This is a genomic window from Clostridium sp. D33t1_170424_F3 (assembly GCF_015667585.1).
Classification (GTDB): domain Bacteria; phylum Bacillota; class Clostridia; order Oscillospirales; family Acutalibacteraceae; genus Anaeromassilibacillus.
Genome location: NZ_JADPEG010000011.1, coordinates 1 through 110,387, shown reverse-complemented (window position 1 = coordinate 110,387; position 110,387 = coordinate 1). Strand labels below are relative to the sequence as shown.

At 54.9% G+C, this 110,387-nt stretch carries 128 protein-coding genes, 1 other RNA gene and 1 CRISPR repeat array (1 of these 130 running past the window's edge); of the genes, 28 read left to right on the top strand and 101 right to left on the bottom strand.

The annotated features are described in order from the left end of the window. The 10 genes from I4V53_RS09225 to I4V53_RS09180 form a co-directional block, all read left to right on the top strand. Window positions 1-642 carry the 3' portion of a hypothetical protein gene (locus I4V53_RS09225; protein WP_195985406.1) on the top strand. It extends 261 nt beyond the left edge of the window, so 642 of the gene's 903 nt are visible here — the last part of the coding sequence; its start codon lies beyond the left edge, outside the window; its stop codon occupies window positions 640-642. Further along, window positions 636-827: a DUF3873 family protein gene (locus tag I4V53_RS09220; RefSeq protein ID WP_195985405.1), complete on the top strand. Its 192-nt coding sequence runs from the start codon at window positions 636-638 to the stop codon at window positions 825-827. Before I4V53_RS09225 ends, I4V53_RS09220 begins: the two co-directional genes overlap by 7 nt. A 12-nt stretch (window positions 828-839) precedes the next feature. Then, window positions 840-1,169 (top strand): hypothetical protein, encoded by a 330-nt coding sequence (locus I4V53_RS09215; RefSeq protein ID WP_195985404.1) that lies wholly within the window; start codon window positions 840-842, stop codon window positions 1,167-1,169. A 1-nt stretch (window position 1,170) separates the two neighbouring features. Further along, window positions 1,171-1,380, top strand: coding sequence for a hypothetical protein (locus tag I4V53_RS09210; RefSeq protein WP_195985403.1), 210 nt, complete (start codon window positions 1,171-1,173; stop codon window positions 1,378-1,380). Beyond that, on the top strand, window positions 1,377-1,832 hold the full coding sequence (locus I4V53_RS09205; protein WP_286167093.1) for a hypothetical protein: 456 nt from the start codon (window positions 1,377-1,379) through the stop codon (window positions 1,830-1,832). Before I4V53_RS09210 ends, I4V53_RS09205 begins: the two co-directional genes overlap by 4 nt. Continuing rightward, complete coding sequence (locus I4V53_RS09200) at window positions 1,822-2,349, top strand: hypothetical protein (RefSeq protein ID WP_195985402.1); 528 nt, start codon at window positions 1,822-1,824, stop codon at window positions 2,347-2,349. Before I4V53_RS09205 ends, I4V53_RS09200 begins: the two co-directional genes overlap by 11 nt. Further along, window positions 2,336-2,659 carry a hypothetical protein gene (locus tag I4V53_RS09195; protein ID WP_195985401.1) on the top strand — a complete coding sequence of 108 codons (324 nt, stop codon included), beginning with the start codon at window positions 2,336-2,338 and terminating at the stop codon, window positions 2,657-2,659. Before I4V53_RS09200 ends, I4V53_RS09195 begins: the two co-directional genes overlap by 14 nt. Before the next feature lies 1 nt (window position 2,660). Next, window positions 2,661-2,813, top strand: coding sequence for a hypothetical protein (locus I4V53_RS09190; protein WP_195985400.1), 153 nt, complete (start codon window positions 2,661-2,663; stop codon window positions 2,811-2,813). Between the two features lie 11 nt (window positions 2,814-2,824). Then, entirely contained in the window at window positions 2,825-3,217 is a 393-nt protein-coding gene (locus I4V53_RS09185) for a hypothetical protein (protein ID WP_195985399.1), read from the top strand. A gap of 101 nt (window positions 3,218-3,318) precedes the next feature. Further along, window positions 3,319-3,477 (top strand): hypothetical protein, encoded by a 159-nt coding sequence (locus I4V53_RS09180; RefSeq protein WP_195985398.1) that lies wholly within the window; start codon window positions 3,319-3,321, stop codon window positions 3,475-3,477. Window positions 3,478-3,550: 73 nt separating this feature from the next. On the opposite strand, the gene I4V53_RS09175 is transcribed toward I4V53_RS09180, so the two are convergent. The 74 genes from I4V53_RS09175 to I4V53_RS08810 form a co-directional block, all read right to left on the bottom strand. After that, complete coding sequence (locus I4V53_RS09175) at window positions 3,551-3,985, bottom strand: hypothetical protein (RefSeq protein ID WP_195985397.1); 435 nt, start codon at window positions 3,983-3,985, stop codon at window positions 3,551-3,553. Between the two features lie 18 nt (window positions 3,986-4,003). After that, window positions 4,004-5,551: a glucosaminidase domain-containing protein gene (locus I4V53_RS09170; protein ID WP_195985396.1), complete on the bottom strand. Its 1,548-nt coding sequence runs from the start codon at window positions 5,549-5,551 to the stop codon at window positions 4,004-4,006. 14 nt (window positions 5,552-5,565) lie between these two features. After that, the gene (locus tag I4V53_RS09165; protein WP_207747879.1) at window positions 5,566-5,913 is read right to left on the bottom strand and encodes a TroA family protein; all 348 of its coding nucleotides are present in this window, start codon (window positions 5,911-5,913) and stop codon (window positions 5,566-5,568) included. Window positions 5,914-5,923: 10 nt separating this feature from the next. Further along, window positions 5,924-6,211: a hypothetical protein gene (locus tag I4V53_RS09160; RefSeq protein WP_195985395.1), complete on the bottom strand. Its 288-nt coding sequence runs from the start codon at window positions 6,209-6,211 to the stop codon at window positions 5,924-5,926. Beyond that, entirely contained in the window at window positions 6,211-6,639 is a 429-nt protein-coding gene (locus tag I4V53_RS09155; protein WP_195985394.1) for a hypothetical protein, read from the bottom strand. The genes I4V53_RS09160 and I4V53_RS09155 overlap by 1 nt, the downstream gene beginning before the upstream one ends. Continuing rightward, window positions 6,632-7,141: a tail fiber assembly protein gene (locus I4V53_RS09150; RefSeq protein ID WP_195985393.1), complete on the bottom strand. Its 510-nt coding sequence runs from the start codon at window positions 7,139-7,141 to the stop codon at window positions 6,632-6,634. The genes I4V53_RS09155 and I4V53_RS09150 overlap by 8 nt, the downstream gene beginning before the upstream one ends. Continuing rightward, window positions 7,110-8,177: an RNA-directed DNA polymerase gene (locus tag I4V53_RS09145; RefSeq protein ID WP_195985392.1), complete on the bottom strand. Its 1,068-nt coding sequence runs from the start codon at window positions 8,175-8,177 to the stop codon at window positions 7,110-7,112. Before I4V53_RS09145 ends, I4V53_RS09150 begins: the two co-directional genes overlap by 32 nt. Window positions 8,178-8,747: 570 nt before the next feature. Further along, window positions 8,748-9,905: a hypothetical protein gene (locus I4V53_RS09140; protein ID WP_195985391.1), complete on the bottom strand. Its 1,158-nt coding sequence runs from the start codon at window positions 9,903-9,905 to the stop codon at window positions 8,748-8,750. A 3-nt stretch (window positions 9,906-9,908) separates the two neighbouring features. After that, the gene (locus I4V53_RS09135) at window positions 9,909-10,736 is read right to left on the bottom strand and encodes a hypothetical protein (RefSeq protein WP_195985390.1); all 828 of its coding nucleotides are present in this window, start codon (window positions 10,734-10,736) and stop codon (window positions 9,909-9,911) included. 14 nt (window positions 10,737-10,750) lie between these two features. After that, window positions 10,751-11,137 (bottom strand): phage tail-collar fiber domain-containing protein, encoded by a 387-nt coding sequence (locus I4V53_RS09130; protein WP_195985389.1) that lies wholly within the window; start codon window positions 11,135-11,137, stop codon window positions 10,751-10,753. 2 nt (window positions 11,138-11,139) lie between these two features. Next, window positions 11,140-12,087 carry a putative phage tail protein gene (locus I4V53_RS09125; RefSeq protein WP_195985388.1) on the bottom strand — a complete coding sequence of 316 codons (948 nt, stop codon included), beginning with the start codon at window positions 12,085-12,087 and terminating at the stop codon, window positions 11,140-11,142. Continuing rightward, window positions 12,071-13,186 carry a baseplate J/gp47 family protein gene (locus tag I4V53_RS09120; protein WP_195985387.1) on the bottom strand — a complete coding sequence of 372 codons (1,116 nt, stop codon included), beginning with the start codon at window positions 13,184-13,186 and terminating at the stop codon, window positions 12,071-12,073. Before I4V53_RS09120 ends, I4V53_RS09125 begins: the two co-directional genes overlap by 17 nt. A gap of 1 nt (window position 13,187) precedes the next feature. Next, window positions 13,188-13,592, bottom strand: a complete 405-nt coding sequence (locus I4V53_RS09115; protein ID WP_195985386.1) for a DUF2634 domain-containing protein — start codon at window positions 13,590-13,592, stop codon at window positions 13,188-13,190. A gap of 3 nt (window positions 13,593-13,595) precedes the next feature. After that, window positions 13,596-14,072: a DUF2577 family protein gene (locus I4V53_RS09110; RefSeq protein WP_195985385.1), complete on the bottom strand. Its 477-nt coding sequence runs from the start codon at window positions 14,070-14,072 to the stop codon at window positions 13,596-13,598. A gap of 13 nt (window positions 14,073-14,085) precedes the next feature. Further along, window positions 14,086-15,318, bottom strand: coding sequence for an XkdQ/YqbQ family protein (locus I4V53_RS09105; protein ID WP_195985384.1), 1,233 nt, complete (start codon window positions 15,316-15,318; stop codon window positions 14,086-14,088). Next, window positions 15,315-15,977 carry a LysM peptidoglycan-binding domain-containing protein gene (locus I4V53_RS09100; protein ID WP_195985383.1) on the bottom strand — a complete coding sequence of 221 codons (663 nt, stop codon included), beginning with the start codon at window positions 15,975-15,977 and terminating at the stop codon, window positions 15,315-15,317. Before I4V53_RS09100 ends, I4V53_RS09105 begins: the two co-directional genes overlap by 4 nt. After that, on the bottom strand, window positions 15,967-19,170 hold the full coding sequence (locus tag I4V53_RS09095) for a phage tail tape measure protein (protein ID WP_195985382.1): 3,204 nt from the start codon (window positions 19,168-19,170) through the stop codon (window positions 15,967-15,969). The genes I4V53_RS09100 and I4V53_RS09095 overlap by 11 nt, the downstream gene beginning before the upstream one ends. After that, on the bottom strand, window positions 19,170-19,316 hold the full coding sequence (locus tag I4V53_RS09090; protein ID WP_195985381.1) for a hypothetical protein: 147 nt from the start codon (window positions 19,314-19,316) through the stop codon (window positions 19,170-19,172). The genes I4V53_RS09095 and I4V53_RS09090 overlap by 1 nt, the downstream gene beginning before the upstream one ends. Window positions 19,317-19,414: 98 nt before the next feature. Next, a complete protein-coding gene (locus tag I4V53_RS09085) occupies window positions 19,415-19,882 on the bottom strand; it encodes a phage tail assembly chaperone (RefSeq protein WP_195985380.1) in 468 nt (155 codons plus the stop codon). Window positions 19,883-19,933: 51 nt separating this feature from the next. After that, entirely contained in the window at window positions 19,934-20,362 is a 429-nt protein-coding gene (locus I4V53_RS09080; RefSeq protein WP_195985379.1) for a phage tail tube protein, read from the bottom strand. Window positions 20,363-20,376: 14 nt separating this feature from the next. After that, window positions 20,377-21,738, bottom strand: a complete 1,362-nt coding sequence (locus tag I4V53_RS09075; RefSeq protein ID WP_195985378.1) for a phage tail sheath subtilisin-like domain-containing protein — start codon at window positions 21,736-21,738, stop codon at window positions 20,377-20,379. Next, window positions 21,738-21,998, bottom strand: a complete 261-nt coding sequence (locus I4V53_RS09070; protein ID WP_195985377.1) for a YqzN/YkzM domain-containing protein — start codon at window positions 21,996-21,998, stop codon at window positions 21,738-21,740. The genes I4V53_RS09075 and I4V53_RS09070 overlap by 1 nt, the downstream gene beginning before the upstream one ends. Then, the gene (locus I4V53_RS09065) at window positions 21,995-22,492 is read right to left on the bottom strand and encodes a hypothetical protein (RefSeq protein WP_195985376.1); all 498 of its coding nucleotides are present in this window, start codon (window positions 22,490-22,492) and stop codon (window positions 21,995-21,997) included. Before I4V53_RS09065 ends, I4V53_RS09070 begins: the two co-directional genes overlap by 4 nt. A gap of 40 nt (window positions 22,493-22,532) precedes the next feature. Continuing rightward, window positions 22,533-23,060: an HK97 gp10 family phage protein gene (locus I4V53_RS09060; protein ID WP_195985375.1), complete on the bottom strand. Its 528-nt coding sequence runs from the start codon at window positions 23,058-23,060 to the stop codon at window positions 22,533-22,535. Beyond that, window positions 23,060-23,425, bottom strand: coding sequence for a DUF3599 family protein (locus I4V53_RS09055; protein ID WP_195985374.1), 366 nt, complete (start codon window positions 23,423-23,425; stop codon window positions 23,060-23,062). Before I4V53_RS09055 ends, I4V53_RS09060 begins: the two co-directional genes overlap by 1 nt. A 14-nt stretch (window positions 23,426-23,439) precedes the next feature. Further along, window positions 23,440-23,835, bottom strand: a complete 396-nt coding sequence (gene yqbG / locus I4V53_RS09050) for a protein YqbG (protein WP_195985373.1) — start codon at window positions 23,833-23,835, stop codon at window positions 23,440-23,442. 14 nt (window positions 23,836-23,849) lie between these two features. Then, window positions 23,850-24,227: an SAP domain-containing protein gene (locus I4V53_RS09045; protein WP_195985372.1), complete on the bottom strand. Its 378-nt coding sequence runs from the start codon at window positions 24,225-24,227 to the stop codon at window positions 23,850-23,852. A 15-nt stretch (window positions 24,228-24,242) separates the two neighbouring features. Then, window positions 24,243-25,181 (bottom strand): hypothetical protein, encoded by a 939-nt coding sequence (locus I4V53_RS09040; RefSeq protein ID WP_195985371.1) that lies wholly within the window; start codon window positions 25,179-25,181, stop codon window positions 24,243-24,245. Window positions 25,182-25,205: 24 nt separating this feature from the next. Then, window positions 25,206-26,576: an XkdF-like putative serine protease domain-containing protein gene (locus I4V53_RS09035; RefSeq protein ID WP_195985370.1), complete on the bottom strand. Its 1,371-nt coding sequence runs from the start codon at window positions 26,574-26,576 to the stop codon at window positions 25,206-25,208. Window positions 26,577-26,757: 181 nt separating this feature from the next. After that, window positions 26,758-27,048, bottom strand: a complete 291-nt coding sequence (locus tag I4V53_RS09030) for a hypothetical protein (protein ID WP_195985369.1) — start codon at window positions 27,046-27,048, stop codon at window positions 26,758-26,760. Window positions 27,049-27,142: 94 nt separating this feature from the next. Then, on the bottom strand, window positions 27,143-28,102 hold the full coding sequence (locus I4V53_RS09025; RefSeq protein ID WP_195985368.1) for a phage minor head protein: 960 nt from the start codon (window positions 28,100-28,102) through the stop codon (window positions 27,143-27,145). After that, complete coding sequence (locus tag I4V53_RS09020) at window positions 28,102-29,670, bottom strand: phage portal protein (protein ID WP_195985367.1); 1,569 nt, start codon at window positions 29,668-29,670, stop codon at window positions 28,102-28,104. Before I4V53_RS09020 ends, I4V53_RS09025 begins: the two co-directional genes overlap by 1 nt. Continuing rightward, window positions 29,667-30,941: a terminase B gene (locus I4V53_RS09015; protein WP_286167092.1), complete on the bottom strand. Its 1,275-nt coding sequence runs from the start codon at window positions 30,939-30,941 to the stop codon at window positions 29,667-29,669. Before I4V53_RS09015 ends, I4V53_RS09020 begins: the two co-directional genes overlap by 4 nt. A gap of 116 nt (window positions 30,942-31,057) precedes the next feature. After that, the gene (locus I4V53_RS09010) at window positions 31,058-31,576 is read right to left on the bottom strand and encodes a hypothetical protein (protein WP_195985365.1); all 519 of its coding nucleotides are present in this window, start codon (window positions 31,574-31,576) and stop codon (window positions 31,058-31,060) included. A 15-nt stretch (window positions 31,577-31,591) separates the two neighbouring features. Then, the gene (locus I4V53_RS09005; protein WP_195985364.1) at window positions 31,592-32,422 is read right to left on the bottom strand and encodes a pyridoxal-phosphate dependent enzyme; all 831 of its coding nucleotides are present in this window, start codon (window positions 32,420-32,422) and stop codon (window positions 31,592-31,594) included. Continuing rightward, window positions 32,412-33,437: a radical SAM family protein gene (locus I4V53_RS09000; protein WP_195985363.1), complete on the bottom strand. Its 1,026-nt coding sequence runs from the start codon at window positions 33,435-33,437 to the stop codon at window positions 32,412-32,414. Before I4V53_RS09000 ends, I4V53_RS09005 begins: the two co-directional genes overlap by 11 nt. A gap of 1 nt (window position 33,438) precedes the next feature. Then, complete coding sequence (locus I4V53_RS08995; RefSeq protein WP_195985362.1) at window positions 33,439-34,008, bottom strand: ParB N-terminal domain-containing protein; 570 nt, start codon at window positions 34,006-34,008, stop codon at window positions 33,439-33,441. After that, window positions 34,009-34,596, bottom strand: a complete 588-nt coding sequence (locus tag I4V53_RS08990; protein ID WP_195985361.1) for a ParB N-terminal domain-containing protein — start codon at window positions 34,594-34,596, stop codon at window positions 34,009-34,011. It abuts the gene before it with no gap. A 170-nt stretch (window positions 34,597-34,766) separates the two neighbouring features. Continuing rightward, window positions 34,767-35,396, bottom strand: a complete 630-nt coding sequence (locus I4V53_RS08985; protein WP_195985360.1) for a hypothetical protein — start codon at window positions 35,394-35,396, stop codon at window positions 34,767-34,769. Window positions 35,397-35,480: 84 nt separating this feature from the next. Next, complete coding sequence (locus I4V53_RS08980) at window positions 35,481-36,032, bottom strand: type II toxin-antitoxin system PemK/MazF family toxin (RefSeq protein WP_195985359.1); 552 nt, start codon at window positions 36,030-36,032, stop codon at window positions 35,481-35,483. Further along, window positions 36,029-36,406, bottom strand: coding sequence for a DUF551 domain-containing protein (locus tag I4V53_RS08975; protein WP_195985358.1), 378 nt, complete (start codon window positions 36,404-36,406; stop codon window positions 36,029-36,031). Before I4V53_RS08975 ends, I4V53_RS08980 begins: the two co-directional genes overlap by 4 nt. Then, window positions 36,399-36,686 carry a hypothetical protein gene (locus I4V53_RS08970; RefSeq protein ID WP_195985357.1) on the bottom strand — a complete coding sequence of 96 codons (288 nt, stop codon included), beginning with the start codon at window positions 36,684-36,686 and terminating at the stop codon, window positions 36,399-36,401. Before I4V53_RS08970 ends, I4V53_RS08975 begins: the two co-directional genes overlap by 8 nt. Beyond that, window positions 36,676-37,059 carry a hypothetical protein gene (locus I4V53_RS08965; RefSeq protein ID WP_195985356.1) on the bottom strand — a complete coding sequence of 128 codons (384 nt, stop codon included), beginning with the start codon at window positions 37,057-37,059 and terminating at the stop codon, window positions 36,676-36,678. Before I4V53_RS08965 ends, I4V53_RS08970 begins: the two co-directional genes overlap by 11 nt. After that, window positions 37,049-37,459, bottom strand: coding sequence for a hypothetical protein (locus tag I4V53_RS08960; RefSeq protein ID WP_195985355.1), 411 nt, complete (start codon window positions 37,457-37,459; stop codon window positions 37,049-37,051). The genes I4V53_RS08965 and I4V53_RS08960 overlap by 11 nt, the downstream gene beginning before the upstream one ends. Continuing rightward, a complete protein-coding gene (locus I4V53_RS08955) occupies window positions 37,452-37,859 on the bottom strand; it encodes a hypothetical protein (protein WP_195985354.1) in 408 nt (135 codons plus the stop codon). Before I4V53_RS08955 ends, I4V53_RS08960 begins: the two co-directional genes overlap by 8 nt. After that, window positions 37,856-38,383 carry a Holliday junction resolvase RecU gene (locus tag I4V53_RS08950; protein ID WP_195985353.1) on the bottom strand — a complete coding sequence of 176 codons (528 nt, stop codon included), beginning with the start codon at window positions 38,381-38,383 and terminating at the stop codon, window positions 37,856-37,858. The genes I4V53_RS08955 and I4V53_RS08950 overlap by 4 nt, the downstream gene beginning before the upstream one ends. Beyond that, on the bottom strand, window positions 38,380-38,625 hold the full coding sequence (locus I4V53_RS08945) for a hypothetical protein (RefSeq protein ID WP_195985352.1): 246 nt from the start codon (window positions 38,623-38,625) through the stop codon (window positions 38,380-38,382). The genes I4V53_RS08950 and I4V53_RS08945 overlap by 4 nt, the downstream gene beginning before the upstream one ends. A 15-nt stretch (window positions 38,626-38,640) precedes the next feature. Beyond that, the gene (locus I4V53_RS08940) at window positions 38,641-38,829 is read right to left on the bottom strand and encodes a hypothetical protein (protein WP_195985351.1); all 189 of its coding nucleotides are present in this window, start codon (window positions 38,827-38,829) and stop codon (window positions 38,641-38,643) included. After that, window positions 38,822-39,181 (bottom strand): single-stranded DNA-binding protein, encoded by a 360-nt coding sequence (locus I4V53_RS08935; RefSeq protein WP_195985350.1) that lies wholly within the window; start codon window positions 39,179-39,181, stop codon window positions 38,822-38,824. Before I4V53_RS08935 ends, I4V53_RS08940 begins: the two co-directional genes overlap by 8 nt. A gap of 92 nt (window positions 39,182-39,273) precedes the next feature. Beyond that, window positions 39,274-39,696, bottom strand: a complete 423-nt coding sequence (locus I4V53_RS08930; protein ID WP_195985349.1) for a DUF3850 domain-containing protein — start codon at window positions 39,694-39,696, stop codon at window positions 39,274-39,276. Further along, complete coding sequence (locus tag I4V53_RS08925) at window positions 39,686-40,111, bottom strand: hypothetical protein (RefSeq protein ID WP_195985348.1); 426 nt, start codon at window positions 40,109-40,111, stop codon at window positions 39,686-39,688. Before I4V53_RS08925 ends, I4V53_RS08930 begins: the two co-directional genes overlap by 11 nt. Beyond that, window positions 40,108-40,683: a hypothetical protein gene (locus I4V53_RS08920; RefSeq protein WP_195985347.1), complete on the bottom strand. Its 576-nt coding sequence runs from the start codon at window positions 40,681-40,683 to the stop codon at window positions 40,108-40,110. The genes I4V53_RS08925 and I4V53_RS08920 overlap by 4 nt, the downstream gene beginning before the upstream one ends. Beyond that, window positions 40,680-40,889 (bottom strand): hypothetical protein, encoded by a 210-nt coding sequence (locus I4V53_RS08915; protein ID WP_195985346.1) that lies wholly within the window; start codon window positions 40,887-40,889, stop codon window positions 40,680-40,682. The genes I4V53_RS08920 and I4V53_RS08915 overlap by 4 nt, the downstream gene beginning before the upstream one ends. Window positions 40,890-40,898: 9 nt before the next feature. Continuing rightward, window positions 40,899-41,231, bottom strand: a complete 333-nt coding sequence (locus tag I4V53_RS08910) for a hypothetical protein (protein WP_195985345.1) — start codon at window positions 41,229-41,231, stop codon at window positions 40,899-40,901. 167 nt (window positions 41,232-41,398) lie between these two features. Further along, entirely contained in the window at window positions 41,399-42,091 is a 693-nt protein-coding gene (locus I4V53_RS08905) for a DUF2786 domain-containing protein (protein ID WP_195985344.1), read from the bottom strand. Next, a complete protein-coding gene (locus tag I4V53_RS08900) occupies window positions 42,092-42,349 on the bottom strand; it encodes a hypothetical protein (protein ID WP_195985343.1) in 258 nt (85 codons plus the stop codon). It abuts the gene before it with no gap. Further along, the gene (locus I4V53_RS08895) at window positions 42,342-43,139 is read right to left on the bottom strand and encodes a DUF5131 family protein (RefSeq protein WP_195985342.1); all 798 of its coding nucleotides are present in this window, start codon (window positions 43,137-43,139) and stop codon (window positions 42,342-42,344) included. The genes I4V53_RS08900 and I4V53_RS08895 overlap by 8 nt, the downstream gene beginning before the upstream one ends. Before the next feature lie 2 nt (window positions 43,140-43,141). Continuing rightward, window positions 43,142-43,921 carry a methyltransferase gene (locus I4V53_RS08890; protein WP_195985341.1) on the bottom strand — a complete coding sequence of 260 codons (780 nt, stop codon included), beginning with the start codon at window positions 43,919-43,921 and terminating at the stop codon, window positions 43,142-43,144. Further along, the gene (locus I4V53_RS08885; protein ID WP_195985340.1) at window positions 43,914-44,381 is read right to left on the bottom strand and encodes a hypothetical protein; all 468 of its coding nucleotides are present in this window, start codon (window positions 44,379-44,381) and stop codon (window positions 43,914-43,916) included. Before I4V53_RS08885 ends, I4V53_RS08890 begins: the two co-directional genes overlap by 8 nt. Beyond that, window positions 44,374-44,721, bottom strand: coding sequence for a hypothetical protein (locus I4V53_RS08880; RefSeq protein WP_195985339.1), 348 nt, complete (start codon window positions 44,719-44,721; stop codon window positions 44,374-44,376). The genes I4V53_RS08885 and I4V53_RS08880 overlap by 8 nt, the downstream gene beginning before the upstream one ends. Window positions 44,722-44,864: 143 nt before the next feature. Further along, complete coding sequence (locus I4V53_RS08875; RefSeq protein ID WP_195985338.1) at window positions 44,865-45,647, bottom strand: hypothetical protein; 783 nt, start codon at window positions 45,645-45,647, stop codon at window positions 44,865-44,867. 16 nt (window positions 45,648-45,663) lie between these two features. Further along, complete coding sequence (locus I4V53_RS08870) at window positions 45,664-46,143, bottom strand: hypothetical protein (protein WP_195985337.1); 480 nt, start codon at window positions 46,141-46,143, stop codon at window positions 45,664-45,666. Beyond that, window positions 46,136-46,405, bottom strand: a complete 270-nt coding sequence (locus I4V53_RS08865; protein ID WP_195985336.1) for a hypothetical protein — start codon at window positions 46,403-46,405, stop codon at window positions 46,136-46,138. The genes I4V53_RS08870 and I4V53_RS08865 overlap by 8 nt, the downstream gene beginning before the upstream one ends. A 10-nt stretch (window positions 46,406-46,415) precedes the next feature. Beyond that, complete coding sequence (locus I4V53_RS08860) at window positions 46,416-47,126, bottom strand: ATP-binding protein (RefSeq protein ID WP_195985335.1); 711 nt, start codon at window positions 47,124-47,126, stop codon at window positions 46,416-46,418. 151 nt (window positions 47,127-47,277) lie between these two features. Further along, window positions 47,278-48,147, bottom strand: a complete 870-nt coding sequence (locus I4V53_RS08855; RefSeq protein ID WP_195985334.1) for an LvrA C-terminal domain-related protein — start codon at window positions 48,145-48,147, stop codon at window positions 47,278-47,280. Between the two features lie 52 nt (window positions 48,148-48,199). After that, the gene (gene sbcD / locus I4V53_RS08850) at window positions 48,200-52,060 is read right to left on the bottom strand and encodes an exonuclease subunit SbcD (protein WP_195985333.1); all 3,861 of its coding nucleotides are present in this window, start codon (window positions 52,058-52,060) and stop codon (window positions 48,200-48,202) included. Then, the gene (locus I4V53_RS08845) at window positions 52,057-53,070 is read right to left on the bottom strand and encodes a hypothetical protein (RefSeq protein ID WP_195985332.1); all 1,014 of its coding nucleotides are present in this window, start codon (window positions 53,068-53,070) and stop codon (window positions 52,057-52,059) included. The genes sbcD and I4V53_RS08845 overlap by 4 nt, the downstream gene beginning before the upstream one ends. Continuing rightward, on the bottom strand, window positions 53,067-53,438 hold the full coding sequence (locus tag I4V53_RS08840) for a hypothetical protein (protein ID WP_195985331.1): 372 nt from the start codon (window positions 53,436-53,438) through the stop codon (window positions 53,067-53,069). Before I4V53_RS08840 ends, I4V53_RS08845 begins: the two co-directional genes overlap by 4 nt. Continuing rightward, entirely contained in the window at window positions 53,431-53,922 is a 492-nt protein-coding gene (locus I4V53_RS08835; RefSeq protein ID WP_195985330.1) for a DUF6011 domain-containing protein, read from the bottom strand. The genes I4V53_RS08840 and I4V53_RS08835 overlap by 8 nt, the downstream gene beginning before the upstream one ends. After that, entirely contained in the window at window positions 53,919-54,218 is a 300-nt protein-coding gene (locus I4V53_RS08830; RefSeq protein WP_195985329.1) for a hypothetical protein, read from the bottom strand. The genes I4V53_RS08835 and I4V53_RS08830 overlap by 4 nt, the downstream gene beginning before the upstream one ends. Further along, window positions 54,211-54,870 carry a transglycosylase SLT domain-containing protein gene (locus I4V53_RS08825; protein WP_195985328.1) on the bottom strand — a complete coding sequence of 220 codons (660 nt, stop codon included), beginning with the start codon at window positions 54,868-54,870 and terminating at the stop codon, window positions 54,211-54,213. The genes I4V53_RS08830 and I4V53_RS08825 overlap by 8 nt, the downstream gene beginning before the upstream one ends. Beyond that, window positions 54,858-55,046 (bottom strand): hypothetical protein, encoded by a 189-nt coding sequence (locus I4V53_RS08820; RefSeq protein WP_195985327.1) that lies wholly within the window; start codon window positions 55,044-55,046, stop codon window positions 54,858-54,860. Before I4V53_RS08820 ends, I4V53_RS08825 begins: the two co-directional genes overlap by 13 nt. Before the next feature lie 32 nt (window positions 55,047-55,078). Next, window positions 55,079-55,570, bottom strand: coding sequence for a helix-turn-helix transcriptional regulator (locus I4V53_RS08815; RefSeq protein ID WP_195985326.1), 492 nt, complete (start codon window positions 55,568-55,570; stop codon window positions 55,079-55,081). A 74-nt stretch (window positions 55,571-55,644) separates the two neighbouring features. Continuing rightward, complete coding sequence (locus I4V53_RS08810; protein WP_195985325.1) at window positions 55,645-55,863, bottom strand: helix-turn-helix transcriptional regulator; 219 nt, start codon at window positions 55,861-55,863, stop codon at window positions 55,645-55,647. Window positions 55,864-56,039: 176 nt separating this feature from the next. Between I4V53_RS08810 and I4V53_RS08805 the strand changes: the two genes are divergently transcribed. The 3 genes from I4V53_RS08805 (at window position 56,040) to I4V53_RS08795 (ending at window position 58,765) form a co-directional block, all read left to right on the top strand. Next, window positions 56,040-56,642, top strand: a complete 603-nt coding sequence (locus I4V53_RS08805) for a helix-turn-helix domain-containing protein (protein WP_195985324.1) — start codon at window positions 56,040-56,042, stop codon at window positions 56,640-56,642. A gap of 112 nt (window positions 56,643-56,754) precedes the next feature. Further along, the gene (locus I4V53_RS08800; protein ID WP_195985323.1) at window positions 56,755-58,338 is read left to right on the top strand and encodes a recombinase family protein; all 1,584 of its coding nucleotides are present in this window, start codon (window positions 56,755-56,757) and stop codon (window positions 58,336-58,338) included. A gap of 25 nt (window positions 58,339-58,363) precedes the next feature. After that, window positions 58,364-58,765: a manganese catalase family protein gene (locus I4V53_RS08795; protein ID WP_353616503.1), complete on the top strand. Its 402-nt coding sequence runs from the start codon at window positions 58,364-58,366 to the stop codon at window positions 58,763-58,765. A gap of 327 nt (window positions 58,766-59,092) precedes the next feature. Further along, window positions 59,093-59,457: a CRISPR direct-repeat array (repeat unit 32 nt; unit sequence ATTTCAACCCACAGGCTCGCACGGAGCCTGAC). Window positions 59,458-59,647: 190 nt separating this feature from the next. On the opposite strand, the gene cas2 is transcribed toward I4V53_RS08795, so the two are convergent. The 8 genes from cas2 to trxB all read right to left on the bottom strand — a co-directional run bounded on the left by cas2 (window position 59,648) and on the right by trxB (window position 68,304). Then, the gene (gene cas2 / locus I4V53_RS08790) at window positions 59,648-59,938 is read right to left on the bottom strand and encodes a CRISPR-associated endonuclease Cas2 (RefSeq protein WP_195985321.1); all 291 of its coding nucleotides are present in this window, start codon (window positions 59,936-59,938) and stop codon (window positions 59,648-59,650) included. Between the two features lie 10 nt (window positions 59,939-59,948). Continuing rightward, window positions 59,949-60,980: a type I-C CRISPR-associated endonuclease Cas1c gene (gene cas1c / locus I4V53_RS08785; RefSeq protein ID WP_195985320.1), complete on the bottom strand. Its 1,032-nt coding sequence runs from the start codon at window positions 60,978-60,980 to the stop codon at window positions 59,949-59,951. Continuing rightward, entirely contained in the window at window positions 60,977-61,642 is a 666-nt protein-coding gene (cas4, locus tag I4V53_RS08780; RefSeq protein WP_195985319.1) for a CRISPR-associated protein Cas4, read from the bottom strand. Before cas4 ends, cas1c begins: the two co-directional genes overlap by 4 nt. Before the next feature lies 1 nt (window position 61,643). Next, window positions 61,644-62,534: a type I-C CRISPR-associated protein Cas7/Csd2 gene (gene cas7c, locus I4V53_RS08775; RefSeq protein ID WP_195985318.1), complete on the bottom strand. Its 891-nt coding sequence runs from the start codon at window positions 62,532-62,534 to the stop codon at window positions 61,644-61,646. Next, window positions 62,527-64,305: a type I-C CRISPR-associated protein Cas8c/Csd1 gene (gene cas8c / locus I4V53_RS08770; RefSeq protein WP_195985317.1), complete on the bottom strand. Its 1,779-nt coding sequence runs from the start codon at window positions 64,303-64,305 to the stop codon at window positions 62,527-62,529. The genes cas7c and cas8c overlap by 8 nt, the downstream gene beginning before the upstream one ends. Continuing rightward, a complete protein-coding gene (gene cas5c / locus I4V53_RS08765) occupies window positions 64,302-64,961 on the bottom strand; it encodes a type I-C CRISPR-associated protein Cas5c (protein ID WP_195985316.1) in 660 nt (219 codons plus the stop codon). Before cas5c ends, cas8c begins: the two co-directional genes overlap by 4 nt. 13 nt (window positions 64,962-64,974) lie before the next feature. After that, complete coding sequence (cas3, locus tag I4V53_RS08760; RefSeq protein WP_195985315.1) at window positions 64,975-67,128, bottom strand: CRISPR-associated helicase Cas3'; 2,154 nt, start codon at window positions 67,126-67,128, stop codon at window positions 64,975-64,977. A 255-nt stretch (window positions 67,129-67,383) separates the two neighbouring features. Beyond that, window positions 67,384-68,304, bottom strand: coding sequence for a thioredoxin-disulfide reductase (gene trxB / locus I4V53_RS08755; RefSeq protein ID WP_195985314.1), 921 nt, complete (start codon window positions 68,302-68,304; stop codon window positions 67,384-67,386). A 1,683-nt stretch (window positions 68,305-69,987) separates the two neighbouring features. On the opposite strand from trxB, the gene I4V53_RS08750 reads away from it, so the two are divergent. The 4 genes from I4V53_RS08750 to I4V53_RS08735 all read left to right on the top strand — a co-directional run bounded on the left by I4V53_RS08750 (window position 69,988) and on the right by I4V53_RS08735 (window position 72,436). Continuing rightward, complete coding sequence (locus I4V53_RS08750; protein ID WP_195985313.1) at window positions 69,988-70,287, top strand: DUF1292 domain-containing protein; 300 nt, start codon at window positions 69,988-69,990, stop codon at window positions 70,285-70,287. Window positions 70,288-70,290: 3 nt separating this feature from the next. Continuing rightward, window positions 70,291-70,480: non-coding RNA, 6S RNA (gene ssrS / locus I4V53_RS08745), on the top strand. A 163-nt stretch (window positions 70,481-70,643) separates the two neighbouring features. Next, entirely contained in the window at window positions 70,644-71,519 is an 876-nt protein-coding gene (locus I4V53_RS08740) for a DegV family protein (protein WP_195985312.1), read from the top strand. 41 nt (window positions 71,520-71,560) lie between these two features. Further along, window positions 71,561-72,436 (top strand): DegV family protein, encoded by an 876-nt coding sequence (locus tag I4V53_RS08735; protein ID WP_195985311.1) that lies wholly within the window; start codon window positions 71,561-71,563, stop codon window positions 72,434-72,436. Window positions 72,437-72,546: 110 nt separating this feature from the next. Here the strand turns inward: I4V53_RS08735 and I4V53_RS08730 are convergent, their stop codons facing one another. Then, a complete protein-coding gene (locus I4V53_RS08730; protein ID WP_195985310.1) occupies window positions 72,547-77,739 on the bottom strand; it encodes a putative Ig domain-containing protein in 5,193 nt (1,730 codons plus the stop codon). Between the two features lie 72 nt (window positions 77,740-77,811). Further along, window positions 77,812-79,278 (bottom strand): ABC transporter substrate-binding protein, encoded by a 1,467-nt coding sequence (locus tag I4V53_RS08725; protein WP_195985309.1) that lies wholly within the window; start codon window positions 79,276-79,278, stop codon window positions 77,812-77,814. A 264-nt stretch (window positions 79,279-79,542) separates the two neighbouring features. On the opposite strand from I4V53_RS08725, the gene I4V53_RS08720 reads away from it, so the two are divergent. The 3 genes from I4V53_RS08720 (at window position 79,543) to I4V53_RS08710 (ending at window position 83,104) form a co-directional block, all read left to right on the top strand. Then, window positions 79,543-81,264 carry a sensor histidine kinase gene (locus I4V53_RS08720; protein ID WP_195985308.1) on the top strand — a complete coding sequence of 574 codons (1,722 nt, stop codon included), beginning with the start codon at window positions 79,543-79,545 and terminating at the stop codon, window positions 81,262-81,264. Further along, window positions 81,242-82,462, top strand: coding sequence for a helix-turn-helix domain-containing protein (locus I4V53_RS08715; RefSeq protein ID WP_195985307.1), 1,221 nt, complete (start codon window positions 81,242-81,244; stop codon window positions 82,460-82,462). The genes I4V53_RS08720 and I4V53_RS08715 overlap by 23 nt, the downstream gene beginning before the upstream one ends. Window positions 82,463-82,639: 177 nt before the next feature. Then, window positions 82,640-83,104 carry a TspO/MBR family protein gene (locus tag I4V53_RS08710; RefSeq protein ID WP_195985306.1) on the top strand — a complete coding sequence of 155 codons (465 nt, stop codon included), beginning with the start codon at window positions 82,640-82,642 and terminating at the stop codon, window positions 83,102-83,104. Window positions 83,105-83,223: 119 nt separating this feature from the next. Here I4V53_RS08710 and purD read toward each other — a convergent pair whose 3' ends face one another. The 8 genes from purD to I4V53_RS08670 form a co-directional block, all read right to left on the bottom strand. Then, window positions 83,224-84,486 (bottom strand): phosphoribosylamine--glycine ligase, encoded by a 1,263-nt coding sequence (gene purD, locus I4V53_RS08705; protein ID WP_195985305.1) that lies wholly within the window; start codon window positions 84,484-84,486, stop codon window positions 83,224-83,226. A 19-nt stretch (window positions 84,487-84,505) separates the two neighbouring features. After that, the gene (locus I4V53_RS08700; protein WP_195985304.1) at window positions 84,506-85,684 is read right to left on the bottom strand and encodes a phosphoribosylaminoimidazolecarboxamide formyltransferase; all 1,179 of its coding nucleotides are present in this window, start codon (window positions 85,682-85,684) and stop codon (window positions 84,506-84,508) included. A 14-nt stretch (window positions 85,685-85,698) separates the two neighbouring features. Then, window positions 85,699-86,412: an IMP cyclohydrolase gene (locus I4V53_RS08695; protein WP_353616502.1), complete on the bottom strand. Its 714-nt coding sequence runs from the start codon at window positions 86,410-86,412 to the stop codon at window positions 85,699-85,701. Window positions 86,413-86,434: 22 nt separating this feature from the next. Beyond that, a complete protein-coding gene (gene purN / locus I4V53_RS08690; RefSeq protein ID WP_195985303.1) occupies window positions 86,435-87,061 on the bottom strand; it encodes a phosphoribosylglycinamide formyltransferase in 627 nt (208 codons plus the stop codon). After that, the gene (purM, locus tag I4V53_RS08685) at window positions 87,055-88,089 is read right to left on the bottom strand and encodes a phosphoribosylformylglycinamidine cyclo-ligase (protein ID WP_195985302.1); all 1,035 of its coding nucleotides are present in this window, start codon (window positions 88,087-88,089) and stop codon (window positions 87,055-87,057) included. Before purM ends, purN begins: the two co-directional genes overlap by 7 nt. 42 nt (window positions 88,090-88,131) lie before the next feature. Continuing rightward, entirely contained in the window at window positions 88,132-88,635 is a 504-nt protein-coding gene (gene purE / locus I4V53_RS08680; RefSeq protein WP_195985301.1) for a 5-(carboxyamino)imidazole ribonucleotide mutase, read from the bottom strand. Window positions 88,636-89,018: 383 nt separating this feature from the next. Further along, window positions 89,019-89,918, bottom strand: a complete 900-nt coding sequence (locus tag I4V53_RS08675; RefSeq protein WP_195985300.1) for an SPFH domain-containing protein — start codon at window positions 89,916-89,918, stop codon at window positions 89,019-89,021. 14 nt (window positions 89,919-89,932) lie between these two features. Then, entirely contained in the window at window positions 89,933-90,391 is a 459-nt protein-coding gene (locus tag I4V53_RS08670) for an NfeD family protein (RefSeq protein WP_195985299.1), read from the bottom strand. A gap of 609 nt (window positions 90,392-91,000) precedes the next feature. Here I4V53_RS08670 and I4V53_RS08665 point away from each other — a divergent pair. Then, window positions 91,001-91,180 (top strand): Maf family protein, encoded by a 180-nt coding sequence (locus I4V53_RS08665; RefSeq protein ID WP_195985298.1) that lies wholly within the window; start codon window positions 91,001-91,003, stop codon window positions 91,178-91,180. A gap of 144 nt (window positions 91,181-91,324) precedes the next feature. Further along, window positions 91,325-91,618, top strand: coding sequence for a hypothetical protein (locus I4V53_RS08660; protein WP_195985297.1), 294 nt, complete (start codon window positions 91,325-91,327; stop codon window positions 91,616-91,618). A 502-nt stretch (window positions 91,619-92,120) separates the two neighbouring features. Here I4V53_RS08660 and groL read toward each other — a convergent pair. From groL to I4V53_RS08645, 3 genes are all read right to left on the bottom strand, one after another. Next, on the bottom strand, window positions 92,121-93,749 hold the full coding sequence (gene groL / locus I4V53_RS08655; RefSeq protein ID WP_195985296.1) for a chaperonin GroEL: 1,629 nt from the start codon (window positions 93,747-93,749) through the stop codon (window positions 92,121-92,123). 49 nt (window positions 93,750-93,798) lie between these two features. Continuing rightward, entirely contained in the window at window positions 93,799-94,083 is a 285-nt protein-coding gene (locus I4V53_RS08650) for a co-chaperone GroES (protein ID WP_195985295.1), read from the bottom strand. Window positions 94,084-94,340: 257 nt separating this feature from the next. Further along, window positions 94,341-95,465: a THUMP domain-containing class I SAM-dependent RNA methyltransferase gene (locus I4V53_RS08645; protein ID WP_195985294.1), complete on the bottom strand. Its 1,125-nt coding sequence runs from the start codon at window positions 95,463-95,465 to the stop codon at window positions 94,341-94,343. A 200-nt stretch (window positions 95,466-95,665) separates the two neighbouring features. Between I4V53_RS08645 and I4V53_RS08640 the strand changes: the two genes are divergently transcribed. Continuing rightward, on the top strand, window positions 95,666-96,181 hold the full coding sequence (locus I4V53_RS08640; RefSeq protein WP_195985293.1) for a peptidylprolyl isomerase: 516 nt from the start codon (window positions 95,666-95,668) through the stop codon (window positions 96,179-96,181). A gap of 45 nt (window positions 96,182-96,226) precedes the next feature. Then, complete coding sequence (locus tag I4V53_RS08635; protein ID WP_195985292.1) at window positions 96,227-97,966, top strand: ABC transporter ATP-binding protein; 1,740 nt, start codon at window positions 96,227-96,229, stop codon at window positions 97,964-97,966. Between the two features lie 47 nt (window positions 97,967-98,013). On the opposite strand, the gene I4V53_RS08630 is transcribed toward I4V53_RS08635, so the two are convergent. The 3 genes from I4V53_RS08630 to I4V53_RS08620 all read right to left on the bottom strand — a co-directional run bounded on the left by I4V53_RS08630 (window position 98,014) and on the right by I4V53_RS08620 (window position 101,025). After that, window positions 98,014-99,369 (bottom strand): sodium-dependent transporter, encoded by a 1,356-nt coding sequence (locus tag I4V53_RS08630; RefSeq protein ID WP_195985291.1) that lies wholly within the window; start codon window positions 99,367-99,369, stop codon window positions 98,014-98,016. A 308-nt stretch (window positions 99,370-99,677) separates the two neighbouring features. Continuing rightward, the gene (locus tag I4V53_RS08625; RefSeq protein ID WP_195985290.1) at window positions 99,678-100,520 is read right to left on the bottom strand and encodes a DegV family protein; all 843 of its coding nucleotides are present in this window, start codon (window positions 100,518-100,520) and stop codon (window positions 99,678-99,680) included. Window positions 100,521-100,602: 82 nt separating this feature from the next. Then, a complete protein-coding gene (locus I4V53_RS08620) occupies window positions 100,603-101,025 on the bottom strand; it encodes a MarR family transcriptional regulator (RefSeq protein WP_050698762.1) in 423 nt (140 codons plus the stop codon). 623 nt (window positions 101,026-101,648) lie between these two features. Between I4V53_RS08620 and I4V53_RS08615 the strand changes: the two genes are divergently transcribed. Next, on the top strand, window positions 101,649-102,119 hold the full coding sequence (locus I4V53_RS08615) for an NADH-quinone oxidoreductase subunit NuoE family protein (RefSeq protein WP_195985289.1): 471 nt from the start codon (window positions 101,649-101,651) through the stop codon (window positions 102,117-102,119). A gap of 101 nt (window positions 102,120-102,220) precedes the next feature. Further along, the gene (locus I4V53_RS08610) at window positions 102,221-103,753 is read left to right on the top strand and encodes a YifB family Mg chelatase-like AAA ATPase (protein WP_195985288.1); all 1,533 of its coding nucleotides are present in this window, start codon (window positions 102,221-102,223) and stop codon (window positions 103,751-103,753) included. Window positions 103,754-103,897: 144 nt separating this feature from the next. Here I4V53_RS08610 and I4V53_RS08605 read toward each other — a convergent pair whose 3' ends face one another. Beyond that, complete coding sequence (locus tag I4V53_RS08605; protein ID WP_195985287.1) at window positions 103,898-106,774, bottom strand: SH3 domain-containing protein; 2,877 nt, start codon at window positions 106,772-106,774, stop codon at window positions 103,898-103,900. 571 nt (window positions 106,775-107,345) lie between these two features. On the opposite strand from I4V53_RS08605, the gene proC reads away from it, so the two are divergent. Next, on the top strand, window positions 107,346-108,152 hold the full coding sequence (gene proC, locus I4V53_RS08600; protein ID WP_195985286.1) for a pyrroline-5-carboxylate reductase: 807 nt from the start codon (window positions 107,346-107,348) through the stop codon (window positions 108,150-108,152). 118 nt (window positions 108,153-108,270) lie between these two features. On the opposite strand, the gene I4V53_RS08595 is transcribed toward proC, so the two are convergent. Further along, window positions 108,271-108,897 carry a GNAT family N-acetyltransferase gene (locus I4V53_RS08595; RefSeq protein ID WP_195985285.1) on the bottom strand — a complete coding sequence of 209 codons (627 nt, stop codon included), beginning with the start codon at window positions 108,895-108,897 and terminating at the stop codon, window positions 108,271-108,273. A gap of 389 nt (window positions 108,898-109,286) precedes the next feature. Between I4V53_RS08595 and I4V53_RS08590 the strand changes: the two genes are divergently transcribed. After that, a complete protein-coding gene (locus tag I4V53_RS08590; protein WP_195985284.1) occupies window positions 109,287-109,481 on the top strand; it encodes a hypothetical protein in 195 nt (64 codons plus the stop codon). A 69-nt stretch (window positions 109,482-109,550) separates the two neighbouring features. Here the strand turns inward: I4V53_RS08590 and I4V53_RS08585 are convergent. Then, window positions 109,551-110,387, bottom strand: an 837-nt coding sequence (locus I4V53_RS08585; protein ID WP_195985283.1) for a hypothetical protein, incomplete at its 5' end; no start/stop codon positions are given.

Here is a 110,387-nt window from a genome sequence, read left to right as displayed (position 1 = left end):
GAGTTTGTTATCTCCTCCCTTGAAGAAATAAACCTAAAGGAGGCCCCGAAACAGGCCGCGACGGACGCAATCGTGATAAGCACCTGCGCCGGGTTCGATTTTTGGGAGAATGAGCGCGGGGCCGTGAAAATCTTTGTGACGTATGATGAAAACGGCCTGATTGACAACTACCGCCTCGATGGCTGGAACGGAAAGCCAGAGGACGGGGAAACCGAGATAGCGTTCGAGGATTTGCAGAGCGATGAAGAATATTGGTCGATTGCCCGCGCCGATATACCCGGAACATTAGAGTTTGCGCGCAAGGCCGAGGCCGCCGCCGAGCCCGCCGTGGAGCCGGAGGAGAAAAAGGAGGGAGAAATGAAAGAATACAAAGGAATGTACCAGAGAAATCTTGAGCTAAATATTGCGGCTGGCGCGCCGTCGCTATTCATCAACTGGCTTAACATGAGCGAACGCGAGGCAATGAGCGGCGGGGCTGATAGGTGTACCGAGCTCCTCCTCGCGGCCGGGTATCGGCCGGACGGCTCCGTGGTCCGTGAGGACCTCCGCGAGAAGTATGAGAACGGCGTCCGTGGTGAGGACGGACGATTTATCCGGGCTCCACAAGAGGCTTGGAAGAAAGGAGGTGCCGAGGTATGCTGAACCCTAAAAGCCTGCTGCCCGGAGAGGAGCAGCACGAATACTACAAGGACCGCGTGACGCGAAAGCGTCGTTGCCAGTACGATTACCGGGCCTCTGATGGAGAGCTTTTCTCCTGCGTGCGGCTGTCCCTCGATGATTGCCGCCGGGCTCGTGATGAATGGTTGACCGCCTCCGGGCGGGCGTGAGGAGGTTCCGTTATGTTGCCAAAGTATGTTTCTGAAATGATAGAATGCCGCCGGATTGCTCCGGCCTCAATCGACGAGCAGGCTGAAAATATGGAGGATTACGGCTACACATTCCGGCTCTATCGCCTGAACAATCACCAATGGCCGAAAACTCTCGAGGAGGAGGCCGCCCGGCTCTGCGCGTGGGCGAGGCGTGGATACGCAGAGGCCCGCGTTATTCGCCCGGTTTGGTTTTCCGAAAAGGAGCACAGAAAGCCGCATTACCGCAGGGATTATGTTCTCGTCGTGATTACGGACCCGGTGGCGCTGTGGTTGGAAAAAGCTATGAAAGGGGCTGCGTAAAATGAAAGCACTGTATATCGAGGGGAAAAGGAACGGGTACAGCCCGGACCAGTGTGGCCGGACGCTGACTGTCGGGGAGCTGATTGCTTTCCTGCAAGACTTCGACGAGGAGCTCCCGGTGTTTCTCCGTAACGACCGTGGCTATACCTACGGCTCGATTACCGAGCGTGATTTCGAGGAGGACGGCTGCGAGGAGGGCGACGAGGAATGACCGAACGGGAACGAGATGTTTACCTGACCTTGTGCATGGCTGGCCGGGAGCGCGAGGCCACGGATTTCCGTGACCGGTGCGAGGGCTCCGTCCCTCCTCGCGTGGCCGATGTGATTTTGGGGCAGCTCGGCGGGAACCGGTTCTCTGCAATGACCGGCTCAAAAAACTTTTTGGCCGACGGGAACACGCTCCGAATGACGCTGGTAAAAAACAAAAGCAAGGCGAACCGGCTGTTTATAACGCTCGATGAAGTAACCGACACCTACATAATGCGGTTCTTATACTACTTCCCCGGCCGCCTGAATAAAAAGACGTTGGCGTGGTCCGGGGAAAAGACCGAGGAGGTCGCCGAGTACAAGGGTGTTTACGCCGAGGACCTCCGCCGGATATTCACAATGGTAACAGGGCTCGAAACGAGCCTCGGGGAAAGGAGTTGGAGTGATGGCTGTTGAAAAGGAGTACGTCGCGTATGTGGACGAATATGGCTCTGTAATTATCGACTATGACAACGACAATTTCGAGCATTCATATCCGTATACGACGAAAAACCTGACGGAGCTCGAGCGTGGCCGCTCAATCGGTGGGCCGGAGTTGGTAAAAATACACGCCCGGCTTCAAAAGGCGATTTCAGCCCGTGCGGCGAAAAAGTTTGAGCTCTTTATGGGCTGTCTCGGGAACGGTATCACGGTCTGCAACAAGGCCGTGATGGAGGGCGGCGACTACAAGATGGTCGCGCATATCTCCCCGGAGGGCGAGGTGGAGTGGTATGTCGCTCCGGGGTATGCGCCCTTTGAGGCCGTCGAGCGGATAAGGCGCGAGGCCGACTTGCAGCGGAACAAATACGAGGTGTGGTGGCAGAGCTTGAGCCCCGAAAAGCGGTACGAGATTGAGCTCGATAAAATGAGCCCGGCCGAACTGGTCGAGCATATAAAAAAGAAACAGGAGGGTAAAACTGATGGCGTACATTGATGATATTATGCGGGCTCACCCTGAATGGCCGAGACAAATTAAGCACGGGGAATACGCAGGCGTTCTGTCCGGCGTTCAGCCCCTTTTGGCAGGAGAGGAGGCCCCGATTTACCGTTTTCCCGGTGGCGAGTGCGTGGGCGTGGATTATGAGGTAGCGGCCGTGCGGTTCCCGGTGAAAAAAGGAGTAACCGGAATTGCATACTGTGGGTTTTGCGACACGGAGCTTTCCGGCAATCAGGGTGTAGATATGCCGGAAGTCTGCCCGGCCTGTCACGAGGGCGTCGATTGGTCTGCGTGGAGGGAGGTCTGAGATGCTGTTGTCCCTGCAAATCCTGTTGGCGGTATTCGGGTTCGGGTTCATCATGCAAGGGTTCCGCGAGAGAGAAAGCGAGCGGCGGCGTGATGGCGCGTTCTGTTTCGGAATGATGATGGTGCTGTTGCTGTTCTGCACCCTGTTTTCATAGGAGGTATGGTTATGTTCTACATCGACGAAATGCACAAAGAGCGTTTTGAGGACGCGCTGCGGGCCTCTGGCGCGCTCAAGGAGGACGGAAAGATTGAAGCCTATTACGGGGCCTCTCTTTACCTTTTGACGGCGCTTACGGGCGCGTGGGCGCGTCTGGCGCGGTATGTTGAGCCGGGCTGCATTGACTTCCCTGAAATGCTCGATAATGTGGTCCTCTCCTCCGGTGAGGAAATCATCGTCCGGCTCGCGGGAAACTTCTACAACGGCGGCTTTTGGAGCGAGGCCGGGCTGACGCCGTGGGATATTGTGTCCTCCCTTGACGGCGATTGCCTGAACATTGTAGCCTGTGCTTTCCGGCTGCGGGCTGCCCGGCTGACAGCGGATACGCTTTTTGCCGCCTGACAGTGCCTCGAATTGTGTCGCCGCTGGATTTATGGCTTGCTTTTGCTCCCAATAGGGGTATAATAGAAACGAATAGGATAAAGTGAAAGGTGGAATTGAGAATGCTGGAAAAAAGATTATCCGAATGGGTGGAAAGGGTAATATCCGCAAAGCAGTCCGAGGCTTTGGGTGGCGTTGATACTTTTCAAATGGTCGTAGATGTTGATAAAATCATAGCCGAGGAGTTCGGCCATGAGTACGTATTTGAACAAAACCGGTGATGAAAAAGCATTGCTGAAAACGAAAAAGAGCCCCTCGAGGTGATGTTCCTCGAGGGGCTCTTTCTGTGCCTGTCTACTTGATGATGTTGCCGTTTTCGTCGTGGGTCTTGGGGAGCAGCTCGACAGCGCCAACAATCGCGCCGTCAATGACCTTTTTAATCTCCGGCGTCACTTCAACACCGGCTGCCGTGAGGGCATTCAAAACAAAGTCGGTAGCCTCCGCCTGCCGCTGTTCCGCGTCGATGGTCGCCGTTTTGTAGAGGCGCTCTGCGGAGTTGACGCCGGTTTCAGCGAGCCCTAAAATCGCCTCAATGATGGAGACGGCGGGGTGCGCTGGGAGAAACGGCTTGATGGTATCGAACGCGGAGTTTACCGCGCCGGTGATGGCGTCCGCTGCCTTGACCGCGCCGCCGAGGTTGAACCCTTTGTTTTTCGCGTAGACAACGAGATAGCCAGCGCCGATGATGAGGGCGGCGCAAACGCCGATGATAATAAGGGCTTTTTCCATGATGATTTCCTCCTCTTGTTATTTCAAAATAAGGTCCGAAACGTGTACGGCGGCCACGGTGACGCCGCCGTATGTGATTACCGCTCTGTCGCCTTTGAGCTCGCTGATGATGTGGTCGCGCTCGTAAACAAAACCGGCGAGGCTGCCTCCGGTGTAGGTTTTCGCTCCGCTCTTTAGGCGGACCGTACTGCCGACCTGCGCTATCTTTGCGGGCGGTGCCGGGGACGCCGCTATGCTGCCGCCGTTGACGGTCGCAAAGGCGTCAAACCCGGCGGCTTTCAGCTTTGATACCTGCGCCTCTGCGTTGGCCTTAACAGAGTACGCCCCGGTCTGTACCTTGTAGAGGCCGTCTGCGGTCTTGAGGATAGCGTCGAACCCCGCCGCTTTGAGCTTTGCGGCGTGCGCCAGTGCGTTCGTTCTCTCCCGGAACGCGCCAGCCTGAACATAGTAAAGGCCGCCGGACGGCTTTTCTTCTGACTGTTCGGGAGCTGCGCCGCCCGGCGAGGATTTCTTTTTTATCCCGAAAGTTTCCACAATGGCCTTTACCATTGCTGCGGCAATAGCGTCCTTGTTATTCACAATCCACTTTGCCACTGTGGAATTGTCGTGAAAGTTGACCTCGATGAGCGCAGACGGAACGCCGAGCTGCATCGGGGAGCGGATTTCCCCGTAGCCCTGACCGTTAAAGGCATTCATGCCATTTACGACCGAGGAGCTGCGGTTGCTCTTGACCGGGCAGATGAAATCGAGCTCTTTAACGAGCGCCGTAGCGAGGGCCTTGGCGTTTTTCCCGTTCGGGTGATAGAACCCTACCGCGCCAGCGGCAGCTCCCGCCCCGCCCGCGTTGGAATGAATAGCGAGGTAGAAGTCACAACCCTTGTTTTTGCACTCGGTCGGCCGCTCGCCGTAGCTGATACCGAGGTTGAGGTTCGCCATCACGGTTTCCACCTCGTACTGCCCGTCAAGAATGGTCTTTACTTTCTTTGCAACTGCCTCCATCTCCGCCTTTTCGGTAGTGCTAACGCCGGTATAGACGTTGTGTGGCTGGTTAGATGGGCTCAAATATAGCCTCATTGCATGGTCCTCCTTTGATAATGTCCCGTCGTAGGCCGTAAGCTCGTAACGCTCAATAAGAGAGACGAGTTTTTCGGCATAGTCCGGGGCCGTGGCGTAGCCTGCGGCCTTAATGGCCTCGGCTGCCTCGCGGTAATCTCTCTCGCCGATAACCGCCGCGTAACGGGCGCTGCCGACAAGAAAATCAGAATGGTCGTTGACGCTCTCCTCCCACGAGCCGTAGGCCCTGAAAAGGGCCGTGACGGTGGTGTAGCTCACGCCGTCGTAGCACTCCTTTGTTTCCTTGCTGTAAACCCGGCCCGGCCAGCGGCCGTCTGCCTTGATGCCGAATAGCGCATTTGCCTTTGTGGAGAGCTCGGAGGTTCCCCACCCGCTCTCCAAAATGGCTTGCGCTATGGTGAGCGAGGCGAGGACGCCGCTGGCTCGCATGTCTGCGGCCGCCAGCGCCCCGACGCGCTCGATGAATTGTCGCTGCGCCTCTTTCGTTGCCATAATCTCGCCTCCGTTCAGTTGAAAAGGCTCTCGGAGGCCTGCTCCGTGAGAAAGTCCTTTTGCTCATGCTTCACGCTCTGCGCGTAGTTGAGCGCGGCCTCCATGTCGCCGTTGCAATGCGCGTCGGGAATGCGCTGTACTGCTCTGGCCGTCGCCTCGCCGAGGGCAATAGCCGCCCCGACGCCCTTGACAACGAGCACCATGCTTTTCTTCCGGGCCTCCTCGACGGCCTCCTCCTCTTTGCGCTTCGCAACTTCGCGGGTGTCGAGCCGTTTCTCGAAACGCCTGATTAAAAAACCGGTGGCCGCCGTAGGAATGCCGAGGGCTGCCGCGACGGCCAAAATACCTGCAATCCAGTCCAAAACTATCACCTCAATTCTGCGTCAGGTCGTCAATAATCCGGCGGAGCTCCGGGCTCGTAACGTCGCAGCCTGTGAGGCTGTGGCGCTTGAGTAAAATGCTGACGCCAGACAGGACGACGCGGTCCATGTCCGGGTCTTTACCGGGTTCGTAACTCCGCCAGATAAGGTGGTTTTGCAGATTTATGAGCCACGGCTCGCTGTCCTCCGGCGGGCCCTCCAAATAGAGAGAGGCCGCCTCAAAGGCGGCCTCAAGCGTGTCGTAGTCATATAATTCCGCGTAGAGCTCTGCGGCGTCCATTATGGCTGCACCGCCTCAAAGTAAACCCCGACGAGCTCGCTCGGGAGCTGCGAGACGGGCTGCTGCGTATCGCGGGTGCAGCGGTATACGGTTCCCGCCTCAACATAGTATTTGTCCTTGAAATACTCCATGTTGGCGGCCGCCGGAATGGGGTCGTCGAGCGTTCCAGCGTGCTCCACGTCAATAACCTCCCACATGGTCGGGGTGACGTCCGGGGTCCAGTCCGCTTGTGTCGTGTGGCCCTGCCCGTCGCGCACCTTGTAGAGTTTGTCGGTGGGCGGGTAATAGCGCCGGTCGCCGGGTTTAACAACTTCACCGGCGCGCCAGTCGGGGTATAAGGTTGGGACCTGTGCCGCCTGCGCGTCCGGGAGCTCCGCCGCTTTAATCATCTGCAATTTGCGGTTCTGTCTGGCCCTCTCTTTACGCATTATTCTCACCTCCCGTCAAAACGTCGAACGCCTCGTCAACCGGGTCCGGCGCGTCTTTGGTAATAACCGGGCGTTCCGGCCATGTCGTGATATAGGGGAAGTCCGGGCGCTCGGTGATGTCGCGGAGCTCCTGCCGGTAAAGGCGTAGGGCCTCTCTGCTGGCGGCGCTCACGGGCGCGTCGAGGGCCTGCGTCCAGTCGATTTCCTCGAGCAACGCATTTCTATATGCGCGAACCTCGGCCGCGAGCCTCTCGTGCTCCTGCTGTTTCACAAAGTCCAGCCATAGCGCGGCGTTAGTCTCAATATCCGCCCGGAGCTCGTCGGAATACGGTCGGGTGATGGTGTACCGGTCGAACGTGTAGCCGCTCGTCGCCGGTGTTGTCTCTGTCTCCGGCTCCTCATAGGGCTCCACATTCTCGTAGAACCTGATGAGTGCGGTCCTGCCGTCGTCAATGACCTCAAACTCGAGGTTAGGCGGCGCGTAACTGCCTTTTACTTTCAATGCGGATTACCTCCTTTAGGCGTTTTTCTTTTATGCCGTCGTAGTATCTGTGCTTGATGTGCTGCGAATTGCAATGCTTGAGCTGCCCGGCCCGGCTTATCAGCCCGGCAGCCATGCGGTAGGGGATTTCGTCTCCCCGGTGGAGCTTCTTTTTCACGCGGCGGCATTGTCTCGTAAGGGCGAGAAAATTGCGGTCGCGCATTTTGATGTAGTCGTGCCTGAAAACATAGCCTAAAAAGTCCACGCCGCGCGCGTCAACCGGGAACACCTGCCAATTTCCCTTTACCTCGAGCCCAAGCTCCTCCTCAATGAACGCAAACAGCTTCTTGCGTAGCGCGTGGAGCTGCTTCTTATTCCGCCCGAAAATAACAATATCGTCGATATATCGGACGTAGTATTTGGCCCCGAGCCGCTCCTTGATGTAGTGGTCGAGGGTTTCGAGATAAAAATTGGCGAGCCATTGCGAGGTGTAATTCCCGATGGGGACGCCGACCGGCGTGCTGTCGATGATTTCTCCAATGAGCCAAAGGGCTCGCTCGTCCTTGATTTTCCGCCGTAGCGCCTTTTTTAGGAGGTCGTGCGGAATGGTGTCGTAGAAATGCCTGATGTCCAGCTTGAGGCAATATTTTGTATTTTTACGGTCGTTTTTCAGCCAGCGCCGAACGGCTTTCTGCCCGTGACCGCTCCCTCTCCCCGGTATACTCCCGCAGCTCCAATGGTACATTCCGCGCATGAGCGTCGGCTGAATGGAGAGAACAACAATCCAGTGGATTACTTGGTCCGGGAAAAACTTCGGGCGTTGTATAATGCGGGTTTTCTTGTTGTGCGGGTCGTATCTCTCGCTAACAAAATACGGGGCAGGCTCAAACTCCTGCTTTTCAAGCAATTCCTGTATGATTGCGACGTGTTTATCAACGTCTGCAAGGACGCGCTTTACATCATGCCGCTTTCGCTTTCCTCTTGCGGCTTTGAAAATGGCCTCTCGGATTAGCTCCGGGGAGCACATCTTTTCGTAGATATAACCTATACGCTTCATAAAACCGTCCTTGTTTGCTTCGGGGTATTTCGAGCTCTCGCAAGCCTACTAAACCCCGCCCTAATAGCAATATTTTTACCGAGCGGTATGGTGCGGCGGTGTAACCGCCGCAAGCCTTGTTCAGGCCGAAAGACCGTGCAATATTTCTCTCAATTTGCAAACAAAAAGGCGGCAGCCGATGTTCGTGTTCGTGTTCGACGACGTGTTGTTCGAGTTCAAGTAGAACAGCCCGGCGTTCCGAGTGTTGTTCCAATTCCCGCCGAGTTGCAAGACGCGCCAACGCCACGAGCAACACCGACCCCACCGCACGGCCAGTCCCGAGAGAAACAGAAAAAGGAGGCGGCAGCCGACGCCGGAGCCTGCGAAAACCGACGCGCAGCCCGAGCGCAAGAACAACAGCCCGGCGCTCCGAACGTCGCCCCAACCCCCGCCGAGGCGCAGGACGCGCCAACGGAAAGAGAGCGCCGGCCGCCTTTCACGGCCTTTCCCGTTCCTATTTTCATTTATCCTTGTGGAAAAGTCCTTTCGATAGAGTGTGCGCCGAGGGCTGCTCGCCCCCGGTCCCCCGTGTTAGGGTAATACAAGGAGGCGGCAGCCGACGTACGTGCTCGTGCTCGACGACGTGCGGCCCGAGTCCAAGTAGAACAGCCCGGCGCTCCGAGTGTAGTGCCAAGACCCGCCGAGTGGCAAGACGCGCCAACCGGTGCTCCGATAGTAGTAGTCGCTGATGTACGTTCCGTCGGCCCCTGTGGCGTCCGTGCAAATCTGCGCCCAAGGAACATTCGGGTCGAACCCAAGGGCCTTTTGGTAGCCATCTGCCGTTGCCTTGCTATAAGAGAGCTTTGTGTAGTTGGTCGCGGTGTCGTCCGCATACTGCGCCGGGTTCGTGCAGACATAGCAGAGGGCGTCGTTGAAGTTTGCGCCGTCGCACCAACTCCAAATATTTCCCCAAAGGTTCTCCATGTGACGATATTTGACCGCGTTCTTTGCATTGGTCGCGTTTCCGCTCGCCCGTCCGGTATGCCCGGAAACGCCGTCCGCGCCTCCGGTGTTGATTTGCGCGCTGTTGCTGCTGTCGGTATAGCCCTCTCCAATGACGTTTTGACTGTTCCAATCCGCAACCTCAATGAGGTAGAGCAGCGCAATGGTCCAGTAGGTCGCAAAGTCATAGAGATAGTAGCCGTTGCCCCTGCCTTTACAACCGGTACGGGCCGTAGCTCTCGTAATGCTAACAACAGAAGAATTGCCCGAAACGGAGCGGTAGCTGCTGTTCAAGGTATAGGCACTGACATAGATTTTCTCGTAGCCATTCGCGTTCCCGCTGTGCGGCGCGTGGCGCGGGGAGAAGAGGAACCCGTCGAGCGGCTGGTCGCTGATGATAAAATCGCGGTAGGTGGAAGTCTCCTCGATTTTGTAGTAATAACGAGGGATTTCTACCATGACGTCTCCGCTCGAGGGCGTGCGGCTAAATCCGGGCTCTCCGTAATAGGCCGTGACCTTGCCGTTCACGACGTTGCAGAGCTTGATGTCCTTGTAGATAGGTTCGTTATCGAACCCGGAGCTCCCCGCCGTGGTGCTGCCGACGCTCGCCTTGAACGTCTTTCCAACGGCGTCGTGGAGCCGCGTGAGCGTGGTCGTACTTTGGTTTTTATACCACCTGACGCCAAACTTTCTCGCAGTAACGAGTGGAGCGAGGTCTGCCCGCGCTCCCAAAACATATCCCGGCATGTGTTATCCCTCCTGTTTGCTGATGGTGTAGTAGATGGTGAGGCTGCTCGTCGGCTGGGTATTGGCAAGCAGCTTGAACCCGCCCGCGTAGGTTTCGGGCAGGCTGCGGATATTGGTTCCGAACAGCGCCTCGGCCGCTGTGTCTCCGGGGAATACGAGCACGACGTCGCCCGCCGCGATTTCCGCGTTTGCAACCGCGAGCTCATACCAATATTGGTTCTGCGCGTTCACCGCGCCTTTTTGCCAAGACGCTGCGGCCGCAACGAGCTTGTAGGCGGAGCCGTTCGTAGAAAGCTCCTCGAGCGCCGCGTTGAGCTGCTCTGCGGTGGCGTAGCCCTGCGCCTTGACGAACGCCGTCGTGGCAATGCGGGTATCATTCGAGCCCGTCGCCGGTGTCGGCGCTTTCGGGCTGCCGGTGAATGTGGGGCTGTCGGTCGTAGAATACCCCTGACTTTTCACAAAAGCCGTGGTAGCTACTTGCGTGCTGTTTGCGTTCTTGGCCGCTGTCGGGGCCGTAGGCGTGCCTGTGAGCGCCGGGCTATCGAGCCCGGCCTTGCTTTCCTCAAGGCCGCCGATGGCCTCCGAGACGGTCTGCCCGCCGGGGAGCGTTATGTTATCCGCGCTGCCCGCTTGCCCGGCCTGCTCCGCAACCTCCTCAATGCGCGAGGCGTTGGCGTCTCCGGCGAGCTTTACCGCGTGCGTGTTCTCAATTATCTTCCCGAGTACGGGGTTGAACACAGTGCTTGCGCGCGCCGGGTCGCCGTCCTGCAACGCTCGGATATTCGGGTCATAGGACGGGTTTTCAGGGATTACATAAATCGGGTCTGCCATATCATATCCCTCCCTTAAAACTCGTCGTCAAACGTGAACTCAAAGCTGACGCCATCATCTTTTTGCTTGTTATACATGTTCTTGATGGCGCAAAGCTCCCCGGCCTCGTCCACGAGCGCGGCCTCGTTGATAATCCTGCCGGGGAGGTCCGCCTTTGGAATGGTGACGGTGTAGCGCGCCGTAGTAGCGACGGGGTATGTTACTCCGTCGATGGGATAGCGCGCGATTTCGTTGTTGAGCGCGGTCTGCGTCTCAAGGGGAGAAGTGGGGTTCCCGGAGCCGTCCACGCCGCCGTCGCCGAACGAAATGTGCGTAATTTTGGGTATGGTGCTGATGGCTCCGCTGGTGATTTTGGCGAGGTTCTCTCGCCGTTTGTTGGTGATTACGCTGGTTTCAGCCATTGTCAAATATCCTCCTTTTCAATCTTTGCATTCAGCTTTCGGGAGCCGTCCAAAAGGACCGCTCCATCGAGCCGGTACATGCTGTCCATCGTTATTGTGCCGGTGATGCCCTGCGGCTGCCTAAAGCTCGCCTCAAAGGCGGCGGAACGGTAAAATAGGCCGTTGCCGTTGTGGGCCTCTGTGTGGGCCGAGAACGCCTCGAGCCTGTTTGAGGGGTTATTCCTTATAGGCATAGGAGAAAGTACGAGAGAGGGCACTCTGGCGGCCCTGTGCGCCACGAAAGACGTTTCAAAAGAAACAGAGCGCAAGATAATCCCTCGGAACATCTGCGCGAGTGTCCAAGAGCCGTCGAGCGTCCGCTGCCCATCAAGGAATATCGGGACCGCCTTGCCGCCGTTGAATGCGCTGACGCCAACGCCGAACTTCCTGAATGTGAGCCGGGTTTTGTTTCTGAACCGGATAGGGAGCAATATGTCGTTGAACGCCACATTGAGGTGCGCCGGTATTCGCTTGAGAATTACGAACGTACTGTCCGCAAGGTTAAAGCGGTCGGAGATTTCTCTCGTGACCGATATTTCCACGGTCCCACCAACGAGGTCCACTGTTACGTCGCCAGAGGTAAAGGCGAGCATGAGCTCTTTGATTTCCTGCTCTCCAATGTGCCCGTTCCCGATAAAAAACGAGGCGACAAGCGCGCGGCGCTCCTCAAGGGTTCGTTTGCCCTCGTAGGTGATGTAGAGGAAATCCTCAAGCCGCGCTATGGTGGCCTCATCGGCCGTATTGACAAAGCAGTTGTTTACGGCGGTAACAATGTCGCCCTGCACGCCGTCAAGCTCTCGACCGAGCGCGTGCCAAATCGCGTCCATTTCCAAAACTTCTCGATACCATACCGGGTAAAACGTCTTGAGCTCCTCGTAATTGCCGCTGGGTGCGTTATCGTACAATCTCATTGAGCGTCACCTCCCGCAGCACGGCAACCTGCGTCTCCCGAACCTCGATGTTTTCGGCCGCCCCGTTGAACGTGAGGTTTGAGTAGTCCAAAAGGGACGGCAACGCCGCCAGCCGTGCGCCGATAGCGGAAATGCGTACCACTATCGGAACATCGTCCGGGGTGTCAAGCGCAAGCCCCTTGAGGTATTCGGTGATGGCCTCGGTTGCCTGCGCTGTGGCCTCCGCTTTCGTGGAGGTGCTTGCAATCAAGGCGGAAAAGGAAACGGAGATGTGAAGCGCCTCCGCTGCGGCGGCCGCAAAATGCGCGCCGATATTCGCCGTCCCATTCCCGAGGCCGTCCCCAATGGGGATTGTTTTGCCTCCGTATTCTACGGTTCCGCCGCGCGTGATAGGGTCAATATAAACCTGTACGCGCTCCACGACCGGTTCCGCCGCAGGGGTGCCGTCTCCGCCGAGCAGCACGCCCATGACGGTGTTTTCGCCCGCAAAGAGCGGAATAATCCGGGCCCGGCCGACGCCGCTGACCTCCTCGCACCACGTCTTGTAATGCTGCCGGTTGCCGTTCTCGGCCGGTCCGGCAATTTTCTCGCGTATGCGCTGCCGGTAGTCCTCATCGCCCTCAACGTCTACCCCCGGCTCGATGAGCGGGCCGAAAGCAGCGGCGGCGAGGCCGCCGATATTGTTGACCGGGACGGCCGGGGTGCCAGCCTCAATGATGTTTGTTCCGGTCCCGACGTCCTCCGCTTCGAGCCGGAACTGTCCGTCAACATTCCGCAAGGTAAAATAAAGGCCCTCGGCAAAAAAACGCTCGCCGACGGCCGGTTCCGCTCCCTCGTAGGTAAGCCCATACCACGCAGAGGTAGCCGGGTTCCTGTAAATGCCATATTCTGCGCCCTTTTGGTCGAGGTACTCGCCAACAGCCGTCTCGATGAACACGAGGTCAAACGCTGTCCGTAGGTCGGCATAATAGCTCGCTATCTTGAAGCAGGCCCCGGCAACGGCGTCATAAAATATGCTGCCTTGCCTGATGTCAACGCCGGGCGGCGCGGCCGCGAGTGTTTCTGCCAAAATATTTTCATAGGTTTTGTCCTCAAACAATTCATATCACCTCCTCAACGACGGTTTCCCCGAAAATAGTCTTTGCCTTGAATTGGATAAAGGCCCGTTCATCAGCGAAAGAGAACGCAAAGTCGTAAACGTCCAAAATGCGGGTGTCCGGCGAGAGCGCGTCTTTCACTATCCGGGGCATATCTGCCTCTATGAACTCCGGCGTCGCGTCTCCTGCTATGACCGTTTCCTTTATCTCGCTGCCGTACTGATTGTCGTAGATGAGGCAGCGAAAGCGCGGGGTAGCGAGGGCTTTCCGTATAGCCTGATTGACGGCCTCAAGGCCGTCTACCACGCCAACAATTCGCCCCCTATCGAGGTCGAGGCGATATGTGAGCGAGGGCTGCTCCTGTTCCTGTTCTACTTCCCCGATGGGGAAAGGCAATGTTACGCCCATTCGCTACGCCTCCCTGTCTAAAATGTAATATTTTTTGCCGTGATTAAAGCTCAAGATAAAGACCTTTTCGCCTGCCTTGAGCCCGTTGTATACCGTCATGGCCGCCCCGTAGATATTGAACGTGGCGACATTGTGGACGTGCGCGCCCTCGGTATCGGGGTGGTCGTGAGCGCCGTCTCCGGCCGTGTGGCCTCCGTGCTCTCCGCTATTCCCGTGTGGGTGCGTACCCTGACCGCTGCGAGTGACGCTGTTGATGGTCCCTTTCCCGAGCTGAATGTCAATCGTGGTCGTATAGGTTGAAAGGTGCCGGGGCAGGCAGATAATGTTTTGCGTGAGCACGAGCTTGTCGTCATTCTCCACCTGTATCTTGAGCGGGCTGGCGGAAATAACCGTCCCGCGCAGCACCTCGACGGCCTCCGGGACCATTTGCTGAAAAAGCTGCTTGAGGCTTGTGGCCTCTTGTGTCTGCTCAATATTCATGCTCCGGCCTCCTTTACTTCGATACCGTGCTGGCGTCTACCCAGCCATAGACATTGCTGCTGCCCTCCACGCTGGTATAAGCGCCGCCGATGAGGTGGTAAGGGTGTTTCGCTCCCTTTGCGACGAGCGTACATTTTGCCGGTCCGCCTTTGCGCGTGCCGCCCGTGGGGGAACCCGCCGTAGAGCTGACATAGTGAAGCCCGCCCGCGAACTGAACGATGTCACCGGCCTTGATGTCCGCCGTCGCCGCTTTTTGTGCGGTCTTTTGTCGGTCGAGGTCTGTCGCAATCGAGAGCTTGAGGTTCATGCTGTGGTATTCTCCCTGAAATGAGTGCGCGTCCTCCTCGACGTAGTACGTTTTGGAGATACCGAGCTCTTTTATGATAATGAACACGCCAACGCCAGTAACGACATCGGTTAGGCCGAGCGCATTGACGGTGAGGGCGCGCTCCGGTTTGTTGTTCTCCTCGAGCGTCGTTTTTACGAGCTCATTGAGCTGCGCGGTGTTCATTTCCTCATCGGCCGTCTCCACGTCCTGAAAGACGCCAACTTTTTTCTCGAGCGCGCTGTCCACCGCCTGCGCGAGGACCTCGCCCTCTTTGGATAGCAGCTTAATCCGAGTTTTCACCTTTTCAATGCTCTTTGTGAGCCGGTATTCCTCAAGGTTGACGCCGGTTTCGATTACCCATTGAAGAATGTTCTCCCGGCGCTCCAAAAGCCGCATTTCGTCCCCAACGCAAAGGGGATAATAGCGAATGCCTGCGGCCTTATAGGTGAGGCTCAAGGCGTCGCAAATGGTGTCCCACGCGGTTGTTCGCGGCTTTGTGAGCTCCGGGATTTGATAGGAGGTATCTGCCACGGCCCCGTAAGGTATTCCGAACCGCTTGCAGCAATCCGCAAATATCGCAGAGGCGGTAGCGGACGTATAGTTGAACGTGTCCTTGTTATTGGCAAGGTATATGCCGTTGTCGTAGGCCGTCGCCGTCATGGTCTTTGCTCGGGATTGCTCCTGCTGCATGAACAGCCCACGGAAAAGCTCCACGCCGTTCCAGTAAAAAATGCACTGATGGCCCTGCTCGACGTCGAGGCCCGTTCGGGTATGGCCGTACCCGTCGTCGTCGATAAAGGTCACAGAAAGCGAGCGAGCGGCCGAGCCTTTTCGGCCCGACCACTTCACGCTCGATACCAACTCGCTCATATCATGGCTCGTGTCGCCCTTGACGACAATCAATTTCAGGCCGCTCATGCTGGCATTTTCAAAACCTGCCCGGCATAAATCAGGTTCGGATTTTTAATCTTATCCCGGTTCAGGTTATAAATCTCCGTATAGCGGCTGCCGCTGCCGAGGTGCGCTTTGGCGATATTCCATAAGCAATCGCCGCGCTTTACCGTATAGGTAGACGGCTGCACTCGGTTGTCGGTGCGGGTGTTCGTATCGGCGGGCAGGGTGGCCTTTTTGGTCGGTTTATCGACCTTTACCTGCCGCGCCGATACTTCTCTGTATTCCTTGAGCGTGAGCGAGTAATAAAGTGTCCCAACGTCGCCGCCCTGCTCGCTGCACTGGAAGTCCTCTATGGTACAGTGCATATTGAAGCCGGTGCCGGTGACTAAAAAATGGACGGGTTTTTTGCTGTTTTTCCAGTCCCAAATCTTTTTGGCGAGCGTCGCGGGCGGCGTGAGGCTGTTCACCTGCACGCCGGGGAACCGCGCCGCCGGGAAAAAGCAAGAAAACGAGATAACCGCTGCCGGGCGGTCCTGCATGATGGTGATTTCACCGAGCCCGGATATATCGACGCTCGTATTCTTGCCTCCCATCTTAACCTCGATTTTTTCGGGGTGGACCGGGAGACGCAGCTTTTCCTTTTCGCCGTTGGCGGTTATCCACATTTGGTAATTAGAACTCATAGGCCAAGTCTCCCTCCTCAAATATTTCTTGCCGTAGAATGCTCATCAGGACCGGCCGGATATACTCAATTACGACCTCGACAACCTCCTCTTTGGAGCTGCCTTTGCCGATTTTCAGCTCTCCGGCCCCTTTGAGCTCAAGCGTGATGTTGCGGTCCTCGCGGCTGTACTCGTCGTAATGGCCGGTCGGCAGGTCCGGCGCGTCAATCTCGAGCGCGCGGTCCTGAATAGAGCCGAGGAGCTTCTCCGTTTCCGATGTGGGGAACACTGTGCTCCCGCCGCGTCCAACGATAAGCTCCGGCCCCTCCTCGCCAGCGAGGAACACGTCCTCGGCGGCCAGAGTACCGGCCGCATAGCCGGGGATTTCGGCGCTCGGGTTATAGGTGTAGCTTCCGCTTACGCTGATATTTGCCTTGACGGGGATATTCGCATAGGTCCCTTGCTCGAGCCGCTCCTTGAGCGTGGCAAGCAAGTCTCCGCCAGAGTTTTCCACGAGGTACTTGTTCATGTCCATGCCCTTTGCAATGGCCTCGGGAACGCCGCCAAAATCCTTTTGCGCGGTTTCAATCATTTCGACGTATTTGGGGTCACTTTCCGAAAGCATGGAGCCGATGAGCAGGTAGATACTCTCCATATCGCCCGTGAGCGCGCCAATGGAGGCAATGTCCATAATTCCCATTGCAATTCCCTCGGGGACCGCTTTGCCTGCTGCGGTGTACTCGTCGGCAATCGCCATGAGCTCCTCTTGCGTGGGCTTGAGCTGGTTGAACAGGTTTTCCACGTTTTTGCGCGTCTCGCGGGGTAGCTCTACCGCCTCCCATGCGTCGCCGAGTAGCCACGTTAGATTGAACTCGTCTCCAAGCAGGCCGTTCGGATTATCCATTGCATGGAACTGGAACTCAAGCTGCTCCTTGAGAGCCTGAACGATTTTCTCCGCCTCCGGGGCGAGGTCCTCGCCGTAGGTGTCGGAAATAGTCTGTAACTGGAAGTTGGTCGCTTTGAGCTCTATGGCATTCACCTGCGAATTGAGCTGGTCCTCAAGGTATGCCATCTCCGTATCAAATGTCGTTTGGTCGATGTATCCCTCCTTGAGTTGGAGCCGCAGGTTTGAGGCGAGGTCAACATAGCTGTCCTGATAGGTTTTTGTAACCGTATCTACCTCCTCCTGAATGGCCGTTTGCAGCTCTTGGTAGGTTTCCGGGGTAAGCTCCGCGCCGGAGAACTGCACGCCAATGAGGTCCAGTTTGCTCTCGAACTGCGTCTCGGCGAGCATGTTCGCCATGTTTGCCATTTGCGCTTGCAGCTCGGTAATCTCTTTTACCTCGTCAATGTCGAGCAGGCCGTCCTCGAACGCCTCGTTTACTTTCTCTTGGAGCTTGGTGCCGAGGTCCGCTATATCCTGCTGATACTTGCTAAAGAACCCGTTGAGGTTCTCTTTCATCTGCGCGCCGGTTTCGTCGTCTCCGGCGAAAAAGTCCAGCGCGAGATTAAGCTGATACTGCTTGCTCTGTAAAAGGCTCTGCGTGTCCGCGATAAAGGAAGTGACCGCGCTGCGGTATTCCTGTTTCTCGGTGTCGTTGAGCTCGAGGCCAACGCTCACTTTCCAATGAGCGCGGTCCATTACGTCAATGGCGTCCTGAATGCCCTCGGAGAGGCTCTCCACCTCATCAAGCGCCCGCATGGATTTTTCGAGCTTTCCGAATGTGTCGGTTCGTATAATGCGCTTCGCTACGCCGTCGAGCTCCTCGGCAGAGAGTGTTATCTCGCCAAAGTGCTCGGCGAGGTCCGCTTTCTCCATCTTTTTGGCCGCCTTGTAGCAGGCAACACCGATGGCGACGACCGCCGTGGCAATGGCCGTGATAATGCCGACCGGGCTCGCAAGGAACGCGAGGTTAAAAGTCTTGAGGGCTCCGGCTACGCTGGTAATGCCGGTCGCCACTTTATGCGTTACAATAGCCGTGCCGATGGCCGCGAGGGCGGTGGAAACGAGGTCCGGGTTTTTCCTGACCCATTGCAGTACCGGCTTTGCAATTCCCCAAATGGTCTGAATGGCCCCTCCGAGGACGCTGAAAGCCGTCTGCACGCCAGAGGATATATCGTCAATGTTATCGGCTACGAACTCGAAAATCGGCAGCAGGGCGTCAACAACGACCTCTCCGATGTTGATTTTCGCAACCTCCCAAGCGGCCTGCATTTTTTGGAGTTTCCGGCTCATGCCGTCCTCCATTGTGCCGAACGCCGCGTCGGTGGCTCCGGCCGCGCTTTGCATTTCCGTCATGGCCTGCGTGAACTTTTCCGTGCCTTGCCCGGTGAGGGAAAGGACCGCGTTGCCTGCCTCGACAGAGCCGAAAAGGTCATTGACGCCCAATCCGGTGTCGATGGCGTGCTGCTCAAGAAGCTGGAACGCCTCCTGCATATTTCCGCCTGCGGAAATGAACTCTTTGAAGCTCTTTCCGGCGAGTTTTTTGAACGTCTTGTCGGTTTCCGTGCCGGATTTCGATAGCTCAACGATGGCCTGCCGGAGCTGCGTCGTAGCAACGCTTGTCGGAATGCCCTGTGCCGTCATAGCTGCGAGTGCTGCGGAAATGTCGGTAAACGCTACGCCCGCCCCGACCGCCGTGGGAACGACGTTGTAGAGCGAGCCAGCAAGCTCTCCGAACGTGGTCTTGCCGAGCTTTACGGTGGTGAACATCAAGTCGCTTGCCATCTGCGCGGAGAGTGCGTCCTCGCCGTATGCGTTGACTACGGAGGAAAGGCCGTCCACGGCCGTCTCAAGCGTGGTAACGCCTCCGACCGCCGCCTTGTTTGCCGTCTCGAGGAAGTCAAATACAGTGTCCTGCGAGACGCCTGCGGAAAGGGCCTGATAGAGCGCCGGTACGGTTTCCGTCGTGAGAGTGCCCATCTCTTTCGAGAAGTCTTTGACGTCCGCCTGCATTTTGTTCATAGCGTCGGCGGAAATACCGGGCAGCAGGGTATAAACCTCATTCATGCTGCTCTCGAATGTGACGGCCGCGCTCGCGCACTCTTTTCCAAACTGGACGATTTTGGCCGTAGAAAAGGCGGCGGCCGCAGCCGTCGCCACTTTTTTGAATGTACCTGTGAGGCTGTTTCCTCTGCGGTCAATGCCTGATAACGTGTTGCTTATCCGGTCCTGTGCCTCGAAAATTGCTGTGAGTGTGGCGGTTGCTGACATTATTTCCCTCCTTTCCTGCGAGGTTTTTTAGCTGGTGATGATGAACGACGCTCCATAGCGCGCACTATTTTGTCGAGCGGGTGGACGGGGCTCTGCTGCGCGGCAATCTCGGAGGCGATATAGGCGAGCTTTCGTTTTCTTGGCATGGCCGCGAACTCCTCCATGCGGAGCCCGCGCCGCTGCCATAGAATGTGCGCCCAACGGAACTCCGGGTCGCCGCCCTCGCCTCCGTCCCCGCCCAATATTAGTTTTTTGCGTCGTCAATGAGCTCGTCGTCGTCCTTGTCGATGAGGCCGAGAACCTGTGCAACCATTCTCGAGGCGTAGGTGTAGTCGGCCGGTTTGCGGAACAACTTGCGCGGCATTTCTGCGGCGTCATAGCAGCCGTAAAAAGCCATGAGGTCTTTGTCGTGCATATCGGGGAATACGAACGCCTCCGACATGATTTTGTCGTTCGCGCCCTCGGCGTCGTAATCTGTGGTGAAAACGACCTCGCCGTTGGCAATGATGGGCTTGCTCTTTTTATCAACCGCCATTTTGCGGGTACGGTAGGCGTTGCGAATGCGGTTGATTTCCTCCGTCTCGAGTACCCGGATTTTGAACGGAATAGGTTTCCCGTCCTCGCTTTTGAATGTATCGGTTCCGGGGACCTCAACAATCTCGTCCTTTTTGAGCTCCTCAAGCATAAAGAACTTCAAGTTTCCGTTTGCCATGAATATAACCTCCTGTAAAAAGAATGGGCCCCTCAGAACGAGGGGCCGTTGTTACACAATCCCGTATGCGCCGAACTCGACCTCGTCCTGCACGAGGTCGCCCTCGCTGTCGAGAGACATGAGGGGCAGGTCGCCGGTGAGCACGCAGCCCTCGCAGGTAACGACGTCGCTGCCGTTGCTCTCGTAGTAGTCGCTGTTGGCGTCGTCCTGAATGCCCTGAATGACGAACTCCGGCGTCGCGCCGGTGCTCTCATATTGCTTGATGGCGTCCTTAATCCACGGGGTGGATTTGTACTCCGTGATGGTGCCGGTGACGTCGCGGCCGAGCCAGCGACGGCTCAATCCGCGCTCGCCGAGCGCCCGGCTCTCGGAAACATCAGGCGTAAACACGACCTCGAACTTAACCGCGTCGAGGACCTTATTCCCGTTGATGAAAACCTTTCCCTCACGGAGGCTCATACGTCTCCTGTTAGTTGCCATATCGTTTTTACCTCCTATCTTGTCTTGATGGTAAAGAACAGCTTTTCGGCGCTGTCCACGGGTTCGAGCCCGACGGTGAAATAGGTTTGGTCGCCGGTGCTCGCGCCACGGTCAACGAGGAAATCGTTGTCGTAGTCCACATTCTTGAGGGCCCCGGCCTCAAAGAACTGCTTGAGCAGCGTCCGGCCAATGCCCTCCATGATGTCCCAGCCGGTCGGGCTATTGTCGTACTTGTTCGGCGGGAAATTGAGCATGACCGCCTCTCCGAAAGTGTCGAACACGCGGAGCACGCGGTTCTTCCGGTAGGTCGCGTCTTTGGGTTTGTCGAACGTCACAAGGGAATTGATGTCGTATTCCACAACTACGTCCCCCTCCTCCGAGTAAGAGAAAAAGAGCTCTCCGTTGTTGATGGCCGCCACGGCTGCCGCGTGATTTTTCACTCCAACAATGCCGGTCGCGCCGCTGTACTTTGCGTAGGTGTTGCTCTTGGTATTAAGCGCCGCCGCGTCGATACCCGCAATCCAAGCGGTAGCCTGCGCGGGTGTGAGCTCCACGCCGTTTACAATGGGCGCGTTCGTGACGTTGATAATCCCCTCATAGTCGGCGTCAAAACCGGGAATGACCGCCTTGCGGTACTTGCCGACCTCCTCGCGGAGATACTTAATTTTGGTCTTGACGGCTTCATGCAATGCGACGTTGCTGCCGCCGCCCTCCTCGGAGCCGGTTTCTGCCGCAAGAGGGAACGCCATTGTGTTCCACTTGACGCTCTCGGCCTCATCAAGGAAAGTGGTAATATCAGAATTGGACGCGCTGCCGTCCGTTCCTCCAACGAGGCTGACGCCTGCGGCGGCGGCGAGCTCTCCGGTGCCGGTGAACTCAATCCAGCCATCCTCCTGTGCCGCGAGTGCCGCCACGTCTGCGACGCCCTCGTGCTCGGAAACAACATCAGCGCCGAGATAAACGGTCACGTCAAAACCACTGGACGGGTTTGCGACAATAGAGAACTTGAGGTCGTTTCCGCGAGAGCCGCCGTATGCTGCGGTCGCGGTGAGCGTCCCGCTGCTCGCGGTCGCGCGCGCTCCCTGCTTCGGAATGTAGAGGATAACCTCGCGCGCGTTTTTCAGCGCCTCTCGAATGAGAAGCATACTCGGATTATCGTCATAGACGCTATAACCGAGCTTTTCGATGTTGGCGTCGGGGCTGCCGCTGGTAATCGTGATGAACTGCTTTTCCGGGCCGTAGCTATGCCCGATGAGCGGGAGGAGAACAGTGCCCCTCTCGCCAATGCCGAGAGTGTCCTGCCGGGTGCTTTCAAAGTTGATGTAGGTCCCCGGCCGGACCTTTCCGGCAAGTTTGTCAAAGGTTCCGCCTGCCATTATTTATTGACCTCCTTTTTGTCGGTTTTCGTGGAGGAAATGGCTTTGTTTTGCCATTTCTCAATGTTTGAGCGCATTTCCGCTACGGAAAAGGTGCCAGCGAGCCCGTGCGTCGCGCCGTCAAAGGTACTGACAGTCACGCCGAACAGCTTGTAGCATTCCTTGCGGAGCCGCGCAATGGTGAACTTTGGAGGCGTCGGCGCTGCGGCTGCCTTGATTTCGCTGGCCCCAGCCGCCTCCGTGCTCGATTTGTTGCTCATGGAAATACCTCCTGTCTGTTGGTGTCGGCGCGCGTAGCTTTGATTTGTGCCACGGCCTCGTCGTATGCGCTTTTGTTGTGCATATCGAGGTCATAGACCATCATCTTTTGCGCGTCCGGGTCATTATACGGGCGCGGGCTGCTCCAATAGAGAGCGAGCTGGACCGCGCTCGGTTTCCCATCGAGGTTCTTGAGCTCCGGGTCTTTGAGCCGGAACCCCTTTCCGGTCTGTTCTCCGGCTTTGTCGATGAGCGGGATAAGATTGCGTGCCGCCTTAATGGCGGTGAGAACGGAAAGAGCGAGCTCATGTGCCGGGCGCGCGTTCACATGGAATACCTTGATGTACCATGCGTAGTCGAGCGAATAGGTTGAAAAAGTCTCGCCCCTCGTCTCAATTTCAGGTGCCGGGAAGTAGATGGACGGGACCAAAAACCCCTCCGGCAACCGGTCGTAATAAGGTGCTGCTCCCGCAGCGTTATCGAGCACAAATCGCATAATGCTCGCTATCTCTTGCTCGAGCAAGCCATCACCTCCCTCAAATAAACTCACTGAAATACTTTTCGAGCCACTCCTCGAGCTTTTCAGCCAGCAACTCCGGGTAAACCCTTTCGAGTATGCGGAGGGCGCTCTCCCAATAGTGGGAGCCCTCTACCCATTGCTGCTTGAGGACCATGCCGGTGTTTGCGCCTTTTTCGTAGATGAACCTGTCTCCCTGCCAGCGGCCCGGTACAAACCGGACGGCTACGCCTTTTTTGTTGGTCCAGTGTCCATCGTTGACGTAGGTGGCATACTCGAGGTTCGTTCCCACCTCAAGGGAGACGCGGCTCTCGTCCATTTCCCAAATGTTGTTTTTGTCGCCCTTGTGAAAGCTGGCGAGCAATTCGCGGGTGTCTACCACTTTCCGCCGGATTATCTCGTCCTCCAAAATGCGGAGAAACTCGTAGCCGAGCCCCTCCAAAAAGTGTTGGAGCTCCTCTTTGAAGTCCCCGCCTGCCGCCTGTCGTAGCAGGGTGAAAAACCTGTCAAAATCGCCGAAATCAATGTGAACGTCCGAGCGTGCCATTATAGCGGCTCCTGTTGGCCGGTCCGGCGCAAAAGCACCGTGACGTGGTGGCCTCTGATATTCCTCGGGACTTCGGCGGTGTACTCGTAGCCGCTGGTGCGGTCTACAATTTTGTCGTTGAGGCGGACATCGGTTCCAGTAGGGAGAACGAGCTTGAGCTTTGCTTCAAGGTTCGCCTGCGGGTCTGCCTGCACGACGGCGACGGTGGAATGTGTTACTCCAAAATGGCAGGGGACAGAGGATAGGTCCGGCTGTTCCGGGTAACTGAATGACGGTGAGGAGGGCAGGTTGTAGCCCGGCGACGTATCGCTGCACTGGATATGATAGATGTCGCAAAGGTGGTCCAGCAGAGTTTCAAATGCCATAGCGTCTCCCTCCTTTAGAGCTTTCGGAGCTTCATCGTGACGCCGCTCCGCGCCTGCACGAGAACAAAGTCGTCGAGGAGGGGCCCAAGGTCCAGCGCGTCGAGTTTCGGCGCATTGGTGTCCGAGAGCGTATAGGAATAGTCGTCGAACGTCTCGCTCTTGAGCCTGCGTTCTCCCTCCACGGCGTTGTAGGCGTAAACCTCCGCTACGAGGATAACGGCCGTTTTGACCGCCTCCGGGATTTGCGGGTACTTCGTGTTGTCGTCGAAACGGTTGTTCGTGTAGCTGATGATGTACTGCTCCGCGCGGGTAACGTCGATTTTCAGCTTTTCATCAGTGCGGTTTTTGACGGCCTGAAAATCAGAATATGCTTTGATGTCTGCGGGCGTCGCCCACGGCCGTTCTGCCATGTCAATCGCCTCCTTTACTCGGAGCCGCCGTCGCCCTCATTGCTGCCGCCGGTGAACTGGCTGGCGGGGTCGTCGTCGTTGGCTCCGGCCTGCGCCGCCTCAATGCGCTCGAGGATTTCCTCTTTCTTGGAGGCTCCGTCAAGGTCAATGTCATTGGTCTTGGCGTATTCCTTGAGCTGCGCGACGGTCATTGTGCCGAGCTTTGTGATGGTGCCGGTTGTGTTCAACTCCGGCTGCTCCTCGGCAGCGTTCAGCTCCACGACCTCGAAAAAGCCAGAGGCGACGGCAGCATTGGCCGTCGCCTCGTCCTTTACGGTGACATAAGGTTTCTCTTTGGTCGCAGACACAACGCCGGTGTAGGAGCGCGCCTTTTTGAGTTTCAGTTTAATCATAGCGGGTTCTCCTCCTTACAGGGCGGCGAGGCCAGTGATGATGGCGGTCGCGTCCGTCTCCTCGATGATAGCGTCAAAATCAAAATGCACGACGTAGAAACGCTTATCCTGCATAATGGCCTCTTTGCCCTCGGTGGTCTTGCGGATAATCACACCGTAGGTATTTACGACAATGAGGTTCTGCGGGTTGGTGAGGATAATTTTGTCGTCGGGCATGGAGGGAACCTCAACGGCCGGGATAGAAACAGGGTTCTCCACGCGCCGGTCGCTGATGATACCTCCGACGGTGATGGCCTTGTCGAGGATATACCGCTCCCATTCCTGACGGCGGTGCGGAGACATCAGCCAGCGCAGCGCGCCGTTGTTATACTTGTTCGGCAGGGAGCGCAGGCAATCGTAGAACACGTCAACGCTCATGGCTCCGGCGTTCTCGGAGGTGCGGTCAACCACATGGCCGTCGCCCATAATCTGCTTTACCCAGCCGTTGTTGATGGTGAGGAACTCTTTGTCGGCGTCCTCGGTGGCATATTCCGCGTCGCCGTTAATGCAGAGGTCCTCGCGGTCAATGCCAATCTGGCGGGTCATAAGGTTGGTAATGGTCGCCTCGAGGCCCTGCCCCTCGATATTCTCGCGGAGGGTTTCCTCGGTGATTTCCCACGGCAGGCGGACGGCGGTGGTAGCATACTCAACCGCCCCAAAGTTAGGCTTTGCGCGGTAGCCGTCGTCGGTGTTCTCGACCTTTTTGCGGAGAATGCGGGAGGCGATACCGATTTTGTCGATTTCGCCGCTCTTGGCCCGGCGCATTTCGTGGCGGACGAGGGCGGAGAGAGGGGTTGCCTCAAAAGTCTGCTGCATGAACCGCTGCGCCTGTTCCGGGTTCAGCAGGCCGGAAGTGACGCCAGTGGTGGTGAGCGTCTCATTGGCCTTTCTGATGATATTTGCGTTGTTAGGCATGATAAAATATCCTCCTTTTTCTGATTAGAGAATACCGGCCAGATAGTGCGGGCCGGACTTCTCGATGGGTTTTGTGTCGTTCAGGTTGCTCGCAATGCCGCGCGCCTTGAGCAGCGGCTCGAGCGCCTTGTTCACGGTTTCAGAGACAACCTCCTCGAGGGTGGCCTTTGTGACGGGCTCCTCTGCGGCGGGTTCCTCCTCAATAAGGCCGCACGCGACAAGAGCCTTTTGTACGGCCTTTTCTACGGTGGTCTCAATGTCCGGGGCGGCCTCCGGCTCTGCGGGCTGCTGCGCGGGCGCTGCGGCCGGAGCTGCGGTTGCGGGGTCTGCTTCTTTGGCGACAATGCCTGCCGCCTCAAGCGATTTCTTTACCGTCTCCTCAACGAGGGCGGTGATTTCAGGATTGTTCATATCGGTGTTTTCCTCCTTTTCGATGGTGTCGCTCTCCTCGTCCTCGTCAAACGCAGTTTTGAAGTCGGAGAGAGCTTGGCAAATATCGTCGAGCTTTTTCTTGTTCGCGCTCGACATCTTTTTTCCCGCCTTTGTGACGGGCAGGGCGACAGCCTTAACGATGGCCTCCGGTTCTCCCGCGAGAATGTTTGTCACGATGATAGAGAAGTCAGAAAGAGCCTCCGTAATGGTGTCGTGGTCGCTGGTGAACACATAGCGGTCACCGCTCCAATCGTAGCGGTAGAGCACGTCCTCGAGCGCCCACATGGCGTTCCAAAACGCCGATGAGCGGGTGCTTTCGTTGTACTTGTCGAGGACCTCGCCCTTTTCGATGGGGTCGAGCCCCAATGCCTTTGCGAGCCTGTGGAGTAGGCTCTGTTTTTCAACCTTGTCCGGCGTGGCTGCCGGTGCGGCCGGAGCCGCTTGTTTGCTGATATTATCCAACTCGACGTCCTCCTCGCTGTATTTCCCGACGCCGCCCATAGATAGGCCGGTGATTTCGCCTTTCTGAACGGCGCTCCATACCTCCGCATTGTTGACCTCGACGGTCATAACCCATGTACCCTTTACGACTGGCTCGCCCTCGATTTCCATGTCGCAAGGAGCTACATAGTTTTCCACGACGGTCACGCCGTCTACGGCGTCAAAACTGTGCTGAATATCTACCTCGTCGCCGTTTTTCGCATACCAATACGCCGCCTTGCGGATTTCCGCCTCGGTCATAAAATTGCCGTGCGCGTCCTCGACGAGAGGCTCATACACAATCCCGGTAATGTAATGCGTGGCGTCGTCTACCTTGAGCAATTTCCCATAGGTGGAAAACTGCGCGCGGCCGTTCTCGGCTTTCGTGATGAGGAACTGGCGCTTGTTTGCGGCCTTGTCAACGAGACTGACGAACTGGATTTTTGCTTCGCTGATTTCGATTGCTTTTTGAACCTTTCCCATGCTGCGGTTTCACCTCCTTTCCGCTTGTGGGCGCATATCGCCGCGCCCTGCGAGATATTTGGACCACCTCCTTTCAATCCTCCGTGCGGCCGATAAACGTCATGTAGCTAAAACGTCTCATAACCAACACCTCCAATCTCAAGGGAATGGAAATATAAAAAGCGGCCGGATAAGCCGCTTTTTACCTGCGTATAAGGGCCGGGGCCGCGCGGCGGCCGGTCCGCTCAATCATGGCGACGGTGTAGGCGAGGCCCTGCTGGACCTCCTCTTGGCTGCGATAGAACCAGACCGTAACCTCGTCACATTTTCGATTGTCAAGCGCATTGAATGCCTCCATAAGCTCTCGGTCTGATACGTCCGTTTCTGCTGGGTCCGCAAACACGCGGTAAACCCTACGTTTGCATTTGGCATAGTCCTTTCGCTCGTCCGTAAGAACGCGCTTTTGCCATTTCTCCTTGACGCTTTTCTGCATGTCTTTCCCTCCTAAACCACGAGCAGCCACGAGAGAGGGCCTGCGTGCCTCTCTGCGGCGTTTTTTGAGCTCGCCAGTGTAAATCTATATCCGGCTATTCAATGCCAGCTTTGGCCTTGTTTTGGGCGTCGAGCTCCGCCTCCCACGCGCCGTCGTCGTCTGCGATTGCCTGCGCTTGCAGCTTGCGGCGCTCATCGAGGGAGAGGCCGAGCACGCGCTCGGAGACAATTCCCCGGTGTATGCAATGGCAGTTGACGCTCTCGCTGGCCGGGAGGCTGCTATCCCTCGGAAACATCGGGTGGTATGTGCTGCCGTCTGCGCCTTGCAGCTCGAACGTCTCGTTTTTTGGGACCACAGTGCCGCTCAATGCGACGTGTCCGGGGCGTGGGTCGTTTTTGTGTGAGCCGGTGTGAACCCACTCTTTGCTCTCCACAGCCGGGCTCTGAACGAGCGCCTCCTCGCGGGCATAAGAATGAGCGCGCAGCACCTCCGTAATGGAGACGCGGCGCGCCCGGTAGTATTCGTCTCGTATTCCACTGTCCATGATGGCCTGTGTGAACTCCTGAATGCTTTGTCCGTCCTCGAGCCCCTTTTTCAGTATGGTGTCAATCTCGGTGTGAGATGTTAGTTTCATCAGGTTCGCCAGCTCGCGGCTCCAATCGTCTATCCACGCCGTTGTGCGCTTGGTAATCTGCTCCACGATGAGGTCCGGCTCCGTAGCGGCGAGATACTGTGATACGAGGTCCGGCATATAGGCGGTAAACTCCTCCGCAAAGACGAGGTATAGCTTCTCCGCGAGCTCGTCGTCGAGCTGGACGCCCGGCCAAACCTCCGCTGCAAACGCCTCGAGGTCGAGTGCGCCGTCCGCTTTGTCGAGGATAAAGTCGGTTTCGTCCTTGAGCGCCTCTGTGACGCGCTCCTCAAGCCGTGAAGCCTCTGAAACAGCGCCGGAGGGGTCTGTGTATCCCGCCTCGTCGAGAACCTCCTCGAGGCCGTCGTCGGCTTTCTGAACGTATGCGTCAATAGCCTTTATCAGCTTTTCGCAATCGAACATTACGCTTTCCCTCCCTCCCGCATTTGGAGAAGCAGGGAGCGAACCTCTTTCATCACAGCTACGACGGCGGTGCTGTCGTCCGCTGCGGCCTTTTTAATCTGCGCCTCAAGCTGCGCGCCAATATCGGGAAAGCCGGGAGCGGTCTGCTGTGTCTTGGAATAGGCGAGCGGAACGTCGCCCCATTCGCCATCATACGGCTCCGCGCTGTCTCCCATAACCTCGTAGGTAATTTCTTTGGCCTTATTCGGTGTGAGGCCGCCTGCGCGCTCGGTGATGTTCAAGAGCTTTGCGAGGTCGTCCGGGTTGGTGATGTCCGGCTCGAGGAAATACGCCTCTACGTACTTGAACTGATAACCGTTAAGGAGCTTGTTGTTGATGGCCCACGAAAGGCTCCGGCGCTCTGGCTGGAATACCTGCTTTTCGGTGACTTCCATTGCCGTCTGCGCCGTGGCGCGGTTGAAGTCTGTCGTATACCCAACATAAAGGTCGGGCAGTTGAAACGCCGATTGTACACGCCTCCGGTTGTTGTCGAGATACTCTTGGAAAAGCTCGTCTTTCTGTAAGATAGAGGCGAGGTCGTGGATTTCGATTTCCGGCTGCTTATCGTCGGTAAAGTCGGTGCGGTTATCGGCATTTTCCGCCTCAAGTATCATAAATGCGTGCTGCCCGGCCTCGCCTTTAATGCCGTCCATGTACTCTTGCAGCTTGGTAAAGCTCTCCTCGGTAAGGGTGCCACCCTTAATCATGATGAGGAGCGGCGTGTGTCTGCCGTTCTCGAAATAATTGTTGTTTAGGCCCTCGGCCTTGCGGCTGCCGTCTACGCCGAGTATCTGTCCGGCCCAGCGGACCTCTCCATAGACGTCCGTTCCGATGGCGAACTCGAGTATTTCGTTCGCCTGTTGGTCCAGCTCGAGGCCAACGCCAGTCGGGACGTATGCGCCGGTGCTCTTATCCATCACGCGCGGGTCGCCAATCTCCTTGAAATAGACGACCTTTCCACCGACCTCCTGCTTATACTTGCAAAACTTTTTCGACCGTTTCTCAACGCGGCCCTTGAAAAAATATTCGGTGTCAACGTATGGCTCAAGCGGCATTGTCTTTTGGACCGTCGGGGCGTCTTTGATAAACTCAATGCTCGTGACCTCTCCCGCACCGTTGCGGACCACCTCAAGATATGAAATACCATAGGTTTCCCGCGCCTCGATGATGTCCTCAAACACTTCTTTAGTGTCCATATCCATATTGAGGAGGTCTATAATATCCTCCGCCCTCGAAAACTCGGTTTTCATCTCCGGCGTTTCCTCCGGGTAATCCTCCTTGTATCGGACCGCAATGCCAAACCCCGCGATATTGTTCTTGTAGGCCCGTATGCACTGCGGGAGGATAGAGGAGTGCGATACCATAACCTTGAGGCCCGAAAGTGGAACAGGCGGGCTAACCCATTCAGAGGCGCTTTGGCTGGCCTGAACGGATAGCTGTGTCGGCGTCTCGGCCTTTTGCACCGGGGCCGGGCCCCGCGCCTTTACAACGCGGCAAGCGACGCCGGGTAGCTCCTTTTTATCGCTCAATTCTTATCTCTCCTTTCGCTCTTGATTTTGACAGGCAGACAAAGCAGCAATACACAGTCGGCCTCGTCCGGTGAGGGGCGTCCGGCTTTCTTTACTACGTCTTTACTCTCAATTCTGATTTTGCTGTTCTCCGTCATACTGTATTTTCGGGTAGAAAGTTGCGCCACGAGGTCGTTGTCGTCCGGCAGTATGAGCTCTACCGGCTTTTCGCCGCCGTCCTCGTCGTGAGGCATGAGCAGCTTTTTGACGACGCCCATCATATATGTGGTGCTGTCATAGTAATGCATGTGCTTTATGCGAACGCCGAACTTAACAGGGAAAATCTCCAACCACCAAAACCGCTCCGGGTTATTTCGCTTTATTTGGCGCAGCCGGTCGGTGACGCCGCCGCCGAGGCCGCCGTCGTCTATTTTCACCGGTATTTTTCGGGTGAAGCGATAGCGCCTGACGAGCTCCTCGCCGAGCTCGATGATGTCGTCGGCCGTTTTCATAAGGTCCTGCCCGCGCCGCTTCTTGTAGAACGTGACGCGCTCATCGACCTTATAGCCGATTACCGTCTTATCGTCGCCAAACCGGGCAACGTCGCAGCCGATATGAATAATATCCGGTGTTTTCCTCTCCGAAAACTCCGTCATAATCGAGTTTTCGACGAGCGAAAGTGGGATAAATACGTCGTCCTCCGCCTTTGGAAACTCCCCGGCCACGCGCACGCGGAATACGTCGCTGTCCTCGCCGTACATGGTGACGATGGTATTGACGAAATCCTGCGAGACGCGGGGAGAGTTGCGGGCGTCGATGTGAAACGTGGAATAGCTGCCTCTGTTGCGGTGATGGCTGTCGTAAAAGAACCCGGAGAGCTGTGTCGGGTTGCCGCACATGAGTAGCCGCGCGCCCGGCGTCGATAGCGCGCCGAGAACCGGCTCGAAAATGTTGTCCTTTACGCCGCTGGCCTCGTCTATGATATAGAGCACATTGTCCGCGTGAAAGCCTTGCAGGGCGTCCGGCTTGGTAGCCGTCCGAGCGACGGCGAACCATTCCTCCGGGTAGCCCTTGAGGTATAGCTTCTCTTTGGTCCAAACGAACTCGCGCTCGAGCGCCGGGTTATTGCGGAGCCACTTGCTGACCTCGGCCCACAAGATGTCGAATAGCTGGTGCTGTGTCGGCGCGGTGCATGGGATTTTCGGGAACGGGCGCGTAGCCATAAACCATATAACCGTCCAAGCCTCGACGGCGCTCTTTCCGACGCCGTGGCCGGAGCGTATGCTCGTCATAGGGTTATCCGCCACGGATTGCAGGATTTTCGCCTGCTCGGCGTCCGGTCGCGCGCGGATTATGTCCTCGACAAAATGTACGGGGTGTTCTGCGTAATATAAAACTGCCTCCGGGGTCAACACTGGCCGTCCTCCTCCTTTCGCCGTGCATACGCCTCCATGATGGCGTCGGCAAGGGAGCGGGGCCCGCCGCCGTCGCCGGTGCTGTGGCCGTCTCTGTCGAGCTCTGCTTCTGCGAGCCGGTTGGCGCGCTCGAGCTCTGTTGCAGCTTTGATGAACTCCTTAATATCCTTTGGAGACATTTCCTCAAGGTCGAGAGCGGCGAGCGCCTCGAGGGCTTTCTTTTGGAGCTGCATGGCAATATTGATATGGCGGCCGGTCATATCTCGCACGCGCTTCACGGCCGCCGCCTTTGCCTGCTGGGCGAGCTCATTGTCCCATGCGCGGGAACGCTCTACCCAATTCCACTCGCTGCTCCATCGTTTTATGAGTGTTAGGCTTTTAGATAACGCTTGGCTAACCTTTTGTATACTGCGCTCGGCTCCAAAATCTCGGTAGGAGGCAAATGCTTCATAAGCCTTTGCGCTCTCGCCGGGTTGACGTTCCCAAAGGGCGTTTTTGTCTTTATTCGACACTTGCCTCCTCTCCTTTTAGTGTGATGGCTCCGCGCCTACAATCCAGAATAGCGTCTTTTCCGGGTCGAGGGCGCTGCCTCGGAACCACAACATCGTCTTTGCTTCATAGTGCGGGTGGAGCCGTATACCGCCCCAAGAGGCCCGCGCAGGCTTCTCATAGGAAAAGCCGGGCCGGTGAAAAAGGTCGTGATACTGGAACTCCCTGTCTGCTCCGTACTGGCTGATGATGTCGTGGATAAATGCTCGCCGGTCCGGCGCTGTGGCGACGAGGTGGACGTTCTTGACCTTTTTCCCGAACCGGTGGAGCCCTATCAGCACGCCGGAGGAGGTGATACCGCTGCCGCATGTCATAACGAGGTTTTCAATCTCGTCCGGGATATTCTCAACCTGCGCGGAGACGGCCTCCAAAAGAACGTCTCCATGCCCGACGAGGTTTATCCCGTACTGAACGATAAAGCTGTTCTCATGCTCCGCGAGCTCTCTCGCTTTGGCGTGCAATATGGCATGGCGGCCGCTGCGGGCTGCTATACTGATTTTCGCGCCGTACCGCATGGCGAGGCGGGGCATGGGGAGGGCGGATATGTTCTCCGGCCGGGCTCCTCCGTATAAAATACGGCAAGGGAGGCCGTAAGCGCGGGCTGCTGCGGCCGTAATTGGCGCTTGTGGGGAATGTATGCTGCAATAGCTCAAAAGGCCGTCGTAGGCCCCGTTGAGGCTTTCAACCAACATCATGCACTGTCGGAGCTTTCCTCCATTTACCTCTCCGGCTCCAAATGGGGCGTAAAGGTCGTCGCGCTTGATATGCAGGCCGTCCACGACCTGCACCGGCGTCAACCTATTCATCATCTGATAGGCCAAACACCTTTTTATGATATTCAGCCTTTTGTGCGAGCTCCGCCTGCATGAGCCCGTAAAAAGACTGTTTTGCAATCCTGCGCCCGCTCCCGGCGCTCTGATTGAGCGTCTTGAAGCAGCCGCCGGTGCCGACCTGCTTCATGCGCTCTGTGGGTTCGGGGTTCTTGCCATTGAGCAACATGCAGAGGTTGTATTCGTTCGGCTGAAATCCGGGGAGGCCGTCGGTGCCGCAGCACGTCATACTGTCTCCCATCGTCCGTAGCCGGTTCTCTCCGCAGTAGAAAGCGAGCCCGCAGCGGTGCGCCTCCGCTCTGATTGCTTCAAAGTCCCGGCGCAGTACCTTGATGGGGTAGCAATGGTCGCCGCCGACCTTTACCATGCCGGGCTTTCCCTTAAAGAACTTCATGCCCTCAACCACGATACCGTGCGCTCCGGTGGCCGCAATGCGCGGAATGTTATCCAGCACGTCCTTGAAAACCTCCGGCATATAAGGCTGAATGCGAACAATGACGCGCTGCACCTTTCCGGCCAGCGTCTCGACAATCTTGAGCCGCTCCTCGTAGCTCGGGCAGCCGGGCTCGAGTTTGTCGTACTTGCTGCAAACCATGCTCACCTGTACGACGCAGTTGCAGCGGGCGAGTAGCTCCAAATACTCCGGGTCTACCACAAGGCGGCCTTTCGTCGATACCACAAACGGGTATTTCGTCTCGGCCAAAAGCTGCAAGCATTCGTAGGAGGCTCGCGTCTGCTTCTCGCAGGGCTGGAACGGGTCGCTCATGCCGCCCCAATGAATGGGTATAGGCCAGTCGCACCAAGCCGTCTCAATGCCGCGCTTGCCCTCGATGAAGCTCTTGAGCCCCTCGACCGTTTCATCACGGCTTATTTTGCTGATGTCGTGCTTTTTCTGCACAAAGCAGTACCGGCAGCCATGCGAGCAGCCCTTGTATGTGTCGAACCTGACGGGCAGGTTGCATAAAATTACCTGACTTCCACATCTGCACCCCACGTTAAATCTCTCCTTTCACTATCTCGATGATGAACTTCACGAGCTCCTCTTTCCCGTATTCCTTGACGTATGCCTTGAGGTCCGCCTTATCCTGCGCGCTGAACTTGAGAGAGAGGTTGAACGTCTCCTCGAGCCGGGCGAGCTCCTCGTCGATGAATGCGTCGTCGATGAGGTCCTCCAAATCGCTTTGCAGCGCCTCAATCTCCGGGAGTGTGAACCCGGTTTCGGTAGCCCGGCCGCCAAGCTCCGTGAGTAGGGTCGATAGCTTTGCGTCGTCCCATGCGCCGCTGATTTTATTCAATGCCACATTGAGCTCTTTCTCCTTGAGCTCGTCGAGGTCTACCACAGAGACGTCCGCCTCGTCCTCTCCCTGATTTTCGAGCACGGTGAGCTGCTGATGGCCGCCTACGACGTTGTTGGTCCTCCGGTTCCATACGACCGGCTGGACGACGCCGTAATTGCCAATGCTGCGGGCGAGGGCTTCGTACTCCTCGTCGCCCGGCCGGAGCTCCGCGCGCGGGTTATAGGACGCGCGGTTCATGTCGGCTATGCGCTTTCTGATGATTTCCAATTACAGTACCCCCTTGACCTTGTTGATGATGGCCGTCGAGAGCTCCGTCTTTCCGTTCTCATGGCTTGCGACGTAGTAATCCACGGCCTCCCGAACCTCGGCGGGCAGGGTGAACGTCATGGTAAAGTTTTCGCTCTCGTGCTTTCCGGTGTCCGAAAAATCCTCCTCGAGGAGGTCGTCGATATGCCCGTAGTCCACGTTGAGGGCCTCGACCTCCCAGTCCTTGAACCCGGTGTTTTCAAGCCCTCCGGCCGCCTGTATCTCCGCGAGCAGCTCGCCGAGCTTCTCATAGTCCCACCGCCCGTTGATTTTGTTCAGGGCAATGTTGAGGATTTTCTCGTCCTCCTCCGACAGGTCAACAATAACAGTGTCTACTTCCGTCGCGCCTTTGGCCGTGTAGGGCTTGAGCCGCTGGTGTCCTCCGACGAGGCGGCCGAGGCGGACGTTGAAAATGGGCGGGAGAACGAGGCCGAACTCCTCGATAGAGCGGTCGAGGTCCTCGTACTCCGGGTCGCCGGGCTGCAAGTCCTTTCGCGGGTTGTAATCAGCCGGGCAAAGGTCCGAGACTTTCATTCTGATTATTTTCACGTCGCTTTATTCTCCTTTCTGCTCCGTATCGCGTCATTTTCGGGTAAAAAAATACCCGTCTCCGGGTTTCCGGGACGGGTATCTCGTTACAATACGATATTTTACACGATAATGATAACATGGGCCGTTGTGCCCTGTCAATGCCCAAAAAGTGCCCTGACGCTTTCGGCCTATCGCCTCACTCCATCGACGCCGAAAATAAGGGCGGTGAGAACCTCGCAAGCCGTGTCAATATCCTTATACACCGTGCGTTTGTCGATTTTCTCGTCCTCCGCAATCTTGGCCGCTGTGGTCGGTTCTTCGGCAAGGTAAAGGGCGCTGATAACGCGCCAGTGCCTTTTGTAATCCTCCCGCTGTGACTTCATACAATAGACCTCGTAGACGCCGAGCATTTTGTTGAGGTGCTCCATGATGATGTGTGTGCGGGCGGCCGATTTTTTTATGCTTTCCACATAAAGGTCGTTGTCATAGACGTACTGCGTCATAAGCTCGAACACCTCGGCGGCGGTGATGTCCTCCTCGTCCAGTGTCGCGGCGTCGTATATGGCGCTCTCGTAGTGCTCCATCAGCGGCCGATAATTTTGAAGCAGCAGCTTGGTATTTCGCAGCCTGCGGTCGTACCATTCCCGCATGAGCTTTTTCCGCTCTTTCTCGATGGTGTCGATGGCGGATTTTGCCCCGGTCCGGGCTCCGGCCTTTGCTGCGGCCTCGCTGGCCTGCTTGAGCATTCGCTCAAAATACGGCACGGCGGCCGCGAGCGTCGCCTCGGCCGTCTTTTTGATAATCTCCTCTGTGTTCAAATTGCTCCACCTCCTGTTTTTCTCAAATGGGAGGGGAGCGAGGAGCTCCCCTTTCGCATATGCGCGGCTCTCCCTTGAGCCTAACTATTTGCCTGCGGCGGCTGGTAAGGCCCGCGCGAGTAGGCTCTCGTAAAGTTGCTTGTAGATGTCCCGTTCCGCAGACACTTTTATGTACGCCGCGTGCTGTACTTCATCGGGGCATGTACTCGGCTGTACTGGCGCTGGGGTCGGCGCGGGTAACGGCGTATTCGTAGGAGAGGGCTCTTTCTCCGGCTCCGGCGGTTTCTCGGCGGGCGGCTCGATGTCCATGATGGCGAGAGAAACGGAGAGCGCAATATCAATCTGCCGCAACTCGTCGCTCGTGAGCTCGCAAATACGCTCTCCGAGCCGGTCCTTTGAAACGGAGGTTATCTGTTCGCAAAGGGCCGTAGAGAGGCGTCCGGTGCTCCTGATTGTGACATGCGTAGGGAGGTCGTTCTTTGGCTGTGTGGTGAGGTAAACCACCTCGACGGTGCCACTGTAATTGTTGTTCATGTCGTTTGAAACGATGATGGCCGGGCGTCCGGCTCGCTGCTCGCTGCCGGTGGTCTGATATGGCTCAACATAGTAGAGCTCTCCTCTGTAAAAATCACTCATTGTTCGTCGTCCTCCTGTTCTCTTTTCACTGGCGGCTCCGGTAGATACTGCCAGTGCGTTACTTTCCATGTTGAAATCCTGTCTCTCCATTTCCAGCGGTAGGCGACTTTTCCTCGTATTGTCGCGCGCTCGTACTCCATAAACAGAACCGTTGGCCCATTGGCTTCTACAACAACAAGGCAACCGACGCAACCAGTGCCGCCGTATATCCTGTTAACCGGAACTTCCGGTAGCTGCTCCTCAACGCTTATCCAACAATCTGGAAGTAACGCGGTCGCTTCTACGAATTGTTCCTCTCTGGCGTTGTGTATGTCGGACTTCTCTACGACGAATGTATGCCCCTCAAATATATATCCTTTTTGGTATCTAAACATCTTGTATTCCTCGCTTTCTGTCATGCTGCTTGAGGTGGGCGCGGGCCGTGGGCCTGATGGTCCGTGGCGGGGCCGGTCTGCTTAAAAGCAGGGAGCGGGGCGGGCGGGGAAAGCCCTCGCGCGGTTCGCTCTCCCGTTCCGCCTCCTGCATTGCTTTGAGCGCCGCCTGAATGTTGCTGGCCGCCTCGTCGGCTATGAGGCCTGCGGCCCCCATTGCCTCTGCGAGGTGCTGCGCGCCCTCGGCGAGCGCGGCGAGCGTGAATTTTTCGTTATCCTGCATTTCCGCGCCACTTTCCGTCCAACGCCGTAGTTTTCGGGGTGTAAATCCTGTTTTCGGTGTTTTTCTCCGCCTTTCGCACCTCTCCCAAAAGCCTCTCGAGCGCCTTGATGGTCTGCCGGTTGGCCTCGGCCCATTCAACAACCGGTAGTGCCTGCGCCATCAGGTCTTTGGCCGCGCGCCGGGCCTGCCGGACCTCCTTGAGTTTCCGGGCGAGCCGGGCGCTGCCGTGATAATCGTGCTCCTCGAGCTCAATGGAGTGCAAAATATCCTGTGTGGCGTCGCTGGCCTCCTGCTCATTGGCGACGGAAATGCGGTAGAGCTGCTCCGCCTCCCGTATGTAGTCGAGGAACTCCTCAACCCCTTTACTTATCATCAGGCTCCTCCTTTTTCAAAAATACCCGGCTGGACCAAAGCGTGAGCTCCGAAAGGTCAAACGGCTCCCCGCAGCGCGGGCAACAAGGCACCATAGAAAAGTTTTGCGCGCGGTATCGCCTTTCGAGGTCCTTTATGACGACGAGGTGTGGCTTGTAGCTCGCAATCTCCCGGCGCTGTTCAAGGAGCGCCTCAATTTGCCTGCTTATGCGGTCATAGCTCTTTGCTATCCCCATGAGCGCCTCGAATGGGTCTACGATGGCTCCACAATCCACGCAGTATACGAGCCGGTTTTGGTAATCTATCTCATAGTGCGGGTCGTAACATTGACATAGCTTTTTCTTTCCATACTCGACGCGGAGAACGTCTATCCGCTTTACCTTGTCGGGGAGGCTATCCATTCCGAGCCCCTCGTTTCTGCGCCGCCTTTTGGAGAACCGCGCGCCAGCTCTCATGTACCGCGATACCGTGCTCCTCAAGGGTAGCGATAAACCGTTCCAGCAGAATACCGTCGCTGCCGGGCCTAACAAGGCTATTCCAATGTTCCTGCGGCGGGTCTTTCCTGCGGCCGTTCTTAATTTCAAAGACAAGGAACGCCTCAAAGAGGCCGGAGCAAATGAGCTTATCGGGGTAGAGCATTTGCAGGAGGCTCCGCCACTCTCCGTCCTCGACGCTCACAACCTCTTTGGCCGCTATGTTCTTGATAGCCTCCTCCGTGAACTCGTAATAGGTATATCCCCGGCGATTTTCCGCCTCGGTGATGGTACGCTTGTTTTCCTCGCTATAATTCAGTGTTGTCATGTCTGCTGCTCCTCTCTCAAAAAATCGAGTACGCCGTTTATGTACCGCAGGCGATAGGGCGCGACCTCCTCCGGCGTAATGTACTTGTGGCCGTAATGCTGCTTCATGTTCCGCCAGATGTCCCACGGTACGCGGTAGAAAAGGCGGAAGTCAAACGAAACGAGGACGAAACATAGCGCGCCCATTTTCTCGTGCCGGTTGAGCCGCTTCTCCTGTTCGTCGTTGACCGCGCTCTGCAACATGCGGCCGGTTTCCGTGTGCTTGGCCTCAAAGGCGACAGCCCGGCCGCCCGAGAGCGTCCCTTTGAAATCCGGCTGCGCCTTTTTGGCGTAGTGCGCGACGAACTTCCCGCCTCCGAGGTCCTTGATGGGCTGCATGGGCTCCGGCGTCTTTTCTATCTCCGCGAGGTCATGCAGACGATAGTGTTCGCAAGCCGCCTCTATGAGGGCCTCGAATTGGAGCCCGGCCGCGCGGTTGCGGGCTCCTTGCAGTACGTTTCGTGGGTTTTTCGCCGGTCCCATCATCGAATAAAACCGCGTTCCCGCGCGTATGCCTCGATTTTATAGACGGTCCCGCCCTTAATGCCCTTGACCTCTCCGGTGGAGAGCCCCTCGATAAGCTGCTCGAGCCGCGTGTCCTGCTCCGGCGTCTGGCCGTTGGCCGCCCGGAATGCGTTGACGAGCTGGAAATCGGTCATTTTCCGCAGGCGCACGGCCTCGGCGTGCAGCTCGCGCTCATCGGGCGTCATTTTGCTGTTCTTTCTCATTGCGTTCCCTCCATTTTAGTAGCTGACCGTTCTGATAACCGCCTCCGGGACCTGCGGTATCATGCGGCAAAGGTAGTTGTACTGCTCCTCCGGCTCCATGCCCTCGGCGTATTCGAGGACATTCTCGAGGAGCTCCCGCGCCATAGGGTTATCCCCGATGGTGTAATTCTCGTATATCCACTGTGAAAACTGGCTCTCATTCATTAACGGTTCCTCCCTGCGGCTTGCTGTCCGCGAACTCAATGCTCTCCACCTGTATCTCCGTGACCTTGCGGGTCTTGCCGTCGGCGTCGTCGTAATTCCGGGTGCGTACCGCGCCCTCTACAATGATTTTCCGGCCTTTGGTGAGATACTTGGCGACGAACTCGGCGTCTTTTCGCCACGCGACGCATGTGGGGAAATCTGCCTCTTGCCGCTGCGTCGCGTCGTCCTTTTTCTGCCGGTGCTTTGTTGGACGGTCAACGGCGAGGAGAAACGTGCATACCGGTATGTTTTCTGTGGTGTGCTTCAGCTCCGGGTCGGCCGTGAGGCGGCCGGACAATTTTACACTGTTCATAACTCGCACCTCCTGAATTGCTTTTGTTCCTTTCCGGGCTTTTCCGTCCCGTGAATGTTCCGAAACGAGGCTTTTCGTGGTAAAAAAATAGCTCAAACAAGCTCATCGAGCCAGCCCACAATGCAGGCTCCACAAGCCTTGTCGCAATCGTCCTGCTTTCGGTCGTATGCGTGCGGGCAAAACCGGCGCTCATTGGCATTCAGGATAATGGCAATATCTTCCGGTGTGGCGGCCATTTTAAGGGCCTGAAAGCGCGTGAGGCGTAATCCGCCAGCCGATTTAAGGTGAATGCTCATGGTGCAGTAACCCGGCCTGCAATATTCTCCTCGCAAAACAAGAGGGACGTCTGCGCGCAGCCAACGGCCGGTGTATGCCCCGTCGCTCCATTCCCGCAGCATAAGCTCATCTCCGGGCCTGTAAGGAGGGTTGCGGTCGTCGTTGCGGATTTCAAAGCTCTTGAGCCCCTCGAGCACGTTGTTGAAGTGCTCCGGTAATATTTTGCAATCATGTAGCACTTTCGGGCTCCTCCTCTTGCATTTCGCAATTATTTCCGCGCGGCCTGTCGCACCAACCGTCCGAACCCCACATGCAATCCTCGGTGTATTCGCAGTTTTTGCCGCGTTTTGGATATTTAGGGGCGTTTCTTTGCTTCTCTGCTGCCCCTCCGTAATGGTCCCCTCCTGAAAAGTCTCCTATTTTCTTGAGGTTCTCCGGCTTTACCGGGTACCACGGAGAATCGCTGTCGATATAAACCGTGTTATCCGGCAAGAAATCCGGGTCCGGGTTCTGAACGAACCCAACAACAACGTGAGGGCCGAATACTGCGCCGTCCGGGTTGGTGTATTCAACAACGTCTCCTATTTTCAGGCCGTAAGCCTCCTGTATGCCGTTTATTACGGCCGGGTCGGCGGCCGGGTTGTATAGGCTCATACTGTGTCCTCCTCTCTCGCCGGTATGGGTCCGGCGTCCCAATTTTCTCCATAGCGGTCAACGATGGTCAGCATGACGCTTTGATACTGGCTATACCAAAACTTTTCGTTACGTTTGGCCTCCGCAACCTCCCGCTTATATTGCTCAATGAGCGTCGGTCTGCCGCTGGCAATTTGCTTTTGCACCTCACGGCAAAGGGAGCGTATCATGCTGTCCTTGAGGGTATGAATATCGGCTCCGAGCTCCTGCCGTCGCGCTTTCTTCACGCAGGTTTCGCCGGTGTAGACGCCAATGTGGGCCGGTATTTCGTTCTTTACCTCTGCGTAAAGCTCCGGTGGCATGACATAATAGTTGAAATGTCCGATGAATGTGTTGGCCGCCTTGCTGTGGAAGTCCGATTTTGTGACCTTTATCTCGTAGCAGCGGAACTCGCCTTTTGTGTTGTAGGTCATGTAGTCCACGCGCTCGGAACCAAACCAACCTATCGTAACCTCAAAGCAGCCGAAAGTCCCCTGATTGTGTGTCGCTCGCCATATAAGGCGTTCGAGCGCAAGCGTCTGTTCGGTTTTCATGCGCCGCCTCCGTTTCCGAGCTCGAATGCCCGTAGCTTTTTGAAAAGAGCTTTACCCATGAGCGTTGTCTCAACGTGTACGTCCTCGCCGGTTTTCCAAGCAAAAAAGTCCGATTTTGTGGCCGCAAGCATTGGAAAATCGTCCGGGTATATGGCATAGCCTCGCTTTTCCGCCGCATCGCCGGGTTTTTCGTTGATGAAGTACATGGCGTCCCCCTATTCCGGTAGGTCGATGTTGACGATAATGGCCTTAATCCACGGGAGGGAGGCGTATGCGGCCTCCGCCTCGGCGTCTGTCATAGCCTCAAACTCCTCGTAGTTAATAGCCCCGTCCGTTAGGGCATTTTCTATTTCCTCAAAATCATCGTCCTCGCGGAAATGCACTTTTTCCTCTCCAACGAGATAAAATCCGATATAGCTGCTGCCCCAAGAGCCCAGCCAGCGGTTATAGCCGTCGTCCGCAACGATTTCACTGTCCACCATCGGGACGATAGGCAGCTCCGGGTTTTCCTGAACGAGCTTTAGCAACTCTGCGGTGTTTTTTTCCATCTGTTTTCTCCTCCGTTTATAGGTGTTGCCTCGAAAGTGTCCGGCGTGGAGCTGTCGTCCCAATATTCATTGAGAATATCATAGGCGGCCTCTATGGCGGCCTGCGGGCTCCCAGCTTCTACCGTAACCGTGCTTGTCGATATGCGTCTAACTGTGTATTCCATCTGCTACGCCTCCATTCCAGCGGTGAGCCGCGTTCCGGGCTTGAACTCCCTGCCGTCTCGTTCGCCCTCCATTGCATACTGCATTTTGTCAAGGCTTGCGAGGTCAAAGTCTTTGAGCTTGCTCGCTTTTCCGAGGGCGTCCCATTCCTCTTGGACCTCTTTCGGGGTGACGAGGACGAGGCCCCATTCCTGATGTTGCTCTTTCTGGCGCTCAAACGCGCTGCTGACACCGCTGTTAAATCCCACGGCGTAGGCGTCCACGAGCTTTTCAATGTACTGCGGCGTATATACGTCTTTGTGCCTGCGCCGGATTTCCGCCGCTTTGCTCTCGACACAATCGACCGCATACTTGAAAATCCTCTCGCAGATGTCAAAGTCGTCCTCGAGCCCGATAAAACCAATGCGGTACGTCCTCGCTCGGTATTTGTGCCTGCGGTACGCCTTGCAACAATACGCCTCCGCGATTGTGGCGGAAAGAGGCGTTTTCCATGCGCCTTTCTGTTTGGTGCAGGTAACGTCGATTTCTCTGTTTATGAGCTTTTTATTCTTGGCCGGTTCGATGTCCTCCGGCCGGAGCTTGTGCTCTGCCATAAGCTGCCGGGCCTTGAGGAGCGCCGCCTTTGCTTCATGCTCTGACGGGCTCTCTGCAAGGGCGAGGAGCTTTCTGATTTTGTCCTTGTAATCTTTTGTCTCCATTCAGTAACTCCAATCTGGCGTTAGGTCGCCGTAGCCCGCATTTATGTGTGCGTCGAGGACCTCTATCGCCTCCGGGTCAGGTATGTACCGAGAGCGGTCTGAAATGAGCTCCCGTAGCTGCCGGATTGTAAGCGTAGGGTGGTCTTGGTGCATAATGGCGAGGAAATCACTGGCGTATCTCGTGGAGCCTACAATCCTCTTTTTGCGGCCGGGGACGTAGTATTCGACGTCCTTGTGATTTTTCGGATATTTAGGCATTGGTCCGCGCCTCCCTCTTGAGCTCCGGCGGGAACTCCTGAATGAGGGGCTCGCCCCATACCGGCGCAAGGTTGCCTTTCATAAAGACCGGAACGCTGCGCTCTCGGCACTGTGCAACGATGTCCTCAACCCATGCGCGCTGCGGCCGGTGCTTCTCGCTGCCGGGTCCCGTCATGGCTCCGACGATTAACCAGTCCACGCCTTTGAGCGCGGTGGCGCTGTCTCCCATCGGGCAGAGGAGCGGTTCTATGCTCAAGAATGTCTTGTGATGGTCCGAATAGAAATAATCCTGCTCCGGCGCGGTGACGGTTGTGCCGTACCAAAAGTTACTCTCTCGCGGCAGGAGCGCCATTCTGTCGAGGTCAATGTAGCGGCCGGGGTTCTTGGTGAGGAACATGTAATTATGCTGGTCTGCCTCCTCGCAAGCGTCAATGACGTCTCTAATCCACGCCGTAGGGACCCAAGCTCCGAAAAGGTCCGTCATGCTGCCGACGAAAATGTTCCGTGTCCGCTGCTTGCGCGCGGGCTCTCCGAGGCGGTAGCGGTGGAGCGTCGGCTCAAACCCGAACGGGTAGGGCGAGTTTATGGTCTTTCCGTTGGCGCGTGTTATGGTGAGCGGCCGCGTAAGCTCCGCTCGCGGTAAGGGGTTGAATGTGGAAACACCTCCGCCGCTGTCATATCCGCCGAACCGCTCGGCAATGCGCCGGGCGTAACAGTATTCGCAGCCGTGGCGGCAACCGGTGACGGGGTTCCAGCTCATGTCAGCCCAATCTATCTTTGTTTTATCCATGTTCATGCCTCCATTTTCATTTGGCCGGTGCGCTCGGTAAAGTCGCAGCATACAATTTCACAAACCGGGGCGACGCCATGCCACTCGTTTTTATGTACCGCCGTGTCAATTCCCGCGTTGAACTCGAGTTTTATACCGGTTTTCTCCTCGAACGTCCGGCCTTTCCCGGCTTCGAGCCAGCGGTGGTCGCTGGTGCCGCTGTAAACAAACGGCGCGCTCATTTGAGGAATAATGAATGCGCCCTCGTCCGCAATTCTGGCCGCCGCCTCAATAACCATGTGCTCGAATGCGCTGCTGATGTAGGCTCCTCGGTGTGGCGTCGGCGTGTTTCCGAACGGTGGATTTGACATTGCGAAATCGAACCTACCGAGGCTCTTTGTGAACTCCGGGTCGAGGGCGTCTCCGCATATCCACGTCGCCTGCGGCAGGAGCTTCTTTCCGACCTCAACATAGTCCGGGTTTATCTCGACGCAGGTTATGTCGGCGTAGCTGCGGCTCCAACTATTTCCCTCGAGAGAAGCGGCGTAGCTCAAAATGCCAATACCGGCACAAAGGTCGATTATCCTGATGGTGTGTTCGTACCTGTAAGGGATTTGGAGCACAAAATCGTTCGCCAGTCCGAACGGGGTAAAGAACGCTCCGGCTTTGCTGTTTATGTGCTCGGCGTCCTCCCGGTAATTCTCGAACACAAACAACTTTTCCTCATGGGTGAGGCAACCGCGCTCGAGTAACCGGAGAGCCTGCTCATGCGCCCGTATTTGCGGTTTTGTCAGCTTACTCATTCTCAACGCTCCTCTCTACGATGGGCTGCGCTTGTTTTTTCAACTTCTCGACGAGCTCGCTGTCGAAAATCCGGTACATGAACGCGGCGGAGACTTCGTTCAGATTGCCGTGGAAGTCAACAAACCCGCCGCCGTAGATGGCGTCGTGGCAATCCGCGAAAAGGTCCTCCGGCTCCGTAAACGTGTGACCGCGCCGCTCGATTTCCTTGAGCAATTTTTCCGGGTCCGGGTCCGGGCCGTAGAACATGCAGTACCGGCCGTCGTTCTCGGCAAGCATTTGCTTGGCTGCCTCGAGGCGGCCGTTCGCCTGCCGCGCGTAAAAGCTGTCTCCATCAATGCTGGCGACACGGTTGATAACGAAATACTCCACGCCGTCCCTTACCATGAAAACCGGGGCGTAGGTTTCTCCGATGAATGGGTCTGTATCTGTGAAAGGCTCTTTCTCTATAAACTCAACCATTCCGCAACGCCTCCTCGAGTTTTGCTACGATGTTGAGCTCCCGCTGCGGCATGGGGAAAATCCCAACAGAGCGGTCCTCCTCGGCCCATTCCTGCCGAACGTCGTGCAGCGCGTCGGCGAGCTCCTCTCGCTCCGGCTGCGTCATTCCCTCCGGGAGCTCAACTACGAGGGTCTGCGGCTGTTTGAGAGCCGCGAGGTCTAAAAGGGTGTGGGCTACGCTGGCGAGTTTAATCCCGAGCGGCGAATATGGCGTGACTTTGTTCCGCCGCTCGTTCAGAATGGCGGCCGCGAACTCGAGGTCGCTCATGCTATTGAGCTGCTTGATGGTCCATCTGTCCATTTTTTCCTCCTTTTTCTGATAGCTGCCCGCACCGGGCGGGAGTATTGAGGCATGGGTTCTTGCAGCTTTGCCTTTGGCCGCAGTAAAAGCAACAGTAACTCCCGCGCCGCCGGTCGCAGTTGAATATTTTGCACTTCTCCGTATCAGACATAGGCCGCGTACCGCTCGCTGATACTCTTTACCCAATCGAGGTCGAACCGGTCGAGGTAGGTGCTGTATGCCTGCGCGTAGCTGTTCCACCACCAGCCCCGGCTTTTCAGGGCGACGTGGAGCTGCCGTTTGCACTTCAACACAAACTTGATGTAGTACCGGTCGCCCTCCTTGTAGGCGGTGAGGTTGTCGTCCTCAAAAACCGCCTCTTTTCGGACCTCTCGGACCTCTCCGGCCTTTGAGCGGAGGTACAGCTTATAAATGCTGCTGTTTTTGCGCCAGCGGTATTTCGGGAGCATGGTCTCAAAAAGCTCGATAAACTTTGTGTTATCAGCGAACGCGAGCTCCATCAGCTTGTTTGTGGGGTCCAGCTCCGGCCGCTGGTCGCGGAACTCGATGTCCTCGAGGAGGCCATCGGTTTTGTCGTCCGGTATAGCGGAATGTTTTACCTGCTCCCGTATACCGCCAAACCATTCGTAAAAATCGTGTGAGGCTTTGAGCACTTGGTCGCCCTTGTCGAGCCTCTTGGAGTTATAATTCGCCGGTCCCGCAACCATGACGCTGACGTGCTGCGCCTCATAATTCAGGACAACCGAATACCGCTTGTGCAGCTCTTTGAGGAGCTTTTCTTTCCGGCTGTCCGCAATAGGGAACTCAAGAACCTCTTGGCAATAGGCGAGGTATGAGGCGTTGCTGTTGTCCCCACGGCCGCCGTTGAAACTGTTAGAATTGGCCCGGTGAATAAGCTCCGGGTTCAAAGGGATAATTTCAGGCATTGTTTGCTGCCTCCTTTCAGTGTGTGGCTGTAACGAGGAGTTTTTCAATCTCCTCAATGGTGTCCGGGAGAGGGGCGGTTTTTCGGTTCATTCCGTTGCGCTCGCCGAGGCTGCCTTTTTGGTAGCTGTCGTCGGTTTCTCCCGTCTCGTAATGGATGATATAACCGCCATTTTCATTGTGCATTGGTACGAGGTGAATGGAGCGCGTCGTCTGTTCTGTAATGCTCCGGCTCATATCCTCTCGCAGGTAAATTGAGGTCGCAGACCTCAAGCCAAACGGACCGTAAATCTCCCAAGAGAGGCCCGCGCGGGCGGCGAGAACCGCCGCAAGCGGCTCTACGATACCCTTTACCCAGTCCACGCCAAAAAGCCTCTCACGACGTTTCTTGAGCCTCTCAATCTGCGCCAGCCGTGCCGCAATTTTCATATCAATGACTTCACGCTGTTTTTCGTTCTCGCGCTCTTGCTCGTTAAACCGTTCTATGATGTCAAGCATGGTCCAGCGCCTCCTCGCCAATATCGACGCCGTGCTCCTTGAGGGCCTCGCGCCAAATGGCCTTGACCTCCGGCGTACAGTGTGCCATAGCGTCGGCCCACGTCGGCCAGCGTCCGTGTTGGTCGTAAAACTTGTATTGATAGCAAAGGCTATCTCGGTTATGCGGCTGCTCCGGGTCATGCTTCACGGCGCATTCCGGGCAGGTGCCGGGAGGTGTAGAGCCCAGCAACGTCATTCCGTGGTCGTCTTTCAGGTGTCCCATAAAAATCCTCCTATCTGCTCCGATAATCCTCCCACGCCATCGTGAGGACGGTGGAAGTCTCTCGCAGGCGGCTAATAATGGCCTTAATTTTCGTATCATCGTGTCCTTTCGGCGTGAGGGCTCGAACGAGGTCCGCGTCTCCATAGTTGGTCGTGATGATGGTGGGCTTCATATCCTCGTATCGGTCGTTGAGAATGGAATAGAGCGTGCTCATGCTCCAATCTGTGCATTGCTCTTTTCCGAGGTCGTCAATGATGAGGAGGTCCACATCTTTGTAGGCGCGGAGTACGTCGTATTCGCTGATTTGTCCATCATCGAACGCGCGCTTGATGTCCCCGAGGAGGTCGCTCGACGTCTTGCAGACGACCGGTATGCCTTGTTCGATGAGCTGCAATGCAACGGCGGCGGCGAGGTGTGTCTTTCCCGTGCCGTTGCTGCCCTCTATGTAGAGCCCTGCGCCAGTGGGATAGATGGCTGCAAAATTGTCCGCGTACTCTTTCGCCGCTCGGTAGCAGCGTTTCCGAGCTGCCGTGTCCGTGATAAAATTATCGAAAGTCCGTTGCTGGAATCTCTTTTTAATGCCGCTTTTACCGAGGAGGCGCTCAATCCGAGCCCGCTTTCTGGCGCGTTCAGCGTCGAGCTCCTCTTGGCGCTTTTTACGTTCTTGTTCGGCGTCATAATCCTCCCAATGCTTTTTGGCCTGCCCGCATGTACAACGCATGGGGTACATGAACCAAATCGCTACTGCTCCGTCAAAGATGAGGCCCTCATGATAGAGGGTAGCTCCACAATATTCACATTTGACCGGCTCCGGCGGAGGGTTCCTACAAGGGATATTCCGCTCGAGAGCTTCTTTGCTGGTAATCTTGCTGCTATTCGTCTGTTCCGGGCGCTGGCTTGAACCCGGCGCTTGGACGGAACCCGCTGCTCGGCCTAAAATCGCTCCTATCTTCTCCATCGTGTGGACCGCCTTTCTGTGTTGTGGTATCGTATTCGTTCTCCCATTCGCGCCCATTTAGCCAAGTCGCCGGGTGTGGGGTCCAGCGCGGCTCGCGGAACCTGCTGTCAAGCCTCTTGGCGTCCTCGACGGCCTTGATGATTTTCTCCGCCAGCTCGTCGTCGGGGTCAATTTTGGCCCATGCCTTTTCCGTCTCTCCAATCGCAACCTTTTTGGGGTATGCGTGCCAGAACCGGTTAAATCGCTCCTCCTGCTTTTTCGAGAGGCTGCTCGGCTTTTTCCGCCGGGGTTTCGGCGCGGTCGGAGGCGGTGTTCCCGCTCCCTCGTCGGCCTCGTCCGGTGGTGTGCCGGTTTCTCCGCCGCGCTCGTCGATTTCATCGAGTTTCCGCCCCGATAACTCTCCCAAAACCGGCTTAATGGGCGCTGATACCGTCCTCTTGGAATACATGTTTGAGAGGTTGTCAACGAGGTTTTGGCACCAAATAATCTGTGCGCCCTCCCATAGCTCTCTGTCGATTTTCCCCATGTCTACAAGGGCCTCGAGAATGGCGTTTGCTTTTTCCTCGTCCACTTTCATATAGGCGACAAGGTAGCGTTTATTGCCGTTCTCGGCGCAGTTGTAGCAGTGGCCGTTGCTTCGGCAAAGCAGCTCGAGGAGCTTAAACCAAAAAGCATATCCGTCATTTCCCCAGCCGTCCTCAAGAATAAACTTGGTCCGGCTGTCGGAGGTCCCTTTGGCATAGTGCGGGAACCAATCCGCTGTTTGTTTCTGTGGTCGTCCCACTATTGCACCTCCAATCCGGGCTCCGGGGCTTGCGCCCCGGCTGCCCGCTGATTTAGTCATAAATAATCTTGCTGCCCTCTGCCGTCTTAACCACGTCCACGCTCTGCGGGAACCGCGCTTTCATGCTCGGGTCGTGCGTGATTGCCATAACCTTGAGGCCAGCGTAGCGCGCCTGTATGGCCTCGAGGGCGTCGCAATACGCCTGAACGCCGGGGCCGTCGAGGAACGGCGGTTCGTCGATGAACAAGAACCCGAGCTGCACTCCCGCCTTTGTGCTCTTAATCTCCGAGAGGGCAAGAATGACAGAGAGCGCCGCTTTTACGCGCTCGCCGCCGGAGCGGCTCATGTACGGGAGGGGGCCGGTTCCGGCGTCGTTGATGATGATGTCGAGCGCCGTAACCTCTTTTTTGTTATTGCTCTTGAGGACCTTTTCCGTGACAAGCTCCACGCTCATGCGCCCGCCGGACATCTGCCCGAGAATATTGGTCGCCGTGGCCTCAAATACCGGAATAATGGTCCTGATGATGTTGTGTGGTATGCCGTCCTGTGAAAAAGCCCTTTTGAGCTCCTCGTATCCGACCGCCGTCTCGGAAAGTTTTTCGGCCTGCTGCCGGAGCTCGTTCATTCGGTCGGCGGATTTTTTGTGTTCCTCAAGCTGGCGCGTAATTGCTCCAATACTCTGATTGAGCTCTTGCAACCGACCGCGCAGGGCGTTAATTTCCGCCTCTACGGCCGCGAGCTGCGTCTTGTAGCCGTCCGCGCCGGTCGCTGCTTCAATCTCTGCCGCGCGCTCTGCCTCTGCGGTTTTGAGCTCCTCCTCATATCTGTCAATCTCCTGTAAGAGCTCGAGAGCCCGGTTCTGCGCCGCGACTTTCCGCTCGAGGGCGGCCGGTAGGAGCTTTTCTTTTTCGAGCCAAGGCTTCTCGGCGGCGAGGTCCGCCGCAATGGTAGCGTGCCGGTTGGCGGCGTCGGCCGTCTGCTGCGTCTCGGATATAAGGGCCTCATACCGTTGTTCGAGCTGCCCGATTTTCTCCTCCGTGGCGCTGCGTCTGCTTTTCAGCTCCGCGAGCCGTTCGTCCACGTTCTTAATCCGCTCTTTGTAGAGCGTCATGGAGGAAAGTTTATCGACAATGCCCTTGAGAGAGGAGAGAACGGCCCTCTTTGCCATCAAATCGTCCGGGCTATATGAAATCCCGTCACGGGCTTCAACGGCAGAATTGAGGCGTTTCTCGGCCTCTGCGAGGGCCTGCGCCTGTTCGGCGTCCCACGCCTCGAGCGCCGCCTCCTCGGTGGGAATGGCGTCGCGCGCGGCAATGGCGTCCACAAGGAACTTGCACGTTGCCTCGGCCCCGAGTGGGCAACCGCTATCATCGAGGAGGGTCGCCTTGCTCTTGAGCTGCTGAATGGCGAGGGCCTTGCTCCTGCGCTCGGCCTCCGTCCGGGCTTTGAGCCCTGATAAAGCGCGTTCGGCGACGTTCACGGCCTCTGTGGCGCTGATGTACTCGGCCGCGCTGGCCTCCATGTTCAAAATCTCGGCCGAAATGGTGTCATACTCCGCTTTTTTCTCGGTCAGCGCCGGTTCCTCCGAAACTGCCTTTTCATAGGACGCGCGCCGCTCTTTGAGGTTCAGTGCCTCACCGTCGATGTCGATAAGCTCACATTTTGCGGCGTGGAGCTCATTCTCAACCCGGTCGCATTCCGCAATTTTGGCGTCGTGCTGGCCCTTTGCTGTTAGGAGCCCGCGCTCCTGTTCGAGCAAGCTGTTATACCGCTCAATGTGTCTCTTGATTTCCGGCTCCTGTCCGAGTAGCGCCTCCGCGCTGCTGGCGGCCGCGTTCTGCGCCGCGAGGGAGCCCTCTGCGGCCGTTTTCCTCTGCCGGGTGTTTTCTATTGCCGAGCTGATTTTCGCCGCTCTCTCGGCCGCCTGCTGCGTCTGATTGAGCTTCAAGCGGATATTGTCGGCCTCAACGGTCTTTCCGTCGATTTCCCGGTTGAGCTGCTCGATGTCCGCCTGCGCCTGTTCGGCGTCTCGCTCAAGCTGCCCGGCGTCCGGTAGGCCCCTGCCGACCTCCTCGAGCGTGTCGTTTACCTTGCGGAGCTCGCGGTTGGTCCGGGTGGCGGCGTCGCTCGCTTTGTCCTCCATAATGCCGTAAATGGCAAGCCCGAGGATATTCCCGAGGATATTCATGCGGGCCTCTTTGTCGGCCTGCAAAAATAGGCCGTACTGGTCCTGCATGATAAGGGCGCACGCCTTGAGCGTGAGGCTGTCCATGCCGATTGTGTTCTCAATTTCCGCCTGCGTGTCGCGGTATCTCTCCCGGCTGCGGTCCGTCCACTCGCCGTCTACGAGCTCCGCGAGGTTGAGCGTCGCCTTGCCGCTTTTGGCGCGGGTCCGGGTGACGCGGTAAAGCTGCTCGCCGAGGCGGAACGTGAACTTGATAGAGCCGCTGCGGGCCTCCGGGTCGTTACAAATCCAGCCGGTGAGGTCGCCCTCGCGCGGCTCCTCGAAAAGGGCGTCGAGCATGGCGTCCATAAACAGGCTGCTCTTTCCTGCGCCGTTTTCGCCGTTGACGGTGCAGAACCGAATGCCGTCGTAGCTGAACCGCTCCTCGCGGTAATTCCGGTAGTTTTTAACCTCGATTTCGACCGGCATAAAGAGGCCGGTTTTCTTTTCGGTGAGCGTGCTCTCAAGCGCCTCGGCGATAATCGGCCGGGCGAGCTCGATGTACTCCGCCGCCTTTGCCGGGTCCACGCCGGTTTCCTCGAGGTATTCCCGCAGGTTATCCTCCGGTGTGTTGTCGGCTCCGAGGGCGTTCCGGTTGGCCGTGACGGAGATTTTCTCCGGGGTAATCTCCTGCACCCAATACGCTCCGGCGTTGTAAATCACGCTTTCCAGCAGGGTCTTGTTGAGCGTCTTGTTGCTCTCGTCGGTGCAGTTGTAGAGGACGCGGACGATTTTATTCTGAATGAGCTGTCCGGGCGTAAGGTTCGAGTAGATGGCCTCCGCGCCACCGCCGTTGAACGCCGAAATATCCTGCTCGTCCATTCGGATTGTGAGGAACTCCCGGCTCGGCGTTTCAATAAACCGGGAGGAGACGCGGCCGTATTCGAGCTCGTGGATATAGAACCCTCGCTGTTGGCCCTCGTCGTTGAAGTTGAGCCCGAAAATGCTACCGCAGTAGAACGTGTTGAGACAGCCCTCGAGTTGCTGCGGCCTGTGAATATGCCCGAGACAAACGAGGTCAAAGTCTGCCGCCGCCAGCGTGGCGGGTTCAATGACGGGCTCATACTGTGCGAATAGCTGTGTCTGTCCGCTCTCCGTGTTGGCTCCCGTTACCGTGAAATGCGTGGAGAGGATAGAGGGAACGGCGTCGCTGCATTGTGCCTTGAGCCCAATAATCATCTTGGCAAGCTCCGCCGTGAACATCTCGTTTTCCTCCTCTTTCGAGAGGCCGGGGTGGCGGGCTCGGTAGTAGCCCCTGTCAAAGCCGGGGAGGGCGGCCACTTGGACCGCCGTTCCTCCGCCGTAGGTTTTCACCGCATACACGCCGGGCTCATCCATGATGGTGACGCGCTCATCGCCGGTGAAGTAGGTGCGGAGCATATTGAACTGTTCCTCGCTGTCGTGATTTGGCGTTCCGCGCAGGACGCATACCGGCGCAACCGCCGCGAGGCGCTTGATGTAACCGATGGCAATGCGGGCCTCTCGGAGCCCTCGGTCGCTCCAAACGCGGGCTTGGTGAAACACGTCGCCGGAAATGATGATGATGTCCGGTTCCTCGTCGTTCGCCGTGGCCGCGAGCTTTTCGAGGCACTCCTCGATGTCTTTGAGGCGGGCGTTCTCTCCGTTTACCTCCGGGCCGGGAAAAGAGCCGATATGCCAGTCCGCCGTATGCAAAACCTTGATTGTCATAGCTGCGCCCTCTCTCTTTCTTCCTCGCGCTGGTGGTCCATGCACAGCGGGATATTAAACTTTTCGATTGAGTAGCTTGAAACGCCCTTTGTGAGCTGCTTGCCGCAAACAACGCACTTGTCGGGGTCTACCTCTTTTGCGTGTCCAGCCTGTTCGTTCTGCTGCGCGCGAGGGGCGGCGGCCGGTGCGGGTTCCGGCTCCGGCGCGGCGTAGGGCTGGCCGATGGGTTCGTCGTGGGCCTCGTGGCCGTCTCCGTCGTCGTAGTCGTCGTCAACATAGATTGTCTTGCGGGTCTTATGGCTGCCGTAGATGTCGTCGGCTGCTCCGAACATTGCCTTTACCGCCTCCGCTTTGACGTCCGGGTTGTCGAGGTTCGGAACGAGGTATGCTACGACAAACGGCTTTTTGAACTCCTCAATGAGGTAGGTCCCCTTGATTTGCATGGCCGTCCGCAGCGCGCGGTTCAGGGCCTTGCTCTCGCACATTTCATTTCGGAACTTGAGGAACTCGGCGCGTTGTTTGTCGCTCATGCCCTCCACAACGTCGTCCACGAGGATTTCCTTGTGCGCTACGACCTCCATATCCTCTCCGGTGAGCTGCGGTACGCTGATACGGACCTCGTATTTTACGTCCTTATTCGGGCAGGCCCCGCAGCGGACCGGCTTTCCGATGGCCGCGTTCATATTGGCGCATTTCTGACAGGTGGACGGGATAACCGGACGAGAGGAAAGGATTTTAATGCCTGCGGCTCGCATGAGTTTTGTGAGCCCTTTTTTGGTGATGGAATAGCGCGCCGGGACGGCAGGGTGCGAATAGCCGTCTCGGTCCGTCCAAGCCTTTTTGGCTTTTTCCTGCTCGTAAATCTCCTTGTCATTGAGGTCCGTTGAAATCTGTACCACGTTCATAACCGGCTTTTGAATGTCCGCAATCTCCGTCACCGTCTGCATGGGGACGAGGAGATTGTACTGGCTAACCGGGTATTGCTGCGTAATAGCGAGTGAATTGCTCATTGCTGCACCTCCGTCTTGACTTTTGCTCTGGCGTGAGGTAAAATAATGGTGCTGATATGAGGGGCCGTTTCCGTAATGGGACGGTCTTTTCTCATGCCACATTTCCCGCACGCTTGACATATTGGATTTTCCGCAACCTGCTTTTCGATTTCCCGCTGCAACGATAAGGCGAGCGTGTAATCTGAAAAGCGGTCACTTTGTACGATTTCCGAAACGAGTATTGCAAGGTACTCGCCGCCGTGGTCCGTACCCTCGCGGCTGTTTATTCTCTCGAGCTTACGGCGGGCGTAGGGCTCTGCGCGCTCGAACTCCTCCGGCGAGATGGGCCCGCCGAGGTAATGCTCGGCCCGCGCCCGCAGGTCAAGCAATAGCCCCTCTGGCCGCGAGCGCCGCCTCGATGGCCGCCGCCTCGTCTTTTTGGCCCAAATGGTAGAACCCGTAGCGGCCGTCTCCGATGGACGCTCTCACGCCGTCATAGATACCGCTGCTGTCCCGGTAGATAATGAGCGCGGTGTTCGGGTCTGTGCCAAGCTGCCCGGCCGCCTCTGCGACAACGGCCTCGATATTGTTGGTGACGCTCATGCCGCCTGCGTCGAGGTCCTCGATAACGATGATGTTCCGGCCGTCAACAGTCCGCAGGTGAAAATCGAAATCCGAGCGCCCGGCGGTCGTGTGTTTCTCTCTCCCGGCGTCGCCCTTTGGCGCGCGGGGCTTTCTTTTTCCGGGGAGGCTGTTGCCGAATGTCTTGCGGTAGCAAACTGCTCCATAGCCAGCCTCGACGGCCTGCGGGTTTTTGAGTACGCGGTGGCAACGTCCGCAGCGGCTCCCTCCGGTGGTAGTGGTGTTCGTCATGGTAAATCCTCCTTTTTCTGCGGCTCCTCAAGCTGTTTGAAAAGCCAGTTATGGTAGATGTGGTATGCAATCGCGGCGACGGCTAAAATCAAAAACCACTCGCCGCCGACGGCGTTATATCCTCTCTCCCGGTAAGCTGCCGGGAGCGCCCAAAGCGAAACGGCAAAACCGGCTCCGGCCGCAACAAGAACCTCCGAGAGGAAAAGAATTGCGATAGCTGCGTATCTTTCGAGCGCCCTGCGGGGTGCTCTTTTTTTGCGCAATCCGGGCGCGGTCGCCTGCCTAACGTCATTCATCGGGGAACTCCTTTCTCTCAAGCTCGTCTATCCTCGCTATGACGCGCCGGGAATATTCCGTCTGATAGACGCCTTTTTCCCATTGCTGCTGCGCGCCGTACTCGCCCATGTTATAGGCCATGAGAACCATGTTCGGGTCCTCGTACTTTTCAAAGTAGCCAGAAAGGATATAGAGCCCTGCGGTGATGTTGTCCTCCGGGTCGAGAAAGTCCTCGACGCCGAGCTCCTCCTCGAGCCACTCGTGATTGCAGGTGTTTATCTGCATGAGGCCGTAGTCGTTGGTCTTGCTGATAACCTCCGGCCGGTAGCCGCTCTCATTTCCAATGAGCGCAAGAGCAAGCTCAAACGGTACGCCGGTTTCCTCGCAGGCCTCGTATAGATAACCTTGCAGCTCGTCCGACATCGGGACGTCATAGAGCGGCGGCTTGTCCACTGGCTTTGTTTCCTCCGCCACAGGTTTCGGCTCCGCTGCCGGTGACGGCCGCGCCTCTGCCGTGGCTGCTGGCAGGCTTGTCCAATCATGTTCCGAAATAACGGCCGCCTCCGGCCCTGTGGCGCTCGTCAGCGCGAGCGCGTTCCCTGCGATAAACACAAGGGAGGCGAGCAAGAGAACGGTTGCCGTTATCTCAAATCTACGTTTCAATCGGTGCATGGCGTTGTAGCCGTAGCTGCGGAAAATTGTTCGAGTGCCCGGCGGGCTATCCGCTGCAAAATCTGCTCAACGTCCTCTCGCGTCCTGTCGCGGCAGTAATCGTCGCATATCTTGACGCGGGTGTTCCCGATGGAAAACTCGGAGACAATATTGCCTGTCTCCGCACCTGCGGCCATAAAAACACCTCCTTTTCCAGTTTATTTCGGCCCTAATTTGTCCTATTACCAAATTGTTTGCGGTAGTAGAGTTTTAGGGCCTCTATGCTTGCGGCCGTGTCGTCCAGCCGCTTGAGAATGTCCTCCATCTGCGGCTTTTCTTGTTCGCTGATTACGCCATCGGCGCAGATGTTGATAAGGCTATCCTTGAGGGCGGGTATGCTTTGCAGCGCAGAAAGAAGCTGCAACGTGGACCGCTCGAGCTCTTGGAGTTGTACTGGCCGGACCGTGTGAACACCGAGCGGACACATGTGCGAGCAGAAATGATTGAGCAGCTCCGGCGCATTGTAGGCATCCGCAAGGATAAGGACCTCCTCTGGGTGTGGGTTGATGGTCCCGAGCTCTATGTAGGCGAGCCGCGTCCGGTCGAGGCCGGTAATTTCTGCGGCTCCCTCACGGCTGTTGAGCTTGTCGTTCCACGTTGCCGCTGCCATTCGTGCCTCATAAAAGACGTTGCCCGCCGCTTTCGTCGCCATCTTGGGCATATATTTTCGCCTCCTTTCGACCTAAAATGTAGACAAGGCAAGAGAGGGGGAAAGACGCGAAAAGAGCCAAATAATCACTCTGCGCGACGCGAAACGGGGCTTTTGTGGGTAAAAAAAATGTCGTCCCTGTCATAGCCGAGCTTGCGCTTGATTTTCAGGCTCACTTTCAGAGAGGGGTCCTTTTCGCCAGTCTCGATTTGCGAGTAATGGCTGCGGGAAATCCCAATCGCCTTTGAGAATGTCTCCTGCGTGTAACCGGCCGCTTCACGCAGCTTCACGAGCTTTTCCCTCACGTTTTTCACCTCCTTTGCTGCCCCTTATCGGGGTATCTAACGACATTATAGCTCCTAAAAGGGGCGAAGTCAATCTTTTTTCAAAAATATTTTTCAAAATGCCGATTATCGGGTCAAAGTGTTCCTTAAAGGGGCAAACTATGTTATGATATATTTTTAAGAGAGGCGGTGCCAAAATGAAACGATTTTCCGATAGAATTATATCTCTCCGAAATGAGCGGAGAATAACGCAGACGGATTTGGCGAATGTCATAAACAAGCAGCGTTCTACTGTGTCCGGCTACGAAACGGGAGGAAAAGAGCCGGATTATGATACCCTGTGCAGGCTGGCCGAATATTTCGATGTAACGGTTGATTATCTCCTCGGCCGCGACGAGGAGCGCAAGCACGCGGACGTGGTGTTCCGCAACGACAACACCAATTTCAAGAAGCATTACGACGCGCTGCCGCCGGAGCTCAAACCGGTCGTAACAGAGATATTCGACGACTTCTATGTGCTGCTGAACCGTGATATGCGGCAAGGTCGGGCGGAGCGCCTGCGCCTTTACCGCGAGCTTATACACAAGTTGCAAGCCTCCCGCGCAGAGATAAAGAACTATATCGAAAGCAACGGAGGCAATATGGAGCCGCTCTTTTTATCCGAGCTTATGGAGCTGCAAAACGCCTTTAAGAACGAGGTGTGCGCTATCCTCGACCAAATTATGCAGGCGGACCTCGATTATGTGCTCAATGTTAAAAAGGGTTCGAGCGATACATTGTCAAGAAAGAGCGCAACATAATCTATGTTGATTTTAGAGAGAAGCGGTAGCCGGTTATGCGTTCTCACGCTTCCCTCCGCTCTCTCAACGGGAGGAGGTGCTTTATGTGCTCCCTTTCTCTGACGAGTATTGCATGTACTTGAGAAAATCGCGGGCCGACGCCGAGGCGGAGGCGCGCGGTGAGGGCGAAACGCTCGCCAGACACGAAAAGGCGCTGCTTGAGCTCGCGCGGCGGCAGCGCCTTAATGTTACTCAAATCTATCGGGAGGTCGTCTCCGGCGAGACGATAGCCGCCCGTCCGGTCATGCAGCAGGTCCTCGATGAGGTAAGTCAAGGCCGGTGGAAAGGCGTGCTCGTGATGGAGGTTGAGCGCCTCGCTCGCGGCGATACAATGGACCAAGGGCTTGTAGCGCAGACGTTCAAGTTTTCTGATACTCGGATAGTTACCCCGATGAAAACCTATGACCCAGCCAACGAGTTTGACGAGGAGTATTTCGAGTTTGGCTTGTTCATGTCGCGCCGGGAATACAAGGTTATAAACCGGCGCTTGCAGCGCGGCCGTGTTGCCTCTGTCAAAGAGGGGAAGTACGTCGCAAATCAACCGCCATACGGCTATCTCCGAAAAAAGCTCGAGCACGAAAAAGGATTTACCCTTGAGCCGCACCCGGAGCAGGCCGATGTAGTCCGCATGATATTCGAGCTCTACACGCTCGGCGAAAAGCAGGAGGACGGAACCTATAAGCGGCTCGGCGTCTCGTTGATTGTGCGCCGCCTGAACGCGCTGAAAATCCCGCCTCAAAAGGGCGGGAAATGGGTGACGGCCAGCGTGCGGGATATTCTCATCAACCCCGTGTATATCGGCAAGGTACGCTGGAATTGGCGGCCTGCGGTGAAAAAAATGGTTGATGGGCAGGTGGTAATTGAGCGGCCCCGGTCAAGCATAGAGGAGTGTGTAATTGTGGACGGCCTGCATGATGGTATAATAGACCCGGACGTATTCGCTGCCGCGCAGGAGAACATCAAGAAAAATCCGCCGCGCCCGGTGGGCGAACGAAACGTCGTAAAGAACCCGCTGGCCGGGCTCATCGTCTGTGGGAAGTGCGGCCGTCGAATGGTCCGCCGCCCCTATGGTAGCAAAAACAAGGTAGATACCCTCATGTGCGCTGCGACGTCTTGCGATAATGTCTCCGTGGCTCTGCATTTCGTGGAGGAGCGGATTTTGGAGGCGCTGCGTGAATGGCTGAACGACTATCGGCTTCAATGGGAGCTCGGCGTCGCGCCCCGGAAAAGCTCCCTCGTGCAGCTCAAGCGTAAGGCCCTCAAAAAGCTGGACGCGGAAATAGAGACGCTCGAGGTCCAGCGCGGCAATGTGCATGACCTCCTCGAGCAGGGCGTGTATGATACCGAAACATTCCTTGACCGCGTGCGGGAAATCGGGGAGCGAATGCGCCGGGCGCAAGAGGACCGGGCTGCCGTCGAGGCTGACTTGCAGCTTGAGGAGGTCCGGGAGGAAAGCCGCCGCGAGATTATTCCAAAGGTGCAGCGCCTCCTCGATGTCTACCAAGAGCTCCCGACACCGAAAGCAAAAAACGACCTCCTCAAGGAAGTCCTCGAAAAGGTCGTCTACGTCAAGGAAAACAATGGCCGGTGGCATAGCCCGCCGGACGATTTTGAGATTACATTGTACCCCAAATTGCCTCAAGCATGGGAGAAATGACTGATAACCTGCGTGTGCAGACGAACTGGCTCACCTGGAAATGGTCAGCACGATCGTGTATCAGCTAACCCGCAATTTGTCCACAGAAGACATTAAAAAGGCCGGATTTGATACGTATTTTGTAGACCACACCACCGCGGTATATCCGCAAGCCGCAAGCGGAGAACCGTTCAGCGCCAATATGTTTGCCGTTACCGGCGATCTGCTCGCAGATTTGCATGAAGACTTGTCCGCTGAACAAAAAGCCCGCCTGACGTATGATAATATCCTTCGTTACGCAGATGATCCTGATGTACGCGATCCAATCAAGTTCCTGCGCGCACGCGAAGTTGTGCATTACCAACGTTTTGGTGAAGCGCTACGAATTGCAACAGATAATTTGAACTCTAAAAACTTCTACGCGTTCAACCCAGAGTTTGATAGATAAAAAGCTTCTTAGTTGATTAATGATGATCCCAAATTGAAAAGCAAAGGATAACGTTATAAAGGTCTAATCTTTACAGTGAGCTTTACTATTGAAAATGATACTCACTAAAATGCCCTTCGGATATTCTGAGTATTTCAACCCACAGGTCCGCACGGAGCCTGACAGGTTATGTGCAATCGAAAGAGCAAATGTAACCCATTTAACCCATGAGTTCTCAGAAAACATGAATACAAAGGCCTCGCCATATGACGTGGCCTTTGTATTTTAACCATGGGCTCGCACGGAGCCTGACCATTCGCAAATATATAAAAAAGGGAGAGTTTGGAGATTTCAACCCACAGGCTCGCACGGAGCCTGACAGAGAGCCTTATTCCAATACCGGTAAACGAATAAATTTCAACCCACAGGCTCGCACGGAGCCTGACTTTGTGAAGATTGGGCCTCTCTTGAACTGAACGAATTTCAACCCACAGGCTCGCACGGAGCCTGACTTCCCTCTCTTTTGATCTGTCTATATTATACATTATTTCAACCCACAGGCTCGCACGGAGCCTGACAATGGTATATTCTCCATATTAAGCTGAACGTCAAGATTTCAACCCACAGGCTCGCACGGAGCCTGACCCGCAGTAACCGTCAAAAAGCCGGCTTAAAAATGTAATTTCAACCCACAGGCTCGCACGGAGCCTGACAGCAAAAGTATCTAACTATCACCTTCTTTAATAATGCAACTTATACATATATCCAATTTGTCTCTACTCTTTCAGCAAATTGAAACTTCCCATCTCGCCCGTAATTTTCTAGTACAGACTCAAAATTCATTTTTATCAGTGCGAATCTCCCTGCATTTTTATGTTAGCTTCCGATTCGCACCGGCTGTTCTCACACAATTAAAGGTTCCGTGACATCAAAAGATGGTTTTGCCCCAACATGTTCTACTTTTGTTTTATAGTTGTTTCCCAAATAATAAAACCGGAGGCTATCAGTTTTTGGGTCGATCAGAATTTCCAGTTTATGCTGTACCTCCTTGCATTTGGCCGCATCCAGTATGCACTCAAAAACAGAGTTTTGCACTCTTTGTCCATAGTTGACGCATTGTTTTGCTACTTTGCGCAAACGTTTTTTTCCTGCCGGTGTTTCCGTGTTGACATCATATGTGATCAGTACCAACATTTCCCTTCACCTACTTCCACAAGAACGGCGGATATGCGTCTAAATCTCCGCGCAGATAACGTGCCAACAGCATTGCCTGTACATGGGGAACTAAACCCCATTGAATTTTCTCATTTAAATATGGATGCGAAATTGTTTCCTGCTTTTTGGTCTGCCACTTTGTCAATATGGTTCTTCGGACGTCGTCTTCCATCAAAACCGCGCCATTTTCCTTCTGCACAAAATCTGACGGCTTGACTTCCTTCTTGTTAATCAAGGATAATACAAAACGATCCGCCATCACAGGACGCAATTCTTCCATCAGATCCAGTGCCAACGATACCCTGCCCGGGTGATCTCTGTGGACAAACCCCACATAAGGGTCCAAACCAACCGCCTGTAAAGCAGCTGCGGTATCATGCGTCAGGAGTGTATATACAAATGAAAGCAACGCATTTACAGAATCCAGCGGCGGACGACGATTTCTGCCGTGGAAATAGAAGCTTTCCTTCTGCTGTAAAATCAAATCGTCAAATACGCTGAAATACCGCGTTGCCGCCTCTCCCTCATAGCCCCGCAACTCGTCCAAATTTCCTGCCTGCTGTACCTGTTCTATAGATGTTTTCAAAAACTGCACCACACGCTTCATTTTCTCTACGTCAAGACGAAGCGCATGGTCCCGCATGGCACGCTCTAAAACCCACCGGGAATTATACAGCTTTCCGATTATAAAATGACTTCCGATCTCCGTACTTGCCACAACACTGTCTGATAAACGGTACTGCGTTTTTCTCAACAGAACATTACCGTATTCTTCCCCTGTAATACGAGCTAAAAATCGCCCGTGAGGCGTCATGAAGCTGAGCGCGATGTTTCGTTTTGCACAAGCTCCCATCAGAGCAGGGCTGGCTCCTGTATAACCAAACGCAACAATTCCCTCCAGATTATGGAGTGGAACACGTTTTAACTCTACAGAGTCCTTTCGTATTACAATGTTTTCACCGTCCAGTGCCAAATAGGTTTCCGGAGTGGTTACAAAAAGTGTATTTCCCAGTTTTTTCATACGGTGTCCTCCCGCAGCTTTTTATCCAGATAGGCCGCAACGGTCGTCTGTTTCATCATTTTGGGCAAACACAAATCCGCCAGCGAACATGCTTTGCAGTTTGCACCGGGTTTTACCTTCGGCGTATGTCCCCGGTTATAAAGCGCGTGCATTTCCAACAGCATTGCCTGTACCTTGTCACGCAGTTCCTGGTTTAGGGGCACCTTGTTTCTCCGATTCGTTTCTCCGTAGAACAGCGACGCTTCCGGAATATCGCAGCCCAGCATTTCTTCCAGGCACATCGCCTGACAGCATAGCTGCAGACGATCCGCATCGTTTTCCTTTGGTTTTCCCCTTTTGTACTCCACCGGCATGGGACGCCATTTCCCATCCCTTCCAAAGATGGGAATTCCGTCGGGAGAGGCATGCAGTTCTACTACATCGCAAATGCCATTGACGCCCAGCGTCCCGGAGAACACCGCCATCCCACGGGAAATTAACACGTCTCCGCGCTTTTCGGTAAACAGCGCGTCATGCGCCCTCTCATGCATAATGCTGCCTTCTATCGTCCAGATATTTTCCTGCCACTGCTGTTCAATATAGATCAACGCCCATTGCCTGCGGCAATAGGAAAAATGCTGAATTCCCGCAATACTTAGAAACTCTTCCTCCCGATACGCCATATTACACCATCCTGACGCAGCTGACTCCTTCCGGTAATGCCGCCGCATCCACTGCAATCTTATAATCCTGATACTGCCTGGCGATCTGTGTGCTCTCTTTCCGCTTAACGGATACCGTATCAAACAGCTTATATGACGGAGCGTTGCCCAGCTCGCTCTCATGGCGGAAAACAATCAATTCTCGCACGGTCATTTTTCCACGGGCCGCGGCATGGTCGTGCTCAAACATGTTGACGACTGCATCCCAGAACAGCTTTAAGTCTTCCTCGGAGAAACCGGTGACTTTTCTGGCCAGATTGGCAGAAATGAATCCTTCCGCACGATAAAGTGCATAGGGAATCACGTACTTTCTTCCCATCTCCGTTCCCTTTTTCTCCGCGTCCTCTTTGGTTGTGATTGCCACACGGGTAATGGTAACTTCCTGCTGTACTACCGGATCGATGCTTCTAGCAAAGGTCAGCTGCACCGGACCGCGAACCTGGCCGCAGTTCAGTTTTGCTTTGACAAAAGTAGTCATGACAGCGCCAAAGGTTCGTATATCAAAAAAGTTTTTGCACATAAAATCTCGGATTTCCAAATCCAGATTTTCACGGTTCTTTTTAATTTCCTTCATATTTTTGGGATCAATTTGCAACATTTCAAACGCAGTTTCATCACTGGCATTCAGCGGCACATTGTCCTTAATATAAATTCTATAGCCCGGTTCATCTTCCTTGACGGTTTCTATGTAGTTGCGGATCTTGCGCTTCAGGCATACGTCCGTCACGATACCATGACCGGTTTCCGGATCAATGCGCGGCATATTTCCCGCATCGGGGTCGCCATTGGGATTTCCATTTTCTACATCAAACAGGATTACAAATTCATAGCGGTTGCGGATCGGTTCACTCATTTTCAGTTCCCTCTTTCTTTTTATAATTTGCATTTTTCTGATGATAGTATCCCAGAATGAACACGCCCTGTTCGTTCAAAGACAAGTGAACAGGAATCGGGTCATTTTCCACATCCAGTTTTTGCAAAAGCTGCTCAATGCGCCTGTCGCTGACACCGCCATACGCTGCCTTGGCGATATGATGCTGGGAAAGCCGCAAAAGCACTGGGAACACTGCGCCCGGCGTTGCACAGGCAGAGGTAAAATAGCGGTCCCGGATGGTTGCGTTGATCCCAGGATTCGCATCCTGCTGCACTTTTTCCAAAACAGCAAACAGCCGTCCTAACACATATGCTTTGTTATTACTTTCTTCGTTTAACGCCACTTTACATTCCTCCTGATACGCTTTGAAATTTTTTAATAAATACGCTTTTACGGTCGCCGTTTTTTTGTAGCTCACCTCATGCTCTGCACGAATCCGCAGCATAACGGCATTCATCAACAGTGCAGGATAATCCTGCCCCAATAAAATTGCGCGGGAAACTGCTCCTGCCAAAAGAGGGGAAGCACTTTTATCCGTCGCATTTTCCGATACGGTTTCCTCCAGCATTTCTTTAATGGAAATAATCTCTCTTTCATATGCCGCATGTTCCAGTTCCAGACGCTTGTAGTGCTGCTGCATATTCTCGATAAAGCCGCCGAAAGTATTATGCAGGAAAAAACGGATGGAAAGGCGCGACGCGTTAGGGGCAAGGCCTAAGATATAAAAATCCGTCTTAGAGTCCAAAACATCCGAAAAATCAGCAATATTTTGGCCGCGCATCAATTTTTCCACTACACTTCCAACCAAAAACTCTGCACCTTTACTCTGACCCTGCTTCTCCTCTATTGATGTTGGGCTGGGAGAAAAAAAGCCACAGAAAACATCCCGATAGATCGGCTGGGGGCTTTCCGCCCAATACAGAATGGTGGTATCTCCCAGAACCATCCGATGCTTCTCATCGGCTAAGAGATAGTTTAACATCGTGGTATAGGCAAAGGCCGCATACTGGCTGACCGGTGCGTTCAATCCTTGATCTTTTTCCCGGCCATACGACTCATATGCTAAGTCATTAAAGGACACAATGGATGCCCCCGTGGACTGCGCGCCCTTTACACCTTTAATGCTGGGATGCAGCCTTGCAATGGGAAGCTGCCTGCCAGTGACCAGGCATTGCATCTGCACATTGTCTGTCCCTACATTCTTGTCTGCTTCCCACGCGCGCTGGATTGCCGGAACCTGATGCAGATATGCGCCTCCATCCAGCTTAAAGATCAGAAACGCGCCCGAAAGCAGTTCATCCATATATGGTTCGAGCACTGGTGTTTGTGTTGCCTGCTCCGGGTTCCAGTTCTCAATAAACTGCAGCAAAGCTTTCGCTTCTAAGCAATTGACGTTCTGCAGAATTTCCCGGTGTCGTTTTTGAAACTCCTGAAAACACTTCCGGGCGCGTTCCGGCTTTCCCTTGCTGTCAATTCCAAAAATGTAGGCGACGTTCTCGCATAAAAAATTGGACTTAACGCCAACCGTCTTCTTCTCCTGTTCCGGTACTTTCATCGGTTTCGGAATTTCCACAGTCTTTTTTCCACGCAAAACGGTCTTTTTTAAGGGAATCAGTCCCAATAGCTCTCCCTGAGCGGATAGATTGACTGCAAAAGACACTTTCGCCATAGAATATCCCGGGCTGGCAATGTCGCACTCGTCGTCCTCCGCCAAAATTTCATAGTAACGCACCAACGACTGTAAAATCATCGTACCACCTCACAGTCCCGCAGATCAATCACGCCGTTTTCCATCCTGGCACGGAAAAAGACCGGCTGGATGTCCTGAGGATTGCTGTAGTCCATGTCATACAGCATATACCCCAAATCCCGGCTTTCCGCGATACCCGGCGGCTCCGGCTCGTCCTCTTCCACCAGACGAAAATGTGCAGGAAATTCCCTGCAGCCGAAGCATGGCATATGATAGCACTGTCCATTTCGCATCCGGCGTGCCGCAATTGCATAATGCTTTTCCGGCGTATCGCGCGCTCCCGCCTGCTGTGTCATTTCAAAATGTGCTTCGATGATATAGCAGACGTCCTGTAGCAACAGGGAAGCCCGCTGTTGGATTTTCGATGCAGTATCAATATATAAAGGTTTTTTTGCACCATCCATAACCGATCGAACATTTCGAGCCGATATTTTACATCCTACCTCGTTTCTTCGCACATTGGTAAACGAGATTTTTTTACACACCTGAATCCGGTCGATCTTCCATCGGATCGCCGGTTTCCAGTAAATTGCCTCTATGATCCCCCTTGCGGCGGAAGGAGTCATCACATCGTAACTGACGCGCTCCACCTTCATTTCGGGACGGGTAAAAAGTGCATATTTGCCCCAGACCTTCAGTTTAATGCCATATCCCAAATCAATTCCCCCTTTATATGATAATCCCAATTCCACTGGACGCTAGGGCGTCCAACCCAATTTTCTCGCTGTACCTTTCATCGTCCAGTAAGACTGCGGTTTCTCCACAAACATATGTAATCGCTCCGGCGTCGCGCAAGCGGTCAAATTCCTGCGGATAGGTCGTCGCGGCGTAAGGCTGCAAACGGCGCAGCAAATCGCGGTTTGGCCCCTTTGCAAGTTCTTGAACCCACTGCTTCACACAATCTTCTTTGGCAATAACCACTGGCTTTGTCTTTTGATCAATGAACTCAAATTTTTCCGCAATTTCTGAAAAGTCGCAAAAAAATCCAAATTCCTGCAGGCTGGACTCCAATTTATCTACAATTTGGGGCATGTCCAAGCCCTCCGGCCCCTCTACATTATACAGTTCAGTAAAATAGGCATGAATTGCTTCCGGAGACAGCAGGTCTTTATAATGGCGCATCACAAATTGCGCCGCTTTCAACGGCCTTCCCTGTGCATGCGGCCGATTGGCATATTGTTCTTCCGGATTAAATACAAACACATCGCTGACTTCTCTTTTTCCCTCGCGGTTGCAGCGGCCTGCCGCCTGCACCAGAGAATCCAGCCCTGCCATCGCGCGGTATACTACCGGAAAGTCCACATCCACGCCCGCCTCAATCAGACGAGTCGCGACCACCTTACAAGGTTTCTCACTTTTTAAACGCACTTTTATTTCCGCAATCACTCTTTTGCGGTGCGCCGGATACATCAAAGTGGATAGATGATAGCATCCCTCCCCTTCCAATAACTGATATAAATCCCTCGCCTGTCTCCGGTTGTCTACAATGCAAAGCGCCTGCTGTGCTTGTCCCATCTCCTCCGCCAGCATTTGATTGTCCATCGCTCCCCGGTAAACCAGACGCGTACGCCGGAAAAAGTCGTACAGTTCCCGGGTATTCTCACAAATTTCACGTATTGGCATATTCGGTGGAAAGAAGGGCTGCAACGCCGGTTGTGTGGCACTGCATAAAACTGCCGTGCACCGATAATTCGCCACCAATTCCGCAATAGCTCTTACACAGGGCAATAAATATTCCGTCGGCAGCATCTGCGCCTCATCAAATATCACCACACTGTTGGCTATATTGTGCAGCTTCCGGCATCTGGATGATTTACAGGCAAATAAGGATTCAAAAAACTGCACATTCGTTGTGACGATAACGGGCATATCCCAATTTTCCGTCGCCAGCTTTTGTACCTTCAACACATCATCTTCTCGGTCTTCGTCAAAGTCGAAGTTGGAATGGTGTTCCAAAACATTTTCTTTTCCCAGAACGGATTTAAATTCCCCAGCATTCTGTTCAATGATGCTGGTATAGGGAATCACATAAATTACGCGATCCATCCCGTTATGTATTGCATGCCGCAGAGCAAAAGCAAGGGACGACCATGTCTTTCCCCCGCCAGTCGGGACCGTAAGTGAAAATAAGCCCCTGTCTGAAGCAGCGGCGCCCAGACAGCTTTGTAAAATTTCGTTTCTTTTTATATGGATGGGCTTCGTCGCTCCCGCAAAGGTCTCCAGCTTCTGATCCAGCTTATCCTTCAGGTATTCCAGAGCAGCCTGATTCTGGGCACGGCCTGTACAGCCACCTTTCATAAAGGTTTCCGTATCCAGATAGTCCGCGTCCACCAGACAGGAATACAGCATACGGATAAAAAATGATATGGAAAAGCCTGCTTTATAGAGCGGTTGGAACGGCTGCTTTTGAGGCAACGGAGGCAGCGTATTATCATCGTAGAAAGCGCTGTAATCTTCCACATGACGTTTCAATCGGCCGCTCAAAGTCACTTCTGCCTGCGTATCCATGGGACTGCCGCCGTTCGGCAGCCCTCCATGGTGGCCTGCAATACAATAGGCCAACCACATTCCGATACCCGGTATCATCTTATCCACAATTTGCGCACCGGCGGTGGAATGGTCCACATGGATATTGGCGCCATGAATTCGTTTTTGAAATGCTTCGGTATACTTTCCCACATCATGCAGCCATGCACAGATTCTTCCGTATTCTCCGTCGCCAAAACGATCCGCAAATCGCTCCGCCAACTCTACCGTCCCTTGCTGATGCTGCAAAATACTTTGCTCTGTTCCATCGTCTGGATTCTTATGGGCTATATACATGATTTCACCCCCTGATCTTAGGAATATTCTGGTACAAGTATACCATATTCACCTGATTAATGACAGAATAATATTTTATTCCGCAATTTTCACAATTCTGAACCTAAAATTTTTACCAACTAAAAAGCATATGAAGCATTCTGGGCCGCACCTTATATCTTGCAAGATACAGCCATCTGCACAAAGAAAACCCTGACGATAAAACAGTCCTATCACTGCTGCATCGTCAGGGTTTTTCATCATAGAATTGCCAATTTACTTTTTTGTGAGGTACTCTTCCGTCATATGCGCGGCTACCGCGCCGTCGGAAACGGCCGTTACCACCTGGCGCAAAACCTTTTGACGTACGTCGCCAGCGGCAAATACACCCGGTAAATTTGTTTCTGTACTTTCTCCCGCGTCAATATATCCTGCCGGGGTCAATTGGAGTGATTCTTTAACAAGTCCCGTATTCGGAATATTTCCCACCGCGACAAAGACGCCATCACAGGTCAGTTCCTTTTGCTCTTCCGTCTTGACATTTTTCACGCGGATACCGGTTACTTTTCCGTTTTCTAAAATTTCTTCTACAACAGAATCCCACACAAACTCTACATTTTCACATTTTTCCAGCGGCTTCAGGTACGCCTTCGAAGCTCTGAGTGTATCGCGCCGATGCACCAAATAGATCTTTTCGCATATCTTGGATAGAAAAACTGTATCCGCAGCCGCGGTATCTCCACCGCCAATGACAGCAACGGTCTTTCCTTTATAAAACATTCCGTCACAGGTCGCGCAATAGGAAACGCCTTTTCCACGCAGGCTCTTTTCGTTCGGCAATCCCAGCTCACGCGGAGAAGCGCCAAGCGCTAGAATCACAGCGCTGCTTTCATACTCCTCCCCATCTTCCGTGCAAATTTTTTTGACTGGAGCGTCTAAATGCAACGAGGAAACCTGTGCAAAAACGCTGACCGCGCCGAAACGCTCCGCCTGTTTCTGCATCTCCATAGCCAACTCAAATCCATTTACGCCGTCTGCAAACCCCGGATAATTGTCAATTTGATCAGTAGTACCCATCTGTCCACCCGGCGCCATCGCTTCTATAATTAAAGTGGAAAGCGCCGCGCGGGCACAGTACAGAGCCGCCGTATATCCAGCCGGCCCTCCGCCGACAACGATGACATCGTATTGATTCATACCGAATCCTCCTTCACACAGTCTATTTCAGTTTGGCCGCTTTTCCTATCCTTATTATACACAACTTGTACACAAAATAGAAGAAAAAGGAAAACATAAAAACAGAAGCTCCGGTAACATTAATTACCAGAGCTTCCTTATTCAGAGCTATCGAACAAATTATGATCCTCTTACTATCTAAACACCTTTTCAGGTCTTTGGAATTTTAGTACATGGGAACCATTGGAATCATTCCTCATTTTCCCACGATTCTGGAATCTTTACGCGTGTTTGAAACTATATTTTAGAGTTACCCAAATAATTCTTCATGTTCATACTGAACTACTTTTTAATAAAAGTTAACCGGGTTTTAAAGTATAGATCACGCTATTCCGAATAAAGGAGTTTGTTTGTGCAAACCATTGGTTGATTCTTAATACAGATCGTATCCTTTCTCAATTCATGGCCAGCTAAAAATTCAATTGCCCTTTGGACTCATCCCTTTTCGCGTTATTTTTATAAAAACGAGATAATGAATGATACCGTTCTTTTGCAAAATCAGTTTGTGAATAAATCAAATTTCCCGCGCGGGTCCTTTTTTACTCTCTGATCTTTGCCAGAAACGATCGCCTTCAGAAAATTCTGCATCATCAGTTCTCTCTTCAACTTACGATTTATTCCAATCTTTTCGCTTTCAAAAACTATATGCAGGTTTCTTCCGGCATTCAACCTAAACAAGTACTTCACGCTACCAGTGATACAGGCTTCTAGGCTTTCTGGTTACAAATTCCCTGTTGATCCAATTGGACCGCTCACTTTCATTCTGCTTTTGTCCTGTACCTTTTCAAAAGAAATCCAGCTTACAGGCATTATCAGTTTTCCAATTACAGCTTTCTTTTTGGATTGGTTGGCTGTTTCCTTCCTCCTGCTTTCGCTCCGGTCTTTTCAGAATCCGGCATTACAGGCTCTCCGTTCTCCAGTTACAACCCTTCTAAAAATTAAATGCTGACTGTAGACCTCATCCTGTCTTTCGTTCTGTCCTTTTTCAAAGATTTCCAGTTTTACAGACCATTTGAGTTTTGCGATGCAATTTTCTCCGGAATACTGACCGATTGCTCTATCCTGCTTTCAGTTACCGGTGTCTGTGGTTGCTTATTTGGATTCTCCAGCTTTCCTTCCATGCGATAAACACTGTATTTTCCAACTTGTTTATACTTTGCATTTCTGTAACAGCTGGTATCTCATTGGTTGCAAATTAATAAAATTGATTATTTAGGATAGACTAATCAATTTTCAGGAATACAGCTTCCACTGTTGGGGATCTTATTGTTCAGAAGTGCAAGCCCGACAGACTGCACTTCGAAACTGTATGCTTTCGTTGTCCATGGGACTCACCCTTTCTCTTAAAAGCTACGTTTACATGAAAGAGACCTTTTCAATAACCGATGCCCTTTCCTAACTGCTTCTCATGGTACCATTTTTGTAATACCACCAAAGCTCTTTACTTATTTGGCATCTTACTTCTTTTTCTCTCCCCTGTTTCTGTCTATATTATAATCTCCGTTTTTGTGAATGTCAATACTTTTTTTAAACTTTTTATCGTTTATCTATAGATAATTTTATAACAAAAGATTTCTGTTGACTTAGCGTTCCTGGAAAGGTAAAATAAATAACAAAGATCAATCTGTAAAGGAGATGACCCCCATGAACGAAGAATTCGGCGCTGATCTGATTACATTGATCGATGACGAGGGTGAAGAACATGAGTTTGAAATCCTCGATGTAATTGATAATGATGAAGGCTGTTTCTACGCGTTGCTTCCTACCTTTGACGATCCGCAGGATGAGCTGGAATCCGAAGGCACCTATTACATCTTCGAGGCGATCGAAGAAGACGGCGAACAGCAGCTTGCGGAAGTGGAAGACGAAGAACTGCTGGACCGCCTTGCGGAAATTTTTGAAAAGCACTTTGAAGAACTCTACGAGGAAGAATCCGAAGGTTAAATGTTCCCCCTGCCTGGTGCGTGGACTTGTGTATAAATAACCCTACACTTTTAAATCGGGAGCTTAGCTCCGGCGGCGGACCGCAGACCTCCCGGCCTTGTGCTGGAAGAAGGGAGTGGAAAACCGTTGGGCGGGCACCCACCTGTCTTTCGTAGGCAGGTTATTTCGCACATTACGGCCAGGCGGGACTCATTTAAAAATCAGGCTCCTGTTTTTGACAGGAGCCTTTTGTTTTATTTATACAGCTTTCCAGTCTTTGACAGATGTTTGGGGATCGGATATAATATTGGATAATCCATTTATGGACATATGACCCGGGACGGAAGTTGTTGCTACGGATAAAAGGAGCTGAATTTATGAGCGGCTATCAAATCATTACCGATTCCAATACGGACCTTACCCCCGCGCTGGTGGAGGAGCTGAACGTGCATGTAATCCCTATGGAGTACACGCTGGGCGGAACTACCTATCTGCAGTACCCCGACGAGCGCGAGCTGCCTACCAAAGAGGTATACGAACGCCTGTCCGCCGGAGAGGTCGCCACTACCAACCAGATCAATTCCCTGACTTTTACAGAGACATTTGAGCCATACCTGCAAAAGGGCTTGGACATCCTATATATTGGGTTCTCTTCCGGGCTTTCCGGAACATATAACTGCTCCCGCCTGGTGGCGCAGGAGCTTGCGGAAAAATATCCGGACCGCAAAATCCTGGTTGCGGATTCTCTCGCGGCGTCCATGGGAGAAGGCCTGCTGGTATACAACGCGGTGCAGCGAAAAAATGCCGGGCTTTCCATTGATGAACTGTATCAATGGGTCATGGACAACCGCAACCGGCTGGCACACTGGTTCACAGTGGATGATCTGAACTTTCTCAAGCGTGGCGGACGCGTCTCCGGCGCGGCGGCCATGTTCGGCACAATGCTGGGCATCAAGCCCGTGCTGCATGTGGACGACGAGGGCCATTTGATTCCGGTGGAAAAAATCCGCGGCCGGCGGCAATCTCTGAACGCACTTGTGGACCACATGGCAAAAACGGTGGAACGTCCGGAAGAACAGACTGTTTTCATCAGCCATGGAAACGCGTTGGAAGATGCGGAATATGTTGCGGAACAAGTAAAATCGCGCTTTCATGTAAAGAATATCTATATCAACTATATTGGGCCGGTCATTGGTTCGCATTCCGGGCCCGGTACCATCGCTTTGTTTTTCCTTGGAAAGAGTAAAGACTGAGCAGCTTTTCGCTGCCGCCCAAAGGAAAGGAAACGATCTTTATGAACGACTATCAAATCATCACGGATGCCTGTGCGGATCTGACGCCAAAGCTGGTGGAAGAGCTGGGAGTCGACGTCATCCCCATGGGCTTTCAGATGGGTGATACAAGCTATACGCATTATTCCGACGAGCGGGAACTCACTGCAAAGGCCTTTTTTGATCGCCTGCGCAAGGGAGAAATGGCCACTACCAACCAGATCAACCAGGCTATTTTCACGGAAGTTTTTGAATCATACCTGCAAAATGGACAGGATGTTCTGTATATCGGCTTTTCCTCCGCGCTTTCCGGAACGTTTCACAATTCTGTTCTGGTTGCCGAGGAGCTGTCGCAAAAATACCCGGAACGTAAAATTCATGTCTGCGATTCCCTGACCGCCACATTTGGAACCGGATTGCTGGTCTATTATGCTGTGCAGAAAAAGAATGAGGGCATGGACATCGACCAGCTCAGCCAGTGGCTGCAAAGCGAACGTTTTCTGGTGTCCGGCTGGTTTACGGTGGACGACCTGAATTTCCTCAAGCGCGGCGGACGGCTTTCCGGCGCGGCGGCACTGGTTGGCACGATGCTGGGCATTAAACCGATTCTGCGCATCACGGAAGAGGGCAAGCTGGTCCCAATGGAAAAGGTTCGCGGGCGCAGGCCGTCCCTGAACACGCTGTTGGGCCACATGGAAAAGACCTTTCGTGACAACGGAGACCAGGTGGTTTTTATCATTCACGGCGATTGTCCAGACGACGCGTCCTATCTGAAAAAAGAGATCAAAAGCCGATACAAGACCAGGCATATCTATACCAACAATATCGGCCCGATCATCGGCGCACACACCGGCCCGGGCGCGATTGCAATCTTTTATATCGGCAAAGGCCGCAATTGACAGAACCATTGAAGAGAGCCTCCGAGCAGAGGCTCTCTTTTTTATACCAAAGAGGGGGATGCCTGAAAAGGCATCCCCCTCTTTAAACTGTACTCTTTTAACAAACAAAATCAGTTGATGGTGACTGTGCAGTGCTTGACCGGATTCTGACCCGGCAGCTGCGTGTACACGCCGGTGCTTTGGCCCGGTGCGCCGATTGCCCAGACCCTGAAATAGCAATCGTTTCCGATCTGTGCTACAAACTGCGTCTTAAATACGGTTCCATTGCCCACGGTAAAGGCCGGCACGGTACCGGCGGTTCCATTGACAACCGTCATCTTAAAGCAGTACGCCTGTCCTCTGCGGACCGCAAACGGAAGCGTCGTGTCGGAACGGACGTATGCGCTCTGCGCCGCCGCGCCGCCTGTGACAAGTGCCGTACCATCTGCGCCGTATGCATTTCCGGCCGGTACCGAACTGGAAGAGGCCTTTCCGGAACTGCTGGTCTTCTTTTCCAGCTCTTTGACGGTGGTTTCCAGATTCTCCGCAAGCTGATCCACATATGCCTGATCGTCTTCGCTCAGGGCATTGTCCGCCATTGCGGCTTCCGCCGCTGCGATCGCCTGGCGAACGGCTGCCGCAGTCTTTGCCGTATATTTGGACAGATCGATTTGTTTTGCGGATTTCAGCAGTTCTTCCAGATTTGTTTTATTGGCTTTCAACCGCAGCTCCAGAATCGAATCCATCAGCTTCTCCGTCGCCGCTTCAATCTCCTGCCGGGTTACATACTCATCCGCATAGACGTCCTGCGCTTCCTGCAAAGCCGCAATAAACGCTTCTTTGCCGGTTTCTACATATTGTTCCAGATTATAGTGCTCTGCCTCTGCAATGGCCTCTGCCAGCAGGGATTTGTCGCCCGCCTCGATGCCCAGGGCATGGATCCATTTAACCAGATTGGTCCAGCCCTCCAGCACCTCTTCTCTGGTCGCATCCGCATTGTCCCTTACCTGTTTCGCCTCTGCCAGCGCTTTTTCAAATCCCTCTTTGACATCCGCATGAACCTTGTCATACGCTTCAGAATCCATCTGTTCTTCTGCATAGCCAATGACCTTGTTCAGCAAAGTTTTATCCGCTTCCGGAGCGTCTATATTTTCTTTAACGACAAGCGTATACGGTACAATGCTGGTGACCGGGTTGCCTGCAAAGGTCTGCGTATCCAGTTCTACATAAAGGTTGTATGTGCCCGCTGTTCCCATCGCCGGCGTACCGCCGATGGTTCCGATAAAGTTCTTTTCCGTCAGGCTGAGGCCCTCCGGCAGCGCGTCGCTGTTCGCCGCAAGCTTGTAGGTATAGTCCGTACTGAACGGCCCGTTCAACGCCTTGATTTCCTGAGAGAACGCCTTGCCCTCTTCTGCTGTGAATACGCTGAAGGGCATCGGGTCGGAGTCAAGGCGGCCCTTGACAAACAGCTGGAAGGTTTTTGTCACAGACGCCACGCCGTCTTCCGCCCGTATGACAATCTGATAAACGCCGGAGGAATCGGAGGCCAGCGTGCCTTCCAGCTTTCCGTCCTCGGACAGTTCCAAGCCGTTGGGCAGCGGGTCGCTGGACGCATCGACGGAGAATTTCACATCGCCCTGCGCGTTTGCGGCTTTCAACTGCACGGTGGGATAGGTTTCGTTCGCATTGCCCATTTCCAGGCTGCCGGTGACAATCTGCAGCTCCTGGCTGTCGGACGGATCTCCGACGACGAGCGGAACCACTCTGGTGCTGCTCTCACCCAGAGCGTCGGTGACAATCAGGGTGATTTCATATCTGCCTTCCGCAGATTCCGGCACAACGCCGGGGATAAAGAACAGGCCGAACATCAGGTTGCCGCTCTTGATGCTGCTGCCGGACAGAGCAAATCCGGACGGGAGGTCTTTTACTTTCCAGGTGTACGGAGCCAGTCCGCCCTCCGCCTGCAGATCGCAGGTGTAGTTTGCGTTCAGTTCTGCATGGCTCAGCTCTTCCAGGCTGACCTCTACCGACTTCACAATGGTATGCAGGGTATAATGTGCGGTTCCATTTTTGCCGTCCGGAGCGGTTACCTGCACATCGATATCAAACTGCTTCGGCTCCGCCTCCTGAGAACTGCCGCTGAGCACGCCGTCCTCAGAAAGTGTGATGCCGTTGGGCAGCGGGTCTTCCGTGCGATAGGTTGCGCCTTCCACCGGGTTGCCGTCCGCATCCTTCGCTTCCAGCTCCACACGGTACTCCTGGTTCTGACGGGAGATCGGCAGCGCTTCCGGCGCGATTTCCAGCTCGCCTTCCACTGTCAGCTGTAATTTCTTCACGGCGACGGCGCCCTCGTTGTCTGTTACCTGGAAGGTAATAGCATAGACGCCCTGCTGGCCTTCCGCCGCTTTGCCGGTGATCCGGCCGTTGGGCAGCAGCGCCAAGCCCTCGGGGAGCTGATCCTTGCTGTCCTGCGCTACGGAGAAGGAATAGGAGGTTCCCTCGCCGCCGGCTGCGATCAGCGGATTGACTTTTCTCTCCGCGTATTCGCGGTTGACCTTTGCAAGCGGAAGCTCCGTCGTGCGGATTTCCAGTGTCTCCGCATACTGGTGCTTATCCTCCATGGTGGAAAGCGCGCTCTGCTCGATGGCACGCAGGAAATGGTAGGCGTTGCGCTGCAGGTCCTCAATGGTGACGGTCCCCTTTTCGCCAAGTCCTTCCACAATCTTGTCCGGAATGCGGTACATGACGTGTTTGCCGGACATGATGACGTCATTGCCGCCCGCCATTTCCAGATCCGGGTCCGCGATCGTGTCCAGATCGCCCCAGTCGGTGACGACGAATCCGTCAAAGCCCCATTCGCCGCGGAGGATGTCGATCAGCAGCTCTTCGCTGGCGGCGCAATACTGCCCATTAATCTTATTAAAGGCGGACATGACGTTGGTCACCGCGCCGGTTTTCACCGCCATTTCAAACGGTTTGAGCGTCACTTCACGCAGGGCGCGCTCGGTGCTGATAACATTCATCGCATCAAGGCTGGTGCCTTTTTCCAAAGTCGTTTCATTTTGCAGGCCGCGGCGGTACCACTCCTGGTCGTTGCCGGCGTAGTGCTTCAGGCAGACTGTGACGCCGCTTTCGTTGACGCCCGTCGCCACGGTGGCAGCGGTGATGCCGCTCAGAATCGGGTCCTCGGAATAGTATTCGTTGTTGCGCCCGTTGAGCGGGTTGCGGTGCAAATTGATGCTGGGCGCAAGCCAGATGTCCACATTGATGGCGATCATTTCTTCGCCGACAGCCTCTCCGAATTCTTTCAGCAGGTCTTTATTCCAGATGCAGGCCACTGCCGCCGCACGGGGCCAGCCGACATTCTTATCCAATCCAAGGGATTCGGACGCATTGTAGGAAATGCCTGCGGAACCGTCCGCATAGATCACGGATGGAATGGCCAAACGCTCAACCGTACGGGACTGCCCCGCGCCGCTGGTTCCAATATTCGCTTTTGTCCCGACATTGTCGATGCGGATACCGGAATCATCGGCGTAATACGTCTCGATTCCTGCTGTCGCACCACCGGAGCAGAACATGACCAGTTCGTCCTGCGTCATCTGGGAGACAAATTCCGGCAGGCTGACCGTGCCGTCCACTACGGCGCTGTATTTATAGACCGGCGCATCCTCCGGCAGCTCCTCCACAACGGTTTCTTCCAGCTGCGGGGCCTGCGTCTTTGCGTCGATATTGGAAGCGTCCACGGTTACGGCAGCTCCCCGCGCTGCGGCCAGTTCCTCTTCCTCACCCTCATAGGTGATGGGCTTGGCATTTTTGGTGGTCAGGGCTTTTTCTTCAAACAGCGCTGCGGCGTCCTCAGACATCACCAGTTCGTTGGAGAGCTGTTCCACCAGCAGTTCCTCTTCCACCCGGAAGCAGCCCGCCACATGTGTGTCGCGGGAGGAACCGCCCACGCGGATATAATAGTCGCCCGGCTCCAAAACGTAAGCCGCCTGTTCCTCGTCGTAGGAAGCGAAATCGGCAAGCGGGATGTTGAAAGTGATTTCCTGCGATTCACCGCTCTCCAGCAGCTCTGTTTTCTCATAATCAATCAGCTTTTGATAGGGCTGCTCCAGATTGCCTTCCGGCGCGCTGACATATACTTCCGCGACCTCCTTGCCGGGGACGGCCTCCGGGTCCTCTGTCACATTCGCAACGGTGACTTCGACGGTCAGTTCCTTCGCCCCTTCCTCTACGGAAACGCGCATGTCCTCAAACGCAAATTCGGAATAGGACAAGCCGCTGCCGAAGGGATACAGGACGTCTTTCCCAAAGGTATCAAAATAACGGTGCCCCTCAAAGATTCCCGTGGTATACAGGGAAACCGGGTCCTGTGGGCCAAACGCGGATTGATTCTTTGCAAAATCGAGCCCGGCGTCCGCATAGGAGGTATAGCCGAAGCTGTCCACAGTAGGATGTTCTTCATAAGTTTCCGTAATGGTGTCCGCCAGCTTTCCGCTGGGATTGGCGTAACCGAACGCAAGCTCCGCCAGCGCGTAGCCGTTCTGGGAACCGCCCGCATAGGAGATCATCACGCCGTCCACGCCGTACTCCCTGACCCAGGACATATCCATGGAGCCGTTGACGCTCATGATGACCGCCACTTTGTCAAATTTATCGCTGACCTGCTCCAGCAGGACTTTCTCAGAATGGTTCAAATACCAGTCGCCCGGCTGCTGGATGCGGTCCATCTCCTCGGAACCGGTGGTCCGGGTCAGAAACACGACCGCTGTATCGCAGGCTTCCGCCGCGCGGGCCACCAGGCCGTCGTCCTTTACTTCGCCGTCATCCAGCTTGACTTCCGGCGTCGCCACGCCCGCCGTCATGCTGAAGCCTGTGCCGGAATAGACCGGGGTTCCCCATTCGTCCGGCGCTTCCTTCGCGGTATCCCAGCCGTGGGTCACATTGCCGGACTGGCTCACATGCGCTTCGTAATATGCGCGCAGTTCCGGATACGCCTCCATGCCCAGCTTGTCCATACCGTCCAGGAAGTTTGTTGTGTACGCGCCGTTCGCCGCGCCGGAGCCGCTGCCGCCGGTGGACGGTTTGATCTGCCCGTTGCCGAATACCGCCACGGGCTTGTCTGTACGCAGCGGGAAAACGCTGTTTTCATTTTGCGCCAGAACGATGCTTTCCAGCTCCATCTGTTTGGCCAGCTTCGTATTGGCAACGCTCATGTCCGTCGTGCCGACCGGGCCGGTCGTCGCGTTTGCTACGGCGCCGCCTGCCGCCAGCATGCACGCCAGCATCAGGGATACGGTTCTTTTCCAAAGATGCCTCATTTTCGTCTCTCCTTTTTCTTTTCCAGTTGTTCAGCGTGTCTCTTTGTTCCACAACCGTTTCCCGTTCCAGTCTTACCGCCGGCTTGCCTTCCATTGATCCAGCTGGCGCTGCGTCTCCGCAACCAGCTTGTCCGCACCGGCAGCTTTGCACTTCTCCAAAAGCGCCGGCAGTGCCTGGTCGACGTCCAACACGCCAAAGCCCAGGCCGCGCCTGTACGGGGCCGCCGCGGCTTCCAGTTCGTCCAGATCTACGCCGCGCAGCTGATCCTCGTCAAACTGGAATCCATAGGCAGGGGATACGATTGCCGAACGATTAAATCGTTCCATTTGATCTGCAATATCCAAAGGGGTTCCGGTCCACGGGTTTGCCAGCGAACCGTTAAAAAGCCATTTGCCCAGATAGGTATAGGTTACGTTGTCTTTGTTGACGCCGGGCGGATAATCAAAATGCCCGTCGCCGGTTTTCACATAATGCCGCCCTTCCAATCCATAACATAGCAGATTGGTCAGGTCGCTGTCGCTATACATCAGGTTCAGCACCTTGACCGCTTCCTGCGGATGCGCCGAACGCGCATTGACGCACCAGAGATACATGCAGTCGCTCAGGGTGTTCCGATGCGGCCGGTCGCCAAAGGAAATAAACTCCATGGTATCGCCATAAATTGCCTTTGCATAGTGGACCTCGTCCGGGCGGATGACAAACTGCGTACAGAACGCGTTGCCTGCCGCCACCTGGTCCACGCCGGTCTCCATATTGGTCACAACGTCCTGCTGCAGGTAGCCCTTTTGGTACCACCGGCGCAGCAATCGCGCCCGCGCTTCGTACTCCGGCGTTTCATACAAATTGACCGCCTGCAGGGAATCGTCGTCATAGTACACCATCGCCATCCCGCCTGCCAGCACGTCGCCGATGACACACCGCGCGTCCACCGGAGAGGTGGGAACGTTCGCCACGTAGGGGATCAGGTCGGGTTCCTGCTTCCGGATGATGGAAAACACGCCCTCCAGGTCTTCAAATCGTTTGACCTGCGAAACATCGATCGCATATTGATCCAGATACTTTTTTGCAAACATGATGCCGTCGCACTCAATATCGCCCATCGGCTTGGGAACGCCATACAGTACGCCATCCCGCCGGGCGAGCTCCAGTTTTTGTTTTCCCATCACCTCCACAATGCCCTGTCCGCAGTCTTCCAGCGCTCTGTCCAGCGGCGCCAGGTATCCCTTGGACGCGTACTCCTTGTAGCTGCCGTAGCTGCAATAAATCAAATCCGTCGGCTCGCTGTTGCTCAAATAAAAGCTGCCGCCGGCGTCCGTATTTGCCACCAGCTCAATATGTACGCCCGCCTTTTCCACGCCGATCCGGTCCGCCTCCGCGCTGACCAGCGCGTACGCTTCCGGCTCCGCGACCGCTGCAATCTGCACGCGGACAATTGGCAATTCCGCTTCCGGTTCCGCCGTCTGCTCCGGTTCCGCTCCGCTGCATCCTGACAGGAACAGAACCGACGCGAGGATTGCCGCCAAACAAATTCGCTTCATAAAAACTCTCCTTCCAACTGGAGGAAAAGCTTTCTGTGGGTTTATAATACCGCTTTTCCCCTGTGTTTTCTGCCTCTATCCCGACCTAGATTGTTGTTATTCCGACTTTCGTATTCGGATTACTTAGTTTATTGAAAAAAGCTTTATTCCCTTATGCTTTTGACTTTTTTATCATAATAGTCTAAAATAAGCCAAGATGCAAATGCAAATTTAGATGAAAGAGGGAGACGGAACGTGACAGGATGCAAACGGATATTTCGCTCTATGCGCAGTCAGATCACCGCTATTTTTCTCCTGTGCGTGGTGCCAGTGCTCCTGATCGCACTGGCCAGCAGCCTGCACGCGATCCGCGTCGTGCGTGATCAGGCGTTTCAATCCAACCGGAATACGCTGGCGCTCCGGATGGAATCGATCGACCGGGATTTGGAAAACACCTCTTCCTTTCTTTCCTCTTTTCTGCTGGACACCTCCACCTATTCCAAAATATCCGCGCCGCGGGACAGTTTGGCGCGGCTGAATGCGCTGACTTCCGTGCAAAGCGCGTTTTCCAAGTATCTGCATGCGTATCAAAACACGGACGGACTGTTTTTCTACTACCACACCACGCGGGATTATATCGCCGCCAGCCTGAAGAACGAAACCATAGTGGAACGGAATGCCATTCGTAAATTCCTGTTGAAAAACCTGACGGATTCCGCCTTTGCAGATCAATGGGAAGCGGGCTGGTTTCCGCAGGAGATCGACGGGCAGTATTACCTCCTGCGCATTACAAAACTGAATGGCGTCTATGCCGGTTCCTGGATCTGCGCGGACAATCTGGCGCTCCCCACGAAAAAAGTGGCGGATAACACCGGCGGGCTGGTCCTGCTTTCCACTGCCGACCGGCAGCCAATGACTGACCAGACGCTTTTGAAGGAAAAGAACATCATCCTTTCGGATGAATTACAGACCGGGGGGCAATTTTTCCCCCGGCCGGACTATCTCATTGCGGATGTCTCCTCCGCAACCGGTTCCTTCCATCTCCTGTTTTTGATTCCGGACCGAACCCTGCTGGAAGGACTGGACCTGTCCAACATTCTGTTGATTCTGCTCTCCGTTGTCTCCATAGCCGGTATCCCCATTTTAATGGTTTTGCTGTGGCGAAATATTTTTGTTCCGCTGCGCAGCGTCACGGACGGCATGCACGCGGTGCGCAACGGCAATTTTGATGTAAACCTTCCCGATTTGCCCCGAACCACTGAGCTGGCCGCCGTGACGGATGCGTTCAACGAGATGACGCGGGAAATCCACACCCTGAAAATCGACGTGTACGAGGAGCAGCTCAAGCGGAACCGGGCGCAATTGCAATATTTGAATCTACAGATCAAACCGCACTTTTTCCTGAATTCCCTTAACGTCATTTACAGCCTTGCTCTGGTCAAAGACTACCGCCTGATTCTGGAAATGACCACCTGTTTAATGAAGCATTTCCGCTATATGTTTAAAAGCCCGGACACACTGGTGACCATACAGGAAGAGCTGGTGCATGTGCAAAACTACCTCCGCATTCAGGAGCTGCGGTTTGACGCCCAGTTCCGTCCCTTCGTGGAATTGGAACCCGCTCTGTATGACGCCTGTATTCCCACACTGGTTTTGCACACCTTTGTGGAGAACATTGTAAAACATGCGTATTCCAATGAGAAAGAAACACAGATTCATATCTCTATGAAAGAAGAAGGAGAAGCGCTGGATATAAAGATTTCCGACAACGGCTCCGGCTATCCGGAAGGTTTACTGCCCGAATTGAACCTCCCGGAGCTTCCCGACGAGGACCGGGAAACACATATCGGCATCTACAACATCAGGCAGCGGCTGAAACTGATTTACGGGCAGCAGGCCGTTCTTCATTTCGACAATCTATCATCCGGCGGGGCCGCCGTCCACCTGCGGCTGCCTCTTGTCCGGAAGGAAGGAGGGCCCGGCCATGAAGCTTCTTTTGGTGGATGACGAAGTTATCGCGGCAAACGCGCTCCGGCAGGCTTTTGACTGGGAAACCTGGGGCGTTGACAGCGTTTTTGTTGCGAACAGCAGCAAACAGGCCAGGCAGATTTTGCAGGATAACTGTATTGACATTCTGCTTTGCGACATTGAGATGCCCGGAGAAAGCGGACTGGAGCTGGTGGCCTGGCTGCAAACCACTTTTCCGGAGATTGTCTGTATCCTTCTGACCTGCCATGCAGATTTTTCCTATGCAACGCAGGCCATCCGGAACGGCGTTTCCGATTACCTGCTCAAGCCGGTGGATTTCTCAGAGCTGGGCCGCGCATTGCAAAAAGCCGCCGCACAGATTGCACGGCAGCAGGAGGAACGGGAGCGGCAGCAGGGCCGGCAGTATTGGGAAAGCAATAAGAACCTGGTGGCGGAACGCTTCTGGTACGATATTTTGTCGGGTGCTTATCAGGGAATCGATTACCGATACATCGAAAAGGACGCCCGCCTGCGCGCCGCCGAATTCGATGCGGACGCGCTCTACATCCCCGTGCTGCTGCACGCGAAAGCCGCCGGTTCCGCCATTGCAGAACGGAACCTGTTTGCCTATGCCTTTAAAAATATTGCCGCCGAAATCCTTCTGGAGGGCTTTCCGCAGATTCCGATTGTTTCCATGGAGGAATCCATCTTTGCGGTGCTTTTGCCCGTATGCAGCCCCGCGGAAATCACGGCCCGATGCAGGCGGCTTGCCGCCGTCTGCCGGATGCACTTGCGCGCCGGGGTGCGGTATTCTCAGGCAGATCCCTGTCCGGTTCACGCCCTGTACACAGCCGTACAAACGCTTGCCAAGGAAGGACGCCCGCATACGGAACCGCAAGAAAAGAGCCTGCCGTCCGACTCCGTGGTCGATCGGGTCAAGCGCAGTATTTCACAGCGCCTCGGCGAACCGCTGACGCGCGAGGGACTTGCGGGCGAGGTTTTCCTGAACCCCGACTATCTGGGACGCCTGTTCAAAAAAGAAACGGGGACTTCCATCAACGATTATCTGGTGAGCGCGCGGTTACAGGAAGCCAAACGGCTGCTGCGGCAGACGGAATACAGCATTGGGGAGATTGCTTCCCGCGTCGGCTATTCAAACTTTTCGTATTTTTCGAAACTGTTTAAAGCAGAAACCGGCTGCACACCGAACGAATACCGGCTGCAACGCCAGCCATAGCGCGATACAAACGGCAAATTGTCTGCCTTTTGGGTGCAACTCCGTGCAGGCCACGCCGGTGGTTTCTGCGTCCCGGTTCTTTCCGTATGACATGCAGTAAAATGCTGGATGTTCTTTCCTGTTGGTATGGCGGGCGGCTTTTCTCCATATGATATGGTAAAGAACGGGGGGATCTACATGAAAATCAAGTGGAAACCGCTGATTATCAGCCTGTTAATCAGCATGGGTGTCGCCGGTATATCCGCACTCGCCACAATGAACAGCATGGAGCTGTACGAGGGATTGACCAAACCGCCGCTTTCCCCGCCCGGCTGGGTATTCGGCGTCGTGTGGACGATTCTGTTTTTGCTGATGGGTATCTCATCCTATCTGATTTATGTCTCGGACTCCGAAAACAAAAAAGCCGCTCTGTGGGTTTACGCCGTGCAATTGGCGGTCAATTTCCTCTGGTCAATCATCTTCTTTAACCTGCAGCTGTATTGGTTCGCCTTTGGATGGCTGATCCTGCTCTGGGGCCTGATCCTGGCCATGCTGATTCTGTTTTCCAAAATCAGCAAACCCGCCGCCTGGCTGCAGGTCCCTTACTTGCTCTGGGTGACGTTTGCCGGGTATCTGACTTTATTTGTCGCCATGCTCAATTGAGCGCGAACGCATAAAAATCGGCAGAATCAGAGAGCCCCCTCGCCTTCGGCGAGGGGGCTCTCTGATTCTGCCGGTATCTTGTGTAAACCGCACACGTGATACAGGCCTGTCTATCTTTATCAGTATTTGCCGATGTCCCTGCGGTAGTGCGCACCGTCAAAGTGGATCTTCTCCACCGCCGCATAAGCCTTTTGCAGCGCTTCTTCCAGCGTCGCGCCGGTTGCGGTGACGCCCAGCACGCGGCCGCCGCTGGTATAGAATTTACCGTTCTCCAGTTTGGTTCCCGCGTGATAGACCGTCGCGCCGTCCACCTGGCCGTTTTCGTCCAGGCCGGTGATTTCCAGGCCCTTCGGATAGGAACCGGGATAGCCGCCGGACGCCATGACCACACAGGCCGCCGCGCCGTCGTTCCATTCGATCGGCTGCTCTTCCAGACGTTCCTCACGGACCGCCAGCAGGATATCCACCAGGTCGGTCTTGAGGCGCGGCAGAACAACCTGCGCCTCCGGGTCTCCAAAGCGGGCGTTGTACTCGATTACCTTCGGGCCGTTCGGCGTCAGCATCAGGCCAAAATAGAGGCAGCCCTTGAAAGGGCGGCCTTCCTGCTGCAAAGCGCGGATCGTCGGCAGGAAGATCGTATCCATGCAGGTCTGCGCCAGCTCATCGGTGTAGAACGGATTGGGGCTGATGGTCCCCATGCCGCCCGTGTTCAGGCCCTTGTCGCCATCCAGTGCACGCTTGTGGTCCTTGCTGGAAACCATCGGCTTGACGCATTTGCCGTCCGTGAACGCCAAAACAGAAACCTCCGGGCCGGTGAGGAATTCCTCGATGACCACCTGATTGCCGGACGCGCCGAACGCCTTGTCCTCCATGATCTTCTTAACCGCGTCCTTAGCCTCCTGCAAGTCCGCTGCGATGATGACGCCCTTGCCGAGCGCAAGGCCGTCCGCCTTGACGACAATGGGGAAACGGTTGTTTTTCTCCATATACGCCACCGCATCCTGCGGATTGCTGAACACCTCATAGCCCGCTGTGGGAATATGGTACTTTTTCATCAGGTCTTTGGAGAACACCTTGCTGCTCTCAATTTCCGCCGCAAGCGCGTTCGGACCAAACGCGGGAATGCCCGCGGCCTCCAGCCGGTCCACCATGCCCGCCGCGAGCGGGTCGTCCGGCGCGACAAACACCAGATCGATCTGATTTTCTTTTGCAAAAGCTACCGCGCCGTCCAGGTCCATCGCGGAGATCGCGACGCATTCCGCATCTTTTGCAATACCGCCGTTGCCCGGCGCACAGTACAGCTTCTCAACCTTGGGGCTTTCTTTCAGCTTGCGGACGATGGTGTGCTCTCGTCCGCCGCCGCCGATTACCAGTATTTTCACTTTTATGCCCTCCCGCCGATCAATGGTGGAACAGGCGCATGCCGGTAAAGGCCATGGCGATACCGTACTTATTACAGGTGGCAATCACGTGGTCGTCGCGGATCGAGCCGCCCGGCTCCGCGATATACTGCACGCCCGTCTTATGCGCGCGCTCGATGTTATCGCCAAACGGGAAGAATGCGTCGGAACCGAGGGAAACGCCGGTGAGCGTATCCAGCCAAGCACGCTTCTCTTCGCCGGTGAGCGGTTCCGGCTTTTCAGCAAACAGATTTTCCCATGCACCGTCCGCCAGCACATCCATATACTCATCGGAGATATAGACGTCGATGGTATTGTCGCGGTCCGGACGGCGGATGCCCTCTTTAAATTTGAGGCCAAGCACCTTCGGATGCTGGCGCAGGAACCAGACGTCCGCCTTGTTGCCCGCCAGACGCGTGCAATGGATGCGGGACTGCTGGCCGGCGCCAACGCCGATCACCTGCCCGCCCTTGGCGTAGCAGACGGAGTTGGACTGCGTATATTTCAGCGTAATCAGGGAAATCAGCAGGTCGCGCTTTGCGTCCTCCGGAAGTTCCTTGTTGTCCGTTACGATGTTTTCCAGCAGGCTGTTGTCAATTTTGAACTCGTTGCGACCCTGCTCAAAGGTCACGCCGTAGACGTCCTTATGCTCAATCGGCGCGGGCTTGTACGCTGGGTCGATCTTGACCACGTTGTAGTTGCCCTTGCGCTTGGTTTTTAAAATTTCCAGCGCCTCGTCGGTGTAGCCGGGCGCAATGATACCGTCGGACACCTCGCGGGCCAGCAGGGTCGCCGTCTCTTTATCGCAGACGTCGGAGAGCGCCGCCCAGTCACCATAGGAGGACATGCGGTCCGCGCCGCGGGCGCGCGCATAGGCGCAGGCGATCGGAGAAAGCTCCAGATCGTCTACAAAATAGATCTTCTGCTCCGTCTCCGTCAGCGGCAGGCCCACGGCCGCGCCGGCGGGGCTGACGTGCTTAAAGGAAGCGGCGGACGGAAGTCCGGTGGCCTCCTTCATTTCCTTAACCAGCTGCCAGCTGTTGAACGCATCGAGGAAATTGATAAAACCGGGCTTGCCGTTGAGAACCTCGATCGGCAGGTCGCCGCCGTCCTGCATGAAAATGCGGGACGGCTTCTGGTTCGGGTTGCATCCATATTTCAATAAAAGCTCGTTTGCCATTGGTAACTCCCCCATTACTGATTTTTATTGACGATTCTGCTTTCCGCCTCACCGGTCGCCAGATCGATGTACCGGACAAACAGGGAAACCTTGTTGTCCGCATTCAGCGCGTTCCACACCAGATCGGTAAACGCGTCGATGCCGCCTTCCAGCTTGACCTGGGTCGGCTCTCCTTCAAAGGACGGCAGCGGGTCGCCGTCTCCCTCATAGGTGTGGATAAAGTGGCCTTCGCCCGCGCGCGGCGCGTCATAATCAAAGAAATAGCGGCGCGCGGAGGACTCGTCCCCGCAGGCGCTCTTCAGGATGGAAATCTTGTAGCAGTTGTTTTCCAGCTCGACCACACCGGAAATACGCGGGGTAAAGTTCGGGCCGTCCGGCTCGAAGGTGCGCGTGCGCAGCGCATCCTCAAAGCTCTTGCCCTGCTGCAAAAAATCGTAGACGGTGTCCGTCTGGTCGCCGTTGGTCACAACCGTGGTTTTTCCCAGCACACGCACCGGGGAATAGATGATGAGGGACGGGTCCACCATTTTGCTCTCGTCAAACGCCTTGGTTTTGATGCCCGCGCCGTCCTCTACGAATACGCGGTTGCGGCTGTTTTCACTGCGGCCCATGATGAAATAGGCGATGACCGCCTGTTTCCCGTCCGCGCTTCTGCCCAGGACAATACCGCGCCCCGGATAGGAATTAGAAGCCAGTTCCTCAGCAAGATTTTTTGTCACCATTTCCATTACGCCCTTTCCCTGTTTCCGATCAGTCTTTTATGATGGTTCTGCCGTTTTCCACAGCGATTTTTCCCGCGCAAAACAGCGAGACCGCTTCCGGCAGCAATTTCCATTCCGCCTGTTCCATAATCCGCCGCTGCAGCGTCTCCGGCGTATCGTCCTGACAGACCTCCACCGCCTTTTGCAGGATGATCGGTCCGCCGTCGCACACCTCGTTGACAAAGTGGACGGTCGCGCCGCTCACCTTGACGCCCTTTTCCAGCGCCGCCTCGTGCACGTGCAGGCCGTAGAAGCCCGGACCGCAAAAGGACGGGATCAGCGCGGGATGCACGTTGATGATTTTATTCTCATATTCGCGGATCACTGTTTCGCTGATGATGGTCATAAAGCCGGCCAGCACCACCAGGTCGATTCGGTAGTCTGCCAGCAGCGCCAGCAGCGCCGCGTCGTAATCCGCCTGCCGGGCAAACTCCCGGCGCAGCAGCACGCGCGTGGAAATCCCCGCCTGTCTGGCGCGTTCCAGCGCATACGCGTCCGCCTTGCTGGAAATCACCAGAGACAGCGCGCCGTTTTCGATCTGCCCGGCGTTCTGCGCGTCGATCAGCGCCTGTAAATTGGTGCCGCCGCCGGAAACCAGAACGGCTATGTTCAGCATAGAACGACGCCCTCCCCGCCGGAGACCACCTCGCCCATGACAAACGCGTCCGCGCCCGCGGCCTTCAGCGCTTCCACAGCCGCCTGCGCCTGCTCCTTCGCAACGGCGACGCACATGCCGACGCCCATATTAAAGGTATTGTACATCTCGCGCTTCGGAATCTCCCCTTCCTTCTGCAGAAGGTCGAAGATTGGAAGCTTCGGGATCGCAGCCGTATCGATCTTCGCGGTCAGACCGTCCTTCAGCATGCGCGGGATGTTCTCAAAGAAGCCGCCCCCTGTGATATGGGAAACCGCCTTGATTTCGCACTGTTCCATCAAAGCCAGGATCGGCTTCACATAGAGCCTGGTCGGGGTGAGCAGGCATTCGCCCAGCGTCATGCCCAGCTCGTCCACATAGCGGTTGACGTTTTCCTCGTTGATGTCAAAAACCTTGCGCACCAAAGAGAAACCATTGGAATGCACGCCGGAGGAGGCCAGGCCGACCAGCGCGTCGCCCTCCGCCAGCTTGCTGCCGTCGATGATCTTTTTGCGGTCCACCATGCCCACGCAGAAGCCCGCGAGGTCGTATTCGTCCACCGGGTAGAAGCCGGGCATTTCCGCGGTCTCGCCGCCAATCAGCGCGCAGCCGGACTGCACGCAGCCCTCCGCGACGCCGGAGACGATCGCCGCGACCTTCTCCGGGACGTTCTTGCCGACCGCCACATAGTCCAGAAAGAAGAGCGGCTTTGCGCCGCAGCAGACCACGTCGTTCGCACACATCGCCACACAGTCGATGCCGACCGTGTCGTGCTTGTCCATCAAAAACGCAAGCTTGAGCTTGGTGCCGACGCCATCCGTGCCGCTGACAAGCACCGGCTCCTCCATGCCGCCCAGGTCCGGCTGAAACAATCCGCCGAAGCCGCCGATGCCGGAAACCACGCCCGGAATTTTGGTGCGCGCGACATGGTTTTTCATCAATTCCACCGCTTTGTAGCCGGCGGTCACATCCACGCCCGCCTCTTTATACCGATCGCTAAAACTGTTCATTGTTATCTCCTCCCCGGGCCAGCCGGTTTCAAGTATTAAAGATTAAAGCTCTGCCACCTTTTCCTGAATCGCCGCGTCCTTTTTGGCAACGCCGTCCGCCATCTGCTGCTTCATCTCCACGAGCTTCGCCGCGAGGCCCTCGTCGGAGAGCGCCAGCATCTGGGCCGCCAGGATCGCCGCGTTGTCCGCGCCGTCGATGGCGACGGTCGCCACCGGGATGCCGCTGGGCATCTGCACCGTTGCGAGCAGCGCGTCCAGACCGTCCAGCGTGGAGGACTTGACCGGGATACCGATGACCGGAAGCGTGGTGTGCGCCGCCAGAACGCCGCCCAGATGCGCCGCCTTGCCCGCCGCCGCGATAATCACGCCAAAGCCGTTTTTCACTGCGTCGCCCGCAAAAGCCGCCGCCGCGTGGGGCGTGCGGTGCGCGGACATCACATGTACTTCCACCGGGATTTCAAACGCTTTCAGGCGCTTGATTGCCGCGGAAACGGTGGGAAAATCGCTGTCGCTGCCCATGATGACTGCTACCTTTTTTACTGCCATAGCTGTACACTCTCCTGTTTCTTTCATTTGGGAAGGGGGATTCTTTCCAGCAATCTTCTTTCAAGAAATAAAAAACAGGCTGCGACGGCAATACGACGCAGCCTTGATTTTATAAAGAAAGATAGACGAAGCCCATTGTGCAGAAAGACCAAATCCGAACGGTAAACCCCTTCATCGCGCATACCTCCGCTGTTGTTTTTCTGCCTCCGGCCTTTTCCGGATGCCAACCGCCGGTATGGCATTCACTTCCTTTATTTTAGGATATTTCGACATTAAAAGCAAGCGATTTCCAGCAAAATTCCTTTTTCGTCCAGATATGGAGAGGTTCTTGCTTTATCCCCATGTATTTTGTGTATTCTGCCGCAAGTTGTTTCAAAAGCGCTTTATTTGGCCAGCTTATCCTCAGACATAAATTCTTTTAAGGACGTAGCCAGGCCGGCCATGGATTGAATGTTGGACGGGATAATAATCTTGGTCGCCTTGCCGTCCGCCGCCTTTTGGAAGGCCTCCAGGCTCTTGATGGCGATAACGCCCTCGCCCGGGTTCGCCTCGTTCAGCATTTTGATACTGTCCGCCAACGCTCTCTGCACGGAGAGGATGGCCTCCGCCTCGCCCTGCGCCTCGCGGATTTTGGATTCCTTTATTGCCTCCGCATGCAGGATGGCGGATTCCTTATCGCCTTCCGCAATCAGGACGGCGCTGCGCTTCTGGCCTTCCGCGTCCAGAATTCTGGCGCGGCGCTCGCGCTCCGCTTTCATCTGCTTCTCCATGGAATCCTGGATTTCAGACGGAGGCAGGATGTTTTTCAGCTCCACACGGTTGACCTTGATGCCCCATGCGTCGGTCGCCTCATCCAGAATCAACCGAATTTTGGTGTTAATCACGTCGCGGGAAGTTAAGGTGTGGTCCAGCTCCAGGTCGCCGATGATATTGCGCAGGGTGGTCGCCGTCAGGTTCTCAATCGCGGAAATCGGGTTCTCCACGCCGTAGGCGTACAGCTTCGCGTCCGTGATCTGGAAGTACACGACGGTATCGATCTGCATGGTGACGTTGTCCTTGGTAATCACGGGCTGGGGCGGGAAATCGATGACCTGCTCTTTCAGGGAAACTTTTTTGGAAATCCGATCCATAAACGGCACCTTGACATGCAGGCCGGTTTCCCATGTGACATGGTACGCGCCCAGGCGCTCCATGACGAACGCGTGCGCCTGCGGCACGATTTTGATATTGGAAATAATGACAATGATGATCAAAAGAATCAGAACTAACAACAGATACGGCATAAAAACAGCCTCCTTTATTTTTCTTCAATACAGCCGGCGCTGTGCGCCGGTTCCACAATCAGCTTTACGCCCTCAATCGCCTTGATGCGTACTTTCTCGCCTTCCGGCAGAATGGAACCGTCCGCGGAACGCGCGGTCCAGACGTTGCCGAGCACGGTCACCTGACCGGCACATTGGACATTGTTGATCTGCGAGAGGACGACGCCCTCTTTGCCGATACATCGCCCCGCATTGGTATCTTCCTTTTGAAAGCGCATGGCCTTCTTTACCAACGGGCGGGTAATTGCCAGCGTGATCGCGGTCACGGCCACAAAGACGGTAAACTGCAGCCAGAACGGCGCCCCGCAGATATCCGCGATCAGCGCGCCGATGCCGCCGACCACCAGCCAGATCGAAACCAACTGCGTCGTAACCCCCTCTGCGATTGCAGCGATGACAATCACTGCGAGCCATAAATAGGAACTGGGTTCCATTGTCACACCTCCTCTCCGGTGATGCATTTATCTTACCATAACCGAAATTTTTGCACAAACCGCGCAGGAGGACGGAGAAGGCGGATTTCCGCCCTTTTTGTAAAGCTACTCTCCCCCGCGAACCGGGTCGCTTCGGGGCGAATCCAGGCGGGCCCAATCGTGAAAAAGCCCGGTTTTACGGGATTCTTTACAAAAGTGTAATGATTTCCATCCCCCTTCACTGTATTGCCAAAGGGAGGTAAATATCCCTGAATCTTCCAAATAAATGAAAAAGCCGCCGGCGGGGATATGTTCCCAGCGCACCGGCAGCCCGTTTATATAGTCTTTCCCGTATCGTTTAAAATAAAAACACTTTATGTGAAAGTCGCTTGCAACCATTCCATTCTGTTTTTAACTGTCATAATAGAGTTTTATTAAAATTTTAAGTAAAATTTCATCACCATTAAAATTCACAAAAGAGATTTTAATTAAGTTTTTAAATAATTATTTTATCTATGAGTTAAATTTGCTGACATTCAGAAAACTATATTCATTTTATAGAATTAATGTGTGATTTGCAAAAACAACATATAAAAGTATAATGACAATAAGTGAGGTGATGCATACATCGTGGATAAAAAGAAAATGGGCCGTCCAACCGACAATCCCAAACCCATTAAAATGCAGCTCCGGCTGGATGAAGAGACGAACGAAAAGCTATCCGGCTGCTGCAAGGCGTTGGGCCTCAACAAGTCCGAAGTCCTGCGTATGGGAGTTCATCAGATTTACGACGGCCTGGAGAAAAAATAGAGGAAGCGGCGTCCATCACAAACAGTCACCGCTTCCCCCATCATGCCGCAGCCGCTCACAGGAGCGGCCCGCACAAATAGTATACACTGTGCGGCTCATTCCTGCAAGCGCTGCGGCAACAGAAAAGGGAAAGGAAGTATTTAAATGGAACTGAATTATGAATACCCGGGCTTTGCAGAAAACTTCCAGTATTGCTGCGCGGAATCCTATGGCCGTCTCTCCTACGAACAAACGCGGAACCATCCGGAGTACCAGCGCGCGTCCGACACCTGCTCCGAGCTGTACCAAAAGATACAGGAGCAGCTGGGCGAAAACGACGAATGGATCGATCAATTCGATGCCGCGAAAAACTGGGTGCATACTATCGAAAGCCCCTTCATCTACCAGCAGGGCTTTCAGGACTGCATCTACCTGCTTCGCTGGTTGGGAATGCTTTGACGCAAAAAGGCCCCGGCTCCATGCGGAGCCGGGGAAAAACGCACACGGCAACATAAATGATTCGTAAACAACTCTATCACTCGTTCCCACTGACCTCCGGTCGGGAGGTTCGCCAGAGGCTAAAACCTTGCTCGACACTCTAAATGACTATCGCCGCTTTTCAGAAACGTAGAAAGACATATGTTAACAATTACCACAAGATGAAAATGATCCTCGCCGTAGGCGCGTCCTGACCGGAGGTCCGCGAAAGACGTTGTACGTTCCGTTCTCTGCGGAGAACGGCAAAGGGCCCTGCCCTTTGATCCCGCTGCTTTTCAGAAAAGCAGGAAAACGCATTTTAATCATTACCGGTCAGGTAAAAACAATCCTCGCCGTAAACGCAGGCTGACCGCAGATCCCGCCTTTTAAAGAAACGGAAAATATATTTTACCTTTCGATAAACACCACAAACAAAAAGAGGCTGTCTTGCAACAGCCTCTTTCTTTTTATTTACTTGTTGAGATTAATACATGCCGCCCATGCCCGGATCCGTCGGCATCGGAGGCGGAACCGGCTCCTTCTTATCAGCAACCAGGCTCTCGGTGGTGAGAACCATCTGCGCAACGGAAGCCGCGTTCTGCAGTGCGGAACGGGTGACCTTGGTCGGGTCCACAATGCCGAAGCCGATCATATCGCCGTATTCCTCGGTCAGTGCGTTGTAGCCGTAGCCGACCTTGCCGGCCTTCTTCAGGTTCTCCACAATGACGGAACCCTCTACGCCCGCATTGACCGCGATCTGGCGAACCGGCTCCTCCAGCGCTTTCAGGACGATCTGCACGCCGGTCTTCTCGTCGCCGTCAGTGCTGTCAAGCAGCTTGGTGACCGCCGGGATCGCGTCGATCAGCGCAACGCCGCCGCCGGATACGATGCCCTCTTCCACAGCCGCCTTGGTGGCCGCCAGCGCATCCTCCACGCGGAGCTTCTTTTCCTTCATTTCGATCTCGGTCGCCGCGCCGACATGGATGACCGCTACTCCGCCCGCCATCTTCGCAAGGCGCTCCTGGAGCTTCTCGCGGTCGAAGTCGGAGGTGGTGGCGTCGATCTGGGTGCGGATCTGGTGAACTCTGGCTTTGATCTCGTCCGGGTTGCCCGCGCCGTCGACGATGATGGTGTTTTCTTTGTCAACCTTGACCTGACGCGCATGGCCCAGCTGAGACAGCTCAGTATCCTTCAGCTCAAGGCCCAGCTCGGAGGAGATGACCTGGCCGCCGGTCAGGGTGGCAATATCCTGCAGCATTTCCTTGCGGCGGTCACCGAAGCCCGGGGCCTTGACCGCCACGCAGTTAAAGGTGCCGCGCAGTTTGTTCAGGATCAGGGTGGTCAGCGCTTCGCCTTCCACGTCCTCCGCGATGATGACCAGCTTCTTGCCGGACTGCACAATCTTCTCGAGGAGCGGCAGAACTTCCTGAATGTTGGAAATCTTCTTATCGGTAATCAGGATGTAAGCGTCGTCGAGGACGGCTTCCATCTTATCGGTATCGGTCGCCATATACGGGCTGATATAGCCGCGGTCAAACATCATGCCTTCCACAACGTCGCAGTCGGTCATCGCGGTCTTGCTCTCTTCCACGGTGATGACGCCGTCGGCGGAAACCTTCTCCATTGCGTCCGCGATCAACTGGCCGATCTCCTCGTTTGCGGAAGAAACGGTCGCGACGCGCGCGATGTCCTTGGAGCCGTCGACCTTCTTGGAATGCTCTTTCAGCGCTTCCACCGCGGTGTCGACCGCCTTCTGTAGGCCCTTGCGCAGGACCATCGGGTTTGCGCCCGCGGTAACGTTCTTCATGCCCTCGCGGATGAGCGCCTGTGCCAGCAGGGTCGCGGTGGTGGTGCCGTCGCCCGCAACGTCGTTGGTCTTGGTTGCGACTTCCTTGACAAGCTGCGCGCCCATGTTCTCAAACGGATCGTCCAGCTCGACTTCCTTCGCGATGGTCACGCCGTCGTTGGTGATCAGCGGCGCGCCGAACTTCTTATCGAGAACCACATTGCGGCCCTTCGGGCCAAGGGTGATTTTCACGGTATCTGCCAGCTGGTTTACGCCGCTGGAAAGCGCTTTTCTTGCTTCTTCGCCATAGATGATCTGCTTTGCCATATCGTTATTCCTCCAAACATATCATGTGTATTTCCGGGAACCGGTCAAATTACTCTACAACCGCGAGAATGTCGCTCTGGCGGACGATGGTGTATTCCTCACCGTCCATCTTGATCTCTGTGCCGGCATACTTGCTGGTGATGACCTTATCGCCAACCTTGACGGCCATGGTAACTTCCTTGCCGTCCACAAGGCCGCCCGGGCCAACCGCGATGACGTTTGCCACCTGCGGCTTTTCTTTTGCGGAGCCCGCGAGGATGATCCCGCTCTTCGTGGTTTCCTCCGCTTCTTCCATCTTGATCAATACTCTGTCTGCCAAAGGTTTGACTGTCATTTAAAGTTCCTCCTTCAAGAAATGATCTTACTAAACTTTTACTATATAAAAAATACACTTTCAAACTGCGCGGCTCATTTTCTGCGCCGCTTGAAAGGTTATTTTTGTTTAGCACTCCATATCTTTGAGTGCTAAACCTATTTTAGCCACTCGTTTATAAAAAATCAAGGGGTTTTTCCCGAAAAATTACAATTTCATAAATTATTTACAATTCCGCCCAAAACAGAGAAAAAGGGCCGGGCATCCGCCCGGTCCTGTTAAGACTTGTAATACATGTATATTTGGCACTTAATCATCCCGTTATACAGCTTGCGGCGGCGGTCGGCTTTGCGGCCGTAGCAGTCCTCAAAAGTCTCGTCCGGGCTGATGATCGTGTAGCTCCACTTTTGCTTCGGCGCAAAGACGGTCCCCATCGTGCGATAGATGTCTTCCGCCTCTTTCAGGTCCAGCAGCCGTTCCCCATACGGCGGGTTGCAGATCACATTGCCGCGCTCGCCCGCGGGCCGGAACGCGGCAATATCCCGCTTTTCCGCACGCAGGCAGGAGATGACGCCCGCCTTCTTTGCATTTTCCAGCGTGAGGGAAATCGCCGCGCCGTCGATGTCATAGCCGTAGCAGGCAAAGCCCGTATCGCGCCGGACCAGGTCCTGCGCGCGTTCCTTTTCCCTCTGCCAGATTTCCGGACCCATGCCCTCCCAGCGCTCCGCCGCAAAGTGGCGCCGCAGGCCGGGCGCGATATTCATCGCATACAGCGCGGATTCGATCAGGATGGTGCCGGAGCCGCAGAAGGGATCGATCACCACGCCGTCGCTGCGCACGCGGGACAGGTACGCCATCGCCGCGGCAAGCGTCTCCTTGATCGGCGCGTCCGTCGCGTTGGCACGGTAGCCGCGCTTGTGCAGGCCCGCGCCGGAGGTGTCGATCATGATGCTGACCACGTCCTTCATGATAAGGAACTGCACCTGGTACAGCGCGCCCGTCTCCTCAAACCAGTTGACGTGGTATTTCTGTTTGAGCCGCTCCACAATCGCCTTCTTAATAATCGACTGGCAGTCCGGTACGCTGGCCAGCTTGGAATTCAATGAGCTTCCCTTGACCGGGAACGCGTCGTTTTTGCCGATCCAACGCTCCCACGGCAGGGCTTTCACGCCCTGGAACAGTTCCTCAAAGCTGAGCGCCCGAAAGCTCCCCAGCTGAACCAGTACGCGTTCCCCGTAGCGGGAACAGAGGTTGGCGCGGGCCAGCATGGCGGCGTCTCCGTCAAACAGCACGCGGCCGTTCTGCGGCTCCACATTCTGCGCGTCCATATGGCGCAGTTCGTCGCCCACAAGGCCCTCCACGCCCAGCAGACAGGGCACCACCAGTTTAAACGTATCTTCCATTTTTACTCCAATCCGGTGGGACCCTCTGCCCACGCATATCCTGATGACAGGTATTTTTCAACGTCTTTAGTAGATAAGTATACCACAAAACCGGCCTAAAATGAACCATAAAATCTTCTTACGCCTTGCTGTTTCCGGAAAAGAACGGTATAATAGGGAAACTGCTTGTGCAAAAAATTTACATCAGGAGGTCTTTATAGATGAAAAATCCCATCGTTACCATCGAAACCAACAACGGCACGATTCAGGCGGAGCTGTACCCGGAGGTCGCGCCGAACACGGTCAACAACTTCATTTCCCTGGTCAAAAAGGGCTTTTACAACGGAACGATCTTTCACCGCGTCATTCCGGGCTTTATGATCCAGGGCGGCGATCCGGAGGGCACCGGCATGGGCGGCCCCGGCTACGGCATCAAGGGCGAGTTCGCCATGAACCGCTTCCCGAATGAATTGAAGCATTCCCGCGGCGTTCTCTCCATGGCGCGCGCCATGAATCCGGACTCCGCAGGCTCCCAGTTCTTCATCATGGTAGCGGACGCGCCGCATCTGGACGGCCAGTACGCCGCGTTTGGCAAGGTGATCTCCGGCATGGAGGAAGCGGACCGCATCGTGGGCGCTGCGCGCGATTACAGCGACCGCCCGCGCGAGGATCAGATCATGAAAACCGTCACCGTGGAAACATTTGGCGAGGAATACCCGGAACCGGAAACGCTCTGAGCATCCCCCGTTTGTGCCCGGTGACATGCAGTTAGAGGAGGGCACATGTCTGTCTTAAAGAAGTTCATTCAATATTACAAACCGTACCGCGTGGTCTTCTGGCTGGATATGTTCTGCGCGCTGGTCGTCAGCCTGATCGACCTGGCATTTCCCCAGATTCTGAACTGGCTCACCAAGGACCTGTTCGCACGCGGCGCACAGGTTATTTTGCAGGCGCTTCCGTGGTTGGCAATCGGCCTGCTGGTCATGTATCTGGTCCGCTTCCTGGGCCGGTATTACATCACCTACCAGGGCCATGTGATGGGCGCGCGCATGGAAAGCGACATGCGGCAGGACCTGTTCAACCACTTCCAGCGCCTTTCGTTTTCCTATTACGACCGCAACAATACCGGAGAAATGATGAGCAAGCTTATTTCCGATCTGTTCGACATTTCGGAGCTTGCGCACCACGGGCCGGAAAATATCTTTATCTCCGTATTGAAAATCTTCGGCTCGTTTGCCTTGCTGCTCTGGATTAACGTGCCCATGACGCTGATTCTGGCGGCGGTCACTCTGATCATGCTGGTGTTCAGCGTCCAGCAGAACAAAAAGATGCGCGCGGTCTTTATGGACAACCGCAAAAAAATCGCGGGCGTCAACTCCCGTGTACAGGACAGCCTTTCCGGCATCCGTGTGGTCAAGTCCTTTGCGAACGAGGATTTGGAACGTGAAAAGTTTTCGGACAGCAACCTGCAATTCCTGGAGTCCAAGGAGCGCAACTACCGCCGCATGGGCAGTTTCCACGCGGGCAACAATTTCTTTCAGGGCATCCTGTTTACCACGGTGCTGGTCAGCGGCGGATACTTTGTCTCACAGGGTGCGATCCAGCTCTCCGATCTGGCGGTTTACGCATTGTATATCAATATTTTTATCAATCCGATCGATGTGCTGATTGAGTTCACAGAGCTGTTTCAAAAGGGTTATTCCGGCTTCAAGCGCTTCTTGGAGGTTGTGGAAACGGAGCCGGAAATTGTGGATGCCCCCGACGCCAAAGAACTGAAGGACGTGAAGGGCACAATCGACTATCAGGACGTCTCGTTCAGCTATGACAACGCGAACACCATCCTGAACCACATCAACATTCACATCGACGCGGGCAAGACGGTGGCGCTGGTCGGCCCGTCCGGCGGCGGCAAAACGACGCTCTGCTCCCTGCTCCCCCGCTTTTACGACGTCACAAACGGCGCCGTCGCCATCGACGGGCAGGACGTGCGCGGTCTGACGCTGAAAAGCCTGCGCAGTTCCATCGGCATCGTGCAACAGGACGTCTACATGTTTGCCGGCAGCATCAGGGAAAACATCTCCTACGGCAAGCCGGACGCCACCATGGAGGAAATCATCGAAGCGGCGAAAAACGCCAACATCCACGATTTCATCTCCGGACTGGAGGACGGTTACGACACCTACGTGGGCGAGCGCGGCACACGGCTCTCCGGCGGACAGAAGCAGCGTCTTGCCATCGCGCGGGTGTTCCTGAAAAATCCCAAAATTTTAATTTTGGACGAGGCCACCTCCGCGCTGGACAATGAGAGCGAACAGCACATCCAGCACAGCCTGGAACAGCTCTCCAGAAACCGCACCACAATTGTGATTGCGCACCGGCTGTCCACCATCCGCAATGCCGACGAAATCATTGTCCTAGACGACGACGGCATTCAGGAACGCGGCAGCCACAAATCCCTTTTACAAAAAAACGGCATCTATGCCAAATATTACAACATGCAGTTTGAAGGCCTGGAGGCATAAAAAAATCCCAGCCCGGTTTTTCCGGACTGGGATTTTTGCTTGCCTGTTTAAATTTTTACAATGCCAAGCGCATTCAGAACCGAGCTGACCAGAATGGCGACAATGCAGATCGGCGCTACATATTTAATCATCACGACAAAGAGCTTTTCACGCCGGAACTTGGAGGAAAGCTTGACCTCGTCCACCACTGCCTTTGTTTTGATGATATAACCGACAAAGATGCAGGTCAGGAACGCCACAATCGGCATCAGCACGCTGTTGCTGATAAAGTCGAAGAAATCCAGGATGGACATGCCGAGCGGCTGGATGAAGTCCCACACGCCGAAGCCGAGCGAGGACGGGACACCGATCACCAGCATTCCAATCATCACAATCAGGCAGGTCGCCCTGCGGTTCCAGTGGAATTTGTCCTGGAAAATGGAGACGACCGTCTCCATCAGGGAAATGGAGGAGGTCAGCGCCGCAAACAGTACCAACAGGAAAAACACCGTCCCGATAAAGCCGCCCATCGGCATGCTGGCAAATACCTTCGGCAGGGTGACAAACATCAGGCCGGGGCCCGCGCCCAGGGCGGATTCGTCGCCGCCGGAGAAGGCAAAGACCGCGGGGATAATCATCATACCCGCGATAAAGGCAATGCCCGTGTCAAACAGCTCGATCTGGCCGACTGAGCTTTCCAGATTGGCGTCCTTCTTCATGTACGAGCCATAGGTAATCATGATGCCCATGGCGAGGGACATGGAATAGAAAAGCTGTCCCAACGCCGCCAGAACCGTTGTGATGGAAAACTTGCTGAAGTCCGGCAGCAGATAGTATTTGACGCCTTCCAGCGCGCCGGGCATCGTCATGGAGTAAATACAGACGATGATGGACAGCACGATCAGAACCGGCATCAGGATTTTGCTGACCTTTTCAATCCCCTTTTCCACACCCAGCAGCACGACAAAGGCCGTCGCCGCCACATACAGGCAGAACCAGAACAGGGGTTGTCCCGTCTGTGAAATGAATCCGTTAAAATAGTCGTTTCCCGCGGCGGCCTGCACCTGCCCGGAGATAAACGCCGCAAAATATTTGATGACCCATCCGCCGATGACACAGTAGTACGGCAGGATGATCATCGGCACCAGCGACGTCAGCCACCCCATAAAGCCGCACTTTTTATTCAGCGCGCCGTACGCGCCAACAGCGCTCAGTCCCGTTTTACGGCCGATCGCAATTTCCGCGATCATCAGAGAAAAACCAAACGTCACCGCAAGGATGATATAGACCAGAAGAAAAATTCCGCCGCCGTATTTTGCCGCCAGATAGGGAAACCTCCAAATGTTTCCCAACCCGACCGCCGATCCGGCCGCCGCCAATACAAAACCAATTTTACTGGAAAAGCTGCTTCTTTCCTTTCCCACTGAATCCCCTCCTATATTTTTTGCTGTTCAAAGACAACAGCATGCGCAGGTTTTTATTATGCCATAGGTTGCACAATTTTTCAACCAAAAGCTGTCCTTTTCTTGTATTTTTTTCGTTTCTCAGGCGATTTTTGTATCGTTCTATCCAAATATGATTCCCTTTTCAGGCCCCTTCTTCAAATATTGAAAGAACAATACAAAACATTCCGGTCAGAATGCAATACCTTTCCCCTTTGCCGTATAACAAAAAATCGGCTCTGCATCACTGCAAAGCCGATTTTTTATATTAGTCTTAAAAAAGGACCCTCTTACTTTTTAATATAGGCAATGAAATGCGCACCGGGGCCGGTATGTGTGCCAATGACACATCCAACGGGGCTGGTATAAATGCGCACGCCGGTCAGCTTTTCCTCAATGAATTTCTGGAACGGCGCCATGGTTTCTGCGCTGCCGGCATAACCGATGTAAACCGGATGCTGCTGGTCGACGCCGCCGTTTTTCTCCACCAGACCGAGCAAATCCTCAAACGCCTTCTGCATGCCGCGCGGCTTGCCCTGCACGGCCACCACGCCGTCCTCCAGACCGATCAGCGGCTTAATCCCCATCAGGGTTCCGGCGAACGCCGCCGTTTTGGTCAGACGGCCGCCTTTTTTCAGGTACTCCAGCGTGTCCGCCGCGATGTGCAGGCAAACCCTGTTTTTTGCCGCTTCCACCGCTTCCACAATCTCCTGCGCGGACTTGCCCGCATCGCGCATGGAAACGGCGATGTCGATCAGAAGATGCATACCGATCGTCGCATTCAGGCTATCGATAATATAGACTTCCGGATAACCGCAGGCTTCTTTGGCAATATTGGCGCTCTGCACCGTTCCGCTTAGCTTGCTGGAAATAAAAATTCCCACAACGCTGTCGCCCGCCGCCTGCGCTTCTTTAAAATATTTTTTAAACGCATCCGGCGACGGCTGACTGGTGGAAGGCAGCTCTTTGCACTCCGTCAGCTTTTGATAAAACCCTTCTGTCTGCAGGGTTACGCCGTCCAGATACTCGCCGTCCTCAAAGACAACCTTCAGAGGAACGATGGTCAAGCCCATTTTCTGCGCCTGCTCCTGCGTGATGTCCGACGTGGAATCTGTAAGAATTCTGATTGCCATGGTTGTACCACCCTTTTTATTAAAATTCAATCTATGAAACAAAACAGACCGTTTCCTGCTGGAAATTCACTGTTTTGGTTTTCTACATCAGCTCTTTTGACATAATGGTCAGCATCCGCTCAAACTGTCTGGCCTCTTCTTCGGTAAATCGTTCGCGGATACGGCCCATCACCTCTTTAATATAGGTATCGTTGACCTGATAATAATCCCGAAATTTTGCCGTCACTTCCAAATGATACTCGCGCTTGTCCGATGTGGAATTCACTTTGTTGACGTACCCTTTCTTGACCAGGGAATTGACCTTATAAGTGGCGTTCGGCTGCGAGATGTGGATAAAATCGGCAAATTCCCGGATAGTGGGACGCCCCAGTGCATAAATCACCTCAACGGAGAAAACCTCCGTCGCGCTCAGCGACAGCTTGCGCTCTCCAACCCGCCGGAAAACACTCTTATAAAAATTCAGCTTGAACTTCATGTAGATCTCATTAAAAACGGCTTCCAGCATGGCTACGCCCCTATATCCAATAATTAAAAAATTTTAAGTATTATTTTACCACAGATCATTATTTTGTCAACACCCCGCCTTCCGCGTTCACGCCTTTTTATGCCCGCCAAAAGCCGTCGATTGGCTCGTTTCCCCGCAATATGGACATTGGATCGTTTTCATTTTACATGATGCAGCTGTTGGACATGCTCCTTTTTTGTCAAACTGTAACAGAAATTATTTTTCTGATCAATTTGCTGATAAAAGGCCATACTCTTAACTTTTGCCGAGGACGCGGTCCTTTTCTTGCGTATATCTCATTGTATCTATGTAAGCTATTTCATAACCAGTAGCTGCACGATACCTTTCGCCCCAAAATAAACCGCGCAGGCCTTGATCTTTTACAATCTTCTGCTTATGATAAATCAAAGGCAGATCTGTTTCCAGGGAATTGAAAAACGATCGCGCGCATGGGTTTTCGCTTTGGGCTTTTTACACATGCCACCCGTCAAAACGATACCGGAACGGCACATCATCCGTCGCTTCCGCATAGCCGCTGTCCGGAAGGGTAAAATTGGTGATGTAACGTTATTCCATCTTTTGCCGCTGAAATAAAAATTTTCACTAAACAGGAGGCACTTTTTATGGACGAACAAGAACTGGCTTTTCAAAAAGCCGCGCAATATTACCAATCGGCGCTCACCCCCGGCGACCAGCAGACTCTGATCGCCTTTCTGCGGGAAACACAGGAAATCTATGGAGCTATTTCAAAGGAAAAGCAGGAGGAAATTGCAGCGCTTGCCGGGACGCCGCTTTCTCTGACCGCCGCGCTGGTCCGGCGGATCCCGGGGTTGAAGGAATCCGCCGCCCGGCATGAAATCGTCGTATGCACCGGTCCGCGCTGTGCCGCCAAAAACGGTGCGCGTGTCTTACAGGCTTTTGAAGATGCGCTTCACATCCACTCCGGCGAGACAACGGTGGACGGGCGATTCCTTCTGCGTACGCAAAACTGCCTGAAAAAGTGCGGCACCGCGCCCAATGCCATCATTGACGGCGAATTATATCCGGGGATTCGTCCTGCGGATATTCCAGGCATTTTAAAAAAGTATTCCTGATCGCTCCGTCCAGGTGAATTTTCTCTGCTTTTTTGTGTGACTGCAGCGCGCCTGTAGTATAATCAAAACGCAAGAAATGGAGAAAGTTGGTAGTTCAAGATATGGTTGCAAAAGTATACAGTATGGGTTTGTACGGGATGGACGCCTTTGTGGTGGAAGCGGAAGCGGACCTTTCCTCCGGCCTGCCCGCGTTTGAGATTGTCGGTCTGCCGGACGCCGCCGTGCGGGAGGCACGCGACCGGGTCCGCGCCGCTCTGAAAAACATGGGGTTCCGGTTTCCCGTCAGCCGCATTACCGTCAATCTGGCCCCCGCGGATAAGCGGAAGGAAGGGACGCTCTACGACCTGCCGCTGATGATCGCCCTGCTGCGCGCCTCCGGCCAGCTGGATGCCAACGTGGAAGACAGCGCATTCATCGGCGAGCTGTCTCTCTCGGGCGAGGTGCGTCCTGTAAAGGGCATCCTTCCGATGGCAATTCAAGCGCAGGAAGCCGGATTCCGCCGATTCTACGTTCCGGAAAAGAACGCCGCAGAGGGCGCAGTGGTTCAGGGGTTGGAGGTTTATCCCGTCCGCGATCTTTCTTCCCTGCTTTCTCATCTAACAGGACAAATACAGCTGATTCCCGCACGCCCACAGCAAACTTTGACCGAAAGCGCCTTTGCCCGTCCGGACTTTGCAGACGTTCGCGGACAGGAGGACGCCAAGCGCGCGCTGGAAATTGCCGCGGCCGGCATGCATAACGCCATTTTAATCGGCCCTCCCGGCTCCGGTAAAAGTATGCTCGCCAAACGCCTCCCCTCCATCCTGCCGGATATGACCTTTGACGAGTACATTGAAACGACTAAAATCCACTCCATCGCCGGCGTCCTGCCCGGCGGCTCTTCCATGGTACAGGCGCGCCCGTTCCGCTCGCCGCACCACACGGTTTCTCCCGCCGGACTCTCCGGCGGCGGGCGCATCCCCCGTCCAGGCGAACTTTCTTTGGCGCATAACGGCGTTCTGTTTCTGGACGAGCTGCCGGAGTTCTCCCGGAGTGCAATGGAAGTTCTGCGGCAGCCCATAGAAGACGGCCGGGTTTCCATTTCACGTGCCACAGGCTCCGTATCCTACCCATGCAGCGTGATGCTGATCGCCGCGATGAATCCCTGCCCCTGCGGATACTTCGGCCATCCCTCCAAACCATGCATCTGCAATTCAGGCGCTGTTTCACGCTATCTTTCGCGGATCAGCGGGCCTTTGCTGGACCGGCTGGATTTACATATTGAGGTCCCCGCCGTGGAGTTTGACGCGTTGGATTCCAACGAAAGAGCAGAACCCTCCTCTGCCATTCAGGCGCGCGTCAACGCGGCGCGCCAAATTCAAAACGAGCGCTTTCAGGGAACCGGCATCGCCTGCAACGCCCGAATCACCCCGGATCTCCTGCACACCTTCTGCCCGTTGAGCGACGCCGCCCGGCGGCTCCTGAAAAAGGCGTTTGACACCATGGGGCTTTCCGCCCGCGCCTACGACCGTGTGCTCAAAGTGGCGCGTACCATCGCAGACCTGGACCACAGCGAGGTGATCGACGTCATCCACGCGGCGGAAGCCGTCCAGTACCGCAGCCTGGACCGAAAATACTGGATGCGCGAATTGTAAAACCGGTGCAGCGTACTATCGCCGTTTAACAGGAAAAGGGATACACGGTAAATTGAATTTCCTAGAAAGCAGCTATTCAAAAAACAGGCTTATTCCCCATGAAAAGTCGGGGGAATAAGCCTGAAGTTTTTGTTAAAACATATTTTACTGTACATCCAGATACGCAAGCGCCGACGGATACGTATATCCATGTGAATTGACGCGGGACGCACTGTAATCGTTATAATTGTAGACGTTCGCCTCACCTAAACGCCGGTACAGCAGGCCTGCGTAACTCTTGCCGCCCGCCTGGTTCCAACGCAGCATATCCGTGCCAAACGCGTAGGCGTTGGTATAGTTCAGATCGTGCACCAAACTTGGGCTGTTTAACGTCACATAAGCAGAATTAATCCAGCCGGTTGTCCCATCCGTCAGATTTACCATATACCAGCCGTCCTTTGGATTGGCAAAATTTGCGGAGAGCGCCGTCAGCACCGTGCCCTTTGCAACCTCGCATGTTTGGACGGCGGAATTGTTCGGCTCGCTGCGCACTGCCGTCGCCTTGCTGACCGTACCGGAGATGCCAGAACCAAAGTCCGGGGGAACCACCGCATTCAAAATGATGCGGCGCAGGTCGATCTCCGAACTGCTGTTGTTCCAGTAAGCGGCGCCCACATTATAGCCAAAGCTGACCAGGCTGTCAAACTGGTTTTGATTCATCCGCAGGTTATTGTTTTTGATGAACTTGTTTACTTCCGTCGTGTAAGAGGCATTGTTCACCGTATTGACCAGCAGGGACCATGCTTCCGTTTTGGTCAGGTTGTTATAGAAGGTATCTCCCTCTTTAAAGGTAAAACCGTAACCGACGGTCGGCACACTGGTGGAACTGAGCTTGTCCGCATAAACAGTGGAAGCATAGCCCTCCCAGTTGGCAATCAGGTTCAACATTTGATCGCTGACACGCCGCTCTTCATTCGTTGTCACCGTGAAATCCTGCGAGGAAACCACATAGGCGCTGGTGCTAAATCCGGTGGCGCTGTATACGCCTCCCTGCGCAGCATTTGCTGTGATCTTATAGGTTCCCGGATCGGAAAGGCTCATTGTCGCCTTCCAGACCTTGGTGTAGGTCTGCTCCACCGACTCCGAGGTGCTGCTGCTGGCGTAAACCGTCTGCGCCGCGCCGTTTGGTCCCTGTACGGTAAACCGCACGGCGTCGCGGCTGGTATCCGTTACCGCGACGAATGTCACGGCGGATCCGACGCCCGCCAGGTTGGGGGTGGCATATGCTGTTTTGACCGCTTCCGCCGCCGTCACCGTGACGGTGCAGGTCTTGGACTGAGAACCGGAAGAAGCGGTGATCACCGCCGTGCCCGGGGAAACCGCGTAAATATATCCGTTGCTGACTGTGGCAACGGCTGTATTGCCGCTGCTCCAGGTCACGGTTGCCGTGCTGGGATTCGGCGTCGCTTTGATGTAGAGCGTTCTTCCTGCGGAGACGGTCCCCGTCGCACGGGAAATCGTCAGCCCGTTGGCCGGAACATTGGTATTGCCATTATATTGAAACTGTATGTACTCTGTACTGACATATCCACTCTGGCTGCCGGTCTGCACCTTTGTCCATTCCGCGTTGGAGGTATCCAGGACCGTCAAAGAAGTGCCCTTCATCAGTGTGGTAACAATCTCATAAGTGGTGCCGGGGCCGCTTCGCATCCGCAAAGCATCCGCCGTGACTGTCGCGCCCGTGATGGTCTGCGCACTGCCGCCGCTGGGAGGCATCTCGTTTGCACCTTCCTCCCGGATCTCCAGAAATTCCTTCATACAGCAGCCCTCTGTTCCATCGGCGGTTTTGACCTTGGCCCAGGTGGCATGCGTATTGTCCGTAATGGTGAGCTGTTCTTCCGGCATTAACACGCGGATTACATCATAACTGGTGCCCGCACCCTTGCGCAGCGCCAGGCTTTCTTTCACAATACCGATATAGGTCTTGCCGTCTCCCGGTGTACTGGCTGCCGGAGGCGTTGTTTGTGCAGGCGGCGCGGCGGGCGTCTGGATATTCAGAAATTCTTTGACGCAGCAGCCGACGGTGCCGTCCGCCAGGCGGACTTTGGCCCACGTGGCATGTGAATTATCTATGACCGTAAGAACCGTACCCTTCGGCAGGGTTCGCATAATGGCGTAGCTGGGGCCCGCCCCTTTACGCAGATTCAGGTTCTCCGTTACGGTTGCCGTGATTTCGGAACCGGTTCCAGACGGCGGGGCTGTGGTTCCGGAAGAGGTCCCTTCCGAAGATGTTCCGCCGGACGACGCACCGCCAGAAATCTCCAGATATTCCCGGCTGCAATAGCCCTCTACGCCGGAGCTGGTGCGGATTTTCACCCACTCCGCATTGGAATGATCCGTCACGGTCACGGTCACGCCGGCCGCCAGCGTCATCAGGCGGTCGTAAGTAGTGCCCGGCCCCTTGCGCACATTCAGGTAATCCTTGGTTACCGCCGTGTTCCCCGTCTGCGCCGCGCCGGAATTCGCCGTGCCGCCATCACTGAATTGTAAATACTCTTTTAAACAATAGCCTTCCTGTCCGGAGGCCGTGCGGATCTTTGCCCAAGTGGCATGGGAGTTGTCCAGAATGGTTACGGTCGCTCCCTGTGCCAATGTGGTTACGATCTCATAGCTGGTGCCGATGCCCGTGCGCACATTCAGGTTCCCGGTTGTAACCGCTGTGTTGCCGGCAGCCGCATGGGTATTGGTGGTGAGGCCGCGATCCGCCAGATACGTTTTACTGCAGTAGCCCACCTGGCCGGAAGAGGTCTTCACCTGCACCCACTCCTCCCGGGAATCATCCAGGATGGTGAGTTCCGTTCCCGCAGGCATTGTTATAATCACCGGATATGCCGCGCCCGCGCCGGTGCGCAGATTCAGATAGTCCGTGGTCTTCGCCGTACGCGCCGCGTACGCCGTCCCCGGCAGCATCGTCACCGCCAGAGAGGCAGAGCAAAGCAGGGCAACCGCCGCGGACCAGATTCGCCGATGCTGATCTTTCAAAATGATTCACTCCAATTTCAATCTCCAGCCAACCTGCCGGATGTAAAAAAGCGCCCCAAAAGCAGCCAATTTTTTTAAAATATGGTTCGATTATACCCTAAAAACAGAGATTCCGCAAGGTAATGCGGCAATTATGTTGACATAATCTTTGCATTTATTTCTGCTTCTTCAAATTGAAAAACGGCATAAAAAAAGCCCATGCATTGCATGAGTCCGTTTGGTCTGTCCCGTCTATCGAGCTGGTATTCCATCCACTCGATAGACTTCAACAGCAGTACATATTTAAAAATTTATCATTCTTGGTGATTTTCTCACGGTTTCTTCTATCATCTCCTTTGTTTTCGATGATCTTAGTATACCGGCGGAATGTGACGGTTTGCTGACGCAGCTTTGAAAGATTTGGAAACATTTTTTGAAAAAGCCGCAAAAGTTCCGCCATCCAATCCCTTCATTTTTATGCAAAAAAGCGCCGCGCATGCCAGTCCCGGCAAAATATTGCCGTCCCGCGCCCGGGATGTCTTGTCTTTCATACGATAACAGGATAAAATAAAAAGAAAAGGAGTTGAGCTTTATGGATAAAAAAATCGGGTTTATCGGCTGCGGCAATATGGGCCAGGCCATGATCGGCGGGATCATCCGGTCCGGGCTGGTCCGCCCGGAGCAGGTTTACGTTTCGGATCCTTCCGCAAAGAACCTTGAGATCGTACACAATACATATGGTATTCACATCACACAGGACAACTGCATCCCCGCCAAAATGAGCGACATCCTCGTGCTTTCCGTCAAGCCGTACCTGTACGCCGACGTGATTGAAGAGATTAAAGAAATGGTAAAGCCGGGCGCCGTCATTGTAATGATCGCCGCGGGACAAACCATCGCCGCGAACGAAGCGCGGTTTGGCCGCGAGATCAAAATCGTCCGGGCAATGCCGAACACCCCCGCACTTGTCGGGGAAGGCATGGCGGCACTGTGCTGCAACAGTCTGGTCGGAGAAGCGGAAAAGGAAGAAATCCGTGAAATTTTCGAGAGCTTCGGCAAAGCGGAATTTGTCGGCGAATCAATGATGGACGTGGTCGCGGGCGTAAGCGGCTCCTCCCCCGCCTATGTATATATGTTCATTGAGGCGTTGGCCGACGGCGCCGTGCTGCACGGTATGCCGCGCCAGCAGGCGTATACATTTGCGGCGCAGGCGGTGCTCGGTTCCGCCCGTATGGTGCTGGAAACCAGCAAGCATCCTGGGGAACTGAAAGATATGGTCTGCTCTCCCGGCGGAACCACCATTGAATCGGTTGCCAGTCTGGAGCGGGACGGCATGCGCGCGGCGGTGATCCGGGCCGTAGACGTATGCACCAAAAAATCCAACGCGATGAGCAAATAATAAAATCAGAGCTGTCCTCCATTGGCTGAAGACACAAAAAAGCGCTTCTTCCTCCGTTGCAAGCGAAGGGAGAAGCGCTTTTATCCTGCAAAACGTGCATTGCGATACAACTATCTTTTTAACGAACCATACAGAACTGTTTTAACGCAAAATGCTTTTGCATGGTGCTGAACAGACGGAACCCATAGTGTTCATACATGCGCACGTTTTTTACATTGTGCGTTTCCAGCGAGGTCATCAGGCCGTGGTCATCGGCGTAATGCAGCACCGCTTTCATCAGCCTGCTTGCAACGCCTCTGCCCCGCATCGACGGACGCACGGCAAAATAGACGATGTGAATCCGTTCTTCCTGATGGAGATCCTCCACCCATTCTTCATTCAGGTATTCCCTGCCTTTGATGAAATTGCTCAGGGTCTGCAGGGACCAGTCTTCCCTGACAAGGCACAGCAGCGTTTTCAACGTGTAAAAGCACTGGGAAACCGCATAGCGCAGCGGATTGTAGGGTTCCGTCTCATCTGAAACTACAATGATGCCATTGACATCTTCGCTGTCCGCGTACACCTCGCAATTTTCAAACATTTCATCCAAGTCACAGCTGAAAATTTCCGGCAATAATTTGTTTCGTTTGTCTTTCTGCGGAATCAGCTCACAGTACAGCGGATCCTGTTGAAAGCATTCCGTCAGCAGAAGAGAAAGTTTTTCCGAGTCATTTTTAGTAAGCCTGTACAGGCTCTTGGTATTCACGATTTCACTCACCTTTTATCCGTTTTCAAAAAGAACTTCAAACCGTTGATTCAGGCAAGCATTGCTATGGCATAATCCCACCCCTATTGTGTCCGGCCGGGATCTGCTGTGTTTTGGATGCTTCTATTATACGCGGGAAAACGTATTTGAGGCAAGCCGCGGCTTCCCGCATAAAGCGCCGCGAGGGAATCCATTTTTGTTTTCCCACAATCAGGCGCGACATACTCTTTTATTATCTCCTGTTTTCTCCGTTTATCTCTCGCAATCACAAATATGATAAAAACGGTATAATCGTTTTTCCCATGTAAACACTAAACACATCTGCGGAACGCACGCAATATATTTTGCGTTCCAATGGAATTTCAAACAGCATAGAAGGATGTGTTACCATGGCAAAGGATATGAAAAAGCAGATTATTGCAGAATTGGATCGCCGCATGAATTTGCTGCGCGAACACCAGAACGATCAGATCGTTATCACTGGCAACCAGTATTCCGAGCTGAACCAGGCGCTTTCCAAGGTGATCGGTGCGCCGCTGCTGGAGGAATTGGGAGACGTAAAGGATTTTGTACAAAGCCTGTAAGAAACCCACGTAAAAACGGAAAAGGAGCCTTCCATCCGCACGGATGGAAGGCTCCTTTTTACAATATCATCAGGCGATCGCAACGGTGCAGTGCCTGACGGCTTCCCTGCCGTTCAGAGAGGTATACACGCCCGCGCTTGTGCCCGGCGCGCCAATTGCCCACACTCTGAAGTAGTAGTCATTGCCGATCTGCGCCACAAACTGCGTCTTCAGCACGCTGCCGTCGCCAACTGTGAAGTTAGGCGCCAAACCGCTGCCGTTGACTACCGTCATCTTGAAGCAGTACGCCTGCCCTCTCTTCAGAGCAAAGTTCACCGTCGTATCCGAGCGTACATACGCCGCCGTGTTCTGCGCGCCGGCAACCGCCGTACCCGCGGAACCGTAGCTGTTGTCCACCACTCTGGTGTTGCTGCCGGAGCCCGTCTTGCCGCTCTCCTGCTTCTTCGTCAGCTTCTCCTGTGCGTCCACCAGCTCGTCAAACGCCTTTGTGATCTCTTCCTGCGTTTCCGCATGCTCGTACGCATTCTTCGCCGCCGTAAGCTTCTGGTCCAGAAGCATCAGGCTGGATGCTGTGTACAGGCTGCGGTCGATGCTCTCCGCCGCGTTGATCTGCTCCTTCAGCGCTTCTCTGGTCGGGATCAGGCGCAGACCCGAAATGGCTTTCACCAGACGCATTGCCGCCGCGTTGACTGCCGCCTGGTCCGCGTCCGCCGGCAGCTCTCTTGCCGCCTGCAGCGCCGCCTTGAACTCTTCCTGGCCAACCGGCAGGTAATCGGACTCCAGGATACCTTCGATTCTTGTGCCTTCCGCGATGAACGCATCCAGCTCCGTGCGGTCTACCTTATCCACCAGGGCCATAATCGCGTTGTACAGCGCATCCCGCGCCTTCGTAATATCGCCCTGCAG

Coding starts and splice junctions, on each gene's coding strand:
- I4V53_RS09195 (WP_195985401.1), top strand. CDS start 2,336: ATGGCGTACATTGATGATATTATGCGGGCTCACCCTGAATGGCCGAGA.
- I4V53_RS09055 (WP_195985374.1), bottom strand. CDS start 23,425: ATGGCATTTGAAACTCTGCTGGACCACCTTTGCGACATCTATCATATC.
- I4V53_RS08970 (WP_195985357.1), bottom strand. CDS start 36,686: ATGCAGGATAACGAAAAATTCACGCTCGCCGCGCTCGCCGAGGGCGCG.
- I4V53_RS08890 (WP_195985341.1), bottom strand. CDS start 43,921: ATGAGTAAGCTGACAAAACCGCAAATACGGGCGCATGAGCAGGCTCTC.
- I4V53_RS08660 (WP_195985297.1), top strand. CDS start 91,325: ATGGAACTGAATTATGAATACCCGGGCTTTGCAGAAAACTTCCAGTAT.
- I4V53_RS08620 (WP_050698762.1), bottom strand. CDS start 101,025: ATGCTGGAAGCCGTTTTTAATGAGATCTACATGAAGTTCAAGCTGAAT.
- proC (WP_195985286.1), top strand. CDS start 107,346: ATGGATAAAAAAATCGGGTTTATCGGCTGCGGCAATATGGGCCAGGCC.
- I4V53_RS09185 (WP_195985399.1), top strand. CDS start 2,825: ATGTTCTACATCGACGAAATGCACAAAGAGCGTTTTGAGGACGCGCTG.
- purM (WP_195985302.1), bottom strand. CDS start 88,089: ATGAACAGTTTTAGCGATCGGTATAAAGAGGCGGGCGTGGATGTGACC.
- I4V53_RS09130 (WP_195985389.1), bottom strand. CDS start 11,137: ATGGCTGAAACCAGCGTAATCACCAACAAACGGCGAGAGAACCTCGCC.
- I4V53_RS08935 (WP_195985350.1), bottom strand. CDS start 39,181: ATGAACAGTGTAAAATTGTCCGGCCGCCTCACGGCCGACCCGGAGCTG.
- I4V53_RS09105 (WP_195985384.1), bottom strand. CDS start 15,318: ATGAGCGGCCTGAAATTGATTGTCGTCAAGGGCGACACGAGCCATGAT.
- I4V53_RS09100 (WP_195985383.1), bottom strand. CDS start 15,977: ATGAGTTCTAATTACCAAATGTGGATAACCGCCAACGGCGAAAAGGAA.
- cas2 (WP_195985321.1), bottom strand. CDS start 59,938: ATGTTGGTACTGATCACATATGATGTCAACACGGAAACACCGGCAGGA.
- I4V53_RS09075 (WP_195985378.1), bottom strand. CDS start 21,738: ATGGCAGGCGGAACCTTTGACAAACTTGCCGGAAAGGTCCGGCCGGGG.
- I4V53_RS08820 (WP_195985327.1), bottom strand. CDS start 55,046: ATGGCCGCAGGTGCGGAGACAGGCAATATTGTCTCCGAGTTTTCCATC.
- I4V53_RS08845 (WP_195985332.1), bottom strand. CDS start 53,070: ATGAGCAATTCACTCGCTATTACGCAGCAATACCCGGTTAGCCAGTAC.
- I4V53_RS08635 (WP_195985292.1), top strand. CDS start 96,227: ATGTCTGTCTTAAAGAAGTTCATTCAATATTACAAACCGTACCGCGTG.
- I4V53_RS08615 (WP_195985289.1), top strand. CDS start 101,649: ATGGACGAACAAGAACTGGCTTTTCAAAAAGCCGCGCAATATTACCAA.
- cas7c (WP_195985318.1), bottom strand. CDS start 62,534: ATGAGTGAACCGATCCGCAACCGCTATGAATTTGTAATCCTGTTTGAT.
- I4V53_RS08805 (WP_195985324.1), top strand. CDS start 56,040: ATGAAACGATTTTCCGATAGAATTATATCTCTCCGAAATGAGCGGAGA.
- I4V53_RS08650 (WP_195985295.1), bottom strand. CDS start 94,083: ATGACAGTCAAACCTTTGGCAGACAGAGTATTGATCAAGATGGAAGAA.
- I4V53_RS09170 (WP_195985396.1), bottom strand. CDS start 5,551: ATGGCAACGAAAGAGGCGCAGCGACAATTCATCGAGCGCGTCGGGGCG.
- I4V53_RS08695 (WP_353616502.1), bottom strand. CDS start 86,412: ATGGAAATGGTGACAAAAAATCTTGCTGAGGAACTGGCTTCTAATTCC.
- yqbG (WP_195985373.1), bottom strand. CDS start 23,835: ATGGCAGAACGGCCGTGGGCGACGCCCGCAGACATCAAAGCATATTCT.
- I4V53_RS08915 (WP_195985346.1), bottom strand. CDS start 40,889: ATGTACTTCATCAACGAAAAACCCGGCGATGCGGCGGAAAAGCGAGGC.
- I4V53_RS09090 (WP_195985381.1), bottom strand. CDS start 19,316: ATGCCAAGAAAACGAAAGCTCGCCTATATCGCCTCCGAGATTGCCGCG.
- I4V53_RS09095 (WP_195985382.1), bottom strand. CDS start 19,170: ATGTCAGCAACCGCCACACTCACAGCAATTTTCGAGGCACAGGACCGG.
- I4V53_RS08965 (WP_195985356.1), bottom strand. CDS start 37,059: ATGATAAGTAAAGGGGTTGAGGAGTTCCTCGACTACATACGGGAGGCG.
- I4V53_RS09065 (WP_195985376.1), bottom strand. CDS start 22,492: ATGCGATTTGTGCTCGATAACGCTGCGGGAGCAGCACCTTATTACGAC.
- I4V53_RS08725 (WP_195985309.1), bottom strand. CDS start 79,278: ATGAAGCGAATTTGTTTGGCGGCAATCCTCGCGTCGGTTCTGTTCCTG.
- cas8c (WP_195985317.1), bottom strand. CDS start 64,305: ATGATTTTACAGTCGTTGGTGCGTTACTATGAAATTTTGGCGGAGGAC.
- I4V53_RS09135 (WP_195985390.1), bottom strand. CDS start 10,736: ATGGCAGACCCGATTTATGTAATCCCTGAAAACCCGTCCTATGACCCG.
- I4V53_RS08645 (WP_195985294.1), bottom strand. CDS start 95,465: ATGGAAGATACGTTTAAACTGGTGGTGCCCTGTCTGCTGGGCGTGGAG.
- I4V53_RS08710 (WP_195985306.1), top strand. CDS start 82,640: ATGAAAATCAAGTGGAAACCGCTGATTATCAGCCTGTTAATCAGCATG.
- I4V53_RS08940 (WP_195985351.1), bottom strand. CDS start 38,829: ATGAATGAGAGCCAGTTTTCACAGTGGATATACGAGAATTACACCATC.
- I4V53_RS08750 (WP_195985313.1), top strand. CDS start 69,988: ATGAACGAAGAATTCGGCGCTGATCTGATTACATTGATCGATGACGAG.
- I4V53_RS08925 (WP_195985348.1), bottom strand. CDS start 40,111: ATGAGCCTATACAACCCGGCCGCCGACCCGGCCGTAATAAACGGCATA.
- I4V53_RS08625 (WP_195985290.1), bottom strand. CDS start 100,520: ATGGCAATCAGAATTCTTACAGATTCCACGTCGGACATCACGCAGGAG.
- sbcD (WP_195985333.1), bottom strand. CDS start 52,060: ATGACAATCAAGGTTTTGCATACGGCGGACTGGCATATCGGCTCTTTT.
- I4V53_RS09145 (WP_195985392.1), bottom strand. CDS start 8,177: ATGAAGCGTATAGGTTATATCTACGAAAAGATGTGCTCCCCGGAGCTA.
- I4V53_RS08885 (WP_195985340.1), bottom strand. CDS start 44,381: ATGGTTGAGTTTATAGAGAAAGAGCCTTTCACAGATACAGACCCATTC.
- I4V53_RS08740 (WP_195985312.1), top strand. CDS start 70,644: ATGAGCGGCTATCAAATCATTACCGATTCCAATACGGACCTTACCCCC.
- I4V53_RS08730 (WP_195985310.1), bottom strand. CDS start 77,739: ATGAGGCATCTTTGGAAAAGAACCGTATCCCTGATGCTGGCGTGCATG.
- I4V53_RS09210 (WP_195985403.1), top strand. CDS start 1,171: ATGAAAGCACTGTATATCGAGGGGAAAAGGAACGGGTACAGCCCGGAC.
- cas4 (WP_195985319.1), bottom strand. CDS start 61,642: ATGGCGTATCGGGAGGAAGAGTTTCTAAGTATTGCGGGAATTCAGCAT.
- I4V53_RS08640 (WP_195985293.1), top strand. CDS start 95,666: ATGAAAAATCCCATCGTTACCATCGAAACCAACAACGGCACGATTCAG.
- I4V53_RS08870 (WP_195985337.1), bottom strand. CDS start 46,143: ATGCTTGACATCATAGAACGGTTTAACGAGCAAGAGCGCGAGAACGAA.
- I4V53_RS08950 (WP_195985353.1), bottom strand. CDS start 38,383: ATGATGGGACCGGCGAAAAACCCACGAAACGTACTGCAAGGAGCCCGC.
- I4V53_RS08975 (WP_195985358.1), bottom strand. CDS start 36,406: ATGTTTAGATACCAAAAAGGATATATATTTGAGGGGCATACATTCGTC.
- I4V53_RS09035 (WP_195985370.1), bottom strand. CDS start 26,576: ATGGGAAAGGTTCAAAAAGCAATCGAAATCAGCGAAGCAAAAATCCAG.
- I4V53_RS08910 (WP_195985345.1), bottom strand. CDS start 41,231: ATGGAAAAAAACACCGCAGAGTTGCTAAAGCTCGTTCAGGAAAACCCG.
- I4V53_RS08955 (WP_195985354.1), bottom strand. CDS start 37,859: ATGACAACACTGAATTATAGCGAGGAAAACAAGCGTACCATCACCGAG.
- I4V53_RS09030 (WP_195985369.1), bottom strand. CDS start 27,048: ATGCAGAAAAGCGTCAAGGAGAAATGGCAAAAGCGCGTTCTTACGGAC.
- I4V53_RS08700 (WP_195985304.1), bottom strand. CDS start 85,684: ATGGCAAACGAGCTTTTATTGAAATATGGATGCAACCCGAACCAGAAG.
- I4V53_RS09070 (WP_195985377.1), bottom strand. CDS start 21,998: ATGAGCAACAAATCGAGCACGGAGGCGGCTGGGGCCAGCGAAATCAAG.
- I4V53_RS09085 (WP_195985380.1), bottom strand. CDS start 19,882: ATGGCAAACGGAAACTTGAAGTTCTTTATGCTTGAGGAGCTCAAAAAG.
- I4V53_RS09205 (WP_286167093.1), top strand. CDS start 1,377: ATGACCGAACGGGAACGAGATGTTTACCTGACCTTGTGCATGGCTGGC.
- I4V53_RS08860 (WP_195985335.1), bottom strand. CDS start 47,126: ATGCGTTGTACATGCGGGCAGGCCAAAAAGCATTGGGAGGATTATGAC.
- I4V53_RS08815 (WP_195985326.1), bottom strand. CDS start 55,570: ATGCCCAAGATGGCGACGAAAGCGGCGGGCAACGTCTTTTATGAGGCA.
- I4V53_RS09200 (WP_195985402.1), top strand. CDS start 1,822: ATGGCTGTTGAAAAGGAGTACGTCGCGTATGTGGACGAATATGGCTCT.
- I4V53_RS08670 (WP_195985299.1), bottom strand. CDS start 90,391: ATGGAACCCAGTTCCTATTTATGGCTCGCAGTGATTGTCATCGCTGCA.
- I4V53_RS08825 (WP_195985328.1), bottom strand. CDS start 54,870: ATGCACCGATTGAAACGTAGATTTGAGATAACGGCAACCGTTCTCTTG.
- I4V53_RS09155 (WP_195985394.1), bottom strand. CDS start 6,639: ATGCGTAAAGAGAGGGCCAGACAGAACCGCAAATTGCAGATGATTAAA.
- I4V53_RS08895 (WP_195985342.1), bottom strand. CDS start 43,139: ATGGATAAAACAAAGATAGATTGGGCTGACATGAGCTGGAACCCCGTC.
- I4V53_RS09025 (WP_195985368.1), bottom strand. CDS start 28,102: ATGTTCGATTGCGAAAAGCTGATAAAGGCTATTGACGCATACGTTCAG.
- I4V53_RS09110 (WP_195985385.1), bottom strand. CDS start 14,072: ATGAATATTGAGCAGACACAAGAGGCCACAAGCCTCAAGCAGCTTTTT.
- I4V53_RS09040 (WP_195985371.1), bottom strand. CDS start 25,181: ATGCCTAACAACGCAAATATCATCAGAAAGGCCAATGAGACGCTCACC.
- I4V53_RS09115 (WP_195985386.1), bottom strand. CDS start 13,592: ATGGGCGTAACATTGCCTTTCCCCATCGGGGAAGTAGAACAGGAACAG.
- I4V53_RS09045 (WP_195985372.1), bottom strand. CDS start 24,227: ATGATTAAACTGAAACTCAAAAAGGCGCGCTCCTACACCGGCGTTGTG.
- I4V53_RS09190 (WP_195985400.1), top strand. CDS start 2,661: ATGCTGTTGTCCCTGCAAATCCTGTTGGCGGTATTCGGGTTCGGGTTC.
- I4V53_RS08610 (WP_195985288.1), top strand. CDS start 102,221: ATGGTTGCAAAAGTATACAGTATGGGTTTGTACGGGATGGACGCCTTT.
- I4V53_RS08875 (WP_195985338.1), bottom strand. CDS start 45,647: ATGCCTGAAATTATCCCTTTGAACCCGGAGCTTATTCACCGGGCCAAT.
- I4V53_RS08720 (WP_195985308.1), top strand. CDS start 79,543: ATGCGCAGTCAGATCACCGCTATTTTTCTCCTGTGCGTGGTGCCAGTG.
- I4V53_RS09220 (WP_195985405.1), top strand. CDS start 636: ATGCTGAACCCTAAAAGCCTGCTGCCCGGAGAGGAGCAGCACGAATAC.
- purN (WP_195985303.1), bottom strand. CDS start 87,061: ATGCTGAACATAGCCGTTCTGGTTTCCGGCGGCGGCACCAATTTACAG.
- I4V53_RS08835 (WP_195985330.1), bottom strand. CDS start 53,922: ATGACGAACACCACTACCACCGGAGGGAGCCGCTGCGGACGTTGCCAC.
- I4V53_RS08945 (WP_195985352.1), bottom strand. CDS start 38,625: ATGAGAAAGAACAGCAAAATGACGCCCGATGAGCGCGAGCTGCACGCC.
- trxB (WP_195985314.1), bottom strand. CDS start 68,304: ATGAATCAATACGATGTCATCGTTGTCGGCGGAGGGCCGGCTGGATAT.
- I4V53_RS08800 (WP_195985323.1), top strand. CDS start 56,755: ATGTACTTGAGAAAATCGCGGGCCGACGCCGAGGCGGAGGCGCGCGGT.
- I4V53_RS09080 (WP_195985379.1), bottom strand. CDS start 20,362: ATGGCAACTAACAGGAGACGTATGAGCCTCCGTGAGGGAAAGGTTTTC.
- I4V53_RS09215 (WP_195985404.1), top strand. CDS start 840: ATGTTGCCAAAGTATGTTTCTGAAATGATAGAATGCCGCCGGATTGCT.
- I4V53_RS09015 (WP_286167092.1), bottom strand. CDS start 30,941: ATGACGAGCATACGCTCCGGCCACGGCGTCGGAAAGAGCGCCGTCGAG.
- I4V53_RS09060 (WP_195985375.1), bottom strand. CDS start 23,060: ATGGCACGCTCGGACGTTCACATTGATTTCGGCGATTTTGACAGGTTT.
- I4V53_RS08905 (WP_195985344.1), bottom strand. CDS start 42,091: ATGGAGACAAAAGATTACAAGGACAAAATCAGAAAGCTCCTCGCCCTT.
- I4V53_RS08590 (WP_195985284.1), top strand. CDS start 109,287: ATGGCAAAGGATATGAAAAAGCAGATTATTGCAGAATTGGATCGCCGC.
- I4V53_RS09125 (WP_195985388.1), bottom strand. CDS start 12,087: ATGAGATTGTACGATAACGCACCCAGCGGCAATTACGAGGAGCTCAAG.
- groL (WP_195985296.1), bottom strand. CDS start 93,749: ATGGCAAAGCAGATCATCTATGGCGAAGAAGCAAGAAAAGCGCTTTCC.
- I4V53_RS08980 (WP_195985359.1), bottom strand. CDS start 36,032: ATGAGTGATTTTTACAGAGGAGAGCTCTACTATGTTGAGCCATATCAG.
- I4V53_RS09175 (WP_195985397.1), bottom strand. CDS start 3,985: ATGGAAAAAGCCCTTATTATCATCGGCGTTTGCGCCGCCCTCATCATC.
- I4V53_RS08920 (WP_195985347.1), bottom strand. CDS start 40,683: ATGAAAACCGAACAGACGCTTGCGCTCGAACGCCTTATATGGCGAGCG.
- I4V53_RS09180 (WP_195985398.1), top strand. CDS start 3,319: ATGCTGGAAAAAAGATTATCCGAATGGGTGGAAAGGGTAATATCCGCA.
- cas3 (WP_195985315.1), bottom strand. CDS start 67,128: ATGTATATAGCCCATAAGAATCCAGACGATGGAACAGAGCAAAGTATT.
- I4V53_RS08865 (WP_195985336.1), bottom strand. CDS start 46,405: ATGGGACACCTGAAAGACGACCACGGAATGACGTTGCTGGGCTCTACA.
- I4V53_RS08880 (WP_195985339.1), bottom strand. CDS start 44,721: ATGGACAGATGGACCATCAAGCAGCTCAATAGCATGAGCGACCTCGAG.
- I4V53_RS08960 (WP_195985355.1), bottom strand. CDS start 37,459: ATGGATAGCCTCCCCGACAAGGTAAAGCGGATAGACGTTCTCCGCGTC.
- I4V53_RS08830 (WP_195985329.1), bottom strand. CDS start 54,218: ATGAATGACGTTAGGCAGGCGACCGCGCCCGGATTGCGCAAAAAAAGA.
- cas1c (WP_195985320.1), bottom strand. CDS start 60,980: ATGAAAAAACTGGGAAATACACTTTTTGTAACCACTCCGGAAACCTAT.
- I4V53_RS09140 (WP_195985391.1), bottom strand. CDS start 9,905: ATGCCGGGATATGTTTTGGGAGCGCGGGCAGACCTCGCTCCACTCGTT.
- I4V53_RS09005 (WP_195985364.1), bottom strand. CDS start 32,422: ATGATGAATAGGTTGACGCCGGTGCAGGTCGTGGACGGCCTGCATATC.
- I4V53_RS08900 (WP_195985343.1), bottom strand. CDS start 42,349: ATGCCTAAATATCCGAAAAATCACAAGGACGTCGAATACTACGTCCCC.
- I4V53_RS08715 (WP_195985307.1), top strand. CDS start 81,242: ATGAAGCTTCTTTTGGTGGATGACGAAGTTATCGCGGCAAACGCGCTC.
- purE (WP_195985301.1), bottom strand. CDS start 88,635: ATGGCAGTAAAAAAGGTAGCAGTCATCATGGGCAGCGACAGCGATTTT.
- I4V53_RS09160 (WP_195985395.1), bottom strand. CDS start 6,211: ATGGACGCCGCAGAGCTCTACGCGGAATTATATGACTACGACACGCTT.
- I4V53_RS08675 (WP_195985300.1), bottom strand. CDS start 89,918: ATGCCGTATCTGTTGTTAGTTCTGATTCTTTTGATCATCATTGTCATT.
- I4V53_RS08735 (WP_195985311.1), top strand. CDS start 71,561: ATGAACGACTATCAAATCATCACGGATGCCTGTGCGGATCTGACGCCA.